The organism is Candidatus Karelsulcia muelleri (genome assembly GCF_024818015.1).
In the GTDB taxonomy this organism is placed as follows: Bacteria; Bacteroidota; Bacteroidia; order Flavobacteriales; family Blattabacteriaceae; genus Karelsulcia; species Karelsulcia muelleri_C.
Genome location: NZ_CP093908.1, coordinates 57,672 through 173,014, shown reverse-complemented (window position 1 = coordinate 173,014; position 115,343 = coordinate 57,672). Strand labels below are relative to the sequence as shown.

104 protein-coding genes, 24 tRNA genes, 3 rRNA genes, 1 other RNA gene and 3 pseudogenes (2 of these 135 cut by a window edge) are annotated in these 115,343 nt (G+C 24.7%); 66 read left to right on the top strand and 69 right to left on the bottom strand.

Annotation, left to right across the window (positions count from 1 at the left end):
- A protein-coding gene (locus MP018_RS01000) for a pyruvate dehydrogenase complex E1 component subunit beta (protein WP_259288404.1) crosses the window boundary here: on the top strand, positions 1-314 show its 3' end. 658 nt of this gene lie to the left of the window's left edge; 314 of the gene's 972 nt are visible here — the last part of the coding sequence; the start codon falls outside the window, past its left edge; its stop codon occupies positions 312-314.
- Between the two features lie 35 nt (positions 315-349).
- Here the strand turns inward: MP018_RS01000 and rpmF are convergent, their stop codons facing one another.
- Together rpmF and MP018_RS00990 are read right to left on the bottom strand one after the other, a co-directional pair.
- Positions 350-628 carry a 50S ribosomal protein L32 gene (rpmF, locus tag MP018_RS01155; protein WP_414641218.1) on the bottom strand — a complete coding sequence of 93 codons (279 nt, stop codon included), beginning with the start codon at positions 626-628 and terminating at the stop codon, positions 350-352.
- Positions 629-633: 5 nt separating this feature from the next.
- Positions 634-1,815, bottom strand: a complete 1,182-nt coding sequence (locus MP018_RS00990; protein WP_259288622.1) for a pyridoxal phosphate-dependent aminotransferase — start codon at positions 1,813-1,815, stop codon at positions 634-636.
- A gap of 41 nt (positions 1,816-1,856) precedes the next feature.
- Here MP018_RS00990 and MP018_RS00985 point away from each other — a divergent pair.
- The 8 genes from MP018_RS00985 (at position 1,857) to MP018_RS00950 (ending at position 6,763) form a co-directional block, all read left to right on the top strand.
- Positions 1,857-1,927: transfer RNA gene (locus MP018_RS00985), tRNA-Gln, on the top strand.
- 21 nt (positions 1,928-1,948) lie between these two features.
- On the top strand, positions 1,949-2,263 hold the full coding sequence (rpsP, locus tag MP018_RS00980) for a 30S ribosomal protein S16 (RefSeq protein ID WP_259114091.1): 315 nt from the start codon (positions 1,949-1,951) through the stop codon (positions 2,261-2,263).
- A 4-nt stretch (positions 2,264-2,267) separates the two neighbouring features.
- On the top strand, positions 2,268-3,530 hold the full coding sequence (locus MP018_RS00975; RefSeq protein ID WP_259288621.1) for a 3-phosphoshikimate 1-carboxyvinyltransferase: 1,263 nt from the start codon (positions 2,268-2,270) through the stop codon (positions 3,528-3,530).
- 1 nt (position 3,531) lies between these two features.
- Positions 3,532-3,603 (top strand) — tRNA-Glu (locus MP018_RS00970).
- Between the two features lie 17 nt (positions 3,604-3,620).
- Positions 3,621-3,875, top strand: a complete 255-nt coding sequence (rpsT, locus tag MP018_RS00965; protein WP_259082761.1) for a 30S ribosomal protein S20 — start codon at positions 3,621-3,623, stop codon at positions 3,873-3,875.
- Positions 3,876-3,880: 5 nt separating this feature from the next.
- Positions 3,881-4,873, top strand: a complete 993-nt coding sequence (locus tag MP018_RS00960) for an aspartate-semialdehyde dehydrogenase (protein ID WP_259288620.1) — start codon at positions 3,881-3,883, stop codon at positions 4,871-4,873.
- A 3-nt stretch (positions 4,874-4,876) separates the two neighbouring features.
- Positions 4,877-5,698 carry a prephenate dehydratase gene (locus tag MP018_RS00955; protein WP_259082763.1) on the top strand — a complete coding sequence of 274 codons (822 nt, stop codon included), beginning with the start codon at positions 4,877-4,879 and terminating at the stop codon, positions 5,696-5,698.
- Positions 5,699-6,763, top strand: a complete 1,065-nt coding sequence (locus tag MP018_RS00950) for a bifunctional 3-deoxy-7-phosphoheptulonate synthase/chorismate mutase type II (RefSeq protein ID WP_259082764.1) — start codon at positions 5,699-5,701, stop codon at positions 6,761-6,763.
- On the opposite strand, the pseudogene infB reads toward MP018_RS00950, so the two are convergent.
- The 5 genes and pseudogenes from infB to sufB all read right to left on the bottom strand — a co-directional run.
- Positions 6,760-8,232: pseudogene (gene infB / locus MP018_RS00945) on the bottom strand (translation initiation factor IF-2); the annotation flags it as partial. The gene MP018_RS00950 and the pseudogene infB sit on opposite strands and share 4 nt — an antisense overlap.
- A 55-nt stretch (positions 8,233-8,287) precedes the next feature.
- The gene (locus MP018_RS00940) at positions 8,288-9,529 is read right to left on the bottom strand and encodes a cysteine desulfurase (RefSeq protein ID WP_259082765.1); all 1,242 of its coding nucleotides are present in this window, start codon (positions 9,527-9,529) and stop codon (positions 8,288-8,290) included.
- Entirely contained in the window at positions 9,519-10,817 is a 1,299-nt protein-coding gene (locus tag MP018_RS00935; RefSeq protein ID WP_259288619.1) for a SufB/SufD family protein, read from the bottom strand. Before MP018_RS00935 ends, MP018_RS00940 begins: the two co-directional genes overlap by 11 nt.
- A 4-nt stretch (positions 10,818-10,821) precedes the next feature.
- Positions 10,822-11,562 (bottom strand): Fe-S cluster assembly ATPase SufC, encoded by a 741-nt coding sequence (sufC, locus tag MP018_RS00930; RefSeq protein ID WP_259082767.1) that lies wholly within the window; start codon positions 11,560-11,562, stop codon positions 10,822-10,824.
- On the bottom strand, positions 11,562-12,986 hold the full coding sequence (sufB, locus tag MP018_RS00925) for a Fe-S cluster assembly protein SufB (protein WP_259288618.1): 1,425 nt from the start codon (positions 12,984-12,986) through the stop codon (positions 11,562-11,564). The genes sufC and sufB overlap by 1 nt, the downstream gene beginning before the upstream one ends.
- A gap of 30 nt (positions 12,987-13,016) precedes the next feature.
- Between sufB and miaB the strand changes: the two genes are divergently transcribed.
- From miaB to groL, 4 genes are read left to right on the top strand one after another with little or no spacing between them, the layout of a single operon-like run.
- Positions 13,017-14,363 carry a tRNA (N6-isopentenyl adenosine(37)-C2)-methylthiotransferase MiaB gene (gene miaB, locus MP018_RS00920; protein ID WP_259288617.1) on the top strand — a complete coding sequence of 449 codons (1,347 nt, stop codon included), beginning with the start codon at positions 13,017-13,019 and terminating at the stop codon, positions 14,361-14,363.
- The gene (locus MP018_RS00915; protein WP_259082769.1) at positions 14,360-14,575 is read left to right on the top strand and encodes a hypothetical protein; all 216 of its coding nucleotides are present in this window, start codon (positions 14,360-14,362) and stop codon (positions 14,573-14,575) included. The genes miaB and MP018_RS00915 overlap by 4 nt, the downstream gene beginning before the upstream one ends.
- Positions 14,563-14,841, top strand: coding sequence for a co-chaperone GroES (locus MP018_RS00910; protein WP_259082770.1), 279 nt, complete (start codon positions 14,563-14,565; stop codon positions 14,839-14,841). The genes MP018_RS00915 and MP018_RS00910 overlap by 13 nt, the downstream gene beginning before the upstream one ends.
- Positions 14,842-14,846: 5 nt before the next feature.
- Positions 14,847-16,478, top strand: coding sequence for a chaperonin GroEL (gene groL / locus MP018_RS00905; protein WP_259125694.1), 1,632 nt, complete (start codon positions 14,847-14,849; stop codon positions 16,476-16,478).
- A 64-nt stretch (positions 16,479-16,542) separates the two neighbouring features.
- On the opposite strand, the gene MP018_RS00900 is transcribed toward groL, so the two are convergent.
- Positions 16,543-17,193 carry a DUF3127 domain-containing protein gene (locus MP018_RS00900; RefSeq protein ID WP_259288616.1) on the bottom strand — a complete coding sequence of 217 codons (651 nt, stop codon included), beginning with the start codon at positions 17,191-17,193 and terminating at the stop codon, positions 16,543-16,545.
- 74 nt (positions 17,194-17,267) lie between these two features.
- Positions 17,268-17,570: a metal-sulfur cluster assembly factor gene (locus MP018_RS00895; protein ID WP_259082772.1), complete on the bottom strand. Its 303-nt coding sequence runs from the start codon at positions 17,568-17,570 to the stop codon at positions 17,268-17,270.
- 9 nt (positions 17,571-17,579) lie between these two features.
- On the opposite strand from MP018_RS00895, the gene smpB reads away from it, so the two are divergent.
- Positions 17,580-18,023, top strand: a complete 444-nt coding sequence (gene smpB, locus MP018_RS00890) for an SsrA-binding protein (RefSeq protein WP_259288416.1) — start codon at positions 17,580-17,582, stop codon at positions 18,021-18,023.
- Here the strand turns inward: smpB and MP018_RS00885 are convergent.
- The 3 genes from MP018_RS00885 to MP018_RS00875 all read right to left on the bottom strand — a co-directional run bounded on the left by MP018_RS00885 (position 18,018) and on the right by MP018_RS00875 (position 21,892).
- Positions 18,018-19,124, bottom strand: a complete 1,107-nt coding sequence (locus MP018_RS00885; RefSeq protein ID WP_259082774.1) for a 2-oxo acid dehydrogenase subunit E2 — start codon at positions 19,122-19,124, stop codon at positions 18,018-18,020. The genes smpB and MP018_RS00885 overlap by 6 nt on opposite strands.
- A gap of 4 nt (positions 19,125-19,128) precedes the next feature.
- Entirely contained in the window at positions 19,129-21,795 is a 2,667-nt protein-coding gene (locus tag MP018_RS00880; RefSeq protein ID WP_259288615.1) for a 2-oxoglutarate dehydrogenase E1 component, read from the bottom strand.
- A 23-nt stretch (positions 21,796-21,818) separates the two neighbouring features.
- A tRNA-Met gene (locus MP018_RS00875) sits at positions 21,819-21,892 on the bottom strand.
- A gap of 31 nt (positions 21,893-21,923) precedes the next feature.
- Between MP018_RS00875 and MP018_RS00870 the strand changes: the two genes are divergently transcribed.
- The 4 genes from MP018_RS00870 to obgE all read left to right on the top strand — a co-directional run bounded on the left by MP018_RS00870 (position 21,924) and on the right by obgE (position 24,783).
- On the top strand, positions 21,924-22,301 hold the full coding sequence (locus MP018_RS00870; RefSeq protein WP_259082776.1) for an START-like domain-containing protein: 378 nt from the start codon (positions 21,924-21,926) through the stop codon (positions 22,299-22,301).
- Positions 22,302-22,306: 5 nt separating this feature from the next.
- Positions 22,307-22,393 (top strand) — tRNA-Leu (locus tag MP018_RS00865).
- 21 nt (positions 22,394-22,414) lie between these two features.
- On the top strand, positions 22,415-23,806 hold the full coding sequence (lpdA, locus tag MP018_RS00860) for a dihydrolipoyl dehydrogenase (RefSeq protein ID WP_259082777.1): 1,392 nt from the start codon (positions 22,415-22,417) through the stop codon (positions 23,804-23,806).
- On the top strand, positions 23,791-24,783 hold the full coding sequence (gene obgE / locus MP018_RS00855) for a GTPase ObgE (protein WP_259146787.1): 993 nt from the start codon (positions 23,791-23,793) through the stop codon (positions 24,781-24,783). The genes lpdA (MP018_RS00860) and obgE overlap by 16 nt, the downstream gene beginning before the upstream one ends.
- Here the strand turns inward: obgE and MP018_RS00850 are convergent.
- The 6 genes and pseudogenes from MP018_RS00850 to prfB form a co-directional block, all read right to left on the bottom strand.
- Positions 24,759-25,100 (bottom strand): hypothetical protein, encoded by a 342-nt coding sequence (locus MP018_RS00850; RefSeq protein ID WP_259285726.1) that lies wholly within the window; start codon positions 25,098-25,100, stop codon positions 24,759-24,761. The two genes, obgE and MP018_RS00850, sit on opposite strands and share 25 nt — an antisense overlap.
- Before the next feature lie 228 nt (positions 25,101-25,328).
- Positions 25,329-25,394 (bottom strand): annotated as a pseudogene (locus MP018_RS00845) (hypothetical protein); the annotation flags it as partial.
- Positions 25,395-25,548: 154 nt separating this feature from the next.
- Positions 25,549-25,743: a 30S ribosomal protein S21 gene (gene rpsU, locus MP018_RS00840; protein WP_259082780.1), complete on the bottom strand. Its 195-nt coding sequence runs from the start codon at positions 25,741-25,743 to the stop codon at positions 25,549-25,551.
- A complete protein-coding gene (gene lepB / locus MP018_RS00835; RefSeq protein WP_259288614.1) occupies positions 25,700-27,019 on the bottom strand; it encodes a signal peptidase I in 1,320 nt (439 codons plus the stop codon). Before lepB ends, rpsU begins: the two co-directional genes overlap by 44 nt.
- On the bottom strand, positions 27,003-27,716 hold the full coding sequence (gene dapB / locus MP018_RS00830) for a 4-hydroxy-tetrahydrodipicolinate reductase (protein WP_259288613.1): 714 nt from the start codon (positions 27,714-27,716) through the stop codon (positions 27,003-27,005). Before dapB ends, lepB begins: the two co-directional genes overlap by 17 nt.
- The gene (gene prfB, locus MP018_RS00825) at positions 27,716-28,771 is read right to left on the bottom strand and encodes a peptide chain release factor 2 (protein WP_259288612.1); all 1,056 of its coding nucleotides are present in this window, start codon (positions 28,769-28,771) and stop codon (positions 27,716-27,718) included. Before prfB ends, dapB begins: the two co-directional genes overlap by 1 nt.
- A gap of 42 nt (positions 28,772-28,813) precedes the next feature.
- On the opposite strand from prfB, the gene dapA reads away from it, so the two are divergent.
- The 3 genes from dapA to MP018_RS00810 are packed head-to-tail and all read left to right on the top strand — an operon-like array spanning position 28,814 to position 31,148.
- Positions 28,814-29,719: a 4-hydroxy-tetrahydrodipicolinate synthase gene (gene dapA, locus MP018_RS00820; protein ID WP_259082784.1), complete on the top strand. Its 906-nt coding sequence runs from the start codon at positions 28,814-28,816 to the stop codon at positions 29,717-29,719.
- Positions 29,712-30,557 carry a hypothetical protein gene (locus MP018_RS00815; protein WP_259288611.1) on the top strand — a complete coding sequence of 282 codons (846 nt, stop codon included), beginning with the start codon at positions 29,712-29,714 and terminating at the stop codon, positions 30,555-30,557. The genes dapA and MP018_RS00815 overlap by 8 nt, the downstream gene beginning before the upstream one ends.
- A 30-nt stretch (positions 30,558-30,587) precedes the next feature.
- On the top strand, positions 30,588-31,148 hold the full coding sequence (locus tag MP018_RS00810) for a hypothetical protein (RefSeq protein WP_259082786.1): 561 nt from the start codon (positions 30,588-30,590) through the stop codon (positions 31,146-31,148).
- Here MP018_RS00810 and MP018_RS00805 read toward each other — a convergent pair.
- The 10 genes from MP018_RS00805 to asnS all read right to left on the bottom strand — a co-directional run bounded on the left by MP018_RS00805 (position 31,138) and on the right by asnS (position 34,871).
- Complete coding sequence (locus MP018_RS00805; RefSeq protein ID WP_259288610.1) at positions 31,138-31,554, bottom strand: 50S ribosomal L9 C-terminal domain-containing protein; 417 nt, start codon at positions 31,552-31,554, stop codon at positions 31,138-31,140. The genes MP018_RS00810 and MP018_RS00805 overlap by 11 nt on opposite strands.
- The gene (gene rpsR / locus MP018_RS00800) at positions 31,551-31,844 is read right to left on the bottom strand and encodes a 30S ribosomal protein S18 (RefSeq protein ID WP_259082859.1); all 294 of its coding nucleotides are present in this window, start codon (positions 31,842-31,844) and stop codon (positions 31,551-31,553) included. Before rpsR ends, MP018_RS00805 begins: the two co-directional genes overlap by 4 nt.
- Before the next feature lie 126 nt (positions 31,845-31,970).
- Positions 31,971-32,297, bottom strand: coding sequence for a 30S ribosomal protein S6 (gene rpsF / locus MP018_RS00795; RefSeq protein ID WP_259147567.1), 327 nt, complete (start codon positions 32,295-32,297; stop codon positions 31,971-31,973).
- Between the two features lie 19 nt (positions 32,298-32,316).
- Positions 32,317-32,641, bottom strand: a transfer-messenger RNA (tmRNA) gene (gene ssrA / locus MP018_RS00790).
- 4 nt (positions 32,642-32,645) lie between these two features.
- A tRNA-Arg gene (locus tag MP018_RS00785) sits at positions 32,646-32,719 on the bottom strand.
- A 2-nt stretch (positions 32,720-32,721) separates the two neighbouring features.
- Positions 32,722-32,976 carry a 50S ribosomal protein L27 gene (rpmA, locus tag MP018_RS00780; RefSeq protein ID WP_259082789.1) on the bottom strand — a complete coding sequence of 85 codons (255 nt, stop codon included), beginning with the start codon at positions 32,974-32,976 and terminating at the stop codon, positions 32,722-32,724.
- Between the two features lie 3 nt (positions 32,977-32,979).
- Positions 32,980-33,294 (bottom strand): 50S ribosomal protein L21, encoded by a 315-nt coding sequence (rplU, locus tag MP018_RS00775; protein ID WP_259082790.1) that lies wholly within the window; start codon positions 33,292-33,294, stop codon positions 32,980-32,982.
- 26 nt (positions 33,295-33,320) lie between these two features.
- Positions 33,321-33,394 (bottom strand) — tRNA-Ile (locus tag MP018_RS00770).
- Between the two features lie 34 nt (positions 33,395-33,428).
- Positions 33,429-33,511, bottom strand: a tRNA-Ser gene (locus tag MP018_RS00765).
- A 7-nt stretch (positions 33,512-33,518) separates the two neighbouring features.
- Complete coding sequence (gene asnS, locus MP018_RS00760) at positions 33,519-34,871, bottom strand: asparagine--tRNA ligase (protein WP_259288609.1); 1,353 nt, start codon at positions 34,869-34,871, stop codon at positions 33,519-33,521.
- Positions 34,872-35,059: 188 nt separating this feature from the next.
- Between asnS and MP018_RS00755 the strand changes: the two genes are divergently transcribed.
- The 13 genes from MP018_RS00755 to thrC all read left to right on the top strand — a co-directional run bounded on the left by MP018_RS00755 (position 35,060) and on the right by thrC (position 45,894).
- Entirely contained in the window at positions 35,060-35,350 is a 291-nt protein-coding gene (locus tag MP018_RS00755) for a hypothetical protein (protein ID WP_259082792.1), read from the top strand.
- A 374-nt stretch (positions 35,351-35,724) separates the two neighbouring features.
- Positions 35,725-36,648, top strand: a complete 924-nt coding sequence (gene trpS / locus MP018_RS00750) for a tryptophan--tRNA ligase (RefSeq protein ID WP_259082793.1) — start codon at positions 35,725-35,727, stop codon at positions 36,646-36,648.
- On the top strand, positions 36,629-38,428 hold the full coding sequence (locus tag MP018_RS00745; RefSeq protein ID WP_259288608.1) for a 2-oxoacid:acceptor oxidoreductase subunit alpha: 1,800 nt from the start codon (positions 36,629-36,631) through the stop codon (positions 38,426-38,428). Before trpS ends, MP018_RS00745 begins: the two co-directional genes overlap by 20 nt.
- A 117-nt stretch (positions 38,429-38,545) precedes the next feature.
- A tRNA-Leu gene (locus MP018_RS00740) sits at positions 38,546-38,629 on the top strand.
- Positions 38,630-38,652: 23 nt separating this feature from the next.
- Positions 38,653-38,811 carry a 50S ribosomal protein L34 gene (gene rpmH, locus MP018_RS00735; protein WP_075049011.1) on the top strand — a complete coding sequence of 53 codons (159 nt, stop codon included), beginning with the start codon at positions 38,653-38,655 and terminating at the stop codon, positions 38,809-38,811.
- Positions 38,789-39,622, top strand: a complete 834-nt coding sequence (gene lipA, locus MP018_RS00730; RefSeq protein WP_259147558.1) for a lipoyl synthase — start codon at positions 38,789-38,791, stop codon at positions 39,620-39,622. Before rpmH ends, lipA begins: the two co-directional genes overlap by 23 nt.
- 2 nt (positions 39,623-39,624) lie before the next feature.
- A complete protein-coding gene (gene der, locus MP018_RS00725; RefSeq protein WP_259288607.1) occupies positions 39,625-40,950 on the top strand; it encodes a ribosome biogenesis GTPase Der in 1,326 nt (441 codons plus the stop codon).
- Positions 40,928-41,010: transfer RNA gene (locus tag MP018_RS00720), tRNA-Ser, on the top strand. Before der ends, MP018_RS00720 begins: the two co-directional genes overlap by 23 nt.
- Before the next feature lie 9 nt (positions 41,011-41,019).
- Positions 41,020-41,094, top strand: a tRNA-Pro gene (locus tag MP018_RS00715).
- 6 nt (positions 41,095-41,100) lie between these two features.
- A tRNA-Arg gene (locus MP018_RS00710) sits at positions 41,101-41,173 on the top strand.
- Positions 41,174-41,203: 30 nt separating this feature from the next.
- A complete protein-coding gene (thrA, locus tag MP018_RS00705; protein ID WP_259288606.1) occupies positions 41,204-43,651 on the top strand; it encodes a bifunctional aspartate kinase/homoserine dehydrogenase I in 2,448 nt (815 codons plus the stop codon).
- Positions 43,648-44,580 carry a homoserine kinase gene (locus tag MP018_RS00700; RefSeq protein ID WP_259082798.1) on the top strand — a complete coding sequence of 311 codons (933 nt, stop codon included), beginning with the start codon at positions 43,648-43,650 and terminating at the stop codon, positions 44,578-44,580. Before thrA ends, MP018_RS00700 begins: the two co-directional genes overlap by 4 nt.
- Positions 44,581-44,583: 3 nt before the next feature.
- Positions 44,584-45,894 carry a threonine synthase gene (gene thrC, locus MP018_RS00695; RefSeq protein WP_259288605.1) on the top strand — a complete coding sequence of 437 codons (1,311 nt, stop codon included), beginning with the start codon at positions 44,584-44,586 and terminating at the stop codon, positions 45,892-45,894.
- Between the two features lie 2 nt (positions 45,895-45,896).
- Here the strand turns inward: thrC and MP018_RS00690 are convergent, their stop codons facing one another.
- Positions 45,897-46,157, bottom strand: coding sequence for a YfhL family 4Fe-4S dicluster ferredoxin (locus MP018_RS00690; protein WP_259082800.1), 261 nt, complete (start codon positions 46,155-46,157; stop codon positions 45,897-45,899).
- A gap of 3 nt (positions 46,158-46,160) precedes the next feature.
- Positions 46,161-46,487 carry a 50S ribosomal protein L19 gene (gene rplS / locus MP018_RS00685; RefSeq protein WP_259082801.1) on the bottom strand — a complete coding sequence of 109 codons (327 nt, stop codon included), beginning with the start codon at positions 46,485-46,487 and terminating at the stop codon, positions 46,161-46,163.
- Between the two features lie 25 nt (positions 46,488-46,512).
- Between rplS and MP018_RS00680 the strand changes: the two genes are divergently transcribed.
- The gene (locus tag MP018_RS00680) at positions 46,513-49,500 is read left to right on the top strand and encodes a preprotein translocase subunit SecA (RefSeq protein WP_259288604.1); all 2,988 of its coding nucleotides are present in this window, start codon (positions 46,513-46,515) and stop codon (positions 49,498-49,500) included.
- Positions 49,490-50,773 (top strand): tRNA (N(6)-L-threonylcarbamoyladenosine(37)-C(2))-methylthiotransferase MtaB, encoded by a 1,284-nt coding sequence (gene mtaB, locus MP018_RS00675; RefSeq protein ID WP_259288603.1) that lies wholly within the window; start codon positions 49,490-49,492, stop codon positions 50,771-50,773. The genes MP018_RS00680 and mtaB overlap by 11 nt, the downstream gene beginning before the upstream one ends.
- A 2-nt stretch (positions 50,774-50,775) precedes the next feature.
- On the opposite strand, the gene htpG is transcribed toward mtaB, so the two are convergent.
- From htpG to MP018_RS00645, 6 genes are all read right to left on the bottom strand, one after another.
- Entirely contained in the window at positions 50,776-52,572 is a 1,797-nt protein-coding gene (gene htpG / locus MP018_RS00670) for a molecular chaperone HtpG (RefSeq protein WP_259288602.1), read from the bottom strand.
- A 1-nt stretch (position 52,573) separates the two neighbouring features.
- Entirely contained in the window at positions 52,574-53,644 is a 1,071-nt protein-coding gene (aroC, locus tag MP018_RS00665) for a chorismate synthase (protein WP_259082805.1), read from the bottom strand.
- A 15-nt stretch (positions 53,645-53,659) separates the two neighbouring features.
- Positions 53,660-53,745, bottom strand: a tRNA-Ser gene (locus MP018_RS00660).
- Positions 53,740-54,933 (bottom strand): diaminopimelate decarboxylase, encoded by a 1,194-nt coding sequence (gene lysA, locus MP018_RS00655; RefSeq protein WP_259082806.1) that lies wholly within the window; start codon positions 54,931-54,933, stop codon positions 53,740-53,742. The genes MP018_RS00660 and lysA overlap by 6 nt, the downstream gene beginning before the upstream one ends.
- Positions 54,934-54,938: 5 nt before the next feature.
- Complete coding sequence (gene lon, locus MP018_RS00650; protein ID WP_259082807.1) at positions 54,939-57,416, bottom strand: endopeptidase La; 2,478 nt, start codon at positions 57,414-57,416, stop codon at positions 54,939-54,941.
- A 57-nt stretch (positions 57,417-57,473) separates the two neighbouring features.
- Positions 57,474-58,604: a cysteine desulfurase family protein gene (locus MP018_RS00645; RefSeq protein WP_259288601.1), complete on the bottom strand. Its 1,131-nt coding sequence runs from the start codon at positions 58,602-58,604 to the stop codon at positions 57,474-57,476.
- 3 nt (positions 58,605-58,607) lie between these two features.
- Here MP018_RS00645 and MP018_RS00640 point away from each other — a divergent pair, with 3 nt between their 5' ends.
- The 6 genes from MP018_RS00640 to trpA are packed head-to-tail and all read left to right on the top strand — an operon-like array spanning position 58,608 to position 64,903.
- Positions 58,608-60,023: an anthranilate synthase component I family protein gene (locus tag MP018_RS00640; protein ID WP_259288600.1), complete on the top strand. Its 1,416-nt coding sequence runs from the start codon at positions 58,608-58,610 to the stop codon at positions 60,021-60,023.
- Between the two features lies 1 nt (position 60,024).
- The gene (locus MP018_RS00635; protein WP_259082810.1) at positions 60,025-60,597 is read left to right on the top strand and encodes an anthranilate synthase component II; all 573 of its coding nucleotides are present in this window, start codon (positions 60,025-60,027) and stop codon (positions 60,595-60,597) included.
- Complete coding sequence (trpD, locus tag MP018_RS00630) at positions 60,594-61,580, top strand: anthranilate phosphoribosyltransferase (protein ID WP_259288444.1); 987 nt, start codon at positions 60,594-60,596, stop codon at positions 61,578-61,580. Before MP018_RS00635 ends, trpD begins: the two co-directional genes overlap by 4 nt.
- Entirely contained in the window at positions 61,580-62,365 is a 786-nt protein-coding gene (locus MP018_RS00625; protein ID WP_259288599.1) for an indole-3-glycerol phosphate synthase TrpC, read from the top strand. Before trpD ends, MP018_RS00625 begins: the two co-directional genes overlap by 1 nt.
- Positions 62,358-64,151 (top strand): bifunctional phosphoribosylanthranilate isomerase/tryptophan synthase subunit beta, encoded by a 1,794-nt coding sequence (locus MP018_RS00620; RefSeq protein ID WP_259288598.1) that lies wholly within the window; start codon positions 62,358-62,360, stop codon positions 64,149-64,151. The genes MP018_RS00625 and MP018_RS00620 overlap by 8 nt, the downstream gene beginning before the upstream one ends.
- Complete coding sequence (gene trpA / locus MP018_RS00615; protein ID WP_259288597.1) at positions 64,151-64,903, top strand: tryptophan synthase subunit alpha; 753 nt, start codon at positions 64,151-64,153, stop codon at positions 64,901-64,903. Before MP018_RS00620 ends, trpA begins: the two co-directional genes overlap by 1 nt.
- Before the next feature lie 37 nt (positions 64,904-64,940).
- Here the strand turns inward: trpA and tilS are convergent, their stop codons facing one another.
- Both tilS and MP018_RS00605 read right to left on the bottom strand, forming a co-directional pair.
- A complete protein-coding gene (gene tilS, locus MP018_RS00610) occupies positions 64,941-65,894 on the bottom strand; it encodes a tRNA lysidine(34) synthetase TilS (protein ID WP_259288596.1) in 954 nt (317 codons plus the stop codon).
- Positions 65,884-66,399: a shikimate kinase gene (locus MP018_RS00605; RefSeq protein ID WP_259288595.1), complete on the bottom strand. Its 516-nt coding sequence runs from the start codon at positions 66,397-66,399 to the stop codon at positions 65,884-65,886. The genes tilS and MP018_RS00605 overlap by 11 nt, the downstream gene beginning before the upstream one ends.
- A gap of 44 nt (positions 66,400-66,443) precedes the next feature.
- Between MP018_RS00605 and MP018_RS00600 the strand changes: the two genes are divergently transcribed.
- A tRNA-Lys gene (locus tag MP018_RS00600) sits at positions 66,444-66,516 on the top strand.
- Positions 66,517-66,544: 28 nt separating this feature from the next.
- Here the strand turns inward: MP018_RS00600 and MP018_RS00595 are convergent.
- The 12 genes from MP018_RS00595 to mnmE all read right to left on the bottom strand — a co-directional run bounded on the left by MP018_RS00595 (position 66,545) and on the right by mnmE (position 82,522).
- A tRNA-Asp gene (locus MP018_RS00595) sits at positions 66,545-66,618 on the bottom strand.
- A complete protein-coding gene (locus MP018_RS00590; RefSeq protein WP_259288594.1) occupies positions 66,596-67,690 on the bottom strand; it encodes a M20 family metallo-hydrolase in 1,095 nt (364 codons plus the stop codon). The genes MP018_RS00595 and MP018_RS00590 overlap by 23 nt, the downstream gene beginning before the upstream one ends.
- On the bottom strand, positions 67,681-68,445 hold the full coding sequence (argB, locus tag MP018_RS00585; RefSeq protein WP_259082818.1) for an acetylglutamate kinase: 765 nt from the start codon (positions 68,443-68,445) through the stop codon (positions 67,681-67,683). The genes MP018_RS00590 and argB overlap by 10 nt, the downstream gene beginning before the upstream one ends.
- Complete coding sequence (locus MP018_RS00580; RefSeq protein WP_259288593.1) at positions 68,442-69,395, bottom strand: Rossmann-fold NAD(P)-binding domain-containing protein; 954 nt, start codon at positions 69,393-69,395, stop codon at positions 68,442-68,444. The genes argB and MP018_RS00580 overlap by 4 nt, the downstream gene beginning before the upstream one ends.
- Complete coding sequence (gene carB, locus MP018_RS00575) at positions 69,395-72,577, bottom strand: carbamoyl-phosphate synthase (glutamine-hydrolyzing) large subunit (RefSeq protein WP_259288592.1); 3,183 nt, start codon at positions 72,575-72,577, stop codon at positions 69,395-69,397. Before carB ends, MP018_RS00580 begins: the two co-directional genes overlap by 1 nt.
- Positions 72,574-73,656 (bottom strand): glutamine-hydrolyzing carbamoyl-phosphate synthase small subunit, encoded by a 1,083-nt coding sequence (gene carA / locus MP018_RS00570; RefSeq protein WP_259082821.1) that lies wholly within the window; start codon positions 73,654-73,656, stop codon positions 72,574-72,576. Before carA ends, carB begins: the two co-directional genes overlap by 4 nt.
- The gene (locus MP018_RS00565; RefSeq protein ID WP_259288591.1) at positions 73,646-74,791 is read right to left on the bottom strand and encodes an aspartate aminotransferase family protein; all 1,146 of its coding nucleotides are present in this window, start codon (positions 74,789-74,791) and stop codon (positions 73,646-73,648) included. The genes carA and MP018_RS00565 overlap by 11 nt, the downstream gene beginning before the upstream one ends.
- Entirely contained in the window at positions 74,791-75,774 is a 984-nt protein-coding gene (gene argC, locus MP018_RS00560; protein ID WP_259082823.1) for an N-acetyl-gamma-glutamyl-phosphate reductase, read from the bottom strand. The genes MP018_RS00565 and argC overlap by 1 nt, the downstream gene beginning before the upstream one ends.
- Positions 75,767-77,509: an argininosuccinate synthase domain-containing protein gene (locus MP018_RS00555; protein ID WP_259288590.1), complete on the bottom strand. Its 1,743-nt coding sequence runs from the start codon at positions 77,507-77,509 to the stop codon at positions 75,767-75,769. Before MP018_RS00555 ends, argC begins: the two co-directional genes overlap by 8 nt.
- Positions 77,493-81,071, bottom strand: a complete 3,579-nt coding sequence (gene dnaE / locus MP018_RS00550; RefSeq protein ID WP_259288660.1) for a DNA polymerase III subunit alpha — start codon at positions 81,069-81,071, stop codon at positions 77,493-77,495. The genes MP018_RS00555 and dnaE overlap by 17 nt, the downstream gene beginning before the upstream one ends.
- 7 nt (positions 81,072-81,078) lie before the next feature.
- Positions 81,079-81,153, bottom strand: a tRNA-Val gene (locus MP018_RS00545).
- A 4-nt stretch (positions 81,154-81,157) separates the two neighbouring features.
- Entirely contained in the window at positions 81,158-82,522 is a 1,365-nt protein-coding gene (mnmE, locus tag MP018_RS00540; RefSeq protein ID WP_259288659.1) for a tRNA uridine-5-carboxymethylaminomethyl(34) synthesis GTPase MnmE, read from the bottom strand.
- A 21-nt stretch (positions 82,523-82,543) separates the two neighbouring features.
- Between mnmE and MP018_RS00535 the strand changes: the two genes are divergently transcribed.
- Entirely contained in the window at positions 82,544-82,840 is a 297-nt protein-coding gene (locus tag MP018_RS00535) for a ribosome-binding factor A (RefSeq protein ID WP_259082827.1), read from the top strand.
- On the opposite strand, the gene MP018_RS00530 is transcribed toward MP018_RS00535, so the two are convergent.
- Together MP018_RS00530 and lpdA (MP018_RS00525) are read right to left on the bottom strand one after the other, a co-directional pair.
- On the bottom strand, positions 82,812-83,789 hold the full coding sequence (locus tag MP018_RS00530; RefSeq protein WP_259288455.1) for a zinc-binding metallopeptidase family protein: 978 nt from the start codon (positions 83,787-83,789) through the stop codon (positions 82,812-82,814). The two genes, MP018_RS00535 and MP018_RS00530, sit on opposite strands and share 29 nt — an antisense overlap.
- Positions 83,789-85,180: a dihydrolipoyl dehydrogenase gene (gene lpdA / locus MP018_RS00525; RefSeq protein ID WP_259288658.1), complete on the bottom strand. Its 1,392-nt coding sequence runs from the start codon at positions 85,178-85,180 to the stop codon at positions 83,789-83,791. The genes MP018_RS00530 and lpdA (MP018_RS00525) overlap by 1 nt, the downstream gene beginning before the upstream one ends.
- Before the next feature lie 69 nt (positions 85,181-85,249).
- Between lpdA (MP018_RS00525) and MP018_RS00520 the strand changes: the two genes are divergently transcribed.
- Genes MP018_RS00520 through MP018_RS00505 form a run of 4 tightly spaced genes read left to right on the top strand, consistent with a single transcriptional unit; the run spans position 85,250 to position 88,795 of the window.
- The gene (locus tag MP018_RS00520) at positions 85,250-85,702 is read left to right on the top strand and encodes a nucleotide exchange factor GrpE (RefSeq protein WP_259082830.1); all 453 of its coding nucleotides are present in this window, start codon (positions 85,250-85,252) and stop codon (positions 85,700-85,702) included.
- 13 nt (positions 85,703-85,715) lie between these two features.
- Positions 85,716-86,807 (top strand): DnaJ C-terminal domain-containing protein, encoded by a 1,092-nt coding sequence (locus MP018_RS00515; protein WP_259082831.1) that lies wholly within the window; start codon positions 85,716-85,718, stop codon positions 86,805-86,807.
- A gap of 2 nt (positions 86,808-86,809) precedes the next feature.
- Positions 86,810-87,919: a tRNA 2-thiouridine(34) synthase MnmA gene (gene mnmA, locus MP018_RS00510; RefSeq protein ID WP_259288657.1), complete on the top strand. Its 1,110-nt coding sequence runs from the start codon at positions 86,810-86,812 to the stop codon at positions 87,917-87,919.
- A 30-nt stretch (positions 87,920-87,949) separates the two neighbouring features.
- Positions 87,950-88,795 (top strand): HD domain-containing protein, encoded by an 846-nt coding sequence (locus MP018_RS00505; protein ID WP_259288656.1) that lies wholly within the window; start codon positions 87,950-87,952, stop codon positions 88,793-88,795.
- Here the strand turns inward: MP018_RS00505 and MP018_RS00500 are convergent.
- Positions 88,792-89,838 carry a branched-chain amino acid aminotransferase gene (locus MP018_RS00500; protein WP_259288655.1) on the bottom strand — a complete coding sequence of 349 codons (1,047 nt, stop codon included), beginning with the start codon at positions 89,836-89,838 and terminating at the stop codon, positions 88,792-88,794. The genes MP018_RS00505 and MP018_RS00500 overlap by 4 nt on opposite strands.
- Entirely contained in the window at positions 89,838-90,662 is an 825-nt protein-coding gene (locus MP018_RS00495; RefSeq protein ID WP_259288654.1) for a 2,3,4,5-tetrahydropyridine-2,6-dicarboxylate N-succinyltransferase, read from the bottom strand. The genes MP018_RS00500 and MP018_RS00495 overlap by 1 nt, the downstream gene beginning before the upstream one ends.
- Positions 90,663-90,703: 41 nt before the next feature.
- Here MP018_RS00495 and ruvX point away from each other — a divergent pair, with 41 nt between their 5' ends.
- Both ruvX and def read left to right on the top strand, forming a co-directional pair.
- Positions 90,704-91,099, top strand: a complete 396-nt coding sequence (ruvX, locus tag MP018_RS00490) for a Holliday junction resolvase RuvX (protein WP_259082836.1) — start codon at positions 90,704-90,706, stop codon at positions 91,097-91,099.
- Between the two features lie 5 nt (positions 91,100-91,104).
- Positions 91,105-91,662, top strand: coding sequence for a peptide deformylase (gene def / locus MP018_RS00485; RefSeq protein ID WP_259082837.1), 558 nt, complete (start codon positions 91,105-91,107; stop codon positions 91,660-91,662).
- On the opposite strand, the gene rplT is transcribed toward def, so the two are convergent.
- From rplT to dnaK, 4 genes are read right to left on the bottom strand one after another with little or no spacing between them, the layout of a single operon-like run.
- A complete protein-coding gene (gene rplT, locus MP018_RS00480; protein WP_259082838.1) occupies positions 91,659-92,024 on the bottom strand; it encodes a 50S ribosomal protein L20 in 366 nt (121 codons plus the stop codon). The two genes, def and rplT, sit on opposite strands and share 4 nt — an antisense overlap.
- Entirely contained in the window at positions 92,017-92,214 is a 198-nt protein-coding gene (gene rpmI / locus MP018_RS00475; protein WP_259082839.1) for a 50S ribosomal protein L35, read from the bottom strand. Before rpmI ends, rplT begins: the two co-directional genes overlap by 8 nt.
- Before the next feature lie 6 nt (positions 92,215-92,220).
- Complete coding sequence (infC, locus tag MP018_RS00470) at positions 92,221-92,763, bottom strand: translation initiation factor IF-3 (RefSeq protein ID WP_259082853.1); 543 nt, start codon at positions 92,761-92,763, stop codon at positions 92,221-92,223.
- 19 nt (positions 92,764-92,782) lie between these two features.
- Positions 92,783-94,627, bottom strand: coding sequence for a molecular chaperone DnaK (gene dnaK / locus MP018_RS00465; RefSeq protein WP_259288653.1), 1,845 nt, complete (start codon positions 94,625-94,627; stop codon positions 92,783-92,785).
- Positions 94,628-94,706: 79 nt separating this feature from the next.
- On the opposite strand from dnaK, the gene rplM reads away from it, so the two are divergent.
- The 3 genes from rplM to rpsB are packed head-to-tail and all read left to right on the top strand — an operon-like array spanning position 94,707 to position 96,213.
- Positions 94,707-95,159, top strand: a complete 453-nt coding sequence (rplM, locus tag MP018_RS00460) for a 50S ribosomal protein L13 (RefSeq protein WP_259288652.1) — start codon at positions 94,707-94,709, stop codon at positions 95,157-95,159.
- A complete protein-coding gene (rpsI, locus tag MP018_RS00455; RefSeq protein WP_259082842.1) occupies positions 95,146-95,544 on the top strand; it encodes a 30S ribosomal protein S9 in 399 nt (132 codons plus the stop codon). Before rplM ends, rpsI begins: the two co-directional genes overlap by 14 nt.
- Before the next feature lie 3 nt (positions 95,545-95,547).
- The gene (gene rpsB / locus MP018_RS00450; RefSeq protein ID WP_259082843.1) at positions 95,548-96,213 is read left to right on the top strand and encodes a 30S ribosomal protein S2; all 666 of its coding nucleotides are present in this window, start codon (positions 95,548-95,550) and stop codon (positions 96,211-96,213) included.
- On the opposite strand, the gene MP018_RS00445 is transcribed toward rpsB, so the two are convergent.
- The 11 genes from MP018_RS00445 to MP018_RS00395 all read right to left on the bottom strand — a co-directional run bounded on the left by MP018_RS00445 (position 96,207) and on the right by MP018_RS00395 (position 105,467).
- A tRNA-Leu gene (locus MP018_RS00445) sits at positions 96,207-96,293 on the bottom strand. The two genes, rpsB and MP018_RS00445, sit on opposite strands and share 7 nt — an antisense overlap.
- Positions 96,294-96,299: 6 nt before the next feature.
- Positions 96,300-96,372: transfer RNA gene (locus MP018_RS00440), tRNA-Gly, on the bottom strand.
- A complete protein-coding gene (gene mutS / locus MP018_RS00435) occupies positions 96,363-98,738 on the bottom strand; it encodes a DNA mismatch repair protein MutS (protein WP_259288651.1) in 2,376 nt (791 codons plus the stop codon). The genes MP018_RS00440 and mutS overlap by 10 nt, the downstream gene beginning before the upstream one ends.
- A gap of 29 nt (positions 98,739-98,767) precedes the next feature.
- Positions 98,768-99,772, bottom strand: coding sequence for an ATP-dependent Clp protease ATP-binding subunit ClpX (gene clpX / locus MP018_RS00430; protein ID WP_259288650.1), 1,005 nt, complete (start codon positions 99,770-99,772; stop codon positions 98,768-98,770).
- A 6-nt stretch (positions 99,773-99,778) separates the two neighbouring features.
- Positions 99,779-100,423, bottom strand: a complete 645-nt coding sequence (locus MP018_RS00425) for a ClpP family protease (protein WP_259082846.1) — start codon at positions 100,421-100,423, stop codon at positions 99,779-99,781.
- An 84-nt stretch (positions 100,424-100,507) separates the two neighbouring features.
- Positions 100,508-100,617: ribosomal RNA gene (gene rrf, locus MP018_RS00420) — 5S ribosomal RNA — on the bottom strand.
- A gap of 20 nt (positions 100,618-100,637) precedes the next feature.
- Positions 100,638-103,518: ribosomal RNA gene (locus MP018_RS00415) — 23S ribosomal RNA — on the bottom strand.
- Positions 103,518-103,591, bottom strand: a tRNA-Ala gene (locus tag MP018_RS00410). Before MP018_RS00410 ends, MP018_RS00415 begins: the two co-directional genes overlap by 1 nt.
- Positions 103,592-103,601: 10 nt before the next feature.
- Positions 103,602-103,675, bottom strand: a tRNA-Ile gene (locus MP018_RS00405).
- A gap of 57 nt (positions 103,676-103,732) precedes the next feature.
- Positions 103,733-105,282: ribosomal RNA gene (locus MP018_RS00400) — 16S ribosomal RNA — on the bottom strand.
- Together the 16S, 23S and 5S rRNA genes with 2 tRNA genes alongside form the textbook arrangement of a ribosomal RNA operon.
- 62 nt (positions 105,283-105,344) lie before the next feature.
- Positions 105,345-105,467 carry a hypothetical protein gene (locus MP018_RS00395; RefSeq protein ID WP_259082847.1) on the bottom strand — a complete coding sequence of 41 codons (123 nt, stop codon included), beginning with the start codon at positions 105,465-105,467 and terminating at the stop codon, positions 105,345-105,347.
- 11 nt (positions 105,468-105,478) lie between these two features.
- Between MP018_RS00395 and MP018_RS00390 the strand changes: the two genes are divergently transcribed.
- The 13 genes and pseudogenes from MP018_RS00390 to rpoC form a co-directional block, all read left to right on the top strand.
- Positions 105,479-105,892 (top strand): SufE family protein, encoded by a 414-nt coding sequence (locus MP018_RS00390; protein WP_259082848.1) that lies wholly within the window; start codon positions 105,479-105,481, stop codon positions 105,890-105,892.
- 54 nt (positions 105,893-105,946) lie between these two features.
- Positions 105,947-106,020, top strand: a tRNA-Thr gene (locus MP018_RS00385).
- A 1-nt stretch (position 106,021) separates the two neighbouring features.
- Positions 106,022-106,104: transfer RNA gene (locus MP018_RS00380), tRNA-Tyr, on the top strand.
- 4 nt (positions 106,105-106,108) lie between these two features.
- A tRNA-Gly gene (locus tag MP018_RS00375) sits at positions 106,109-106,181 on the top strand.
- A gap of 6 nt (positions 106,182-106,187) precedes the next feature.
- Positions 106,188-106,260, top strand: a tRNA-Thr gene (locus MP018_RS00370).
- A 34-nt stretch (positions 106,261-106,294) separates the two neighbouring features.
- The gene (tuf, locus tag MP018_RS00365) at positions 106,295-107,482 is read left to right on the top strand and encodes an elongation factor Tu (protein ID WP_259082849.1); all 1,188 of its coding nucleotides are present in this window, start codon (positions 106,295-106,297) and stop codon (positions 107,480-107,482) included.
- 5 nt (positions 107,483-107,487) lie between these two features.
- A tRNA-Trp gene (locus MP018_RS00360) sits at positions 107,488-107,562 on the top strand.
- A 142-nt stretch (positions 107,563-107,704) separates the two neighbouring features.
- Entirely contained in the window at positions 107,705-108,124 is a 420-nt protein-coding gene (gene rplK / locus MP018_RS00355; RefSeq protein WP_259288649.1) for a 50S ribosomal protein L11, read from the top strand.
- Between the two features lie 2 nt (positions 108,125-108,126).
- Positions 108,127-108,750 carry a 50S ribosomal protein L1 gene (gene rplA / locus MP018_RS00350; RefSeq protein ID WP_259288648.1) on the top strand — a complete coding sequence of 208 codons (624 nt, stop codon included), beginning with the start codon at positions 108,127-108,129 and terminating at the stop codon, positions 108,748-108,750.
- A pseudogene (gene rplJ / locus MP018_RS00345) lies at positions 108,747-109,199 on the top strand (50S ribosomal protein L10); the annotation flags it as partial. The gene rplA and the pseudogene rplJ, both read left to right, overlap by 4 nt.
- 9 nt (positions 109,200-109,208) lie before the next feature.
- Complete coding sequence (gene rplL / locus MP018_RS00340; protein WP_259082854.1) at positions 109,209-109,610, top strand: 50S ribosomal protein L7/L12; 402 nt, start codon at positions 109,209-109,211, stop codon at positions 109,608-109,610.
- The gene (gene rpoB, locus MP018_RS00335) at positions 109,611-113,483 is read left to right on the top strand and encodes a DNA-directed RNA polymerase subunit beta (RefSeq protein WP_259288647.1); all 3,873 of its coding nucleotides are present in this window, start codon (positions 109,611-109,613) and stop codon (positions 113,481-113,483) included.
- Between the two features lie 83 nt (positions 113,484-113,566).
- A protein-coding gene (rpoC, locus tag MP018_RS00330) for a DNA-directed RNA polymerase subunit beta' (protein ID WP_259288664.1) crosses the window boundary here: on the top strand, positions 113,567-115,343 show its start. Its footprint extends 2,507 nt past the window's final position; only the first 1,777 of its 4,284 coding nucleotides appear in the window; its start codon is at positions 113,567-113,569; its stop codon lies beyond the right edge, outside the window.

Genomic DNA, 115,343 nt, shown 5'->3' with positions numbered 1-115,343 from the left:
CTTTAGAACTTGAAAAAACAAATCTAAGTGTAGAAATTATAGATTTACGTACTATACGTCCGTTAGATTATAAAACTATTATTAATTCTATAAAAAAAACTAATAGATTACTTTTATTAGAAGAATCTTGGCCATTAGCTGCTATTTCTTCTGAAATAGCTTATGTTATTCAACAAGAAGCTTTTGATTATTTAGATGCTCCAATTAAAAGAATAACAGTACAAGATACCCCGGCACCTTATGCTAATAATTTAATAAAAAATTGGTATCCTCAGAAAAAGGATATTATTTTCTCTATACAAAAATTACTATAGAGAAAAATCATATTATTTTCTCTATACAAAAATTACTATAGAGAAAAATCATATTTATTTATTAATAAATATTTAAATAAATTAAAATATTGATAATTTCCAATTAATGATTTACTTAAAAAAAAAATGTATTTATTTTTAATAAATAATAATTTGCCTTTATAAAATAAATTTTTTTCATACCAATGTGCTCTATGATATAGATGTAACTGTTTAGTTTTTATATCTATTCCTAATTTTGGACTAGAAATAGTGTAAGAAGTTCTTCTTTTCTTCTTTCTAGATTTAGATTGTTTCCTTTTAGGGTGTGCCATTTTAATTATTTTAATAATTTTTTCATTCTTTTAAAAGCTTCAATAAGATTTTCTTTAGAATTAGCATATGATATCCTAAGGCCATTTTTATACCCAAAAGATTCTCCTGAAACTGTAGCTATATGACATTTATTAAGTAAATACATTGCAAAATCATTTGATGATTTAATATATGAATTATATTTTTTATCTTCTAATAAAGCAGAAATATCTAGAAATATATAAAAAGCTCCTTCTGGTGTTTTAAATTGAAATTGAGGAATATTCTTTATCAGATTTCTTACTAAATCTCTTCGAAATTTAAATTCAGATATTATTTTACTTAATAAGAATTTAGGATTATATGTTAATGCCACAATAGAAGCACGTTGTGCTATAGCATTTACACATGATGTGGTCTGACCTTGGATTTTATCACAAGCTTTAGCAATCCACTCTGGAGCTCCCATATATCCTACCCTCCATCCTGTCATAGAAAATGATTTAGAAAGACCATTTAATGTAACTGTTTGATTATAAATTTCAGGAAAAGAAGCAATACTTATGTGTTTTTTATCATAAATGATATACTCATATATTTCATCAGAAATAATAATAATCTTAGAATATTTAGATAATATTTTAACTATATTTTTTAATTCTTTTTTATCGTAAACACTTCCTGTCGGATTACAAGGAGAATTAAATATAAATATTTTAGTTTTAGAAGTAATTACAGTTTCTAATTGCTTAGAAGTTATTTTAAAATCATCTTCTATTGTAGTTGGTATAATAATAGGTTTAGCCTGACAAAATTTTACCATTTCATAATAACTTACCCAATAAGGGGAAGGTATTATCACTTCATCATTTTTATTTAATAATGATAAAAATAAATTGATAATTGATTGTTTAACTCCATTACTTATGACTATTTGTGAAATCTTATAATTAAGATTATTATCACGTTTAAATTTATTACATATCTTCTTTTTAAGATCTAATATTCCTGATATAGGAGTATAATAATGATATCCTTCATCTATAGCTTTTTTAGCGGCATCTAAAATAAAAGATGGAGGATAAAAATTAGGTTCCCCTACACTTAAATTAATTACATTATATCCTAATTCTTTTAATTTTCTTGCTTTAGAAGTCATTTCTAATGTTTTAGAATATCCCATATTTAGAATCCTATCTGATAACATAATTTTATTTATTTAATATTAATATAATTTTACTTTTCCTAAGACTCGTTGTGTAATGGTAGCACAGCAGATTTTGGTTCTGTTAGTTGGGGTTCAAATCCCTACGGGTCTGCAAATAAATTTTTATAAAAATATGTCAATAAAAATTCGGCTCCAAAGAAAAGGGAGAAAAAAAAAAGCTTTTTATACTATTGTAGTTTCTAACTCTCGTTCTCCTAGAAATGGAAAATTTATAGAAAAAATTGGTTTTTATAATCCTAACACTAATCCATATACTATATCAATTAATGTTGATAAAGCTGTTAATTGGTTAATTAAAGGAGCACAACCTACATGTACTGTAAAATCGTTTCTTTTAAAAGAGGGAATTTATTATAAAAAATATCTTTTATCTGGGGTAAAAAAAGGAAAGATTTTAAAATCAGAGATAGAGCAAAGCAAAAATTAAAAATATGTATTATATTCAAATATCTAAAAATAATTTTTATATAAATGGTAATGTTAAGATTACTGGATCTAAAAGTGAATCTAATAGATTTTTGATATTAAAAGCATTATATCCTGATATAATTGAGTTAGAAAATATTTCAAATTCTGACGATACTTTAATCTTAAAAAAGGCTTTATTTTCTAAAAAAAAGTTAATTAATATTAAACATTCTGGAACCGCTATGCGATTTTTAACCGCCTTTTTTTCTATAAAAGAAAATAGAGAAGTTATATTAACTGGATCATATAGAATGCAAGAAAGACCTATTTCTATTTTAGTAGAAACTCTAAAAAAATTAGGAGGAAAGATTTTTTATGAAAAAAAAAATGGATATCCTCCATTGAGAATAATGGGTAATAAATTATTAGGGGGGGGAATTAATATAGATGCAACTATAAGTAGTCAATATATAAGTGCTCTTATGTTAATAGCATCAAAATTTGAAAATGGATTAAAAATATATTTATCAAATAAAATTACTTCTATCTCTTATCTTAATATGACATTAAACGTTTTAAAAAAACTGGGCATAAATGTATTGTGGAATCATAATATGATTTATATTCAAAATAAAAAATTTAAAAAAAAAATTAAAAGAATAATAGAATCTGATTGGAGTTCAGCATCATATTATTATTCTTTAGTAGCTCTTTCTAAAAAAGCTGATTTAAATTTAAAATTTTTTAATAAAAAAAATATTCAAGGTGATAGTATAATCTCAAATATATATAAAGATTTTTTTAATGTAAAAACTTTTTTTCAGAAAAATGAAATTAATTTAAAAAAAATAATGGATATTGATTTGAATTCAATAGATATTGATTTGAATTCAATAGATATTGATTTGAATTCAACTCCAGATATAGCACAAACTATAGTCGTAACTTGTACTGGATTAAGAATTAAATGTATTTTAAGAGGACTAGAAACTCTAAAAATTAAAGAAACAGATAGATTAAATGCATTAAAAAATGAATTATCTAAATTAGGGGTAAAAAGTATTATAACTAATTCTAGTATAGAATTAGTTAAGTTTAATGAAACTCAAAAAAAGGAAATTTATATTTATACTTATGATGATCATAGGATGGCAATGTCATTTTCTACATTAGGGATTAGATATCCTATATCAATATTAAATTATAACGTAGTATCTAAATCTTATCCTAATTTTTGGATTGATTTAAAATCTATCGGTTTTTTTTTTAAAAAAAACAATATATAATGGCCTATTCGTCTATTGGTAAGGACATCAGATTTTCATTCTGAAAAGAGGGGTTCGATTCCCCTATAGGCTACTTAATGATAAATTAATATGGCAAATACTAAATCCGCCTTAAAACAAATACGTAAAAACAATTTAAAAAGATTACAAAATCATTTTTTTTTAAAATCTACTAAAACAGCAATAAAGAAATTTAAATTAGAATCTAAAAAAACAAAAGTTTTAAATGCTTTTCCTAAGATATCATCTATGATAGATAAATTAGTAAAAAAAAAAATTATTCATAAAAATAAATCTAATAGAATTAAAAGTAAATTAGTAAAATTAATTAACATTATCACTTAGAAAAAATGAATTTAGCTATAGTAGGAGTAACAGGAATGGTAGGACGTGTTATTTTAAATCTTTTAGAAGAAAAAAATATTTATATAAATAAATTATACCCTGTAGCTTCTAATAAATCAATTGGAAAAAAAATGTTTTTTAGAAAAAAAAAATATAAAATTCTAAGTATAGAAGAAGTAATTTCTTTAAAACCTGATATAGCTATTTTTTCTGCTGGTGCAGAAATTTCAAAAAAATGGGCTATAAAATTTACAAATAGAGGAACTATATTAATAGATAATTCCTCTGCCTGGCGGATGGATAAATATAAAAAACTTATAGTACCTGAAATAAATGGAAATATTATAAAAAAAAAAGATAAGATAATTGCCAATCCTAATTGTTCTACAATACAATTAGTTATAGTTTTACACCCATTATCTAAAAAATATCAAATAAAACGTATAGTAATATCTACTTATCAATCTGTTACAGGATCAGGAAAAAAAGGATTAGATCAACTAATAAATGAGGAAAATTTTATAAATTTTAAAAAAAATTATTGTTTTAAAATAAATAGAAATGCTATTCCTCATTGTGAGATATTTGATAGATATGGTTATTCTAAAGAAGAATTAAAATTAATAAATGAAACAAAAAAAATTTTTAATGATAAAAATATAAGAATTACCGCTACGTCTGTACGTATACCTGTAGTAGGTGGTCATTCTGAAAGTGTTAATTTAACATTTAAAAATGATTTTGATATAAATGATTTACGGAATCTATTATCAAATACCAATGGATTAATATTAATGGATAATCTAAAAAATAATATATATCCTATGCCCATTCTTTGTGAAGGAAACGATAATGTATTTGTTGGAAGGATTAGAAGAGATATGTCTAAAACCAAATCTCTAAACATGTGGATAGTTTCTGATAATTTACGTAAAGGATCTGCTACAAATGCAGTTCAAATATTAGAATATTTAATTCATAATAAGTTTGTAAAGTAAAACATGAAAAAAAAAATTGCGATTCAAGGTATAAAAGGTTGTTTCCATGAAATTGCTACTAAAAAACTTTTCTCTAAAATAGATTATGATCTTATCGAATGTAAAACATTTAATGAATTAACACATTTTGTTTCAAAATTTACAGCAGATATAGGAGTACTAGCAATAGAAAATTCTATTGCAGGTGTGTTAATATATAATTTTTTTTTAATAAAATTATATAATCTTAAAATAAGTAGAGAAATATATTTACCTATTAATCATAATTTTTTAATTCTAAAAACTAAAAATAGTAATATTAAAAATATTAAAAAAATCATATCCCATCCTATGGCTATATTACAATGTAAAAATTATATTTCTAAATATAGAAATATAAAAATATCTGAATCGGTAGATACAGCAGAAGCCGCTTATTTTATATTTAAAAATAAAAATTATTATATAGGAGCTATAGCTTCTGAAGAAGCTGCTACGGCGTATAATTTAAAAATTGTAGATAAAAATATACAAACTGTTAATAACAATTTTACAAGGTTTATTATTATAAATAATAATCAGAAATATAAAAAAATTTCTCTTTTTGAGAAAGCGTCTTTCTATTTTAGATTAAAAAATCTAATAGGAGAATTATCTAAAATATTAAACATAATATCATATTATGATATAAATATTACAAGTATTCAAACTTTTCCAATTAAAAAAAAACCATGGGAATATCTATTTTTTATAGATATAAAATTTCTTAAAAAGAAGAATTATTTTTTTATGAAAAAAGAAATAAATAAAATAAATAATTATTTTTACGTAATAGGAGAATATTAAATGAAAAATATAGAACAAAATTGGATAAATAGCTTTAAGAAGCCTCTGATTATATCAGGTCCATGTAGTGCAGAAACTGAAAATCAAGTACTAGAAACAGCTAAAAAATTAGATAAAAATTATATACAAGTTTTTAGAGCAGGAATATGGAAACCAAGAACTAGACCAAATTGTTTTGAAGGTATAGGCCAGATTGGCTTAAAATGGCTAAATAAAGTAAAAAAAGAAACAGGTTTTTTAACAGCAACAGAAGTTGCTAATTCGACTCATGTAGAACTAGCATTAAAATATGATATAGATATAATCTGGATAGGAGCTAGAAGTACAGTTAATCCATTTACTGTACAAGAAATATCAGAAGCATTAAAAAATACAACTAAAATAATTTTAGTTAAAAATCCTATCAATCCTGATCTTGATTTATGGATTGGAGCTTTAGAAAGATTAATGAATCAAGGAATTAAAAAGATAGGAGTTATACATCGTGGTTTTTCTACTTATAAAAGTAGAAAATATCGTAATACTCCTAATTGGGGATTAGCATTAAAATTTAAAAAATTATATCCAAATATACCTATGTTATGTGATCCATCCCATATTAGTGGAAATAGAGAATGTTTATTTGAAGTAATTAAACAAGCAATGAGTTTTAAATATGAAGGATTAATAGTAGAAACACATTGTAATCCTGATAAAGCATTAAGTGATTCTCAACAACAAATAAGACCGGAACAATTTGTAGAATTTTTAAAAAACGATTTTTTTAAAAAAACAAATTCTAAAACTGAAATGGAATTAGAACATATAAGAGTTCTTATATCTGAATTAGATCAAAATTTAATATATTTATTATCTGAGAGAATGGAATCATCTGAAAAAGTAGCAATAATAAAAAAAATAAACAATTTATTAGTTTTTCAACCTAAAAGATGGAAATCTTTAATAGAAGAATATCAAACCTTAGGACAGAAATTATGTTTATCAGAAAAATTTCTAGAAAATATCTTTCAAGAAATTCATAAAGAATCAATAAATATACAAAATCAAATTATAAATAAGATTTAAAGATAACATTCAATTATATCTCCAATTTTAAAATCATTATAATCTTTAATAATTATTCCACATTCATATCCTTTATTTACTTCTTTTACATCATCTTGAAATCTTTTTAAAGAATTTAACTCGCCAGTATAAATAACTACTCCGTCTCTAATTAAACGTATCTTAGAATTACGTATTATTTTTCCATTTCTAATTAAACATCCGGCAATAGTTCCTATTTGCTTTCTTTTAAAGAAATTTATTATTTCAGCATTTCCTATTACAGTAACTGTTTTCCCCTTTATTCCATATAATGATTTTTTAAAGTCATTGATTATATCATATATTATATGATATAATCTTATTTCTAAGTTATTTTTAGTGGCAATCATTTTAGCCTTTAATGTGCATTTAACATTAAACCCAACAATAATTGCATTAGACGCTTTTGCTAATAAAACATCAGATTCTGTTATCAGACCAATGTTTTTATATATAATATTAATTATTCTACTATCTGTCGATAATTTTTCTAATGAATCTGTTATAGCTTCTACCGATCCATCCATATCTCCTTTAATTATTAATTTTAATTCTTTAAAATCTCCTCTTCCCTCTAATGTAATACGAGAACGTAGATTCTGTTCTTTTTTTAAATTACTCCTTATTGAAGCTAATTGTTTAGCTTCTTTTTCATTTTTAAAAACTTGAAATCTTTCACCAGAAGTCGGAGCTCCATTTAATCCTAAAATTTTGCCTGGTTTTGATGGTAATACTTTTTTAATATTATTTCCTATATCATCTAAAATAACTTTTATTTTTCCATGAAAAGTACCCGCTACTACATAATCTCCTAACTTTAATGTTCCTTCTTGGATAAGGATTGTTGTACAATACCCTCGCCCTTTATCTAAAAAAGCTTCTATTACTGTTCCCGCTGCAGGTTTATTAGTATTCGCTTTTAAATTTAAAATTTCTGCTTCTAATAAAATTTTTTCTAATAATTTCTCTATTCCTTTTCCAAGTTTAGCAGATATCTCTTGAGATTTATATTTTCCTCCCCATTCTTCTAATAACAAATTCATATCAGATAATTGTCTTCGTATTTTATCCGGGTTTGAATTAATTTTATCAATTTTATTTAATGCAAATATTATAGGGACACCAGCTAATTGTGCATGGCTAATAGCTTCTTTAGTTTGAGGCATTACATCATCATCTGTAGCTATTACTACAACTACTATATCTGTTATTTTAGTTCCTCTAGCTCTCATGGAAGTAAATGCTTCATGACCAGGGGTATCTAAAAAAGTAATACTATTCCCTTTTTTAAATTTAACATTATATGCTCCAATATGTTGTGTAATCCCTCCACATTCTCCAGCTATAACATTAGTTTTTCTTATATAATCTAATAAAGAGGTTTTTCCATGATCTACGTGCCCCATTATAGTAACAACAGGACATCTTGGTTTAAGATCTTTTTCTTCTAAAACTTTTTTTTTTTTTTATTCATAATGTTGATATTTCTATTTCAATATAATATTAAAATTTAACGTATTCCCCATCAATTAACTTTATTATTTTTCTTATTATTTTATATAAATAATCTATTTCCTCAAATGTATTATATATAGCGAAACTTATTCTTATAGTTCCAGGAATAGAAAAAAAATCCATTATAGGTTGTGCACAATGATTTCCAGTTCTTACTGCTACACCAAAATTATCTAATATTTTCCCTACATCAAATGGATGTATTTTTTTTATATTAAATGATATAATACTAGAACGGTTTTTTTCTTCTCCATAAATTTTAATTCCTTTTATAGAAGTAAATAACTTTATTGCATAATTCATAATTTTCTCTTCATAAGTTTTAATATTTTTAATATTATATTTTTCTATAAATGCTATTGCATCAATTGTAGATATAATTCCTCCTATATTTTTAGTTCCAGCTTCAAATTTAAATGGTAAATTTGAATATGTTGTTTCTTCAAATGAAACTTTATCTATCATTTCACCACCATATTTATATGGTGGTATTAGATTTAAAATATACTCTTTTCCATAAAGAACTCCTATTCCAGTAGAGCCATACATTTTATGTATTGAAAATACATAAAAATCAGGATTAATTTTTTGTATATTTATTGGAATATGAGATATAGCTTGTGAACCATCTATTAATACTAACGTATTATATTTTTTAGCTTCATCAATAATATCATTAATTGGGTTAATAACTCCTAACGCATTAGATACATGACTTAAAGAGATTAATTTCGTTTTATTTGAAATAATAGATTTAAAATAATCTAATTTTAGATTTCCATTATAATCTATGGGGATTATTTTTAATAATGCTTTTTTTTTCTTACAAAGAATTTGCCATGGGATTATATTAGAATGATGTTCAGAATATGGAATTAGAATTTCATCTTTTTGTTTTATTAAAGAAGAAATACTATTAGCTATTAAATTAATACTTTCTGTTGCCCCACTTGTAAAAATAATTTCATGTGAATATTTAGCATTTATCAAATTTTGAATTTTGACTCTACTATATTCCAATTTTTCAGTAGCTTTATTACTTAAATAATAAGCTCCTCTATGAACATTAGAATTTATATTTGAATAATATTCTTTTATTGAATTTATTACTTTATTAGGTTTTTGAGTAGTGGCTGCATTATCTAAATAAACTAATTTCTTTTTTTTAAGAAGAGAATTAAAAATAGCAAATTTTTTCCTTAGATTTTTTATCTCTATTTTAGCTAACATAACATTTTTGTAAATAATAATTATCCAAATTCTTTATTATAATTTTTATTATTAAATCTTTTATATTCTGTATATTAATTTTTTTTAGTATCTCTTTAGAAAAAAGAAAGATAAGTATTGATTTTGCGACAGTTTTTATAACTCCTCTAGAGCAGAGATAAAAAATCTTATTTTTATCTATTTTTCCTATAGTACATCCATGTGAACATTTAACATTATCTGTATAAATTTCTAATTCAGGTTTTGTATAAACAAATGCATTTTTATTAATTAAAATATTATTAGCTTTTTGTAAAGCATTTATATTATTTGCTTTTTTCGAAATTTTAATTTTACCCCAAAAAAATACTTTTGATCTTCCATATAAAATTGATTTATAAGTTTGATAACTTTCACAATTAGGATATAAATGATCTATTAATGTTTTATTATAAATTAATTGATTTAATAATTTTTTTCTTATGATTGTAAGTCCATTTAAATTAAATTTTGAATAATTTCCTAAATTAATTAATTTAATATTATTAATTAATAATCTTCCTTCAAATGAAAAAGTACTGACACTACAAGTACTATTTTTTTTTTGTGTCAAAAAAGTTTTATCTCTTAAATAGAAAAAAGATAAATTATTGTGAATTTTAATATAATCTATATTACTATTTTTTCTAGAATAGATTTCAGTAACTGAATTACTAAAACAAATTTTATTTGTTAATGATTCATGTATTTCTACAATTTTAGCTTTAGAATTATTTCCTATAATTATTAAATTTCTAGGATTTATGATTGAATAATCATAATTAAGATTATATATATATATAATATATATATTGGGTTTAAAACAAAAATTATCTGGTATAAAGATGTAGGCGCCATCTTTTGAAAAGAAGAAATTAAATAAATTTAAAGTATCATTATTGTATATGGATTTACCATAAAATTTTTCAATATTTGAATAACAATAATTTTTATTATTGGTGATAATATCATTTATTGATAATAAATATTTTTTCTTTTTTTTAAAAAAATTTAAAAGATAAAAACCATTTATAAAAAATAAATACATTCCATTTTTATCTAAAATATATTTATTGATTATATCATAATATATAGATTCTGCTTCTTTAACAGGAAATAAATATTCAGAATAAATTAATTTAATATCTGTTAATGAAAACTTTTTATTTAAAAGTTTGATTGATTTAGTACGAATAAGATTTATATAATAATTAATATTATTATTAATTTCTAATCTAGATTTAGAATAAATTTTTTTGTTAAAATTCATTTAATTAATTTTTTATCCAATCATAACCTTCTGATTCAATTTTTATAGCTAATTCTTTATTGCCAGATTTAACTAATTTCCCTTTATAGAAAATATGTACATAATCAGGAACTATATAATTTAACAATCTTTGATAATGAGTAATTATTAATATAGAATTATTTGTTTTTTTAAATTGATGAATTCCTCTAGAAATAGTACGAATAGCATCTATATCCAAGCCAGAATCAATTTCATCTAATATAGATAATTTGGGATTAATCATACACATTTGAAATATTTCATTACGTTTTTTTTCCCCCCCGGAAAATCCTTCATTTAAATATCTTGAAAGAAAAGTTCTATTGATTTTCAATAAATCAGATACCATTTTTACTTTTTTAAAAAATTCATTATAAGATAATTCTTTTTTTCCATTCGCTTTCCTTATAGAATTTATAGAAATTCTTATAAAATTAAGTATTGATATACCGGGTATTTCTATTGGATCTTGAAAAGATAGAAAAATCCCTAAATGCGCTCTTTCTTCTGGAGGAAAAAAATTTAAATTTATATTTTCAAATATAAGATTCCCTTTATTTATTGTATAATCCTTTTTACCAGCTATTATAGAAGCTAATGTACTTTTACCAGATCCATTAGGTCCCATTATTACATGAATCTCTCCTTTATTAATTGTTAGATTAACACCTTTTAATATTTGTTTTTTTTTTACTGAAACATATAAATTCTTAATTTTTAACATTATCCGACTGAACCTTCTAATTTTATTTCTAATAATTTTCTTGCTTCTATTGCAAATTCCATAGGTAATCTATCTAAAATTTCTTGACTAAATCCAGTTACTATAAGTGAAATTGCTTTTTCTAAATTAATTCCACGTTGATTACAATAAAAGATTTGATCTTCTCCTATTTTCGAGGTTGTTGCTTCATGTTCAACTTTAGATGAATTATTTTTTCCTTTTAAAAAAGGAAAAGTATGAGCACTACATGTATTACCTATTAATAAAGAATCACACTGTGAAAAATTACGCGAATTAGTAGCTTTAGAAGAAATAGAAACTAATCCTCTATAACTATTTTTAGAATATCCAGCTGATATACCTTTTGAAATAATAGTACTTTTAGTATTTTTTCCGATATGAATCATTTTAGTGCCAGTATCTGATTGTTGAAAATTTTTTGTAAAAGCTACTGAATAAAATTCTCCTATTGAATTATTACCTTTTAAAATACAAGAGGGATATTTCCAAGTTATAGCTGATCCAGTTTCTATTTGAGTCCAAGATATCTTAGATTTCTTTTCACATAATCCTCTTTTAGTTACAAAATTTAAAACTCCTCCTATTCCATTTTTATTTCCAGGAAACCAATTTTGGACAGTAGAATATTTAATTTCTGCACCTTCTAAGGCTATTAATTCAACAACCGCAGCATGTAATTGATTTTCTTTTCGCTGAGGAGCAGTGCATCCTTCTAGATAACTAACATATGAATTTTCATCAGCAATTAAAAGTGTTCTTTCAAATTGACCGATTCCTGATTCATTTATACGAAAATATGTAGATAATTCTACAGGACAACGTACATTTTTGGGTATATAACAAAAAGATCCATCAGAAAAAACAGCTGAATTTAATGCTGAATAAAAATTATCTTTTATTGGAACTATTTGACCCATATATTTCTTTATAAGATAAGGATATTTCTTTATTGCCTTACTAATAGTACAAAATATTATACCTTTTTCTGATAAAATTTTTTTAAAAGTTGTAGTAACAGAAACAGAATCCATAATTATTTCTAATGCAATCTTTGATTTTTTAAATTTTAAATTTAATTTCTGAAAAGTGTCTAATAATTTACTATCGATTTCTTTTTTAAGAAATTTATTTTTTTTTATAGCAGAATAATAACTTATGTTATTAAAATAAGGAATTTTATATGATATATTACTCCATTTAGGAGGAATCATGTTTTTCCATATTTTATATGATTTTAATCTGATTTTTAACATCCAATAAGGTTCATTTTGTTTTTTAGATATTTTAGTTATAATATCTTCATTGATTCCTTTTGGAATTTTTTCTGATTCTATCTTAGTATAAAATCCATATTTATAATCAGAATTATTAAAATTATATATTATCTTTTTTTTTTTTATCATTTTTAATAAATGAAATTAATTTATGTGCATATGATAAAGAAAAAATTTTATATAGAAAATTATGGTTGTCAAATGAATATCTCTGATAATGAAATTGTATCTTCTATTTTAGATAATAAAGGATTCATTAAAACTGAAAATTTAAAAGAAGCTAATATAATATTAATTAATACATGTTCGATTCGAGAAAAATCTGAGAAGAAAATTCTTTTACGAATAAATCAAATCAAATTTATTATAAAAAAAAATAATATTTTAATTGGTATATTAGGGTGTATGGCTTCAAAATTTAAAAAGATAAAAGAACATTTAGTAGTAGGGCCTGACTCTTATAGAGAAATTCCAAATTTAATAAATAATTTTTTTAAAAAAAAAGGAGAATATATAAGTACTTCATTTTCTAAAACTGAAACTTATGCTGATATTATTCCTAAAAGGGAAGAAAAAAAAATAACTGCATTTGTTACTATAATACGGGGATGTGATAATATGTGTACTTTTTGTGTAGTTCCTTTTACAAGAGGTCGTGAAAAAAGTCGTGATCCATATAGTATTATAAAAGAATGTAAATTTTTATTTAAAAAAGGATATAAAGAAATAATACTTTTAGGTCAAAATGTAGATTCATATTTCTGGTATGGAGGAGGATTAAAAAAAAATTTGAAAAGAAAAGAAATAAAAAATGAAGAAATCATAAATTTTTCTAAATTACTAGAATTAGTTGCTATTTCTGTACCTCTTATGAGAATACGTTTTTGGACTTCTAATCCTAATGACATGTCAGATAATGTTTTAAACGTAATTAAAAAATATATTAATATATGTAAACATATTCATTTACCAGTTCAATCAGGAAGTAATAGAATATTATCATTAATGAATAGAAAACATACATATGTAGATTACATTTTTCTTATAAAGAAAATTAGAAATATTATACCTAATTGTTCTCTATCTTGTGACATAATCACTGGATTTTGTAATGAAAATCAAAATAATCATAATGAAACCCTTCATTTAATGAATTATGTAAAATATAACTTTTCATATATGTTTCTATATTCACATAGAATAGGGACTTATGCTTATAAAAAATTAATTGACAATGTCTCATTATCCACAAAAAAACGTCGATTAACTGAAATCATAAATTTACAAAAAACACATTCCTATTATAGAAAGATAAAATCTATTGATAGTCTTCAAGATATTTTAATCGAGGGAATTTCAACAAAGAATATTAATTTTTTTTATGGAAGAAATTCTGGAAATGATATAGTCATATTTCCTAAAAAAAATTCTAAAATAGGATATTTTATAAAAGTAAAAATTACTAATTGTACATCGGCTACTTTAGTTGGAAATATATTATTATGATTAAAATAATTATCATTTATTCTATTATAGAATTATCAATTCTAATAATATGTTTATTCTTAATATTTTTTCTGTTTATACAAACGTCTAAGTTGGTAAAGGGAAATAGAAAGATACAATTGTTTTTAGAAAAACTTACCTTTATATTATCATTAATATTGATAATATTAATTATTATCTCAAACAATATTAAAAGAATATGGCAAATTTAAAAATTAAACCTTTATCAGATCGTGTAGTAATAGAACCCTCTCCAGCAGAAACTAAAACTTCTTCAGGGATAATTATTCCTGATACAGCAAAAGAAAAACCTCAAGAGGGAATAGTAGTAGCAGTAGGATTAGGAAAACAAAATGAACCTTTAACCGTAAAAACAGGTAATAAAGTATTATATGGGAAATATTCTGGAACAGAACTTAGATTTAATGGGAAAGATTATTTGATAATGCGTGAATCTGATATTCTTGCAATAATATGAATTGTATGGCAAAAAATATTCAATTTGATATTGAAGCTAGAGACAAATTAAAAAAAGGAGTAGATGCATTAGCTAATGCTGTTAAAGTAACTTTAGGACCAAAAGGCCGAAATGTCGTTTTACAAAAATCTTTTGGAGGCCCACAAGTTACTAAAGATGGTGTTTCAGTAGCTAAAGAAATAGAATTAGAAGATCCTATAGAAAATATTGGAGCTCAAATGGTAAAAGAAGTAGCTTCTAAAACTAATGATATAGCAGGAGATGGAACTACTACTGCTACAGTACTTGCACAAGCTATAGTTCGTGAAGGATTAAAAAATGTAGCTGCTGGAGCTAATCCTATGGATTTAAAAAGAGGAATAGATAAAGCAGTAGAAGCAGTTGTAAATGATTTAAAAAAACAATCTAGAGAAGTAGGAGGAAGTAATGAAAAAATTAAGCAAGTAGCTTCAATATCTGCTAATAATGATGAGGCAATAGGGGAATTAATATCAGTTGCGTTTGAAAAAGTAGGAAAAGAAGGTGTAATTACTGTTGAAGAAGCTAAAGGTATAGAAACTACGGTAGATGTTGTTGAAGGAATGCAATTTGATCGTGGATATCAATCGCCATATTTTGTAACTAATTCTGATAAAATGATTACAGAATTTGATAATCCATATATTTTACTTTCCGATAAAAAAATTTCTTCTATGAAAGATCTACTTCCTATCCTTGAACCCGTTGCTCAATCTGGAAAACCTTTATTAATTATATCTGAAGAAGTTGAAGGAGAAGCATTAGCAACTCTTGTTGTAAATAAAATTAGAGGTGCTTTAAAAGTAGCAGCAGTAAAAGCTCCAGGTTTTGGAGATAGAAGAAAAGCTATGTTAGAAGATATAGCTATTCTTACTGGAGGAACTGTTATTTCTGAAGAAACAGGAAGTAAATTAGAAGAGACTAAATTAAGCTTTTTAGGAAAAGCAGAAAGAGTAACTATAGATAAAGATAATACTACTATTGTAAATGGAAATGGAAAGAAATCCGAGATAGAATCACGTGTTAATCAAATCAAAGCTCAAATAGAAAAAACTACATCTGACTATGATAAAGAAAAACTTCAAGAAAGATTAGCTAAATTAGCTGGAGGAGTTGCTGTTCTATATGTAGGTGCAGCATCTGAAGTAGAAATGAAAGAAAAAAAAGACCGTGTAGATGATGCTTTACATGCTACAAGAGCAGCCGTTGAAGAAGGTATAGTTGCTGGAGGAGGAGTGGCATTAGTTCGTGCAATAAAATCTTTAAATGGTATTAAAGTAGATAATGTAGATCAAGATACAGGTCTAAAAATTGTGAAACGTTCCTTACAAGAACCTCTACGTCAAATAGTTGCTAATGCTGGTGAAGAAGGTTCAGTAATAGTTGCTAAAGTTGCTGAAGGAAAAAATGAATTTGGTTACGATGCTAAATTAGGTGATTATAAAAATATGATTTCTGAAGGAATAATTGATCCAACAAAAGTAACACGTGTTGCATTAGAAAATGCAGCATCAGTTTCTGGAATGTTATTAACTACTGAGTGTGTAATTACAGAAATAAAAAAAGAAGAACCAGCTATGCCACAAATGCCTAATAGTGGAATGGGAGGAATGATGTAAAATGATGTAAACGATGTAAAATGATGTAAACGATGTAAAATGATGTAAACCCCCTTTTAAAGCATTAAAAAGGAAAATCTTCTAGACCTTCCCCTTTTTTTGGGGGAAGGGGTTTTTCTTCAAATTCAAATTCAGATTCAGATTCAGATTCCGATTCAGATTCAGATTCCCCTTCCGATTCACCTTCAGATTCAGATTCAGATTCCGATTCCCCTTCCGATTCCGATTCCGATTCCCCTTCCGATTCACCTTCAGATTCGGATTCCCCTTCCGATTCACCTTCAGATTCAGATTCACCTTCAGATTCCGATTCAGATTCACCTTCAGATTCCGATTCCCTTTCAAGTTTTTCAATTTTCCAACCTTGAATAGAATTAAAATATTTTTCTGTTCCATCAGAGGAAATCCATTTTCTCCCTTTTAAATTTATAAAAACTTTTATTCTATCTCCTTCTACCACAAAATCTAATATTTTGACTTTGTCTTGAATAAATTCAATTATTATTTTTTGTGGATATTGCTCTTCTGTTAATAGAAGGATTTCTCTTTTTTGAAATACATTTTTGAAATGTTTAACCTCAAATATAGTTTTTACCAATCCCTTAATTTCTAGAGTATTAGTATTATGCTTATCTATCATATGCTTATCTATCATATGCTTATCTATCATATGCTTATCTATCATATGCTTATGCTTATCTATCTTATCTATCATATCATTTAATTTAATTTAAATATATAATATATATTATTAATATAATATAAATTTTTTATAAAAAAAAATTTTCTTTAAATCATTAAGCTACTTATCATATTATAAGTCCAATTAGGATAAAATGTAAGTATTATTTCTACATTTTTAACATTTTTAATATTAAAAATTTTATTTTTTACTTTTAAAGGTAAAATTTCAACTACAGGACAATTAGGGCTAGTAAGAGTCATTATTATATTTATAAAGAAATTATTTGATATTCTTATATCATATATAAGACCTAATTCATATATATCTACTGATATTTCTGGATCCTGTATAGATTTTAATACAGATATTATTTCATAAATAATACTTTTTTTAAAGTCATAAAACATAATTAAAATTTGGTAAAGAAATTAAATATTAATAATAGAAGAGCATATTTTGACTATGAATTAATAAATAAATATAAATTTATAGCTGGTCTAGAATTATTAGGAAGTGAGGTAAAATCAATAAAAAATAATAACGTTTCTTTAAACAATAGTTATTGTAAACTAATAAAAAATAATATTTATGTTTTTGATATGTATGTATCAAATTATTTACTTGGAATGAATTTTCATCCTAAAAGGGTGAAAAAACTTCTTCTTAAAAGAAAAGAAATTAATTTGATTTATAATAAAATAAATGATTTAAAATTCAATATAATTCCTACTCAGATTTTTCTAAATGAGAGAGGATATATCAAATTAATTTTTTTTTTAGCTAAAAGTAAAAAAAATTATGATAAACGTCAATCAATAAAAAATAAATACTTTGAAAAAGAAAAATTGGATAAATTATAATTCAAAATAATTATTTAATTCGTTTTCTGAACCTATTAAAGTCTTAATAGGATTTTCTATTGATTTCTTTATTGAAAATAAAAAACCTACTGCTTCTTTACCATCTATGATTCTATGATCATAAGATAATGCTAAATACATAATTGGTCTAATTTCGATTTTTCCTAAAATGACTGCCGGTCTTTCTACTATATTATGCATACCTAATATAGCACTTTGGGGGGGATTTATTATAGGAGTAGATAACATAGAACCAAAAATTCCTCCATTTGTTATTGTAAAAGTACCTCCAGTCATATCATCTATAGATATGGTTGAATTTTTAATACGATTAGATAAATCTTTTATAGTTTTTTCTATACCTCTAAAAGAAAGAGTATCTGCATTTCTAATAACTGGCACCATTAATCCTTTAGGTCCAGAAACGGCAATACTTACATCATAATAATTAAAATTAATTTGATTTTCCCTATCTATCATAGAATGAATATTAGGATATTCTTTTAACGCTTTTATACAAGATTTTACAAAAAAAGGCATAAATCCTAAATTAACTCCATGTTTTTCTTTAAAAACATCTTTATATTTTGTTTTTAAAAACAAAATCTGACTCATATCTACTTCATTAAAAGTAGTCAGCATAGCTGTTTCATTTTTTACTGAAACAAGTCTTTCTGATAATTTACGTCTAAGTTTAGATAATCTTTTTACGTTAAAAGATCTATTAATTAAACTTTTAGTTCCCATAGACGGAATTGCTTTAATAGCATCATGTTTTTTTGGGGCTATTTTATTATATATTTTATATTGACTTAATATTTTTTTTGCTGATGGAGATGTAGAATTTTTTTCTGATGGTTCTTTTTTAGAAGTATCTATTAAACATAATCTTTCTCCGACTTTTAAAATTTCTCCTTTTTTAGCTTTTATAATTAAAATTCCACTTTCTTCTGCACGTATTTCTAAAGTTGCCTTATCTGAATCTATTTCTGCAATTACTTGATTTTTTTTTACAAAATCCCCATCTTTAACTAACCAAGATGATATTTCAACTTCTGTTATTGATTCTCCAGGAGATGGAATTGTTATTTCTAATAACATTAATTTATGTATTAAATACTTTATTTATTAATTTTAAATAGGTTTTTAAAAAAAAATTATTTCTTCCAATAGAAGGTGCTGAACTTTCAGTGGGGGATATAAGTATCCATGGAATTTTACTATATTTTCTAAACAAATAAGGCCATACTCCCATATTTTCTGGTTCTTCTTGTACCCAAATAATTTTTCTTTTATTTGTATACTGTCTAAGTATTTTTTCAAATAAATTATTGATTATTGGATATAATTGTTCAATTCTTATAATTGCAATATTTTTTTTATTAAGAATTTTTCTTTTTTTAAAAAGATCATAATAAATTTTTCCAGAGCAAAATACTAATGTATCTACATAATTTTTAATTACATATTTATCATCTATAAATTCTTCAAATTTTCCATTATAAAGTTCACTTAATGATGAAATGCATTGAATATTTCTCAATAAACTTTTGGGTGTAAATATTATTAATGGTTTGATAAAATCAAATTTTATTTGTCTTCTTAAAAGATGATAAAAATTTGATGGAGTACTACAATTACATATAAACATGTTATAGTATGCACATAATTGTAAATATCTTTCAATTCTTGAAGAAGAATGTTCTGATCCTTGACCTTCATCACCATGAGGTAAAAGTAGAACTATACTATTTTTTATTTTCCATTTAGTTTCCGCAGAAGATAAATATTGATCTATTATAATTTGAGCACTATTACTAAAATCACCAAATTGAGCTTCCCATACTGTTAAAGTATTTGTATTAAACATTGAATATCCATATTCAAAACCTAAAACTCCATATTCTGATAATAAAGAATTATAAACATATAATTTCCCTTGTCCATTCCGGATATTATTTAATAAATATATCTTTTCTTCAAATTCTGAAATAATGACAATATGTCTATGTGCAAAAGTTCCTCTTTCTACATCTTCTCCAGATAATCTAATATTATAACCTTCATATAATAAAGACCCATATGCAAGTAATTCAGCTATCCCCCAATCTACAGTTTCTGTTTTTAACAGTTTTTTGTTTTTGATTTTGAAAAATTTTTCAGTTTTATTATAAATGTTTTTCTTCTTAAGAACATTATAAATTTTATTACCTATTTTTAATAATAGATTTTTCTTAAAGTTAGTTTTAACTACATTAATTAATACTTTAGCAATTAGAAAATTATCTAACTTAGTTTTTATTTCAAATTTAGATTTAATTAATCCATTATTGAGATAATTTTTATATTTTTTTTCAGAAAATTTAATTTTTTTTTTATAGATTAATTTCTTAAGTTTGTTTTTATATATATTTTTATTATTATCAATAATTTGATAAAAATTTGGTTGAGTAAAACGCGGGTCATCTCCTTCATTATGTCCATATTTTCTATAACCTAATAAATCTACAAATACATCTTGATTATATGACATACGAAAATCTATAGCAAAACGAATAGAATAAATAACTGATTCTACATCATCTGAATTAACATGTATAACTGGAGAAAGAATGACTTTAGCTAAATCTGTACAATAAATACTTGAACGAGAATCTGAGCAATTTGTAGTAAATCCAATTTGATTATTTACTATAATATGTATAGTTCCACCAGTCTTATAGCCTTCAAGTAATGACATTTGTATAACTTCATATGCTATTCCTTGAGCAGAAAAAGCTGCATCTCCATGTATAAGGATGGGAATCACTTTATTAAAGTTACAATTATAATCATTATCAATTTTAGCACGAACAATTCCTTCTACAATTGGATATACAGATTCTAAATGAGATGAATTAGGAACATTTATAATATTAATTTCTCTTCCTATTTTATTTTTTAGATAAATGTTATCTCCTAAATGATATTTAACATCTCCTAAAAAAGTTTTTTCAATATATTCTTTTCCAAAAAATTCACTAAAAAGTTTTTTACAATTTTTTTTTAGTATATTACATAATATATTTAAACGTCCTCTATGTGACATACCTATAACAAAATCTTTTATTGGATAATTAATCGAAGAATATTCTATTATATAATTTATCGCTGGTAAAATAGATTCATTACCTTCTATTGAAAATCTTTTTTGTCCAACAAATTTGGTATGAATAAATTTTTCAAACTTTGTTGCTTTATTTAGATTTATTAATATTTGAAATTTCTCATTATTATATAATCTATTATTAGAATTATTAATCCAGTTATTAATCCAATTTATTTGTTCTGGGTTATATAAATACATATATTCTAATCCAATTGATTCACAATATCTGTTTTTTAAAAAAACAATTATCTCTCTAAGAGTACATGGAGGCAATCCAATTTCTTTTGAAGAAAAAAAAATCTTATCAAGATCCTCTTTCTCAAGACAAAATTTTTTTAATGTCGGTGTAGGATAATAGATTTTTTCTGATATAGGATTTATTTTAGCAAATAAATGACCTTCTTTTTTATAAAAATTAATTAATTTTAAAACATTAATTTCTTTATCTATTGATACAGATTTTTTTCTAAACTTACAAAAGTCATATTTTTCTTTATAGAAATCAAATCCTTGAAAAAAAGCACGCCAACTATGTTCTATTGAATCTGGATCTTCTAGGTATTTTTTATATAAAATTTCTATTTGTTGGTGATTGATTGTGTTTAGGAAAGAATATCTATCCATAGATCATATATTTTAATCCACTGTAGCGTGAGCCGGAATTGAACCGGCACCCTCCGGGTTATGAATCCGACGCTCTAACCGAATGAGCTATCACGCCCACGTATATTATCAATAAATTTAAATTTAACATGCGAAAAAAAACAAAAATTTCATTTTTAATGAATTCTTCAACTGAATTATTATATAATTATATAACTGCCCCTGTCAAATTGTCTGAATGGTTGGCAGATAATGTTATTTCTATTGGAAATAGATATATTTTTACTTGGTATAATTATGATGCAACATGTTTTTTAATAAAAAAAATACCTTATAAATTAGTAAGATATAAATGGAAACAAGATTTTGATAACAAATATTATTTTGAATTTTTTATTAAAAAAAATAATATAACAAAAAATGTTTATCTTAAAATAACAGATTTTGCTATAAAAACTGAAATAAAAAAATCTAAAATGTGGTGGAAAAATAGAATAAAAAAATTAAAAAATATAACAAAAGTTTAGACTCAACTCACGTGGTGAAATTGGTATACACGCTACCTTGAGGTGGTAGTATCTTTTATTAAGATTTGCTGGTTCAAATCCAGTCGTGAGTACTAAGTTATTAATAATTATTTATGTATTTTGACTTAATTATAATTGGAAGTGGTCCTGGAGGTTATGTAGCTGCAATACGTGCAGCACAATTAGGATTACAAACTGCTATTGTAGAAAAAGAAAATCTTGGAGGTGTATGTCTTAATTGGGGATGTATACCTACCAAATCATTATTAAAAAGTGCAAATATTTTTAATAGTTTTAAAAAAGCTTCAAAATATGGAATTATTACTAATAATCTAAAATTAGATTTTAAAAAAATTATTTTACGTAGTCGTTATATATCAGATAGTCTTAATAAAGGAGTTTTATATTTAATAAAAAAAAATAAGATAAAAATCTTATATGGTGAAGCTAAAATTTGTAAAAACAAAATAGTTTCTGTTATAGATAAATATGGAAAGAAAAAAACATATAATGCTTTAAATATAATTATTGCCACGGGAGCTAAATATCAAATTTTGAAGACAGTAAAAAAATTATCAACCCTCATTGGTTATCGTGAAGCAATGTTATTAAAATATATACCTAAAAATATATTAATTATAGGATCTGGAGCTATTGGTTTAGAATTTGCTTATTTTTATAATAAGATAGGATCTAAAATATTTATAATAGAAAAAATGCCTAATGTTTTCCCATTTTCAGATATAGATATTTCTATCCAATTGGAAAATTCATATAAAAAATATGGAATAATAATATTAAAATCTTCAATAATTCAAAGTATTGAATATTTAGATTATATTCAATGCACAAAAGTGATTCTAAAAACTAACATTAATAAAATACTATATGTAGATATTATTATTTCTGCGATTGGTATTTGTCCCAATACTGAAAATTTAGGGTTAGAAGAAATAGGAATTACTTTAAATAGTACTAAACAGATTTGTGTAGATAAATATTATTCAACAAATGTTAAAGGATATTATGCTATAGGAGATGTAATACCTAGTATATCTTTAGCTCATGTTGCATCTTATGAAGGAATAATTTGTGTAGAAAAAATTACTGGATTAAACCCCCTCCCATTAGATTATAATAATGTTCCTATGTGTATTTATTCTAATCCGGAAATTTCATCTGTAGGTTTTTCTGAAAAAGAAGCTACCAATAAAGGCTATAAATTGAAAATAGGTAAATTTCCATTTACTGCTTTAGGAAAAGCAAAACTAAATGATAGTACAGATGGATTTATTAAAGTTATTATTGATGATAATTCTGGAGAATTGTTAGGATGTCATATGATAGGTTCTGGAGTGACAGAACTAATTTCTGAAATTGTAGTAGCTCGTAAATTAGAAACAACGTCATTTGAATTTTTTAAATGTCTTCATCCACATCCTACAATTAGTGAATCTGTTGTTGAAGCAATAACTAATGCTTATAATAAATGTATTCATATTTAAATAAATTTACAGATTTTCTAAAAATTTATTGTAGAAGTGGGAATGGTGGGTCTGGAATAATACATTTTAGAAAAGAAAAATTTATTAATAGAGGGGGTCCTGATGGAGGAGATGGAGGAAAAGGAGGAAATCTTATAATTAGAGGAAATAATAAATTATTTACAATTTCTCATTTAAAATCTAAAAAACATATTATAGCTGAAAATGGGAAAACTGGTGGTAGAAATAGAATAACTGGTTCTAATGGAAAAGATTCTATAATAGAAGTACCAATAGGTACTATTGTTAAAGATATATGTAGTAATATTATTATTGAAATACTAAATAATAATGAAGAAAAAATCTTATTATTTGGAGGAAAGGGAGGAAAGGGAAATTGTCATTTTAAAAATTCTTTATGTAAAACTCCTTTTTATTCTGAAAAAGGTGAATCTGGAAAAGAATTTCTTTTTGTTTTAGAATTAAAACTTTTAGCTGATGTCGGTTTAATTGGATTACCAAATTCCGGAAAATCCACTTTAATATCTATGATTACATCATCTAAACCAAAAATCGATAATTATCCATTTACTACCTTAAATCCTAAGATTGGGGTTATTAATTATAAAAATTTAAAAAAAATTGTAATAGCAGATATTCCTGGAATAATAAAAGGGGCTTCAAAAGGGAAAGGATTAGGATTTGAATTTCTTAAACACATTCAACGTAATAAAATTCTTTTTTTAATTCTTTCTGCAGAAGTTATTGATTATAAAAAATCTTATAATCTAATTAGAAATGAATTAAATTTTTTTGATAAAAATCTTTTTAAAAAAAAACGTTTATTAGTAATTTCTAAATCTGATCTTTTAGATCAAGAATTAAAATATGAAATAATAAAAGAATTACCAATCTTTGAAAAATATATATTCATATCTTCTTTTTCTAAGGAGGGGTTATATGAATTAATATATTATATTTGTAATATTCTTTCATAAATTGATGAATCAAATATTTGATACCAGATTTTCCAAGAAAGATTTGCTTGTAAATAAAGCATATTAATTCCATTATTAATAATGGATCCTTTTTTTTTTCCTATTTTAATAAATAAAGTGTCTTTAGGATTATAAACTAAATCATATAGATAAGATTTATTTGAAATATTCATATAAGGTATATTAGGACAAATATTAATATTTGGATATGTTCCTAATGGCGTACAATTAATAATTGTGTTATAATTATTAATTAGATTAATATCAATCTCTGAATATAAAATACAATATCTTGTATATTGGTTTCTTGAAGCCACTATATATTTAATTCCTAGTTTGTTTAAAACAAAAATAATAGATTGTGATACTCCTCCATTACCTAATAATAAAGCATTAGCAATATATGATTGACGTTTAAATTTAAAAGAATTCTCAAATCCATATATATCTGTATTATAACCTATAGTAATTTTACTTAAAATTTTAACTGTATTAATGGATTCTAATTTTAAGAAATTAATATTGATTAAATCAATATAATTGATGATTTTTTTTTTATATGGTATAGTAATATTTAATCCTTTAATTTGGTTTTTTTTTTCTAGAAAGATATTAATATATCTAATTCTTTTAAGATCAAAAATTGTATAAAAAGTCTTTTTAAGATTCTTTATATTAAATTTTTGAAAAAAAAAATTTAGAAAAAGAATAACTAATATTTTTACCTACTAAACCATAAATTTTAATCATCTTAAAAGCTTGACTTTAGTGCTTAAGAAGTTTTCTAAATTCTCTATACTTAGCTTTTGCTAAAATTTTTCTTTTCCTTTCAGAAGGTTTTATATATTGTTGACGTTCACGTAATTTTCTTATTATACGAGCTTTATCAAATTTTTGTTTACATTTTTTTAATACTCTATCTAGAGATTCTCCTTCTTTTACATAAGTAATTAATTTCATAAATAATAATAATTATCATTATATGATATATATAATATTTCTTTTCTGTTTTACTATTTATGATTGTAAAACATCTATTCCAACGAACAAATTCATTTTTTGAAATACTTAACCAGATAAATAATGGTTTACCAACTATGTGATCATATGGTATCAGCCCCCAATAACGAGAATCTAATGAATTATTTTTATTATCTCCTAACAGAAAATAATAATTTTTATTTACTAAATATTTAGATTGTACCTTATTATTAATAAATATTTTATTTTTTTTTATTTTTAATGAACTATTTTCATATTTAGTAATTAAATCTTTATAGAAAGAAAGATTTTCTAAATTTAGATTTAAATAATCCCCCTTTTTAGGAATATAAATCGGACCATAATTATCACGATTCCATAATTTGTTCTCTGGATAAATATTATATTCTTTTAAATTTTTGGGTAAAATATATTTTTTAATTTTTTTTTGTACTTTATTATCTAAAATTCCATTGATATATATTAATCCATTTTTAATAGATAAAATATCTCCAGGTAAACCTATACAACGTTTAAGATAATAATCTTTTTTATCAAGAGGTCTTTTTTTTAAATCATTTGGAAAATTAAATACTATAATATCATTATGATTAATTTGTTTAAAACAAGGTAACCTAATATAAGGTAATCTTAGATAAGAGATATAAGATTGAATTCCTAAAAAATTATTATGTATTAATGGAATAGATAATTGAGTAATAGGAATTCTTATTCCATAATGGAGTTTACTTACAAATAAAAAATCACCCACTAATAAACTATCTTTCATAGAAGGAGTATGAATTACAAAAGGTTGTATTATATATATATTTATAATAGAAGTAAAGATAATAGAAAAAAAGATAGATGATGATCGTTTTTTAATTATATTTAGATTTGGATTTGGATTTGGATTTGGATTTGGATTTGGATTTGGATTTATATTTAAATAAATAATATACCCTCCCAATGTTATTAATAATAACATTTTATCTTTTTTACTACATTTATCAAAAATATTTATTATATCTAAACATAAAATAGGGTATATAAAACAAAATATTATAGGAATATATAATAAGATAGACCACCATATTGGTCTATTTAAGATTTTCATTAAAATAATGAGATTATAGATCGGAATAACAGCTACAAAAAGGTTTCTACCATTTTTTAAATATAAATTATAAGTACCTAGAAAATAGAGAATTTTGATTATTATTAGAAATAATAATATATTATAATTTAATAACATCCTTCATAGAAAAGAATCCAAATTTCTTATATAACCATTCAGCGGCTATTACAGAACCTAAGGCAAATCCTGTTCTATTATTAGCAATATGTTTTATTTCGATACTATCAATATCTGATTCATATAATACAGAATGTATTCCTATTATATTTTTTATACGTTTGGAATAGATAGATATGTATCTTTTCTTTTCTTTTAAAGACACTAACCCCCAATTATCACAATAATTTTCTAAAATTATATCTTTTGCTAAAGCAATAGCAGTTCCACTTGGAGTATCTAATTTATTTTTATGATGTATTTCTTTTATACTTACTTTGTAATCTAAATTAGATTTAGACATTATTTTAGCTATCTTTTGATTAAGAGAAAATAATATATTTACTCCAATACTAAAATTAGGAGAAGAAACAAATGACCCATTATATTTCTTACATGTGTTTTTTATAAAAAAAAAATCACTATCCCAACCTGTAGTTCCACTAACTATAGGTATCTTATTTTCAAGACATATAATGAGATTTGAAACAGCAAATTTAGGAGAACTAAATTCTATGATCATTTCTATCTTAGAATTTTTTAATTCTTTATAAGTCGGGGTTTTATTTGTAATAAATAATTTTTTATGTCCTCGCAATCTAGCTTGTCTTTCTATAGATTGTCCCATCTTTCCATATCCTATGAATCCAATATTCATCAATTTAATAGTAATAAATTTTTTTTTAAAAAAATATCTATTTCTCCATTCAATACTGATTCTATATCTGATGTCTCATATCCAGTTCTTAAATCTTTAACTAATTTATAAGGATGCATAATATAATTTCTTATTTGAGAACTCCATTCTATTTTTAACTTAGTGTTTGTGTTTTGGCTTTTATTTTTTTTTTCTATGTAAAATAAACGAGATTTAAGTAATTTAAGTGCTTTAATTTTATTATTAAATTGTGATTTGGTTTCAGAATTTTCAATAATTATATTAGTAGGATGATGATGCAATCTAACTCCAGATTCAACTTTATTTACATTTTGCCCTCCAGATCCTCTGGATCTAAAGGTATTCCATGAAATATCTGAAGGGTTTATTTTGATGTTGATATCATTATCAATTAATGGATATATATATACAGAAGCAAATGATGTATGTCTTTTCGAATTATCAAATGGAGAAATTCTTACTAATCTATGAACTCCATTTTCTCCTTTTAAATATCCAAAACTAGATAATCCTTTTACTATAAAAGTAATAGATCTTAATCCAATTATGTCTCCTTGGAAACTATTTATTTTTTTTATTTTAAATTTATGTCTTTCTGCCCACATAATATACATTCTATATAACATTGATGCCCAATCACAACTTTCTGTTCCTCCAGCTCCTGCTGAAATTTGTAAAACAGCATTTAAATTATCTTCTTTTCCGAAGACAAATTTTGTAAATTCAATTTTTGAAAATATTTTTTCGATTTGATGATAAATCAAATCTATTTCTAATTCTGTTACTTCACCAGAAAGAAAAAATTCTAATAAAATTTTTAATTCATTTAATAATACTTTTATCTTATAAAAATAATTTAATATTTTTTTTTTTTTAAAAAAAGAATTCATTAAAGTTTTGGATTTTTTTATTTTTTCCCAAAAATTATGTGATTCTTTTTCTAATCTCGATCGAGATTTTTGTTCTATATTGAAATAATGAAATATTTCTTTTAAATTAATTGAGATGAAATCTATTTTAGATTTTGTTACCATTTTATTAATATTATAGTATAATAGCCTTTAATTAACTTAAAAATGAAAAATATTAATCTTTCTGGCATTGGTATAGCTTTAGTAACTCCTTTTAATCAAAAAGGAGAAATAGATTTTCTTTCTCTTGAAAAGATAGTATCTTATGTAATAGATGAAGGTGTTCAATATTTAGTATTATTAGGAACAACTGGTGAAACGCCTACATTAAAGTTAAAAGAAAAGATTGATATTATTAATTGTGTTAAAAATATTTCTAAAAATAGGATTCCTATTGTATTAGGAATGGGGAGTAATAATACTGAAGACGTTTTATTAACTTTAAAAGTTATTAAATTAGATAATTTTGAGGCTATTTTATCTGTATGTCCTTATTATAATAAACCGTCCCAAGAAGGAATTTATAATCATTTTAAAACTATATCTGAAAAGACAGATATTAAAATTATAATTTACAATGTTCCACATAGAACTGGGACTAATATTAATTTAGAAACTATTAATAGATTAATTAATAACAGAGATAATATTATCGGAATAAAAGAAGCTTCAGGTAATATGATCCAATCATATAATTTGATAAAACAGAAAATTAAAAAAGATTTTCTAGTTTTTTCTGGAGATGATACAATAGGATTACCAATCGTTTTAGGGGGGGGAGATGGCATAATCTCTGTAATTGGACAAGCTTTTCCAAAAGAATTAGATTTTATTTATAAATTTGCTTCTAAAAAGAAAGTTAATAAAGCATATAAATTATATTATAAAATATCTAAAATTTTAAATTTAGTTTTTCAAGAAGGGAATCCTTCTGGAATTAAAACTTTATTAAAGATAAAAGGCTTATGTCATAAATATGTTAGGTTACCTTTAAATAAAGGTAGTCAAACTTTAGAAAAAAAATTATATATTGAATATAATCATATGTTAAATATAATTGAAAATGTTTAAAACAAATAAAAAGAAAAATCTAATTAAATCTATTTTAATTATATTTATAATTCTTATTCCTTATTTTTTATCAGGTCAAGGGGAAAGCTATTCAAAGAAAAATCAGAAATATATTAAGAAACTAAATCATCAGAATAAATATCATCAGAATAAATATCATCAGAACATTTCTCTTAAAAAGAGAATATATCATTTTTTTTATCAAAGAAAAAATTATGCGCTTATTCAAAGGTTTTTTTTAAAAAAAAAAAAATTCATAATAATGAATCATCCATCAGAGGCTGAGTATCTTTTTAAAAAAAAATATTATAAAAAAGCTTTAATTCATTTTAATAATATTATGAACAAATCTCTTTTTAAGAAAGAATTATATAATAATATAATAAAAAAAATTGCTTTATGTAACTTTTATTTAAAAAAATCTTATTTAGCAATTAATTTTTTTAAAATTCTTTTAAAAGACAATGCAGAAGAAAAGATTTTTCATTGTTATTATTTACAATCTAATGATTATTTCGTTTTTAAAAAAAACCGAAATAAATATCTAAAAATATTTCTTTTTTTAAGAAAAAACTATCCTAATACTAAATACTTACCCAAAATTGATAAAATGATATGCGTTTCTTACTTTAAAAAAGAAAAAAGAGTCAATATTTTAATAAAAAAAAAATATAAACCTTCGGTTAATGATTATCAAGATTTTTTTAATATTCAAAAAGAAAATTCTTGTTTTGAAGAAACGATGAAATTACATAATACGTATTTTATTGATAAAATGAAAATTCTTTTCTTGATGAGATTAATTTATCTTTACCATCGAAAATTGAAATTAATTTAAAAAAATTAACTAAATCTTTAATGAAATCCAATGAATTTAAAAAAATATAAAAAAATAGTTTTTGATACCTTTAGTTTGGATTTAAAAAAAATTTCAAACTTCGGAAAAAGTATTTATTCTGTAATAAATCTTCTGTCAAGACGTTCAGATCATCTAGATATTTATTTAAAATTATTATTAAATCTGAAATTTCAATTATTCGTTGATGAAAATTCATATTACGAGGAAGATGAGCAATTTGAAGAATTTGTTACCAATAAAGGTAAAATTAAACTATCTAAAACATTTGAAAAAATATCAAAGCCTACATCTATTGCTATAATAGAATATTTAAAAAATGAATTATATTTTATATCTTTAAAAAAAATAATATATAAAAATTATTTTATAAAGGTTTATATAAATAAACTTCTTAAGAAGCTTATAAAGAAGCTTCTTAAGAAAGAGAAAAAGGAATTTAAAAAAAAAAATAAAAACTTGAATAAGTCTACTGAATTTAGAAAATTATATAAAAAAAATTATAAAAAAAAAAAAATATTTATAAAAAAAAAACTAATTTACGATAAAATCTATTATAGATCTATAATTTAATATTATTTTTAGAATCAATTTTAAAATTGAATTTGATTATTTTTTTCAATTTAGAAAAATAAATAATACATTTAAATATACCTAAATTTTGAATTTTTTTATTTTTTATAAAAATGGATTTTTGTTTTACTTCAATAGATTTTGATGATAAAAAATTTGATATATTTTTACTTGTTATTGATCCCAATAATTTACAATTCTCTTTTTTCAAGAGAAATTTTTTTTTGATTTTTTTCAATTTTTTTATTATTTTTTCATTTTTTAATGAAGGGAAGTTTTTCTTTTTATTTGAAAAAATTGCAGATCCTTTAGGGAATAGAAAATTTCTAGCATAACCAGGTTTAACATTTACTTGATCATATTTATTCCCTAAATTTAAAATCTTTTTCTTAAGAATTATATTCATCTTAATCCATCTGTTAAATAAGGTAATAAACCGATATGTTTACATTTTTTTATTGCTCTTTTTAACTTTTTTTGAAATTTTTTAGAAGTTCCTGTAATTCTTCTAGGAAGAATTTCTCCTCTTTCATTAAGAAATTTAATTAAAAATGATGGGTTTTTAAAATCTATATATTTTATATTATATTTTTTAAAAAAACAATATTTGTTTTCTGGTTTGGTTTCTATTTCAAGAGGTGTTAAATACCTTATTTCCGGTTCATAAAAATTTTTTACTAAAGGATAAGATTCAATCTTTCTCTTTATTGGAGAGGGAGAGACATATGGATATTGCAACGTACCTATTTTAGGTGTAGAAATTTTTACTTTAACTTTAGTAGTTCCTACTTTCTGTACTTTCTTTTTCATAATTTAATAAATTTAAAACACATCTTTTTTAGAAAATTTATAATATGATAATGCCTCATTATCTATTTTAACGGTTAAAAACCTAATTATTTTTTCATCACGTTTCAATTTTAAATCTAAATTGTAGATTAATTTAGGATTGGCTGAATAGTAAAATATATGATAACATCCATATAGATTTTTTTTTATAGGATATGCTAATTTTTTAACACCCCAATGTTCTTCAAACATTAAATTTGCTTTATTAATTATTAAATAATTAATGTATTCAAGTGTAGTAAATTTAATGTTTTCTGAAGAAAGAATAGGGGTTATTATTAAAACAGTTTCATATTTCATTTTTTTTAAATTAAATTTTTTGTGGAGCTGACGGGATTCGAACCCGTGTCCAAACAAGTAATATTATAAGTTTTCTACATATTTATCTTATCAAATTAAAATTAATTCTAAGTTTAGAGATAAGAATCTATAACTTAGAATCTAGTTCTTATAACTTCTTAGAAAGATTTAGAACCTCAATCTTTCCTATTCTTAAAACAGATTTTAAAGAGGATTAAGCAGCAAGAGCGTAATTTTTTTTGCCGTTTATAGATTTGTAATGAAATTTTAATACGTGATTACATTACATATACACGATATGCTTACTTATATATTAATCAAGATGTCAATTCCAATACAGCCCCTGGGCAACTGGGACGGGATTTGAACCCGCGACTAAAAGTTTAGGAAACTATTACTCTATCCTACTGAGTTACCCAGCTTTTTAAATCGGAATTACTGATATAAAGGATTTTTTTTTATTTTTTTTCTTAAAACAAATTTTCCCATATATTAAAGAATGTATTGTATGATCTTTTCCCATATAAACATTTGTTTTAGGATGGTGTTTAGTTCCCCGTTGCCTTATAATTATACTTCCAGGTTTAGCTATTTGTCCTCCAAATAATTTTACCCCTAAACGTTTACTAAAAGAATCACGTCCATTTCTAGAACTTCCTACACCTTTTTTATGAGCCATCTTTTAAAATTCAATAGAAATTATTTTTATTTTTGTTAAATATCGTCTATGTCCTTTTTTTAATTTAAAACCTTTTCGTTTTTTTGATTTTAAAAAAATTTGTTTTTTATCTCTAATATGTTTTAGTATTTTAGCTTTTATTATACCCCTCTTTATATAAGGGAATCCATTAATTATTAATCCATTATTTTTAATAAATAAAATTTTTTTTAGAAAAATATTTTTTCCTTTATTATATCCTTTTAATAAAGGAATATAAATATCCCAATTTAAAGAAGCTTTATATTGATAACCTAACAATTCAAAAATTGCTTCCATTAATTAATAAATTAAATAATTATTTGTGGTCTCAACTGGATTTGAACCAGCGACACCCTGATTATGAGTCAGGTGCTCTAACCAATTGAGCTATGAGACCGAGACCATATAATAAATATACAATATTTGTTAAGCGGAGAGAAAGGGATTCGAACCCTTGTATTATACAATATACATGCTTTCCAAGCATGCGCCTTAACCTCTCAGCCATCTCTCCAATAAGATCAGAATAATGCATTATTTTGATATCTAGGGAAGGGAATCACATCTTTAATATTAGAAATATTTGTAATAAATTGAATTAATCTTTCAAATCCTAATCCAAATCCACTATGAGGAACAGACCCCAAACGTCTAATATTTAAATACCACCAAAGTGATTTAGTATCTAAATTTGATTCAATCATACGTTTTAATAGAACATTATATCTCTCTTCTCTTTGAGATCCCCCTATTATTTCTCCGATATAAGGAAATATTATGTCCATAGCTGCTACAGTTTTATTATCATTATTTATACGCATATAAAATGGTTTAATTTTTAATGGATAATTAAATATAATTATTGGACGATTATTAAAATAATGTTCAGATAAAAATTTTTCATGTTCAGATTGTAAATCCGCTCCCCAATTAACAGGATAAATAAATTTTACATTTTTACTAAATTTAAGAATTTTAATAGCATTAGTATAACTTATTTTTTCAAAAGGAAAATCCAAGATAGAATACAATATTTTAAATATATTTTTTTTAACATTTTTTTCTAAAAAAGATAAATCTTCATAACAATGTTTTATTACATATTTAATTATAAATTTTAAGAATTCTTCTGCTAAAGACATAATATTATTTAATTCATAAAAAGACATTTCAGGTTCTATCATCCAAAATTCAGATAAATGCCTGAAAGTATTAGATTTTTCTGCACGAAAAGTAGGCCCAAATGTATAAATTTTTCCTAAACCTGAAGCGGCAGCTTCTCCTTGTAATTGTCCAGATACAGTTAAATATGTATAAGCCCCAAAAAAATCATTATCATTATTTGTTACTCTAAACATGTCTCCAGCTCCTTCAGAATCATAAGTTGTAATAATAGGAGTATTGATATAATAAATATTTTTTTTATAAAAAAATTTATGTATTGAAAAAGAAATATTATGACGTATTCTCATAATAGAACTAAAAATAGTAGTTCTAAATCTTAGATATGCTTGTTCTCTTAATTTTTTAAAACTATGTTCTTTAGGTTGTAAAATAGTTTTTTGTAAATCTTCCGGATTCAAATTTCCAAAAATCTTAATTTTATTAGCATATATTTCTATAATTTGTTTTTTCCCTTTACTGAAAACAACAACACCTATTACTTCTAATGAAACTCCAATATTAATTTTTTGAAAAACCCAATTGTGTTTATCAACATAAATTTGTATATTTTTTATAGTAGATCCATCACTTATAATGATAAAACAATTAGAACGAAAATGCTTTACCCATCCTTTAATGGAGATTTTCTTTGAAAGATATAATCTATAATTAGAAATAATATCTTTAATAGAATTAAAATTTAATTTCATAAATTTTTAATTTTTAGATTTATATTATATATAAAGAAAAATTTTTAAAACAATGATTAAAATTATTTAAAAATCTCAAGTTCATTATAAAGTTAATTACAATATTTTGCGTATTATTCATATTGTAAGGATAATAATGAGAAATCTTTTAAAAGATATTGAGTTAATTGAACTAATTTAAAAAGTATATGAAAAACCATCTAAAGAGCAAGATAAAGGAAATAAAGGAAATAAAGAGATTAGTTTCGAAAATCCAGAAACAGAAGCAAATGTTAATAGAGAAAAAGATAATAAAACAGATTTTCAGAATATTTCTGAAAAGAAAATTGGAGAAACATATTTTCATAAAATTTATGGAGAAAAAGCTAAAAAAACATATAAAAATTAAACAGATCCTAAAAAAGAAAATAAAACCCCAAGACCAAGACCAAGACCAAGATCAAGACCTTATGTTGAAGCTGATGCTGAAGCCGAGGTAAAAGCATATAAACCGATTTTAAGAAATTCTATAAAAGAATTAATGATATTTATTATTCAGATAAAGAGAATAAAACAGAAATAGATAAAACAATCATCGATAAAATTGAAAAAAGTTTTATTCCTTGAAGAGGATATTATGAACCTAATAATTTCTCCTAAAAATGGAGGTTGAATTTATGAAAAATTTATAACAGAATGAAATCATTTTATTTTTGATCAAGTATTTGCTGGAAATATGAAATCTAAAGATTTTTTGAATTGAAAACGTTCTTTAGGAACTGGTATTATATATGATGTGATCAAACTATTGAGAATCTAGGATTTTTTTTTAAAAAAGAATTTTAATAAAGTAGATAATTAATAATTTAAAAATATGTCTATAATATTAACAGGAATTCAAAGTACTGGTATTCCACATATAGGAAATGTATTAGGAGTAATGTTACCAATTATTGAAATAGTGAATAATTCACTAGAAAGTGTATTTATTTTAATAGCTGATTTACATTCACTTACCTCACTAAAACAGAGTTATAAAGATTATTCATATAAAATAGCATCTGCATGGTTAGCTTGTGGCTTAAAAATATATAAAGCTATTTTATATAGACAATCTGATATTACTCAAGTTACGGAACTTTTCTGGTATTTAAATTGTTTTTTTCCTTACCGAAGGCTTCAATTATCTCATTCTTTTAAAGATAAAAATAAAATCAATAATACAGGAATGTTTACATATCCGATTTTAATGGCAGCTGACATACTTCTTTTTGATTCAAATAAAGTATATGTTGGTAAAGATCAATTACAACATATTGAAATAACAAGAAAAATTGCAAAAAAAATGAATAATCTAATTAAAAATATATTAATTATACCAGAAGCAAAAATAAAAAAAGATTCAATGTCTATACCAGGTATAGATGGATATAAAATGAGTAAATCAAGAAAAAATACAATTAATATTTTCTATTCTAAAAAAGAAATAAAAAGACAAATAATGAGTATACATACAACTAGTTATAATGATAAGAATCACATGATCTATAAAATCTATAAAATATTATCTAATAAAAATGATTTTTTATCTTTTAAAAAAAAAACCGCATATAAAAAAGCAAAAATAGAATTATATAAATATATAATAAACCGTTTTTCATATGAAAGAAAAAAATATAAATTTTATTTAAAAAATAAAAAAATAATAAAATCAATTTTCTATAAAGGAGCTAAAAAAGCTAGTAAAATAGCAAATCTTACAATAAAAAGAATTAGAAATGCTTTCAAATTTAATTGAAGATGCAGGATTAGAAAGAATCTGTAAAAAAAGAATGACTAGCTTATTAAATGATGTAATCATACTATTTGCAGGAAATTCTGGGGATGGAATCCAATTTCTTGGTAAGAAATTATCAGATACATGTACCTCATCAGGTAATTATATAAGCACTTTCTCAGATTTTACTGCTGAAATACGTGCTGGTTTTTCTGGAGTTAAAATACATATTAGCAATAAACATATTTCTTATACAGGTGAAAAATATGATGTATTAGTAGTAATGAATGCATTTTTATTGAAAAAAAATTTAAAGAAATTAAAGGTTGGAGGAATAATTATTGCTGATATTTCTGGGTTTAACAAAAACCAATTAAAATTAGCCGGATATTTAGATTTAGAATATACTTTAAAAAAATATAAAGTATTTTGTTTAAAGATTTCATCTTCTCTTTATAAAAGAAATATAAAGATTAATAAGAAAAAATCTTTTTTATTTAAGAATATGTTTGTTTTAGGATTTTTATGTTGGTTATATAATTTTAATTTTTCAAAAAATGTTTTTTTCTCTAAAAAAGAGAATAAATATAATTTAAAAATCTTAAAATCTGGATATTTTTTTGGAAAAAAAAAAGGTTTTTATACAGAAAAATATAGAATATTTTATTATAAAAAAAAATCGGGGAGATATAGAAATATAAATGGTAACGAAGGGATTTCATTAGGAATGATTGCAGCTTGTAAAAAAGCTAACATAAATATGTTTTATTCATGGTATCCTATTACACCAGCTTCAGAAATATTCAATAATATATCTAAATATGGAATAAAAACCTTCCAAGCTGAAGATGAAATATCAGCTATAACCTCAGCAATAGGAGCCTCTTATTCAGGTAATTTAGGGGTTACTGGAACTTCAGGTCCTGGAATGTCACTTAAACAAGAAGGATTAGGTTTATGTTTTATGCTAGAATTACCATTAGTAGTAATAAATGTTCAACGTGCTGGTCCTTCTACAGGATTACCTACTAAAACAGAACAATCAGATTTAATGCAAGCTTTTTATGGAAGACATGGAGAATGTCCTATTCCAATACTTGCTTCTAAATCTCCTTCTAACTGTTTTTATATTTCTTTTATTGCTTGTAAAATTGCTATTGAGTATATGACTCCAGTTATAATACTTAGTGATGGATATTTAGCAAATAGCTATGAAACATGGAAATTCCCTAAAGGGAAAGATTTAAAGAGAATCAAAGTTAATTATAATTATAAAAATAAGAAACTTCCATATGAAAGAAATAAAAACGGAATAAGATTCTGGGTTCCTCCTGGGAACAGAGGCTATGAAAATCTCATTGGAGGATTAGAAAAAGAAAATTTAACAGGAAATGTATCTTCAGAAGAAGAAAATCATGAATTTATGATAAAAAATCGTCAGAAGAAAATAAAGAAACTTAAAAATTATTTACCTTTAAAAAAAAGAAATATAGGAAAAAAAAAAGGAAAACTTCTGATATTAAGTTGGGGGTCAACTTATGGATGTATAACAGAAGCAGTAAAGAAGCTGATTAGAAAAGGATATTCTGTATCTAGTATGCATATAGAATATATATATCCATTCCCTAATGGGATGAAAGATATAATCTATAATTTTGATAAAATTCTTATTCCTGAAATAAATAATGGTCAATTAAGTAATATTATACGTGAGAAATTTTTAATTTCTCCAATAGCTCTAAATAAAATAATGACTTTTACAGTATCCGATATACTTAATAAAGTATATCAGGTATTATAATATATAATATAAAAATATATGCCAAACGGAAAAAAAAGAAAAAAAAAAAAAATATCAACACATAAACGTAAAAAGAGAAGTAGAAAAAATAGACATAAAACTAAAAAGTAAATCATAGCGGGTATGGTGAAATAGGTATACACGCTAGATTTAGGATCTAGTATCTTTACGGATATGGGGGTTCAAGTCCCTTTACCCGCACCTTGTTTATACAATATACTCATATGAAAAGAACTTATCAACCCTCTAATATTAAAAGACTAAATAATCATGGTTTTAGAAAAAGAATGAGTAGTAAAAATGGACGAAAATTATTAGCCAGAAGAAGAAATAAAAAAAGAAAAAAACTAACTGTAAGTGATGAAAAAAAAACCAAATTTTAAACCTAAATGGTTACGTGTTAAATCCCCAGATAAATATAATAAAATATCAAATAATTTAAATACTATTTGTAAAAGTGGTAGTTGTCCTAATATAGCTGAATGTTGGGAACAAGGAGTAGCAACTTTTATTATATTAGGAAATATCTGTACAAGATCATGTAAATTTTGTGGAGTAAAAACAGGAAAACCCAAAAAAATTGATTTTTCTGAACCCAAAAAAATTGCTCATAATATAAAAATTATGAAAATTAAACATGCAGTGATTACATCAGTAGATCGAGATGATTTAAAAGATATGGGAGCCATTATATGGGGAAAAACAATAAAAGCGATAAAAAATCTAAACAAGAAAATATCACTAGAAACATTGATTCCTGATTTTAAAGGTATAAAAAATTTAATAAATATTATTGTAAATGAAAAACCAGAGGTTATATCACATAATATAGAAACTGTACGTCGATTAACTAAAAAAGTCCGTATTCAAGCTAAGTATGATCGTAGTATTAATGTATTAAAATATATAAAATATATAAGTAATATAAGAACAAAAACTGGAATTATGTTAGGATTAGGTGAAACGGAAAAAGAGGTGATACAAACTTTAAAAGATAGTAGAAATGCTAATATTGATATAATTACTATCGGTCAATATTTATCTCCTTCTATTAAACATCTTTATGTAAAAAAATTTATCCCCCCTTATATATTTAAAAAATATGAAAATATTGCATTAGATATGGGTTTTCTATATGTAGAAAGTGGTCCATTAGTCAGATCATCTTACAATGCATATAAACATATATTTTAAAAATGACTAAAATAGTTTCTCTAGTAGGACGTCCTAATGTAGGAAAATCTACACTTTTTAATCGTTTAATAGGATATAAAAAATCTATAGTTAATTCTAAAAGTGGAATCACTAGAGATAGAAATTATGGTTTTTGCAATTGGAATGGGATAGAATTTTGTTTAATAGATACAGGAGGATATACAAATGAATCAAAACATATTTTTGAAAAACAAATATGTGAACAATTTTTTTTTGCATTAGCAGAATCAGATGTTATACTTTTTTTAGTAGATCCCAGTAATGATCTTTTAGGAATTGATTACGATATCTCAAAAATGATACGTAAACTAAAAAAGAGTATTTATTTAGTAATCAATAAAATAGATATATATAAAAATATATATAATACTTACCAATATTGGAAATTTGGTATTCCAAAAACATATTGGATATCATCTATTAATGGAACTGGAACAGAGAAATTATTAGATTCAATAGTATCAAATTTTGATAAAAATAAAAATATATATAAAAAACAGATTCCGAGACTAGCTCTAGTAGGACGTCCTAATGTAGGAAAATCAACTTTAATAAATACACTACTAAATAAAAATAAAAATATTGTTACAAACATTTCTGGCACAACAAGAGATAGTATAGATGTTTTATATTCAAAATTTGGAATTGAATGTATATTAGTAGATACTGCTGGGATTAGAAAAAAAAAAAAGATAAAAGAAGATATAGAGTTTTATTCTGTAATGAGAGCAATTAAATCTATACAGAATTCAGATGTATCTCTACTAATAATAGATTGTAAATCTGGTTTTGAATCTCAAGATATTAATATCTTGAAAATAATTGAGAATAATAATAAAGGTATAGTTTTATTAATAAATAAAAGCGATCTATTAAATTATCATGATAATGATTTAATAAATAGTTATGAAAATAAAATAAAAAAAATAATAGCTCCTTTTAAGGATGTTCCTATATTTTTTACTTCATCTTTGACAAAAAAAGATATAATAAAATCTCTAAAAACGGCAGTTAAAATTACATTTAATTTCAGATTAAGAATAAAAACAAGTTTACTTAATAAAATTATATTACCTATTTTAAATAAAAATCCTCACCCATCAATAAATGGGAAATTTCTTAAAATAAAATATTGTCGTCAAATCCCAACATATAATCCTCAATTTCTATTTTTTACTAATTATCCATATAATATAAAAGAATCATATAAAAGATTTATAGAAAATAATATAAGAGAAAAATTTAATTTTACAGGGATTCCTATCAAAATTTTATTTAGACTTAGGAGAGTTGCCGGAGGGGGTTAACGGAACAGTTTGCTAAACTGTCAGCTATATGCTTCGTGAGTTCAAATCTCACACTCTCCGCAAACGAAACGGGATGTAGCGTAGTACGGTAATCGCGCCTGGTTTGGGACCAGGAGGTCGTAGGTTCGAATCCTATCATCCCGACTTATGGGTCACGTAGCTTAATGGATAGAGCAACTGCCTTCTAAGCAGTATGTTGCAGGTTCAAATCCTGTCGTGATCACGATAGGAAATCAAATTAAATTAAAACCTAATGGCGAATGCTATAAAAGTCTTAAAGTTTGGAAGTAGTTCACTCGTTGATAGTGAATCACTAAAACAAATCTGTAATTTTTTAATTAATTATAAATCTAAAAATAATGTAAAATATGCTATAATTATATCTGCTATATATAATATTACAAATAATTTAATTAAATGTGGGGAATTAGCTTATAAAAGAAATAATGATTACAAAAAAATATTAGAATTAATAGAATATAAACATATAAATATAATACATGAATTATTTTTTAAAAAAAACCAAAGTTGTCTAATTAGTAGATTTAAAATCAATCTAAATATCTTAGAAAATTTATGTGATGGAATCTTTCAAGTAGAAGAATTATCAAAATCTTCATTAGATAATATAATTAGTTTTGGAGTAATAAATTCGTCTTATTTCATAGCAGCAAAAATTCAAGAATTTGATTTAAAAGTCAAATGGAAAGATAGTAGAGAATTAATAATAAAAGATTATGAGTTGGGAGTAAAAAAAAGTAATTCTAAAATTATTTCTTTTTTTAAAAAAGAAAAATCCCAATATATTATATTGCCAGGTTTTATAGCTTTTTCATCAGAAGTAAAAACTCCTCCATTAGGAATAGGGGGTTCAGACTATATAGCATGTATTGTTGCTTCTGCTTTAAAAGCAGATTTATTAGAAATATGGACAAATGTCAATGGTATAATGACAGCTGATCCTAAATTAGTATCACAAGCTTATACTATAAAAAATATATCATATGAAGAAGCAATAGAGTTGTCACATTTTTGTGCTAAAATAATATATCCTCCAACTTTACAACCAGTTATAGAACAAAATATACCTATAAAAATTAAAAGTATTTTTGAAGAAAAAAAAACTGGATCTTTTATAAATCATATTAGTTTTATTAAAAAAAAGACTGTAACTGGAATTTATGTAATGAAACAAATATCATTAATAACATTAGAAGGTAGTGTAATGGTAGGAATACCTGGTTACTCTAAAAGACTTTTTAAGACTCTTTCAGAGAAACGAATTAATGTAGTATTAATTACCCAAAGTTCATCAGAACATTCTATAGCAGTAGGTATACATGATAATGATGTTTTAAAAGCTAAAATAGTTATTGATAATGAATTTTACAGAGAAATATCTAATAAAAGTATAGAACCACTTTATATAGAAAAAGATTTATGTATTATAGCTATTGTAGGAGAAAATATGAAGCATGGGACCAGTGGTAAAATATTTAGTGCTATGGGGAAAAATAGTATTAATATACGAGCTATTGCTCAAGGCTCAACTGAAAAAAATATTTCAGTTGTTATAAAAAAACCAGATTTAAAAAAGGCACTAAATATTTTACATGAAGAATTTTTTGAAACCCCCAGTAAACAAATAAATTTATTTATAATAGGATTAGGAAAAGTAGGAAGTAATCTTTTAGGTCAAATAAATCAACAAAAAAAATATTTAAATCAAGAATTTAAAGTTCAATTAAGAGTAATTGGTTTAGCAAATAGTAAAAAAATGATTTTTAAAAAAAAAGGAATAAATATAAATAAATATAAATGTTATTTAAAAACTAGTTCTTATGATATGTCTTTCAAAAGATTTATTGAAATAATGTATGAAATGAATCTTAGAAATAGTATATTTGTTGATAATACTGCAGATAGTAATCTTGCTATGAGATATGAAAATTTTTTAAAGAAAGGAATAGGTGTTATTACATGTAATAAAATAGCATGTTCATCAAATTATTATTATTATAAAAAACTTAAAGAATTTTCAATAAATTTTAATTCACCATTTTTATTTGAAACTAATGTAGGAGCTAGTTTACCAGTTATTAGCACACTTAATGATTTAATCAATAGTGGCGATAAAATATATAAAATTGAGGCTGTTCTTTCTGGTAGTTTAAATTTTATTTTTAATCAATTTATTGATAATAAAAACTTTTTTGAAGTTGTAATAGAAGCACAAAAGTTTGGATATACAGAACCAGATCCACGTCTAGATCTTAGTGGAATAGATGTAATGAGAAAAATCTTGATATTAGCACGTGAATGTGGATCTAATATCGAATTAGAAAATATATATCAAACAAATTTTTTACCTGAAGAATGTTTAAAATCTACTTCAATAGATAATTTTTATTCGATTTTAGAAAAATATAATAATTATTTTTATAAAATACGTGAAAAAACTGTGAAAAAAGGTAAAAAATTACGTTTTATAGCTAAATATGAAAAGGGTAATGCATATGTAGGTTTAAAGTCAATAGGAATTGATCATCCTTTTTTTAACCTTGAAGGTAAAGATAATATGGTATTATATAATACACATAGATATAGTGAACAACCTTTAATTATAAAAGGTGCAGGGGCTGGTGCAGAAGTTACTGCATCTGGAGTATTGTCAGATATAATTAAAGCTAGTATAAAATGAATATAATAAAAGTAATTGCTCCTGCCACTATAGCAAATATAGTTTGTGGATTTGATGTTCTAGGCTTAGCTGTAAATATTCCTAATGATGAAATCATAATAAAAATAACTGATATACCTGGAATAAGAATAAAAAAAATTTTTGGAGCTAATTTATCTAAAAATAGAAAAAAAAATGTAATTAGTATTGCCTTACAAGCCTTATTAAATAAGATTAAGAAATCAAATATAGGATTTGATATAGAAATTTCTAAAAATATTCAACCAGGAAGTGGAATAGGTTCTAGTGCTGCTAGTGCAGCAGGAATTGTAGTAGGAGCTAACTATTTATTAGGAAATCCTTTTAAAAAAAAAGATTTAATTAAATTTGCTATGGAAGGTGAAAGATTAGCTGGAGGGGTTCCTCATGCAGATAATGTTGCTCCAGCTATTATTGGAGGAATAACATTAATTAGAAGTTATAAACCTTTAGATATAATTTCTTTACGTTCACCAGATAAGATTTGGGTTAGTATTCTTCATCCAGAAATAGAAATAAAAACATCTGAAGCGAGAGAGATATTAAAACATAAAATATTAATTACTGAGGCAATAAAACAATGGGGGAATTTAGGGGCTTTAATAGCAGGATTATATAAGGAAGATTATGATATTATAAGTAGATCATTAGATGATGTAATTATAGAACCTATCCGTGCTATATTAATACCAGCTTTTAATGAATTAAAAATTAAATGTAAATCAATAGGTGCATTAGGAGGAGGAATTTCTGGTTCTGGCCCTTCTGTCTTTATGTTAAGTAATGGAAAAAAAAAAGCAGAATTAGTAACTAATGTTATGGAACATATTTATTCTAAATTAGAATTAAATTATAAAATTTATACTTCTTCTATTAATAAAACTGGAATTGTATATTATGAATTGAATTAAATTATGCTGTATAAAAGTTTAAAAAATTTTAAGTATAAAGTTTCTTTTAAGGAAGCTGTTTTAACTGGACAAAGTCCAGAAAAAGGTTTGTATTTTCCTGAAAAGATACCGGTTTTAAAAAAACAAATTATAAAAAATATATCAAATTATGATGAACATCATTTAATGATGGAAGTTATCCAACCTTTCATTGGAAATGAAATTCCACATAGAGAATTATTAAATATTATATCTAATACAGTAAATTTTAAAATAAATATTAATAATATTTATGCGAATATTTACTCATTAGAGTTATTTTTAGGACCTACTATGGCTTTTAAAGATATAGGGGTAAAATTTATGTCAGGGTGTATCAAATATTTTTGTAAAGAACTTAATAAAAACATTATAATACTTACTGCTACTTCTGGTGATACAGGAGCTGCAGTGGCTAATGCTTTCAATAAAATTGATGGTGTAAAAGTAGTTATATTATATCCTTCTTCTAAAATAAGTATTTTACAAGAAAAACAGATTACAACATTAGGAAATAATATTCTAGCTTTAGAAATAAAAGGGAATTTTGATGACTGCCAAATGTTGGTAAAAAAAGCTTTTTCTGACAACCAAATACGTGAAAATTTATTTATAACCTCAGCAAATTCAATAAATATTGCACGTTTACTATCTCAAATATTTTATTATTTTATGTGTTATAAACTTTTATTTCCAATTCATTCTCATTCCAATGAGAAACTTATTATTTCTATACCTAGCGGTAATTTTGGAAATATATGTGCAGGGTTAATAGCATTTAAAATGGGTTTACCAGTAAAACAGTTTATTGCAGCTACAAATATAAATGACACGATTCCCAGATTGTTAAAAACAGGGATTTATAATCCATTTCCTACACAAGAAACAATTTCTAATGCCATGGATATATCTGATCCAAGTAATTTTAGTCGTATAATGTACATGTTTAAAAATGTAAATAATATCAAAAAACTTGTATCTGCATATTCTTTTTCTGATAAAGAAACATTTGAGATTATAAAATCAATTTGGGCAAATTATAAATATATTATGGATCCACATGGAGCAATTGGATATTTAGGTTTAAAACAATTTCTTAAAAAGAAAAATAATACAAAAAATATTTTTTTATCAACAGCCGCTCCAGTGAAATTTTTAGATAAAATTTCTAAGGGAATAGATCAAAAAATTTCTTTAGAAAAGAAAGTAATAAAGCTTCTAAAAAAAGAAAAAAAAAGTATACAATTGAGTAATAAATATGACACTTTTAAAAAGTGGTTATTAAATTTAGATTAGAATTAGAGTCTTTTTTTCAAAAGGTCTTCCTCAGATTCTAGATTTTCTTCATCTAAGATACAACAATCTACTGGACATACAGAAGCACATTGAGGTTCATCATAAAATCCTAAACATTCTGTACATTTTTCTGGTACTATAAAATAGTAATAATTTTTAGTTCCATCTGTACATTCTTTATATCCTTCAGAAATTGCATTATTAGGACATTCTGGTTCACAAGCACCACAATTAATACATTTTTCTGTTATTTTTAATGACATCTATTATTTTTCTTTAATTTTAGCTTTTTTGCCTCTTAATTTTCTAAAATAATAAATTTTTGATTTACGTACTTGACCTTTTTTATTTAAAATAACTTTTTTTATTGAAGTTTGATTAATATTAAATATTCTTTCTACACCTATTTCTCCACTAATTTTACGTACAGTAAAAGTTTGTGATTTAATTTTAATTATCACTCCTTTAAAGGATTGGATTCTTTTCTTTTCTCCTTCAATTATTGAATAATAAACTGTTATATTATCTCCAGAATTTAATTTTCTAAAATCTATTTTAGAAGTGTTTGATACAAAATTAATTTTATTAATCATATAAGTTATAAATAAAGATGAATATATGATATATATCAATAATCTAATTAATTATTTTTTAAAAACAAAAAATAAAATAGAAATTAAAGAATTCAAAATTGTTTTAAACAAAATAAATTTTTTTGGAGATCAATTCAAATTCTATTCAAATGATGAATTAAGAAATCAAACTTTTTCTTTTAAAAGAAGAATAAAAAAACAAACCAAATTTCTATATGAAAAAAAATTTGGTTTACAAAAAAAACTAATTTATAAAAATTTTATTTCTATTGAGGAAATGCATGAAAATAAATTTCTTGTATCTGAAATAGAAGAAATTCAAAATAATATTTCTAAAGAAGAAGACAAAATTTTACTAGAATTACTTCCTGAAGCCTTTGCAGTTATAAAAGAAACTGCCAAAAGATTTAAAGAAAATAAACAAATAATAGTTACATCTAATAAATTAGATTCTATACTTTCTAAAAGTAGATCTTATTTAGAATTAAAAGGAGTAAAAACTATTTGGAATAATAAATGGAGTTATATGGGGAAAGAGTTTATATGGAATATGATACATTATGATGTACAGTTAATGGGAGGGATTGTATTACATCAAGGAAAAATAGCAGAAATGTATACTGGTGAAGGTAAAACTTTAGTAGCTACTTTACCGATTTATTTAAATGCTCTTACTGGAAAAGGAGTTCATGTAGTAACCGTAAATGAATATTTAGCTAAACGTGATAGTGAATGGATTGCCCCTCTTATGGAATTTCATGGATTAACTGTAGATTGTATAGATTTATATAAAAAAAATTCAGATTTCCGTCGTAAAGCATATGAAGCAGATGTTACATATGGTACAAATAATGAATTTGTATTTGATTATTTACGTGATAATATGGTTTATTCATGTAAAAACTTAATACAAAGAGAATTAAATTATGCAATTATAGATGAAATAGATTCGGTTTTAATAGATGAAGCCCGGACACCATTAATAATATCAGGGGGAGTCTCCGGGCAAGTTAATTCAAATTATTATTTCTTAAAAGACAAAGTAAAAAAACTGTTTAAGAAACAAGTTTATTTTTTAAATCAAATTTTGAATTTATCTCGCGAGCAAATTATTTCAGGGAATGAAAAAGAAGGTGGATTAAATCTTTTGAAAGTTTATAGAGGGTTACCTAAATATAAGCCTCTTATTAAGTTTTTAGGAGAAAAAAAAAATAGAAAAATCTTAGAAGATACTGAATCTTATTATATGCAAGATAATAATCTTGTAGATTCAGATTTATTTTTTATTATAAATGAAAAAAATAATACTGTAGAGTTTTCGGAAAAAGGAATTAATTTTCTTTCTGAAGAAATGAATGATCCTAATTTTTTTATACTTCCTGATATACAGAAAAAATTTATTGACTTAGAAAGTCTAAAAATCTCTAAAACACAAAAAGAAATTAGAAAAAATGAATTAATAACTAATTATTATAATAAATATGAGAAAATACATACTATCAATCAATTAATTAAAGCTTACACATTATTTTATAAAAATATACATTATCTAGTTATAGATAATAAAGTTAAAATAGTAGATGAACAAACAGGTAGAATTATAGAGGAAAAACGTTATTCAGATGGTTTACATCAAGCATTGGAGGCTAAAGAAAATGTAAATATAGAAAATTCAAGCCAACCACTAGCTACTATTACATTGCAAAATTATTTTAGAATGTATAAAAAACTATCAGGTATGACGGGAACCGCTGAAACAGAATCTGAAGAATTTCTTAAAATTTATAATCTTGACGTAGTCATTATTCCTACCAATAAACCAATTATAAGAAAAAATTATGATGATCTTCTTTTTAGAACTAAAAAAGAAAAATATAATGCAATTATAGATGAAATTATTTTTTTCTCAAAAAATGAAAAAAGACCTGTATTAGTTGGAACAACTTCTGTTGAAATATCTGAACTTATTAGTAGGTCATTAAATATCAGAAATATTAAGAATAATGTTTTAAATGCAAAACATCATAAAAAAGAAGCTTATATAATTGAAGAAGCTGGGAAATCTGGTATAGTAACGATTGCAACTAATATGGCGGGGAGAGGAACAGATATAAAAATTTCTGATGAAGTTAAAAAATTAGGTGGATTAGCTATAATTGGGACTGAAAGACATGATTCAAGACGTATTGATAGACAATTAATAGGTCGTACTGGGCGGCAAGGAGATCCTGGTAGTTCTAAATTTTATTTATCATTGGAAGATGATTTAATGCGTATTTTTGGATTAGATCGTCTATCAACAATACTTGATAAATTAGGTCATAAAAAAGGAGAGTATCTAACTAACTCTATACAACTTGCTCAAAAAAAAATAGAAGAAAATAACTTGAGTATTAGAAAACGTTTGTTAGAATATGATTCTGTAATCAATGAACAAAGAAAATTTCTATATGCATTTCGCCGAAATGCATTAAATTTATCAAGTATCTCATTATCATATATGATATATAATCTTGTTGATAAGATGGAAAGTAATGAATATCAAGAGGAGGAATTATTGAATAATACTTTTTTGAAAAAAAAATTATATTATAAAATAAATAAATATTATGATATTAGAAAAAAGATAATTTTATCAAAACTGATTTATATAAAATCATATAAAAAATTTTGTTGTAAAAACAACAAAATAAAATACTATTTTACATATTCTCTAAATGAGAGAATAATTATACTTTTCTTGAAAGAGGAAAATAATTTATACAAAATGATAAAGAATATTGAAAAAAAAATAATACTCTATTTTCTAGATGAGAAATGGAAAACCCATATCCATAATATTGAAGATTTAAGAAAATATTCACAATATTCAGTTTATGAACAAAAATATCCAATTATTATTTATAAAATAAAAGCTTTTAAATTATTTAATAATTTTTATTATAATTTAAATAAATTGTCTTTAACATTTTTTTTCCATTGTCAAATTAATAATTCCTTAAATGTTAAATAAAGTTGCTTTTTCTACATTAGGATGTAAACTAAATTTTGCTGAAACAGATACAATAATCAATAAATTTTTAAAAAAAGGATATGAATATGTCAAATTTATATCTTATGCTGATTTATACATCATAAATACATGTTCAGTAACAAAAAATGCTGAAAAAGAACTAAAAAAACTTGTACGTATTGCTATTAATAATAATGTTAACGCCTTTATAGTAGCTATAGGTTGTTATTCACAAGTCAATCCAAAAGAAATATCATTAATAAATGGTATAGATTTAATAATTGGATCAAAAGAAAAATTTAATATAATTAGTCATTTAAAAAAAAAATCAAAAAAGAAATATCTATCTTTAATAGATAAGAATCTCTATATTCCATCATATTCAAGATTAAATCGTACACGTTCTTATTTAAAAATACAAGATGGTTGTGATTATAAATGTAGTTACTGTACTATAACAAAAGCTAGAGGTTTTTCAATATCTGATAATATAAAAAATATTATTTTTTATGCTAAAAATATTATTAAACAAGGTATAAAAGAAATAGTATTAACTGGTGTTAATATAGGAGATTATGGAAAACAGAATTTCTTAGAATTAATTCAAGCTATTGAGTTATCTCTTAATGAAGAGGATCGAAAAAGAATTAGAATTAGAATTTCATCAATTGAACCTAATTTATTAAGTGATGATATAATTAATTTTATATATAAAAGTAAGATTTTTGTTAATCATTTTCATATACCGTTACAATCTGGTAGTGATGAAATATTAAATAAAATGAAAAGAAGGTATTCTAAAAATCTTTATTTAGAAAGAATCAAAAAAATATTAAATATTATGCCCTTGGCGTGTATAGGCTCAGATGTAATTGTAGGATTTCCAGGAGAAAAAGAAAAAAATTTTATAGAAACTTATTCATTATTATCTGAAATAAATATCTCTTATTTACATGTATTTTCTTATTCTGAAAGAAGAAATACAAAAGCTTTTATTATGAATAATTCAATTAGTCAAAAAATACGTTATAAAAGAAATAAAATCTTTAGAAGACTTTCAAAAGAAAAAAAAAAGATATTTTATATAAAACAAATCAACAAAAAAAGGAATGTCTTATTCGAAAATAAAAATAAATCAGGATATATATATGGATATACAGATAATTATATTAGAACTAAAACAATTTGTAAATCAGATTTAGTTAATAACATGAAAAATGTTACATTATTAAATATAGATGATTGTGGAAATATGATATGTAAAATCATATGATCTTATTTTGAAAGCATTTCAAAACTGTTATATATAAAATCTGTTAATTCTTTTCCTGTTAAAAGATTTTGTGATAACATTATCAAATGTAATGAATTCTTTATAAGATTTTTTTTAGTCTTTAAATCTTTTTCATTGATGATTTTTTTGATCAATTTATGATTCTTATTAACGATAAGATTATATTTAGAATTACTATTAAACATATTATTTCCAGTCATACTTATTTCTTTCATACGTCTAATAAATTCAGGAACAGTTATAATAAATGGTAATGAAAAATCAGATAAATCTTCTATTTTTATTAGAAATTTATTATTGTCAATATTTTGTTTTAACAGATTTTCTAAAATCTTTGTTTTTTCTTTTGAATAAAGATTTTTCTGATTTTCATTTTTTAAAATTTTATCTATTTGATCTGAATCTACTCTAAAAAAATTTAGATTTTTATAATCCATTTCTATTTTTTGTAGTAAATGGCCAACAATAGGACTATCTAGTAATAAGATTATATATCCTTTATTTTTTATTGTTTCTATATAAGAATTTTGATTTTCTATGTTAGAAGTATAGAAACCAATAATTTTATTATTTTTCAATTTATTTGCTTTTTTTATATATTCTTCTAATAGAAAATATTGATTATTTATATCAGGATATAAAGCAAATTTTTTTGCTTTTGAATAAAAATTTGAGTCGCTAATCATTCCATATTCTATAATTATTTTGATATCCTCCCAATTTTTTTCAAAATCTTCACGATTATTTTTACACATATTTTCAAGCTTCTCTGCTACTTTTCTTGTAATATAACCTGAAATTTTTTTTACAGATGACTCTGATTGAAGATAAGATCTAGATACATTAAGTGGAATATCTGGAGAATCAATTACACCTTTTAAAAGATTAAGAAAATCTGGTACTATTCCTTCTAAATTATCTGTAACATATACTTGATTTTTATATAATTGTATCTTATCTCTTTGGATTTCTATTTGATTTTTAATTTTTGGAAAAAAAAGGACACCAGTAAGGTTAAAAGGATGATCTATATTTAAGTGGATCCAAAATAAAGGATCTGCAATTTGCAGTGGATAAAGTTCTTTATAAAAATTTAGATATTCTTCATCTTTTACATTTATTGGATTTTTTTTCCATATCGGGTATGGGTTATTTACTTCACGTTCTCCTAATTTTATAGGAATAGGCATAAATTTACAGTATTTAATTAGTAATTCTTTTATTTTATTTTCTTCTAAAAATTCTTTAGAACTATCATTAATATGAAGTCTTATTTCAGTCCCTGATCCAGTAATTGCTATATTTTTAATAGAAAAATTAGTAGTTCCATCACATATCCAATGTATGGCATCTTCAGAATCTTTATAAGATTTAGATATTATTTCCACCTTATCAGAAACCATAAAAGATGAATAAAATCCTAATCCAAAATTCCCAATTATATATTCATTATTTTTATCTTTATATTTTCTTAAAAATTCTTCGGCACCTGAAAAAGCAATTTGATTAATATATTTTTTTACTTCTTTTTTAGTCATTCCAATCCCATTATCTATAATTTTTAAAATTTTATTTTCCTTGTCTATGACAATTTCTATTATTAAATCATCTATTTTTTTCTTAATTTTTCCTAAATTTATCAAAGTTTTTAATTTTAAAATAGCGTCAGTTGCATTAGAAACAAGCTCTCTTATGAAAATTTCATTATCTGAATATAAAAATTTTTTAATAACAGGAAAAATATCTTCTACTGTTACTTTAATTTTTCCTTTTTCCATTTTAAATTTTAGATACTCTATTATTAAGCATATTATCATATAAAACTAATGCAGACATAGCCTCTACAATAGGAACAGCTCTAGGTAAAACACAAGGATCATGACGACCTTTTACCAAAATCTTTTTTTTAAAAAAATTAATATCTATACTTTTTTGCTTATTCATAATAGTAGCTACTGGTTTAAATCCTACGTTGAAATAAATATCCATACCATTAGATAATCCACCTTGTGTTCCTCCAGAAAAATTTGTTTTAGTAGTTTCATTATTAGTAAATAGATCATTATGATTAGATCCTTTAATTTTTGTTCCAACAAATCCGCTCCCATATTCAAATACTTTTACAGCATTTATAGACAGCATAGCTTTCCCTAATTCAGCATGAAGTTTATCAAAAACTGGTTCACCTATACCAATAGGTACATTTTTTATATGACAAGTAATTATCCCTCCTAGAGTATCTCCTTTTTTACGGATATTATTAATAGAATCTATCATTTTTTCTGATAATTTTCTATCAGGACAACGTATAGGTGTATACTCTATTTTAGAGAGATCAAGTTGATTATAATTATCACTTAAAATTAAGTTTCCTATAGAGGAAACATAGGCTTTTATAAAAATATTATAAATTTTTAATAATTGTTTAGCTATTGCACCAGCAACTACACGAGATACTGTTTCTCGTGCAGAAGATCTCCCTCCCCCTCTATAATCTCTTATACCATATTTTTTATAATATGTAAAATCAGAATGAGATGGGCGATATATATCTTTTATATTAAAATAATCTTTTGAATTATGATCTTTATTTTTTATTATGAATCCAATAGGAGTACCTGTAGTGAAACCATTAAATATACCTGATAAAAATATCACTTCATCTGATTCTTTTCTTTGAGTAACAATTGAAGATTGCCCAGGTTTTCTACGATTTAATTCATTATTTATTTCTTCAAAATTTAATTTTAATCCTGAGGGACATCCATCTATTATACCTCCTAATGCATATCCATGACTTTCACCAAAAGTAGTAACTCTAAATAATTTTCCAAAATTATTACCTGCCATTATTAAATATTTTAGCGGATAGAGAGGGATTTGAACCCCCGGAGTTTTTTACACCCAACGGTTTTCAAGACCGCAGCAATAGACCACTCTGCCATCTATCCTATATCTATTTCAATCATTTTTTTTAGTAAATCTTGCATATTTTCTCTTCTTCTAATAAGAAAATCTTTATTATTATAAATAATAACTTCAGAAGGTCTATAACGAGAATTATAGTTAGATGACATAGAAAAACAATAAGCTCCTGCATTTCTAAAACATAATAGATCTCCTTCTCTTATTTCATTAATTTTTCTATTAACACAAAATGTATCAGATTCACAGATATATCCTACTACAGTATAAAAACGTAATTTTCCTGATGGATTTGAAATATTATCTATCTGATGATATGAATCATAAAACATGGGACGTATGAAATGATTAAATCCAGAATCAACACAAGCAAATACAGTAGAAGTTGTATGTTTAATCACATTAACCTTTACTATAAAATAACCTGATTCACTAACTAAAAATTTGCCAGGTTCAAACAAAATTTGGATTTTTTTACAAACTCTTGAAATTTTGTTTTTAAAAAAAACACCTAACATATCTAGATCTGTTTTTGTATCATTTTTATGATATGGTATTTTAAATCCACTACCAAAATCTATATATTTCAGTTCATTGAAAGAACTAGCTACGTTTAATAAAATATCAGCTCCTTGTAAAAACACTTCAAGATCTATAATATCAGAACCGGTATGCATATGTATTCCTTCAACTTTAATACCAGTATTTTCAACAATTCTTTTAATATGAGGTAATTGATAATATGATATTCCAAATTTTGAATTTATATGACCTACAGAAATTTTTTGATTTCCACCCCCCATAATATTGGGGGTTATTCTAATTCCTAGAGGATAATTAGTATGACCTATTTGTTCTAAAAGAGATAAATTATCTATGTTAATTAGAACACCAGCTTTTATTGCTTTTTTTATTTCTGATAAAGAAACACCATTAGGTGTATATATAATTTCTTTGGGTTTAAAACCAGCTTTTAATCCTATTTCTACTTCTTGGATAGAAACAGTATCTAATCCACTACCTAATTTTTTGAAAAATTTTAATATACTTATATTTGTATTTGCTTTACAAGCATAATTTATTTTTAAATTTTCTATATAAAAAAAATATTTTTTAATCAATTTATATTGAAATTCTATTTTATTGGCATCATATACATAAAGTGGAGTTCCATATCTTTTTGTAAGATCATGGAAATTTATATAGTTTTTCATATGTTTTATTTTATAATAGATAAATCTATAACTTCATTCATTTTACTAACAAAATTAAATTTTAGTCCTTTTAAATAAACTTTTTTTATATCATAAATATCCTTTTTATTTGCTTTTGATAGAATAATTTCTTTTATATTAGCTCTTTTTGCTGCTAATATTTTTTCTTTAATCCCTCCAACAGGAAGTACCTTTCCTCTAAGGGTAATTTCACCAGTCATTGCTAAATACGGACGTATTTTTTTTTTCAAAAAACTAGATATTATAGAAGTTAACATAGTTATTCCAGCAGAAGGGCCATCTTTATGGACTCCACCTTCTGGAGCATGAATATGTATGTTATACAATTCAAACATTTTTTCATCTATTCCAAACTCATAATTATGAGCTTTTATATACTTGAAAGCTATAGTGGCAGATTCTTTCATTACCTCTCCTACATTTCCTGTTATACTCAAGTTACCACTTCCTTTCAGTAAGGTTGATTCTATATATATAATCTCTCCTCCTACAATAGTCCAAGCTAATCCAGTAACTACTCCGGGGACTTTAATAAATTCATATCTCTCAGGATCATTAGGTGGTCCTAATACTTCTTCTATTTTTGACATATTTATACGTTTTAAATATTTTTTATTCATCGCAATATTTTTAGCAGCATATCTTACAATTTTTGAAATCTTCTTTTCAAGAGATCTTACCCCTGATTCTCTAGTATAACTTTCAATAATTTTTTCAATTTGTTTTACACCTAAAATAATATCCTGGCTTTTTAAGCCATTTTCTTTTAATTGTTTAGGAATTAAATGTTTTTTAGAAATTTCGATTTTTTCTTCAACAGTATATCCATTCATATCTATAATTTCCATTCTATCTAATAAAGCAATATTTATTGTATAAAGTGAATTGGCTGTAGCAATAAAAATGACTTTAGATAAATCATATCCCATTTCAAGAAAATTATCATAAAATTCTTGATTTTGCTCTGGATCTAAAACTTCTAACATTGCCGAAGAAGGATTTCCTTGAGACCCTAGTCCCATTTTATCAATTTCATCTAATACAAACACAGGATTAGATGTTCCAGCTTTTTTTATTGATTGTAATACTCTTCCAGGCATAGCACCTATATAAGTTTTTCTATGTCCCCTAATTTCAGCTTCATCATTTAATCCTCCTAAAGAGATCCGAACATATTTTCTATTTAATGCAGAAGCAATTGATCTTCCTAAAGAAGTTTTCCCTACACCTGGCGGTCCATAAAAACAAAGTATAGGTGATCTAAGATCTCCTTTAAGTTTTAGAACAGATAAATATTCTATTATTCTTTCTTTCACTTTCTCAATTCCAAAATGATCCTTATCAAGGATTTTTTGTGCACGGTATAAATCATAATTATCTTGAGAATACTTTTTCCAGGGTAAATCTAACATTAAATCTAAATAATTACGTAATATTGTATACTCCGGCATTTGTGGATTAGTACGTTGAAATTTACTTAATTCTCTATCAAATTTCTTTTGAGCTTCTTTAGACCAATTCTTTTTATATGATTTAATTCTTAATACCTCTACTTCTTTTTCATATGAAAAATCTCCTAATTCTTCTTGAAGAGCTTTTATTTGTTGATTTAAAAAATATTCTTTTTGTTGTTGATCAATATCATATCTAACACGAGATTGAATCTCGTTTTTTAGTTTAATTTTTTCATATTCTATATTTAGAAAACGAAAAGTTTCTATTGCCCTTTGTTTAAGAAAATCATATTCTAAAAGAATTTGTTTATTCTTAATTTCTATATTAAGATTAGATGCAACAAAATTTATAAGAAATGATTTACTTTCTATATTACTAATTGCAAAACTAGATTCTGAAGGAAGATTATAATTATCTTGTATAATTTTTATTGCTATTTCTTTAATAGAATCTATTAATATTAGATATTCTTTATCTTTTTTTTGGGGCTTTTCGTCTTTTAAATATATTATTTCAGCCTTAAAATAAGGATAAACTTGTATTAGTTTAATGATTTTAAATCTACTAATCCCTTGTAATATTACCGTAGTATTACCATCAGGCATTATTAAGAATTTTAATATTTTAGCTACTGTACCTATATAATATATGTCTTTAGTCTTGCTATTAGAAAATATCTGTTTATTAAATGAATAGAGAGAGAGGGATGGAATATTGAATTTAGCAATATTAAATGTAGTATTAAAATATTGTTTAGTTAAAATTCCAATTTTTTTATAAGTAGAATATGCAGATTTAAATAAATTAATTGATTTTTGTTTTACAGCTGTAATAGGTATTACTACATCTGGAAAGAAAACTACATTTTTTACAGTAAGTATATATATATATTCTGTTACAGAATATTTAATTCTATTGTATTTTTCAATTAAAGGTTTAAAATCTGATGATTCATAATATGAATAATTATTTTTTTTAGATTCATTTTCAAGATTATGTAATAACATATGCAAATCGTAATCATTTAAAATAAATATAATTAAATTAATTATAAGGTATAGCCCCTAAATGTCTTTTAGACATGAAATTAAAATATCAATATCTTTTTTTTTATTCAAAAATCCGAATGATATTCTTATAAATGATGATTTATTCATTTTTTTATTATTCAATAAAATTTTAATGACATGAGACACTTTATATGAATTACATGCACTACCTTGAGATACAATTACACCCTTTAAATCTAAATTAAAAGATATCATATTATCTTTTTTAGGAATAGCTATATTTAAAATTGTATATATACTTTTAATAGTAGAATCTGATAATCCATTAAATCTAATTCCTGGTATTGATTTTTTCAGTTGCTTAATACAATATTTTTTAAGATTTTCTATATATTTTTTTTCTTTTTTAAGATTAATATTAGCTATTGAAATAGCTTTAGACATTCCTAATATACCATAAATATTTTCTGTCCCAGCACGAGTCTCTCTTTCTTGAGAACCTCCAGTAATAATTGCTTTAATATTTAATCCTTTTCTTATAAAAGCAAAACCTATCCCCATCGGACCATTGAATTTGTGTGCACTACCACAAGCAAAATCAATATTTAATTTTTTAATATCTAAATTATAATGTCCAATAGCCTGAATAGTATCTGAATGAAAATAAGCTTTATATTTTTTACAAATGTTACATACAGAATATATATCCAATATATTTCCAATTTCATTATTAACATACATTAGGCTTACTAAAATAGGTGAATGATTATTCTTTTTTAATTTTTTCTCTAGATCATTTAGATCTAGAATCCCATTATTGTTTAATTTCACAAAATAAATTACAACACCATCTTTTCTAGATAAGTCATTTAAAGTTTCTAAAATTGATTTATGTTCAATATTTGAAGTAATAATATACTTGATCTTTAAATCGTTTATACAACTCCGTAATATAAGATTATTAGCTTCTGTACCAGAAGACGTAAAAATAATTTCAGAAGGATCTGCATTTAATATATTAGCTATATTTATTCTTGAATATTCAAGATTAGACCTAGTTTTTATACCCAAACTATGAATAGAAGATGGATTTCCCAATGATTCTTTTAAATATGAAATCATATAGTTAATAACTTGTTTCCTCATAGGAGTTGTTGCTGCATTATCAAAATATACTTTTTTCATAACATGTATAAATTTAGTTTTAAAACTATTCAAAAGAAATTATTAGCTGATATTTCAACTCCTGTCGAGCTATATTTAAAATTAAGAGATAAATTTTCTAACTTATTATTATTAGAATCTTCAGATTATCAAACTACTAAAAATCATTCTTCTATAATTTGTATTAATTTAATATCTGAAATTAGAATTCATAATAAGAAAATTAAAATCTTATATCCAGATAATAAAAAATCTAATCTATCTATAGATAGTTCTTCTCCTACTTCTATACAGTTTTATTTGGATAATTTTATTAAAAAATTTTATAGCACAAATAATTGTAGTCCTTATTCTGGTTTTTATGGGTATACATCTTATGATAGTGTACAATTTTTTGAAAATATAAAATTTAATTCATTTCTAAATAAATCATATGATGTACCTCAAATAAGATTTGGATTTTATGCAAATTTAATTATTTTTAAACATTTTTATAATGAACTGTATATAGTAGAACATAAATTTTCTGAAAAAAATGAGACATCAATCAATCTAATTATTGATTTAGTATATAATAAAAATTATTCTTATTTTACTTTTAATCCTATAGGTAAAAAATACTCTAATATAACAGATGATGAATATAAAAAAATGGTTTCTTCTGGAATAAAAGCCTGTATTAAAGGAGATGTTTTTCAAATTGTAATTTCTAGACAATTCAAACAAAAATTTAAAGGTGATGAATTTAATGTTTATAGAGCTTTAAGATCTATAAATCCATCTCCTTATTTATTTTATTTTGATTATGGAGATTATAAACTTTTAGGATCATCTCCAGAATCTCAAATTCTAGTTAAAAATAATAAAGCCTATATTAATCCAATAGCTGGGACAATTAAAAGATCAGGTAATGATGAAAAAGATAAAAAATTAGCTAAAAAATTGATTAAAGATCCTAAAGAAAATGCTGAACATGTAATGTTAGTAGATTTAGCAAGAAATGATTTAAGTAAAAATTCTAGAAATGTTATTGTTGATAATTATAAAGAAGTTCAATATTTTTCCCATGTATTGCATATGGTATCAAAAGTTTCTTGTATTTTTAAAAAAAAAATCTCTTTAATAAAAGTATTTGGTGATACTTTTCCTGCTGGAACTCTTTCAGGTACGCCAAAATATAAAGCTATGAAATTAATAGATAATATTGAAAAAATAAATAGGGGTATATATGGTGGAGCAATAGGATTTTTTGGATTAGATGGTAATCTAAATACCGCTATCATTATAAGATCTTTTATAAGTAAAAATAATATTCTTTTTTTTCAAGCTGGAGCAGGAATAGTTTATGGCTCTAAAGCAGATAAAGAATTAGAAGAAGTTAATAATAAACTTATGGCATTAAATAATGCTATAGAATTAGCAAAAAATCTTTTAAAGTAAAATGAAAAAAATATTAGTATTAGATAATTATGATTCTTTTACATATAATATTGTACATATTGTAAAAAAAATAACTGATGCAAAAGTAGAAGTTTACAGAAATGATCAGATCAATTTAAATAAAATTGAAAATTTTAATAAAATTATTTTATCACCAGGACCAGGGGTCCCAGATGATGCTAATATTCTTAAACCTCTTATAAAAAGATACGCGGATAGTAAAAGTATTTTCGGTGTGTGTTTAGGTCAACAAGCAATAGCTGAAGTTTTTGGTGGAAAATTAATAAATTCTAATAAAATATATCATGGAGTTTCCAGTTTAATAGAAATTATAGATGATAAAGAAATTTTATTTAATAAAATCCCTAAAAAAATCAAAGTTGGCCGTTATCATTCTTGGGTAATATCACAAGATATGTTTCCATCAGATTTAAAAATAACTGCTTTAGGTTCAGAAAAAGAAATTATGGCTATACGTCATAAAAACTATGATGTTAGTGGAGTTCAATTTCATCCTGAATCAATTTTAACACCATATGGTTTTAAAATAATAGAAAATTGGTTAAAAAAATGAAAGATATATTAAATTATTTATTTGAGCATAAAACTCTTAGTAAAGAAGATGCTGAAAATGTTTTGATATCTTTATATCAAGATAAATTTAATCATAATCAAATAGCCGCTATATCTGCAATATATAATATGAGATTTCCAACATTAGAAGAAATAAAAGGGTTTAGTCAAGCTTTAATTGAATTATCTATTAAATTAAATTTAAAAGAATATAATGCTATAGATATAGTAGGAACTGGTGGAGATAATAAAAATACTTTCAATATTTCAACTTTATCATGTTTTATAGTAGCAAGCTTAGGAGAAAAAGTTATTAAACATGGTAGTTATAGTTCATCATCTGTAACAGGATCTTCTAATATATTTGAAATATTACAATCTAAGTTTACGTCTAAAGAAGAAAAATTAAAAAAACAATTAGAAAAAGTAGGTATTTGTTATTTACATTCTCATTTGTTTCATCCAACACTTAAAAAAGTAACAGAGGTTAGAAAAAACCTTGGAATAAAAACATTTTTTAATATGTTAGGCCCATTATTAAATACTAGTAATACAAAAAATCAGTTACTTGGTGTAAGTGATTTAGAATTAGCTAGACTATACTATTATTTATATCAAGAAACTGATAAAAATTATTCAATAGTCCATAGTTTAGATGGATATGATGAAATTTCTTTAACATCCGTTTTAAAATGTTATGATAACCAAGGGGAACATATATTTGATCCAGAAGATTTTGGTATAAAAAAAATGAATCCTTTAGACTTAAAAGGAGGGAAAAATAATATAGAAAATACACGTATATTTTTAGATATAATATCTGGTAATGGAACTGTATATCAAAATGATGTTGTTTCAATTAATGCTTCTTTTGCACTTAGCTTATTAAATGAATGTAGTATTACTACTAATTATTATAAAGCACAAGAAGCCTTAAAAAGCGGTAAAGCAAAGAAAATATTCAAAAAATTTTTAGAAATATAATGAATTTTATAAAAAAAATTATAGAAAGAAAAAAAAAAGATATAATAAGAGATATAAAAAAATATAGTATTCAATCACTTGAAAAAAAAAAAATCTTTAAAAGAAAATGTCTTTCTTTAAAAGAAAGAATTAAATATAATAATATTGGAATAATTTCAGAATTTAAAAGAAAATCTCCATCTAAAGATTTTAACAATAAAAATATGATTTTAGATAAAATTTGTAAAGAATATCAAGAAGCAGGATCTATTGGAATATCTATACTTACTGATAACAAATTTTTTTTAGGAAGTAGTAAAGATTTATCAAAAATCCGTAAAAAGATATTTATTCCAATCTTAAGAAAAGATTTTCTAATTGACGAACATCAAATTATTCATTCAAAAGCTATAGGCGCAGATGCAATATTATTAATAGCTAAAATTTTAGATCAAAAAAAAATTAAATTTTTATCTACTTTAGCTAAAAGTTTAGGTTTAGAAGTAATATTAGAATTACATGATAAAAAAGATATATCAAAAATATCTTATGATATAGATATATTAGGAATAAATAATAGAGATTTATCTACATTTAATGTAGATATTCATCTTTCTAAAAAATTAGATTCATTAATCCCTAAAAAATTTCAGATTATCACTGAAAGTGGAATTTCTAATATAGAAAATATAATTGATTTATATAATTTAGGATTTAATGGTTTTTTAATAGGAGAAAAATTTCTGTCATCCTTTAATCCAGGGAATTACTGTAAAAAGTTTATAAAAAATATTTTTTATGTTTAAAAAAATAAAAATCTGTGGATTAAAATACTATAATAATATATCATCGATAATTGATTTATACCCTGATTTTATAGGATTCATTTTTTTTGAAAAATCTCCTAGATTTGTAGGAGATAATTTTTTAGCTCCTGACACTATTGGTATTTCAAAAGTTGGTGTTTTTGTAAATGAAAAAGAAGATAAATTATTAAAATTAAGTCTAAAAAATAATTTAGATTTTGTCCAATTACATGGGGACGAAAGTCCTTATTATTGTAGGAATATTTCTAAAAAGGGAATTAAAATAATTAAATCTTTTGGAATAGATCATAATTTTGATTTCGAAAAAATAAAAGAATATATAGATCATGTAAAATATTTTTTATTTGACTTTAAATCAAACCTCTATGGAGGTACTGGAAAAAAATTTTTTTGGGAAAAAATTGATAATTATAACTTTAAAGTACCATTTATTTTAAGTGGAGGTATAAATTCAAATGATTTTGATAAAATCAATAATTTAAATATCCCCAAATTATTAGGAATAGATTTAAATAGTTGTTTTGAAAACAAACCTGGATTAAAAAATTTTAATTTGTTGAAAAAATTCATTTCTAGAATAAAATATAAATATTTATCAGATTATCATGGATTTTATGGAAATTTTGGAGGTGCGTATATACCGGAAATGCTATATAATAATATAAATTATTTAAAAAATGAATATAATAAAATTAGAAACAATAATAGTTTTAAAAAAAAACTAAAAATCTTATTACATAATTATGTAGGAAGACCGTCTCCTTTGTTTTATTGTAAAAATTTATCTAAAATATATGGAGCTAAAATCTATTTAAAAAGAGAAGATTTAAATCATACTGGATCTCATAAAATCAATAATACAATTGGTCAAGCGTTATTAGCTAAAGAAATTGGAAAAAAAAATATTATTTCAGAAACAGGTGCAGGTCAACATGGTGTGGCTACTTCCACTATTTGTTCTTTATTAGGATTAAAATGTACCATTTTTATGGGAGAAGTAGATATAAAACGACAAATACAAAATGTATATAGGATGAAAATGTTAGGGGCTAACATAATAGCTGTTAATAGTGGAAGCAAAACATTAAAAGATTCAGTAAATGAAGCTATTAGATATTGGATTAATAATCCAGATTGTTATTATATGATCGGGTCAGCAGTGGGGCCAGATCCATATCCTAGAATGGTATCTTACTTTCAATCAATTATTAGTGAAGAAATAAAAGAACAATTAAAAGAAAAAGAATCAGGTATACTACCTAACTATATAATTGCTTGTTTAGGTGGGGGAAGTAATGCTGCAGGTATATTTTATCATTTTTTAGATGATGAATATGTTAAGTTAATAGGAGTAGAAGCATCAGGATTAGGATTAAATACTAATAAAACAGCAGCAACAATACAAAAAGGCTCTAGAGGGGTATTACATGGGAGTATGACTATACTTATGCAAGATAAATATGGACAAATATTAGAACCTTATTCTATATCTGCTGGACTTGATTATCCAGGTATAGGTCCTATGCATGCAAATTTATTTTATAAAAACCGTGCTACTTTTATAAGTGTTACAGATTTTGAGGCTATAGAAGCTGGAATTGAACTATCATCTTTAGAAGGAATAATCCCAGCATTAGAAAGTGCTCATGCTATAGCTAGTTTAAAAAAACTTTCATTTCAAAAAAAGGATTTGGTAATCATAAATCTGTCTGGGAGAGGTGATAAAGATATGGATACATATATAAAACATATTGAAAATAAATAATGAATAAAATAAAAAGATTATTTATAAATAAAAAAAAAAATATATTAAATATATATTTCACTGCTGGCTATCCATCTATAGATAGTATGCCACTTATATTAAAAATATTACAAAATCTAAAGATAGATATAGTAGAAATTGGAATACCATATTCTGATCCATTAGCAGATGGAAAGATAATCCAAAAAAGTAATACAAAATCTTTAAAAAATGGTATGAATCTATCAGTTTTATTTTCTAAACTTAAAAAAGTAAAAAAATATATAAAGATTCCAATAATATTAATGGGATATTATAATCAATTTATCAAATATAGTGAAATAAAATTTTTAGAAGATTGTAGAAAATCTGGTGTATCTGGATTAATTTTCCCAGACTTACCTCCAAGGATTTACCTAAATAAATATAAAAAAATATTTAAAAAATATAAATTAGCATTTATAGTTTTAATTACTCCTCAAACATCTTTAAAACGTATTAAAATGTTAAGTAGTATTACTGATTATTTTTTATATATAGTTTCATCTAATTCTACTACAGGTACTAAAAATAATATAAATTTATCATTTCTAGAAAGAATAAAAGAAATAAATGTTCCTAAACTTATTGGATTTGGAATCTGTGATAAAAAATCATTAAATTTAGCATTTAAATATGCTGAAGGAGCAATTATTGGAAGTGCTTTTATAAAAGCTATTAAAAAGTCTTATTTAGAAAAAAGTCTAGAAAGATTTATAAAATCTATTATATAATTCATTTCATTTTTATATAAAAAAAGTAGTATCTATATTATGTAGATAATATTGATTCTACTACAACTAAAGTAGTTTTCTCTCTAATAAGACAATAGTTTTTTGAAAAGAATTTTTTTCCTGATTTAGAATTTAAAATTTTTTTTAAATCTTTAGGATTACTAAATCCATAGATATTAAATATTTTAAATAAATATGTATTTATTGGATATAAAATTAATAATTTTTTGATATCTATTTTCAAGAAAAATGGAGATTTGTTTTTTTCAATTGTAATTGAATTATAAATATAATCGATATGGGTTTTAGAACATACAGATTCATAATCTAAATATTTTATAGATTTTTTAAAACCATTAGAAAATTTATAATCTAAAATTGGTTTTAAAAAAAATCTAATTCTATTTCTTAAATATTTATGATCATAATTACTATTATCTTCACGCCATTTAATATTATTTTCTTGTGCATATGATATGATTTCTTTTTTAGAAAAAAAAGAGAAAGGTCTAATAATTTTTTTTTGAAAATGATTAATTCCTATTAATCCTTTTATCCCAGTACCTCTAATAAGATTAATAAAAAAAGTTTCTATTGAATCATCTAAATTATGCCCTAAAGCTATATAATCACAATATGAATTATTTAATAAATATTTAAACCAATCATATCTAAATTTTCGAGCCATCATTTGAATTGAAAAATTTCTTTTAATTGTATTCGGATTCGGATTCAAATTGAAATTTTTAGATTTAAACAAAATTTTGTGTTTTAAACAAAATTCTTGTATGAACAATTCATCTTTATCAGAATCCGTACCTCTTAGGTTAAAATTACAATGTATTACACAAATTGTCAAATTCAAAATTTGAATAAGAACATCTAAAAGAACCATACTATCTAATCCAGAACTAACTGATACATAGATTATTTTATTTTTTAAATAAAATTTTTGATTTATAATTTTTAAAAAATGTTGTTTATAAAACATATTTTATTTCTTTTACTATATCTAAAAATGATTTATTCTCTATATAGATTGTAGAATCAGCTTTTTTATAAAAAAAAAATCTTTTCCTCAAAGAATCACAAATAAAATGATATAAATCATTATTAGATAATTTTGATATTAAAGGTCTATTTTCTTTTTGATTTAAAATACGGGTAAATAACGTATTTATTTCAGCATTTAAATAAATGATTTTTGAATTTTTTTTCATTAAAAACATGTTATGTTTATAACAAGGAGTCCCCCCCCCTACTGATAAAATATAGGATTTTTTGGTTTTAAAAAAACAATTTAAAATATTAAATTCTAACTTTCTGAATTTTTTTTCACCATATATTTCAAATAGCTCAGAGATACTTTTTTTAGTATATTTTATAATTTTTTGATCTAAATCATAAAATTTCTGATTTAAATTATTAGCCAATTTTTTACCTATAGTTGTCTTTCCAGACCCCATATATCCTATTAGGATTATTTTAAAAATCATTTGATTTTAAATCAAAAAAAAATTATATTTAGAAATAATGACATGACTTGGTAGCTCAGTTGGTAGAGCATTACACTTTTAATGTAAGGGTCCTGGGTTCGAGACCCAGCCAGGTCACAAGGCGGTCTCGAGACAGGTCACAAGGCGGTCTGGATGGGATTCGAACCCATGACCTCGTGTGTGACAGGCACGTATTCTAACCATCTGAACTACCAGACCTTAAATTAAGTAAAAGTAAAAGATTGATATATAAGTCAATTCCATTCTCTATTTCTGATCTAAGTATATACTCATTAGGAGTATGAGAACGGGAACTATCCCCTACTCCTAGTTTTACTGTCGTAAAATTCATTACACTTTGATCAGATAAAGTGGGAGATCCAAAGATTTTGATATTAAGATTTTTAGCTGTTTTTACAATATTATGATTAGGATCTATATAAGATGATTTAAGTCTATAAGAACTTGATATTATTTTAGACTTTAGATTTTTTTTAATTTTATTTAGAATATATTCATGAGAATAGATTTCATTAGTTCTAATATCTACAGTAAAATAACAAGTATCTGGTATAACATTTCTCTGTATACCACATTGGATTTTTGTTACGGTTAATTTTATATTTCCTAATAAATCGGATTGGTTTTGAAAAACATAATTTTTTAACCAGATTATGTCATCTATTGCAAGATATAAGGCATTTATACCTTCAAATCTTGCAGCATGACCAGTTGTTCCAATAGATAAACAATCTAAAACAATTAATCCTTTTTCAGCTATTGCCATCTGCATATTTGTAGGTTCTCCTATAATACCTAAATTTATTTTACCTAAATTACATAATATACTTTCTACTCCTCTTGTGGCACGAATTTCTTCTTCAGCACTTATAATAAGTATAAGTTTATATTTAAATTTAGGTAAACTATTAATATAAATAAAAGTTGCAATCAATGAAACAACAGAACCTCCTGCATCATTACTTCCTAATCCAATAATTTTATTTCCATATTCTTTAGCTAGAAATGGATCTGTCTCCCATCCGTTAGACGGTTTAATAGTATCATGATGAGAATTTAATAGGATTGTATAATGATCATTATCGTAATTATGATTTTCAATCCATAGATTATTATCTTTTCTTTTTGGATTTAATTTTCTTTTTCTTAAAAAAGATTCTAGTATATCTGCAGTTTTGTGTTCTTCTTTTGAGAGAGAAGGGGTGGAAATCAGTTTTTTTAATAACTTAATACATTCTTTTTTTAGATTTTTTAAATCTATTACAGACATAAAATAGTTTTTTTTGTATATTTAGGATTAGATATTTTTACTTTATAAACTCCATTTTTTAATGCAAAAAAAGCATTTTCTAATTTTGGAATCATTCCTTTATTAATAATATTATTAATTTTTAATTTATTAAATAAATTTTCTTCTATATTAGAATAATATGATTTTTCATCATTTAAATTATTTAATATACCAATTTTATTAAAACAATATGTTAAAATTACTTTATAATCTTTTGATAAAGAAATAGCTAAATAAGAAGCTATCGTATCTGCATTTGTATTTAATAGATTTCCATTTCCATCATGAGTAATAGGAGATAAAACAGGAATTATACCAATTTTAAACAAAAATTTTATTAAATCAGTATTAATGCTATTTTTTTTTTTTAAATTCCCAACATATCCATAATCTATATCTTTAACAGGCCGTTTATATGATTTAACTAGATTTCCATCAGCTCCAGAAAATCCTATAGAATTTAATCCTAAACTTTGTAAGTTGGATACTAGTTTTTTATTTATAATCCCAGAATATGTCATTACTACTATATCTAATGTAGTTTTATCTGTAATACGTCTACCATTTATCATTTTCTGATGATATCCCATTTTTTTAGAAAAACCATCAGCTATTTTTCCTCCTCCATGAACTAGGATTTTATATCCATCTAATTTAGAAAATTCTTTTAAAGAATAAATTAATATTTTTTTATCCTCTATAATATCCCCCCCAATTTTAACGACATTAATCATATCATATCTAAGATTTCTAGAAAGACTGTTTGTGTAGCAAAAATTCGATTTTCTGCTTGATTTAAAACAATGGAATTTTTATCATCTAAAACAGAATCTTCTACTACTAAATTTCTTCTTACTGGTAAACAATGCATAAATTTAGCATTATTCGATAATTTCATTTTTTTATTTGTGATAGTCCAAGATAAATCCTTACAAAGAATCTTACCATAATTATCATAACTACTCCAATTTTTGGCATATATAAAATCAGCATCTTTAAAGGCTTCATTTTGATTTTTAATAAATTTTATTCCATTTGTCAAATGACTATTCAAATTATATCCATCTGGATTAGTAATATATAATTTTATATTTTTAAGTTGTTTTACCCATTCTATAAACGAATTTGGAACTGATTGAGGTAATGCTTTTATATGAGGGGCCCAACTTAAAACTATTTTTAGTTTTTGTTTTTTTTTAAATTCTTCAATTGTAATTAAATCTGCTAATGATTGTAAGGGATGTAAAGTTGCACTTTCAAGATTAACTACTGATACTTTTGAATAGTTGATTATTTTTTTAAGTAATATTTCTTGATAATCATATTCTCTATCAATAAGACCTGGAAATGTTCTTACAGCTAAGATATCACAATATAAACTCATTACACCTATAGCTTCTTTAATATGTTCTTGTGTATGTGTAGAATTCATAACTGAACCATCAGATGTTTCTATTTTCCAAGAATCTGAATTTATATTTAATATCCAAGTATTACAACCTATATTAAAAGCTGCTTTTTGACTACTTAAACGTGTTCTTAAACTAGGATTAAAAAACACCAATCCAATAGTTTTATTATTCCCAATTGTTTTTGAAAGAAAAGGATTTTTTTTAAATTCTATAGCTTTATAGATAAGTTTTTTAACATCTTTTACATCATTTACACTAATAAATTGTTTCATTATTTATAACTATTCCAAGGTAATATCGGAATTCTTTTAAATGATTTAATTTCACAAAATGAAATTATAAATGCTCTTGCTAAGCAAATATTAGTTAATAAAGGAATATTAAAATCTATAGCTGCACGTCTAATTAAATAATCATTTTTATTATTTTTATATGTTATATTAATAATAAGATCTATTGTTTTTAAATTATCAATTGTATCATCAATCTTCTTACAAAGAATATTATTCTCAATAAAAAAATTATAAGTTCCATTTTTAGAAAAAATCATATAATTATTTAAAATTAATAATTTAATATAATTAAACATTATTTTTCTATTTTTTATAGAATTTATAGAAATAAATATCTTTTTTTTGGGGATATTATATCCAACAGATAACATAGATTTTATTAAAGCTTCATTAAAAGTATACCCTAAACATCCTACTTCTCCTGTAGATACCATATCTACACCTAATATTGGGTCTGACCCTTCAAGCCTAGAAAAGGAAAATTGTGAAGATTTTACACCGACATAATTAATTGTTAAAAAATTAGATTTTGTTTTATAAAACTTTTTAGATTTTAAAAGTACTTTCATAGCTAATTCTACTATATTAAAATGTGATACTTTTGATATAAAAGGAAAACTTCTTGAAGCTCTTAAGTTACATTCAATGACTTGGATGTTTTTGTTTTTATACAAAAATTGGATATTAAATGGACCGGAAATATTAAATCTTTTAGCTATTTTTTTGGAAATATTTTTGATTTTTTTGATAGTATTTAATGAAAGATTTTGAGGAGGATATACTAATGTTGCATCTCCAGAATGAACACCTGCATATTCTATATGTTCTGAAATAGCATTATAGATAATTTTCCCATTATTAGCAACAGCATCTAATTCTATTTCTTTTGCATTTTCTATAAATTTAGTTATAACTATAGGATAGTTATGAGATATTGTTTTAGCCTGTTTTAAACAGAAATCTAAATTACTTTTATCAAAAACTATATTCATAGCAGCTCCAGATAAGACATAAGAAGGTCTTATAAGAAGAGGAAATCCTACTAATTTAATAAAATTATAAACATCAGAAAGATTAGATAATTCTTTCCATTTTGGTTGAACTATATCTAATTTATCTAGAAATTTAGAAAATTTATATCTATCTTCTACTTCATCTATATTAATTGGAGAAGTACCTAATATTTTTAGTTTTTTTTTATAAAGATTTAATGATAAATTATTTGGAATTTGTCCCCCCATAGAGATAACAGTTCCTTCAGGATTTTCTAATTCTATTATATCTAATACTCTTTCGAAACTAAGTTCTTCAAAATATAATCTATCACAGACATCAAAATCTGTACTTACTGTTTCTGGATTATAATTTATTATTACTGAACGATATCCTTCTTTTTTTAAAAAATCTAATCCACTAACACAACACCAATCAAATTCAACACTACTACCAATTCTATATACACCTGATCCTAAAATCACAATTGATTTATTATTTTCATAATACGAAATATCATGATGTTCTCCATTATAAGTTAAATATAAATAATTAGTTTTTGATGGATATTCAGATGCTAATGTATCAATTTGCCTTACAAAGGGGATTATATTTTTTTGATTCCTATAATTTCTTATAATCTTTGCTATTGACGGTACTTCATAAATTGATGAAGATATAAGTCCTGCAATTTGATTATCTGAAAATCCTTTTTTTTTTGATTGATATAATAATTCATATGGAATATAATTGAAATTATAAAAAGATTGGATTTTTTTTTTAGTTTTAAAAAGATTTTCTAATCTAGAAAGAAACCAAGGATTTATATTTGTAATATATGTTAGATTATCTACTGATAATCCATTTTCAAATGCATCCTCAATCACTTCTATTCTATTATATTTAGGAGATTTTAAAATCTTTATTACTGATTTTAGATTTTTTTTATTTTTAAATGGATTGATCAATCCATATAACCCTAAATCTAACATTCTAAGTCCTTTTTGAAAAGCTTCTTCAAACGAACCACCTATAGACATTAACTCACCTACACTTTTCATACTACTACCAATTTTAGTAGATACGCCAGAAAATTTATTTAAATCCCAACGGGGTATTTTACAAACAATATAATCTAAAGCTGGTTCAAAAAATGCAGAGGTTAATTTAGTAACAGTATTTTTTAATTCATATAATCCATATCCTAATGCTAATTTAGCAGCTATAAAGGCTAAAGGATATCCTGTCGCTTTAGAAGCTAAAGCACTTGATCTTGATAAACGAGCATTTATCTCAATAACATTATATTTATATGAATTATTAGACAAAGCAAATTGAACATTACATTCACCTATTATATTAAAATATCTAGCTATTTTTAGAGCAAGAAATCGTAATTTATTATATTCTATATTATTCAATGTTTGAGAAGGAGCAACTACAATACTATCTCCAGTATGAATTCCTATAGGATCTATATTTTCCATATTACATACAGTAATACAATTATCATAAATATCTCTTACAACTTCATATTCAATTTCTTTACAACCTTTTAGAGATTCTTCTATAAGAATTTGAGAAGAATAAGATAATGCAACACTTGATATTTTTTTAAATTCATATACATTTTTAGCCAATCCACTCCCCAAACCCCCCAGAGCATAAGCAGATCTAATAATTAAAGGAAATACTATTTCATTAGATGCATCTATAGCCTCAGATACAGAATTTACAGCTATACTTTTAGCTATATTTATGCCTCTATTAATTAACATTTGTCTAAATATATCACGATCTTCACTTTTAATAATATAGGATATAGGAGTTCCTAAAACTTTGACATTGTTTTTTTTAAACACGCCAGAATTATATAATTCAATTCCACAATTTAAAGCTGTTTGCCCACCAAATGAAATAAATATTCCTTGTGGTTTTTCTCTTTTAATTATTTTTTCAACAAAAAAAGGTGTAATAGGTAATGAATAAATTTTATCAGCTATTTTTTCAGATGTTTGAACTGTAGCAATATTAGGATTTACTAAAATCGTAAAAATCTTTTCTTCCTTAAGAGCTTTTAAAGCTTGTGTTCCAGAATAATCAAATTCTCCAGCTTCTCCTATTTTCAAGGCACCGGATCCTATCACTAATACTTTTTCTAATTTCAATTATTATTTGTTTTTATAAAATTCAAAAATACATCAAAAAGAAATTGACTATCAGTAGGTCCACTTGATGCTTCCGGATGAAATTGAACTGAAATAAAATTTTTCTCATAATTTATTAATCCTTCACAAGTATTATCATTTAAATTTTTAAAAAAAATTTTCCATCCATTTGGAATTTTATTTGAATCTATTACATATCCATGATTTTGTGAAGTTATAAAACACCTATTAGTTCCTGATAAAATTACAGGTTGATTATTACTTCTATGACCATATTTAAGTTTATGTGTATAAAAACCAGCAGCAAGACCTAATAATTGATTTCCTAAACATATACCAAAAATCGGTTTATTACAAATAAAAGCTTTACTAATATTATTTATTGTAGTTTTATATCCTTTTGGATTTCCTGGACCATTAGAAATAAATAAACCATCATATTCTTCATTTATCAAATTATTATAATTCCAAGGAACTCTTATTACAGTGCAATCTCTTTCTAAAAAACATCTAATAATATTATTTTTTACTCCACAATCTATAAGCAAAATTTTCTGTTTTCCATCCCCATATATTGTTTTTTTTTTTATAGATACCTTATCTACTAAATTATAGTTATCTGGATTATAAAATTTTACATTATCTGAGATGATAATTTTTCCTAACATAGTTCCTTTATCTCTAAGTTTTTTTGTAAGTGATCTTGTATCTATTCCATAGATCCCTACTGTATTATTTATTTTTAAAAAATATGATAATTTTTTATACATATTCCAGTGGAATGCAGAATCTAAATAATAAGATGTAATTAATCCAGAAACATGAATATTATTTGATTCAAAAAATTTTTTTATATTTTTTTTTTCTGAAATTATTTTAGGAATTCCATAATTTCCAATTAATGGATAAGTATAAACTAATATTTGGCCTTTATAAGAAGGATCAGTTAAACTTTCATTATAACCAGTCATTGAAGTATTAAAAACAATTTCTCCAGCTGAGGATTTTTCATAACCAAAACTATAAGCTTCATAAAGACTACCATCCTCTAAAATAAATTTTGCATTTTTATTTATCATTTTTTAAAAAATACAATGCTTTTTTTAATCTTATAATAAAGTTTTTTATATGTTTTTCTTTTATAGTAAGAGGAGGTAATAATCTTATTAGATTTTTATCTAAAGAAGATCCTACAAAAATTTTTTCTTTTTTTAATAAAAAATTTATTAATTTTTTAACTTTAAAATTAAAATTAATCCCTAGCATAAGACCCTTTCCTCTTATTTCTTTAATTTCATCAATCTGTTTTAAAGAATTAATAAATATTTCTCCCATTTTTTTTGCATTAGATATAAGACATTCCTTTTTTATAATTTCTAAAACCGAAATTCCAGAAGAACAAGCTAAATAGTTTCCACCAAATGTAGTTCCTAACATACCATTAAATGGTTTAAATTTAGAACTTATAATAACCCCTCCTATTGGAAATCCATTTCCCATACCTTTAGCAATAGTAATTATATCTGGTTTAATCCCAGAATTTTGATGGGCAAAAAATAATCCGGTTCTACCATAACCACTTTGTATTTCATCTACTATAAAAATAGTATTATATTTACGACATAAAAAATCTATTTTGTTAAAAACAAACATCCCTGGATCAATTATCCCTCCTATCCCTTGTATTCCTTCTGAAATAACAGCACAAATATCTTGTTTTTTTAATTCTTCTTCTAAGAAATCGAGATTTTTATAATCAATAAATTTTACTTTATGTTGTAAATTAAATTTAGTAATAATTTTATTATTATCTGTAATTGAAATAGCTCCACTAGTACGGCCATGAAAAGATTTTTTAAATGCTATTATTTTTTTTTTGTTGTTATGAAAAGACGCAATTTTAAGAGCATTTTCATTTGCTTCTGCTCCAGAATTACATAAAAAAACTTTATAATCATAATACCCTGATCTATCTAGTAGCAGACTAGCTAATTTTTCTTGTTCAGGGATTTTTATAGAATTAGAATAAAAAGAAATTTTCTTTATCTGTTTTTTTAGATTATTTACGTATCTAGGATGAGAATGACCAATTGAAATTACAGCATGTCCACCATAAAAATCCAAATATTTTTGATTATATTTATCATAAATATATATTCCTCTACCTTTAATTATTTCTATCTCTTCATTAGAATAAACATCGAATAAATTCATTATAATCCCAGAGGTTTTAATTTTAAACCACAGGTTTCTTCAAAATTATACATAATATTAAGATTTTGAACAGCTTGTCCTGAAGCTCCTTTTATAAGATTATCAATTATACTAGTGATTATTAGTTTATTTTTAATGTATTTTAAATTTAAAATACATTTATTGGTATTAATAACTTGTTTTAAGTGAATTTCTTTTTCAGAAATAAAAATAAAAGGATTATTTTTATAAAATCTATCATAAAGATTTTTTACTTCTTCAAATGAAAGATCTATCCTAGTATATAATGTTGATATTATTCCTCTAGAAAATCCACCCCTATAAGGAATAAAATAAATTTTTCCATCATATTTATTTTGTAATTTCTTTATAGTTTGTATCACTTCATTTATATGATTATGATTAAATAAATTATATGTTGAGATATTATTATTTCTAAAACTAAAATTTAATTTTGAATTATTAATTCTACCTGCACCAGTAGATCCAGTTATAGCACTAATATGTAGATTATTTTTTAATAATTTTCTTTTTGCAAGAGGTAATATTGATAATTGTATAGCGGTTGCAAAACAGCCTGGATTAGCAATATTCTTAGATTGATTTATAATCTTTTTATTTAATTCAGGCAAACCATAATGAAAAATTCTTTTTTTAAAGAAAAAATTTTTATTGATTCTAAAATCATTACTCATATCTATTACATTGATTTTAGAATCAATATTTTTTAATATTTTTTTTGAATGTCCATGACCGATACAAAGAAATAATAAGTCAATATCATCACTAATTTCAGTACTAAAACTAAATAGTTTCTTATTTTTTATTTCACCTATAAGATCTTTATGTATATCTTCTATCGGAAGACCTGGATAAGTAGTACTAACTATAGTTTTTATTTCAACTTTTGGATGATTAATAAGAATTTTAATTAATTCATTTGCAGTATATCCAGCCCCACCAATAATTCCTATTTTAATCATATTTTTTTATATTATGATAAATTTTCATTTGATTTCCAAAAATTTTAATAAATCCTTTAACCTCATCACTAGTCCACTCATTATTAATTTCACCATATTTAGCAATTTTAGATTTCATCATATCAAAATTTGAATCAATACCTATTAATTCGAATCTATATGGATTTAATAATATTGTTACTTTTCCACTTACTCGTTTTTGAGTATTTTTAAAAAAACATTCAATATCACGCATAATCGGATCTAAATATTGTGCTTCATGTAATAAATTTCCATACCAAGTTGATAATTGCTCTTTACAAGAAATTTGCCATTTAGTTAAAATATGTTTTTCTAAAAGTTTATGTGCTTTTATTATTAATAAAGCAGCAGACGCTTCAAATCCTACTCTCCCCTTTATTCCAAGTATAGTATCTCCTACATGTAAATCTCTACCTATAGCAAATTTAGACGAGATTTTCTCAAGTTTTATAATATTGTTTATTTGTAAATCTTTAATCTTATTAACAGAGAATAATTCTCCTTTTTTAAATTTTAATTCTATGATTTTTTTAGAATATTCAGATAATTTTGTAGGATAAGCTTTTTCAGGTAATGATGTTGATGATTTTAATGTTTCTTCTCCACCTATACTAGTCCCCCAAATCCCTTTATTAATAGAATATTTAGCTTTCTTCCAAGAAATTTTTACACCCTTACTTTTTAAAAAAAAAACTTCTTCCTTTCTAGATAATTTCATATCTCTTATTGGGGTAACTATAATTTTATTAGGACATAAAATTTGAAAAGCTAAATCAAATCTAACTTGATCATTTCCTGCTCCTGTACTTCCATGAGAAATAGCTTTAACGTTTAAGTTTTTAGCAAATTCAGCAATTAAAATAGCTTGAAAAAATCTTTCTGAACTAACAGATAAAGGATATGTATTATTTTTAAGTATATTTCCATATACTAAATATTTTATACATTTAGAATAAAAGTATTCTTTAGCATTTATAGAATAATGAGATATAGCTCCTATATTTATAGCTCTCTTTTCAATTGATTCAAGATCTTTATTATTAAATACTCCAGTATTAATTATAATAGTTATTACTTGATATCCTTCATTAGTTAAATATTTTAAACAATATGAAGTATCTAAACCACCACTATATGCTAATAAGATTTTATCTCCCTTATTTAAAGAATTATTTAAATTTATTTTTTTTTTAGGATCATATAATAATCCTGTACATAAACACATTTTTTTTTTATTTCTAATAAGAATATCATAATTCGTACAACTTTTACATCCTTTCCAAAATTTTTTAGATTTAGTTAAATCACTAAATAATACAGGATTAAAACCTAAATCTGTATTAATCTTTATTACTGCAGGACTAGTAGTAATACTAAATATTTTCGAATTCGTAAATTTTTTTTTTGATAATTTAAATATTTCTAATTTTATCATTTTAGCTAATCCATGTAACCTGTATTTAGGAAATACAATAAGTCCAGAATTAGATAAAAAATTTTTATTTTCAAATACTTCAAGGTAACTAAATCCTGCTAAATCTCCATTAAAAAATGCTATAACAGAAAATCCATCATCCATTTTTTTTTTAATATACTCAGGATCTCTTTTAGATATACCAGTTCCTCTAACTTTAGCAGAAGACTCTATTTCTTTACAGATAATAGAAGCATACTTTTTATCATCAGAATTAGCTATTCTAACTGTTATTTTCATTGATTTTTAAATTAAATTTTAGTTTGAATTTATTACTAAGGGTTTCTAACAAATTATGATTTATATTTATCAAATGTTTTGATAAATATTTTCTTTTATTTTTATTATCAAATATTGATATATATAATTTTTGATTTCCTAAATTTTTTAAAATTAAAATTTTTAATTTTTTAATTAAATCATTATTTAAATGATTAATAATAATCTCTATACTCTTAGTTAATAGTTTTAATACTTTCTTAAGATTTAAGATTTTCAATATTTTAATAAATATTTCTTGACTTTTCATTCTTTGAATATATAAACTCATGTAAATTAGATTATTTTCATATATTAAATTTTGATATTTATCATAATTATCTCTAATTAGTTGAAATTCCTTATTAGATTTAATATCTTCTAGAAGAAAGATTATGTATTTTGTATTATTTTTTGATATTCTATGTAATGACTTGGATATTATTCCACATATATTAATATTCTTTCCAAGAATTTTTTCTTGATTATGATTTATATCATATAATGAAGCATTAGTAAAATATTTTGTTTCATAAACATACTCATTCAATGGATGAGAAGTTAGATACATTCCTATTACTTCCTTTTCTTTCTTTAAAAGATCAATATTATTCCATTTTTTACAATTTTTAAATTGTGGTTCTTTTAAAAGTGAATTTTTCATCTTTAATTTTTGATATTTTATAATTTTTTCTATCATATTTGATCCATTTTCTTCATCAAAATATTGAGATCTATGTATTTTTTTTTTAAAATTATCAAAAGCTCCTGATAAAACTAAATTTTCTAAAACTTTTTTATTAACTAAGCGTAAATTCACATTTTTTATTAAGCAAAATATAGAATTATATCTATTAATTCTTTCTTTAAGAATAGAATCAACAGAAGATTTTCCTATCCCCTTAATAGCCCCCATTCCAAAACGGATATATCCCATATTATGAACAGTAAATTGATAATTACTTTCATTTATATCTGGTCCAAGTACTATTACTCCCATACGTTGACATTCTTCAATAAAAAAAGTAATATTTTTTAAATTTTGCATATTATTGCTTAATACTGAAGCCATATATTCAGCTGGATAATGTGCTTTTAGATATGCTGTTTTAAAAGCTATATATGAATAACATGTAGAATGAGATTTATTAAAAGCATATGAAGCAAAAGATTTCCAATCTTTCCATATTTTTTCTAAAATATTTTTTGAATAACCATTATTTAGACCACCATCAATAAATTTTTGTTTTATATTTCTTAATAGATCTTTGTCTTTTTTACCTATCGCTTTTCTTAAAAGATCTGCATCTCCTTTACTAAATCCAGAGATTTTTTGTGAAATCAACATAACTTGTTCTTGATAAACTGTAATTCCATAAGTTTCTTCTAAAAATTCTTTAAGCTCAGGAAGATCATAAGAGATTTTTTCAAGTCCATGTTTACGTGCTATAAAATTAGTAATATACTGCATAGGGCCAGGACGATATAAAGCATTCATAGCTATTAAATCATCAAATTTATCTGGTTTTAACCTTCTAAGATATTTTTGCATACCAGGAGATTCATATTGAAAAACAGCAACTGTTTCTCCCTTTTTAAATAATTTATAAGTTTTAATATCAGAAAGATTAACCTCTTTAAGAGGTATTTTAATTAAATCTAATGTCTCTTTAATTATAGTAAGCGTTCTTAATCCTAAAAAATCCATTTTTAATAACCCCACTTTTTCTACAACATCATTATCAAATTGAGTTAATAAAATATTAGAATCTTTTGTTGTAGATACAGGTAGATATTTTTTAATATCTGAAGGTGTTATTATTATTCCACATGCATGAATTCCAGTATTTCTAACAGAACCTTCAATTAGCATAGCTTGTTGAAGGATTTTAGACTGTAAAGTTTTTGTTTTTTGAAAAATTTTTTTTAATTTTCTTACATTTTCTAATTCTTCATAATTTAATTTTTTTTCTAAATCTTTTATATTTTTATTTATTATCTCTTTTAGAGATAGAGATTGATTAGGTACCATTTTTGCAATGGTATCTGTTTCTAATAAAGGAAGATTTAAAACGCGAGCAGTATCTCTTATTGAAGATTTTGCTCCCATTTTTCCATATGTTATTATTTTAGCAACTTGATTTTTCCCATATTTATTAACTACCCATTCTATTATTTTTTCACGACCTTTATCATCAAAATCAATATCAATATCCGGTAGAGATATCCGATCAGGATTTAAAAATCTTTCAAAAAGAAGATTATATTTTATTGGATCAATATTAGTTATACCTAGACAATAAGCAACAACAGATCCAGCAACAGAACCTCTTCCAGGTCCTACTTCAATACCTATATTTTTGGCTTTACAGATCAAATCTTGTACTATAAGAAAGTATCCCGGATATCCTATTTTTTTTATAGTATAAAGTTCAAATTCAATTTTTTTTTTGATTATATCATTTATATCTAAATATTTTTTTTGAGCCCCTTGATAGGTTAAATCCCTTAAATATTCATTTTCAGAATTCTGCTTAAAATTGGGAATATCAAATTTTGGTAATACCATTTTATTTGTAATGTCATAAAATTCTACTTTTTCTATTAATTCCTTTAAATTATCAAATGCTTCAGGTAAATCTGAAAAAAGATTATACATTTGATTTGGATTTTTAAAATCAAATTCTTTATTTGTAAATCCAAAACGAAATCCTCTACCTTTTCCTATAGGAATAGATTGCTTTTGACTATTTTTTACACATAATAAAATATCATGTGCATAATAATCTTTTTGGGAAAGATAAAAATTATTATTTTGTGGAATAAATTTGACATTAAAGGTTTTTGAAAATTTTAAAAGAATTTGATTTACATGATCTTCTTCTTTTAAACCATGTCTTAATATTTCTATATAAAAATCGTCTCCAAATAAATTATGCCACCATTTAAATACTTTTTCAGCTTCATTTTCTCCTTTATTTAAAATAGTAAATGGAATTTCCGAATTTAAATCTCCACTAACTGCTATTAAATTAGCTTTATATTTTTTAACTAATTTTTTTACAATTATAGGAATTCCTGAATAATATCCATATATAAATCCATGAGAACATAATTTTGATAAATTATCATAACCATTTTTATTTTTAGCAAAAAAAACTTGATTATATATTTGATCAGTTTTTTCTACATTAGATGAAATATATAATTCACACCCTACAATTGGTTTTATTTTTTTTTTAATTGATTCATTCATATTTTTAATTCTATTTATGAAATTAAAAACTCCCATCATATTACCATAATCAGTTATACCTACTGCATCCATATCATATTCTATAGTTTTTTGGATTAAAGAATTTATATCAATGGTTGAAGAAAGTATTGAAAAAGAAGTATGATTATGAATATGTGAATAATTGTTAAAAGTAAAAGTATTAAGTGATATTATCCGTAATAATTCAAAAAAAGTTGCTAATGATTTATAAAGTTCTGTAACTGGAGGCCATTTAAATTTTTTACCAATTTTCATTGCTATATACATTAAATAGTGGGTGATACTGGATTTGAACCAGTGACCCTCTGCTTGTAAGGCAGATACTCTTAACCAACTGAGCTAATCACCCTCAATTATTTTCCTATACAAAATTTCGAAAAAATATTTGATAGTATATCTTCGTTAGTTACTTCACCAGTTACTTTCCCTAAATAATCTAAAGCTGTACGTATATCTATAGATAAAAATTCTGGAGAAATTGAATATAAATTTTTTTTCACTTTATATAAATAAAAAATAGCTTTTTTAAAAGATTCGTAATGTCTTGTTTGAGTTATTACTATAGTCCTCTCTTTTAAAGAAGTCATTTTTTTAGAAAAAAAAGTTATTTCAGATAATAAATTATTAACACCATATCCATATTTAGCAGATATTTTAAATATTTTTTTATAATTAATTGGCTTTATTTTTTTTTTAATTAAATCATATTTATTAATAATAATAAATATTTTTTTTTTAGGATATTTTTCTTGTAAGGATTTTACTTCTTTAAATATAAATTTTTCATTTAAATCATCAAAAACATATAAAATTAAATCAGATTTATTAATCTTATTATATGTTTTTTTTATACCTAATTTTTCTATATAATCTTTTGTATTGTTATTTATACCTGCTGTGTCTATAAAACGAAATTTTATCCCATTTATAATTAAACTATCTTCTATATAATTTCTAGTTGTACCTGCAATATTAGATACTATTGATCTTTCATATTTCAATAATTTATTAAATAAAGTTGATTTTCCTACATTAGGACATCCTATTATAGATACTGATATTCCATTTTTTAAAGCATTTCCTATTTTAAATGATCTTATTAAAGTTTTTAATTTTTTAATTATATTATATAACATTTTTTTTAATTCTAAATAATTTATAAAATTACAATTTTCTTCAGAAAAATCTAATTCAAATTCTATTAATGATAATAAATTAATGATTTTTTTACTTAATTTTCTTATTAATATAGAAAGATTTCCCCGAATTTGATTAATAGCAAATTTATGAGAAAAAAATGTCTCTGAATTTACAATATCTAATATTGATTCAGCTTGACAAAGGTCTATCTTTCCATTAATAAATGCACGTAAAGTAAATTCTCCAGGATTTGCTAATCTTGCTCCTTGGTCAAGAATTATTGATAATAATTTATTTTGGATGTAAATAGATCCATGGCAAGATATTTCTACTATATCTTCTCCAGTATATGATTTTGGTTTTTTAAATAAAAAAATTAAAACCTTATCAATCAATTGGTTTTTCTCTTTTATATATCCTAACTGGATAGAATTTTTTCCAATTTTTTTTTTTGAAAACGAGCAAAATATTTTTTTTATAATTTTAATAGAATTATTTCCTGAAATCCGTATAACCGCAATTGCTCCATATCCACTAGGAGTAGCTATAGCTACTATAGTCTCATCATTTTTTAACATGATAAATAATTATTAAAAAATATGTTTAAAAATAAAAAAGCTGCCATTTTAATTAAAAAAAAATTATCGGAAATATTTAATCGTGAATTAATCTATTTTCCTTATAGGAAATTAATAATAATTACTAAAGTAATAGTAATTTATGATTTTAGTTTAGCTAAAATTTATATAAGTTTTTTTCCAAAAGAAAAAGAAAATAATCTTATAAAGATTCTTAATAATAAATCAAAATATTATAAAAAACTTTTATTTAAAAAATTAATATTAAAAAAAATGCCCAATATTCTTTTTAATATAGATGATTCTCCAAATATTTAAAATTTTCGTTAATATCTATATTTTTTAATATTTCAAACATTAAATGTATACAATTTTCTATATCTTTTTTATTAGCCATTTCTACTGTTGTATTCATATAACGAATAGGAATAGATATTAAAGCCGAAATTACACCATTATTATAATAAGCGTCAGGTAATACAAGTCTTTGAAAGGATAAATTATTTTGATTAGCAATAAAAATAATTTGTTCACGTAAATTATTGTGTATTGATGGAGAATAATTTATCACTGGTCCCAATCCGGATTTGACTTCTCCATTTATTTTTTTATCAAAAATCGAAATAGAAGTATCATGACATACATCAGTTATTATTGCTATATTAGGGTTATATATATATTGACCTACTTGAACAGAATTTCTAACATATAACCCATAAGGTAATACCACCTTTTTTTCTTTTATTAACCTCATAACTTCAGCTATAATAAATCCACCGATTTTATTAGCACGACCTACAAAATATTTATTATTCATAATAAAAAAATCATCTGGATAAGTCACCATACAACCTACATTAACCCCCAAATTTTCTACTTCTTTTTTATTAGAAGCACCTATATCTATAAATGTGGGGGTTTTATAGGGCAATAATCCATCAATAATACCATTTTTAGTATGAATATTAACACGTTTTGAATGTGTTAGTGGTCGACCTCGACCAGCTACATAGATAATTCCATCATCTGTAATATAATTAACATACCATGTCATTTCATCTACATGTGCTTCAATTACAATTTTAAACGTCTTCTTTTTATTTATAACCCCTACAACTGTTCCATAATTATCTGTTTCAATTGAGTCTGAATATTGTTCTATATATTTCATCCAAATTTTTTGAGCATCAACTTCATTTACAGTTGGAGAATAAGCATTTAAATATTTATATAGAAAATATTCTGATTTTTTACTAATTTTATACATTATATATGTATAGGTTTATTCCCTGTAGCGATTAATGCTGCTTCTTTAACAGCTTCAGTAAAAGTAGGATGAGCATATGATATTAATGATAAATCTTCAGATGAAGCTTTAAACTCCATAGCTAAAACTGCTTCAATTATTATATCTGAGACTCTAGGACCTATCATATGAATTCCTAAAATTTCATCTGTTAATTCATCAGATAATATTTTTACAAATCCATTAATTTCTCCACTAGAAATAGCTCTCCCTAAAGCTTTAATTGGGAATTTACCTATTTTATATTTTCTATCCTTTAATTCTTTCTCACTTTTTCCTACACTCGCTACTTCTGGATTTGTATAAATTACAGATGGGATTAAATTATAATTTCTCATATTTTTATTACCATATATTTTGTCTGAGACAAATATTCCTTCTTTTTCTGCTTTATGTGCTAGCATTAATCCTCCAATAACATCACCTATAGCATATATATTTTCTATATTTGTTTGTAAATTATTATTTACTAATATAAAACCTTTTTTATCTTTTTTTATGCCAAGATTTTCTAGTCCTAAATTATTTGTATATGGAATTCTTCCTATTGATAATAAACAACAATCACAGATTATATTGATCTCATCATTTTTATTTATTTTAGCATTAATTTTAACATTATCTTTAATTAGATCTATGCTTTCAACTTTTGTAGAAAGATAAAATTTAATACCATTTTTTTTTAAAATATTTTCTAATTCTTGACTTAGATCTAAATCAAGATTACTAATTATATTTTTTTCATATTCAATTATTGTTACATCTGATCCGATTTTATTATATAATGATCCTAATTCAATACCTATAACCCCACCTCCTATTATTGATAATTTTTTTGGAATATAATTAAGTGATAAAATATTTGTAGATGAAATAATTTTATTACCATCTATTTTTGCAAAGGGTAATTCCATTGGTTTAGATCCAGTAGCTATTATAGCATAAGTAAATTTTATTATCTCTATATTAGAATCTAAAATAGAAATAGTATTTTTATCTTTAAAGATAGCTGTTCCTAAATAAGTTTTAATATTATATTTAATAAATAAAGATTTTATTCCCTCACAAATTTTATTAATAATATTCTTTTTTCTATTCATCATTTTAGTTATATCTAATAATAGATTATCAAATTTGATTCCATGGTTATCAAACCTATTTTTAGCTTGATGATAGTTTTCCGCCGATGATAAAAGTGTTTTTGATGGAATACATCCTACATTAAGACAAGTTCCCCCAAAATATTTATATTTTTCTATAATAGCGGTATTAAATCCTAATTGTGAACAACGTATTGCAGATATATATCCACCTGGACCAGATCCTATTACAACAACATCATAATAATTCATATTTATTATTTGGATTTTTATTATATATATTTGTAATATAATTATAATTATAATTAAAATTTAATTTTTATGTATAAAAACAAACATGAATTAAATGAATATAATGCATTAAATAGAAAATATTTACGTCTTTTTGTAGATTTTGAAAACTTTAAAAAACGTATAAAAAAAGAAAAATTAGATATTATAAATAATGCTAATGAAACTCTTTTATTGGATTTATTATCTGTTTTAGATGATTTTTCTAGAAGCTTAAAAGAAATAAAAAAATCTAATAATGTTCCTTTAATTCAAGGAATATCTTTGATTAAAGAAAAATTTTATAAAATATTAAAAACTAAAGGCCTTAAAAAAATTAAAACCAAAAAAGGTGATGTATTTAATACAGATTGGCATGAAGCAATTACTCAAGTTAAAGCATCATTGGATGAACTAAAAGGAAAAGTAATAGATGTAATAGAAGATGGATATTATTTAAATAATAAAATCATTAGATATTCTAAAGTAGTTGTAGGCAATTAATTATTTAATTATAATGATAAAAAAAGATTATTACGAAATATTAGGTATATCTAGAGATGCATCTACTGATGAAATCAAAAAAGCTTACAGAAAATTGGCTCTAAAATATCATCCAGATAAAAATAAAGAAAAGCAAGCAGAAGAAAAATTTAAAGAAGCAGCTGAAGCTTACGATATATTAAGTAATCCTGAAAAAAAGAAACGTTATGATAAATTTGGTCATTCCAGTTCTCAAGGAGATTCTGGAGGGATGAATATGGAGGATATTTTTACAAATTTTGGAGATATATTTGGAGATGCTTTTAGTTTTTCAGGATTTAGTAATTACAAAAAAAAAAATATTAAAGGGAGTGATTTAAGAATCAAAGTTAAATTAACACTTAATGAGATATTAAAGGGAATAGAAAAAAAAATGAAAGTTCAACGCATGAAAATGGCTAAAGGGGTGGAATTGATTTTTTGTAAAAATTGTAATGGAACAGGACAAATAACACGTGTAACGAATACAATTTTAGGAATAATGCATACTACTACTACATGTAGTATATGTGGTGGTTTAGGAAAAAAAAGTGAAAGACTCCCCAAAGGAGTAAATAATCAAGGTTTAAAAAAAAAAGAAGAATTAGTAAGTATTACTATTCCTCCTGGAGTAACTGAAGGAATACAATTAAAAATATCAGGTAAAGGAAATGATGCTCCATTTGGGAATGGTATCCCTGGTGATCTTATAGTTGTTATTGAAGAAATACCTCATGAGAAATTAAAACGAGAAGGAAAAAATTTACATTACGATTTATATATATCATTTCCAGATGCGGTATTAGGTGCTTATGAAGAAGTTCCTACTGGAGATGGAAAAGCTCGTCTTAAAATAGATGCAGGAACCCAATCAGGAAAAACTCTTAGATTAAAGGGAAAAGGATTACCTTTTCTTGAAGGTTATGGAAGGGGAGATTTACTCATACATATAATTGTATGGACTCCTAAAAAATTAAATGAAGAACAAAAAAAAATGTTTCAACAAATGAAAAATGAAGAAAATTTTATTCCTCAGAAATCTGAAAAATCTTTTTTTGAAAAAGTAAGAGAAATGTTTTCATCATAAAGATGAAGAGGGTAATTGTAGGAATGTCTGGCGGGGTAGATTCTAGCGTAGCAGCTTTGTTACTAAAAAAACAAGGTTATGATGTTATTGGAATATTTATGAAATATTTTGACAATCAATGTCCTTGGAGAGAAGATAGTATAGATGCAATGTTAGTCTCACAAAGTTTAAAAATACCATTTTATATCATTGATATAACTAAAAATTATAAAAATCTAATTAGAGATTATCTCTATAAAGAATATAAAAAAGGTTATACCCCTAATCCTGATATAATTTGTAATAGTAAAATTAAATTTAAGTTTTTTTTAGAAAAATCTATTTTTTTAAAATCACATTTTATTGCAACAGGTCATTATGTAATAAAAAAAGAAGTTAATGAAAATGGTAAAATTTCTTATAAGATGAGATCTGGAATTGATGAGAATAAAGATCAATCATATTTTTTATGTCTACTTAATAAAGTTCAAATTAAAAAATCTATTTTTCCACTGGGGTGGTTAAATAAAAAAGAAGTTAGAGAAATAGCTAAGAAGTATAATTTAATTAATGCTAATAAAAAAGATTCTCAAGGAATATGTTTTATTGGAAAAATAAAATTTTTAAATTTTTTAAAAAAACAATTAGCCCCAAAAAAAGGTTTAATTATAGAAATAAATAAAAATAGTCATATTTTTAAAAAATTATTATCTCCTAATATAGAATATAAAAAAGAATATGGTCAAATAATAGGTCACCATATAGGTGCTCATTATTTTACAAAGGGACAAAGAAAAGGATTAAAAATTGGAGGATATAAATATCCACTATTTGTAATAGAAAAAGATATTAAAAAAAATATTTTATATGTAGGAATGGGAAAAAATCATCCAGGATTATATACAAAAGTAATTTGTATTAAAAATTATAATATTCATTGGATAAAAAAAATAAAAACAAAAATCAAAGTTGAATGTAGAATTAGATATAGACAAAATTTTCAAAAAGCTACTTTCTATAAAAAAAACAATGATTTCTATGTAGAATTTGAAATTCCACAATTAGCTGTTAATGGTGGTCAATTTATAGTTTGGTATCTAAATAATGAAGTAATAGGCTCTGGATTAATATGATGAAGAAAACTTTTTTAAAAAAATTATCTAATGAAAAAGAAAAAGAAAATAAATTTAAGAACTATTCGTTTTTATAATTCTAAAATCAGGATTTCTATAGAAAGAATTATATATGAATTTAATCAAATTTTATTATCTAATAAACCTTCTACAGGAATTTTTGATTTATATAAAATTGGATTATTATCAATAATCTTACCAGAAGTAATAAATCTTAAAGGTATTGAAAATAAAAAAAAATTTAAACATAAAGATAATTTTCTTCATACATTAGAAGTTGTAGATAATATTAGTATATATACTAATAATCTTTGGTTAATATGGGCAGCATTATTACATGATATAGGAAAATCTATAACTAAAAAATATATCCCAAATATTGGGTGGACTTTTCATTCACATGAATTAATAGGATCAAAAATGATTACTTCAGTATTTGAAAGACTAAAATTACCTAAAACAAAATACATGAAATATGTTAAAAATCTTATTAAATATAGCTCAAGACCTATAACTTTGATAAGTTATACAGCTACTGATTCTTCAATAAGAAGATTCTTATCTTCTGATGAGATAGAAGATTTAATTTTAATGTGTCAATCTGATATAACAACTAAAAATTATATAAAAAAAATACAATATCAAAAAAATTTGAATTTATTCAAATTAAAACTTAAAAAAGTTGAAGAAAAAGATATAAAAAAATCGTATCCTATATCAGGTTATCATCTAATGAAGATTTTTGGAATAAATCCTTGTAAAGAAATCGGTATAATAAAAAATATTTTAAAATATGCTATTTTGAATGGAATAATACCTAATAATTTTGAAAAAGCTAATCTGTTTATTCTAGAAATAGGAAAAAAAATACTTTAAAGTTTAAACCTCCATCCAAATGGATCATCAACTACATTATGTTGTATATCTAAAAGTCTTTTTTTAAAAAAAAAAGATATTCTTTTTTCAGATGAAATTTTTGGTAAATAAAAATTTTCACATCTATATCCTATTGTTTTAAAAAAATTTATAACAACTGCTGTACCACATCCAAATACTTCTTTTACTAAATTTTTACGTATATTATATATAAGTTCTGAAACCGATAAATGACATTCTTTTACTCTTATTCCTTTTTCTTTTGCTAAGGTTATAATACTTTTTCTAGTAATTCCATTAAGAATTTTTTTATTAGCTGGAGCTGTAATTAAACTATCTTTAATATAAAAAAAAACATTCATTGTTCCTGATTCTTCAATCAAAGAATGAGTTGAAGAATCAGTCCATAATATTTGATCGTATCCTTCTTCTTGTGCTATACGCGTAGGAAAGAAAGAAGATGCATAATTACCAGCAGCTTTTGTAAAGCCTATTCCACCATCAGTTGATCTACTATATTTTTGTTCTATATTAACTTTTAATGGTGTCAAATAATAATTACTTGCAGTAGTACAAATAATCATAAAAATATATTTTTTAGATGGATTTGCTGATAATCTTCCATCTGAAGCTATCAGAAAAGGACGAATATAAATCGATTGACCATAATTATTTGGAATCCAATTTTTATCTATAGACAATAATTGTTTTAATCCATATAGAAAAATAGATTTAGATATTAATGGCATTTCTAAACGTTTAGCTGAAGAATTAATACGATTAAAATTTTCCAAGGGCCTAAATAAAAATACATTTCCATCCTTATCTTTATAAGCTTTCATTCCTTCAAATATAGCTTGACCATAATGAAATACTAATGAGATAGGAGATACAGTAATCTCACCAAATTTTTTTATAATAGGATCTTCCCATTTCCCATTATTAAATTTACAATAAAACATATTATCTGAATAATTTTTACCAAAAGATATATCATTAAAATCAATGTAACTTGATTGGGAACTTTTTTCAATAATTATCATTATACTGAAATCTTATATTCTCTTAACACTTGATTTAAAGATGTTTTTTTATCAGTACTTTCTTTTCTTTTACCTATAATTAATGCACAAGGAACGTAATATGTACCTGATTTAAATTTTTTAGGATATGATCCAGGAATTACTACTGATCTTTTCGTAATTAAGCCTTTAGAGATTATTGGCTTATCATTTGTAACATCTATTATCTTCGTAGAAGAGGTTATTACTACATTAGCTCCTAGTACAGCTTCTTCTTCTACAATCACTCCTTCAACTATAATACATCTTGATCCTATAAAAGCATTATTACCTATAATAACAGGTGAAGATTGTAAGGGTTCTAATACTCCTCCTATTCCAACTCCACCACTTATATGAACTCTCTCACCAATTTGAGCGCAGCTACCTATAGTAGCCCAAGTATCTATCATAGATTCTTTTCCTATAAAGGCACCTATATTGACATATGACGGCATTAAAATTACATTTTTTGAAATATAGGATCCATATCTAGCTATAGCGGTAGGTACTACACGTACCCCAATATAATTGTTTTTTAAAGGAATTTTATCAAAAAATTTTAATGATCCAAATTCTATTAATTTCGGTTTTTTAATTTGAAAATAAATTAATATTGCTTTTTTTATCCATTCATTTATAATAAGCTTCTTTTCTTCTGAATAAGAGATTACTCTGATTTTCCCTTTATCTAAATATTCTATAACTTTTTCTACAGTAAATTTAATATCACAATGATTCAAATTGTCTTTCATCTTCCAATATGAATCTATATTTTTTTTTAAATTAAATAATATTTTTTCCATATAAAGATTTATATTTAATATAAATTATATAATTAATTTTTATGTCAAAAATATTATGTATAGATTATGGAAAAAAAAGAATAGGATTATCAATTACTAATTCTATTAGATCAATAGCATTTGGTCTAGATACAGTAAATTCAAATAATATAATTTGTACATTATATAAGTATCTTAAATCTGAAGATATAGATACTATTATAATAGGATTGCCAATAAGATTTGATAATTCTCTATTTCCACTAGAAAAAGAGATTCAAAAATTTATAAAAATAATAAATAATAAATATCCAAATTTAATAATAAAACGTATAGATGAAAGATTTACATCTAAAATTGCAAATTACTATTTAATAAATACAAATACTAGATTTAAAAAACATCTTTTAGATAAAATAAGTGCAACTCTTCTATTACAAGAATATATAAAATATTAAAAGATATGATATTACCAATCATAATTTATGGAAATTCTTTTTTAAGAAAAAAATGTATTGAGATTGATAAATCATATAAAGATCTTAATTTTTTAATTAAGAATATGTATGATACAATGTATCAGACTAAAGGAATTGGATTATCTGCTCCCCAAGTAGGTTTATCAATTCGTTTATTTATTATTGAATATAATAATTGTTTTAAACAAAAGTTTAAAAAAGTTTTTATTAATCCAATAATAATAAAAAAATATGGTTATAATTTGATCTCTAAAGAAGGCTGTTTAAGTATTCCTAATATAATAGAAAATATAAAAAGAAAAAATAATATAATTATAGAATATTATGATGAAAATTGGAAAAAAAATAAACAACATTTTAACGGTTTATTATCAATAATAATTCAACATGAATATGATCATATTGAAGGGAAATTATTTATAGATAATATTTTTATTTTAAAAAATATTTTAATAAAAAAAAAATTTAATTTAAATTATAATTTATATAAATTATATAAATTATCTAAATTCTATAAATTCTATCTTCTATCTAGAATCTAGAATCTGAAATCTGAAATATTTGAAATTTTTTTTATCATTTTCTTAAATGAAGAATTATTCTTCATAGCTAAATCTGCTAAGCATTTACGATTTAATTTAATATTATTTTTTCTAATTAAAAAAATTAAATTTGAATATGATATACCATTTTCTCTAGCTGCTGCATTAATACGTTGAATCCATAATTTTCGAAAATTTCTTTTTTTATTTTTACGTCCAAAATAAGAATATTTAAATGATTTTTCAACAGCATTTTTAGCTACTGTATATAATTTACTTCTTGCTCCATAAAATCCTTTAGCAAAATTTAAAATTTTTTTTCTATGTTTTTTTGATGCTACTGCATTTACTGATCTAGGCATTAGATAATTGTTTTTTTATATTTTTTATATCTGATTTGTGTACTCTAGAAAAGTAGGATAATCTACGTTTTCTTTTATTCTCTTTTTTAGTTAAAAGATGATTTTTAAATGATTTTTTTCTCTTAATTTTTCCATTTGCTATAAATTTAAAACGTTTTTTTGCTCCAGATTTAGTTTTTAATTTAAACATAATTAATTAATTATTTTTTTTAGGTGTTATTATTATAAACATTTTTTTCCCCTCCATGATTGGCATTTTTTCTATTTTACCAAAGTTCTCAAGAGAATTGGCACATTTTAATAAAAGTATTTTCCCTTTCTCTTTATGAATTATAGAACGACCTTTAAAAAAAATTGTAAATTTTACTTTTTCTTTAGATTTTAAAAATTTTTCTGCATGTTTTATTTTAAAAAGAGTATCATGCTCACATATTTGTGGACTTAATCTTAATTCTTTAGTTATAATTTTTTCTTGTTTAGATTTTTGATTTTTTTTCTTTTGTTCATATAAAAATTTTTTATATTCAAGTATTCTGCAGATAGGTGGATCGGTTTTAGGATTTATTTCTACTAAATCTAAACCAATATTATAAGCTATAGCTAAAGCTTCTTTTAAAGAATAAATACCATTTTTAATATTATCACCTACTAAACGTAGTTTAGTAGCAGTTATACGTTTATTAACTCTATGTAATTCCTTATAACGTTGGGAATTATTTTTTGTTTTTTTTAAAGCGATATTTTTAGATTTTTAAAAACTAACTTTTAATTTCTTCAAAATCTACATCTTTAACACTTTCATTGTTATTTTTATATATTTCTTGATATGTAGAAGACAATAAATTATTAATTTGATTAATATAATTATCTATATCAGATATCTTTTTTGAATTACGAGCATCTTTTAGATTCTTTAAATTAATCTCAAGTTTTTTTTTAGTTTCTTCTGAAATTTTCTTACCATATTCTTTAAGTTGTTTTTCAGTTTGAAAAATAATACTATCAGCAGAATTAATTTTTTCTATTTCTTCTTTTCTTTTATTATCTTTATCGGCATTTTCTTGTGCTTCTTTTTTCATTCTTTCTATTTCATTTTTGCTTAATCCTGATGAAGCTTGTATACGTATAGATTGCTCTTTCCCAGTGCTTTTATCTTTAGCTGATACATTTAAAATTCCATTTGCGTCTATATCAAATGTCACTTCTATTTGTGGAATTCCTCTAGGTGCTGGTGCAATATCTATTAAATCAAATCTACCTATTTCTTTATTGTCATTAAACATTGATCTTTCTCCCTGTCCAACACGGATAGTAACTGCTGATTGATTATCTGCAGCAGTAGAAAACATTTCTGATTTTTTAGTAGGAATAGTAGTATTTGAGTCTATTAATTTAGTAAATACTCCACCTAAGGTTTCAATACCTAATGATAATGGAGTTACATCTAATAATAATACATCTTTTACATCTCCACTTAAAACCCCGCCTTGTATAGCTGCTCCTATTGAAACTACTTCATCTGGATTGACACCCTTAGACGGAATTTTTTCAAAAAATTTCTCTACCTGTTCTTGTATCTTAGGTATACGAGTAGACCCTCCTACCAAAATGACTTCATCTATCTCTTTAGAGATTAAATTTGAAGCTTTTAAAGCGTTTTTACAAGGAGATAATGATCTTTTAATAAGATCATCAGATAATTCTTCAAATTTAGCACGGGTAAGTGTTTTTACTAAATGTTTTGGTCCAGAAGGAGTTGCAGTTATATATGGTAAATTTATTTCAGTTTTTGTACTAGATGAAAGTTCTATTTTTGCTTTTTCTGCAGATTCTTTTAATCTTTGATACGCCATAGAATCATTACTTAAATATACTCCTTGTTCTACTTTAAATTCTTTAACTAACCAATCTATAATAACTTTATCAAAATCATCACCTCCAAGATGGGTATCTCCACTTGTAGATAAAACCTCAAATACACCATCACCTAATTCCAGAATAGATATATCAAATGTTCCTCCACCTAAATCATATACAACTATTTTTTTATTTTGATTATTTTTATCTAATCCATAAGCTAATGCTGCAGCAGTTGGTTCATTTATTATACGTTCTACATTTAATCCAGCAATTTCTCCAGCTTCTTTTGTTGCTTGACGTTGAGCATCATTAAAATATGCTGGGACAGTAATAACAGCTTGTTTAACTTCATTACCAAGATAATCTTCTGCTGTTTTTTTCATCTTTTGTAAAATCATAGCAGATATTTCTTGGGGAGTATATAATTTATTTCCTATAGAAACTCTAGGAGTATCATTTTCTCCTTTTCTTATTTGATAAGGAATATTTTTTAATTCTTCAGTAACTTCTGAAAAGTTACGTCCCATAAAACGTTTAATAGAAAAAATAGTTTTACTAGGATTAGTAACAGCTTGACGTTTAGCTGGATCTCCAACTTTTGTTTCTCCTCCTTCTATAAAAGCAATTATTGAAGGAGTGGTTCGTTTTCCTTCTGAATTTGGAACTACCACTGGTGAATTTCCTTCCATTACAGAAACACAGGAATTTGTAGTTCCTAAATCTATACCTATTATTTTACTCATTTTACTCAATTATTTTAATAATATAATTTGTAATATTACAAATATTACAATATTAATATACTTTAATAATAAAATTAATGTGAATATTTTAGGATTTAAAACTTTATCAGCTACAGCTATTTTAAATAATAAATGGTTTTTATTTGATGCAGATAATAAAAAACTAGGGAGATTTTGTTCTATAATAGCAAAAATAATAAGAGGAAAAAATAATTTTTTTTTTACTCAAAATATTAATTGTGGAAATAAAATTATTATTCTTAATGCAAGTAAAATAACTCTTACTGGAAAAAAATGGAAAACTAAATTATATATTAGTCATAGTGGATATCCCGGAGGACAAAAAAAATCAACTGCAATTGAATTATTTAAAATGAATCCTTGTAAATTAATATATAAATCTATTTTAGGAATGTTACCAAAGACTTTATTAGGAAGAAAAATAATAAAAAATTTATACATCTATCCTTATGATACACATAATTTGTATAAACAAAAACCTCAAAATTTAAATATAAATGATATTTATTAAAAAGATGATTCATACTATAGGTAGAAGAAAAACTGCTGTTGCACGAATGTACATGAAGCTTGGCAGTGGTTTAATTAAAGTAAATAATCTACCTTATAAAAATTATTTTAATAATAATTTATTATTTAATAAAATCTCAAAACCATTATTATTAACATATAATAAAAATAAATTTGATTTTTATATAAAAGTTTCAGGAGGAGGAATAAATAGTCAAGCTGAAGCTATTAGCTTAGCTATCTCTAGAGCTCTTTGTAAATTTGATATTAATTATAAGCCTATTCTAAAAGAACAAAATTTACTTACTAGGGATCCAAGAATGGTAGAACGAAAAAAATATGGTAAAAAAAAATCACGTAAAAATTTTCAATTCTCAAAAAGATAATTAATGTATAATATAGAAAACTTTATTAAAGTAGGAGCACATTTTGGTCATCCAACATCAAAATGGAATCCAAATATGAGAAAGTATATTTTTATGAAAAAAGGAGGTATACATATTATAGATATTTCTAAAACTATAAAAACAATAAATGAAGCTTGTAAATTTATTAAAAATATTGTTTCTTCAGGGAAACAAATCTTATTTGTTGCAACAAAAAAACAAGCTAAAGATATAGTTTCTGAATATGCAAAAAAAGTTAAGATGCCTTATATAACAGAAAGATGGTTAGGAGGAATTTTAACTAATATGTCTACTATACGTCAATCTGTAAAAAAAATGAATATTATAGATAGGCAAAAAATAGATGGAACATATAATATGATGTCTAAAAAAGACAAATTACTTATAGTAAGATTAGAAAATAAATTAAAAAAAAATATAGGATCTATATCTAAAATGAATTCTTTACCTGCATGTGTAATAATAGTTGATGTAAAAACAGAACAAATTGCTGTAAAGGAGTGTATGAATTTATGTATTCCTATTATTGGAATAGTTGATACAAATTGTGATCCTAGAAATATAGATTATCCTATACCTGCAAATGATGATTCTTCAAAATCAATTAATTTAATAATAAGTTATCTTGCAAATTCTATACTTACCTAGAGCGGGAATTGAACCCGCACAGCTTTTTAAGAGCTACAGGATTTTAAGTCCTGCGTGTCTACCAGTTCCACCATCCAGGCTTGTTGAGCGAGAAACGGGATTCGAACCCGCTACCCCTACCTTGGCAAGGTAGTACTCTCCCAAATGAGCTATTCTCGCTTTGTATATCTCTTTATTATAGATAATAATTCATTAGCTCTATTAATAATAGAATCTGGCATACCTGCCATTTTAGCTATATGTATCCCATAACTACTAGGATTACTTACCTTATTTAATAATTTTCTTGTAAAAATGAGATTATCATCTATTGTTTTGACAGAAACACTATAATTTTTAATATTATTAATATAATTACTAATATTATTCAATTCATGATAATGAGTAGCAAATAAAGTTTTTGGCTTATGAATATTTTTATTTAAAAATTCTATTATTGACCACGCTAGAGATATTCCATCATCATTACTTGTTCCTCTTCCTATTTCATCTAAAATTAAAAAGCTTCTATCAGATAAATTATTTATTATACTCGCTGTTTCATTCATTTCCTTCATAAAAGTAGATTCTCCCATAGAAATATTGTCAGATGATCCAACTCTACTAAAGATTTTATCAACTATTCCAATAGAAGCATAACTTGCTGGAACATAACTCCCTATTTGAGCCATTAATATGATTAATGCAGTTTGACGTAAAATGGCAGATTTACCTGACATATTTGGGCCAGTAATTATTATGATTTGAGAGTCATTATTATTCATCATAATATCATTAGGAATGTAAGATTTATTATATATTTGTTTTTCTATTACAGGATGTCTACCATCTTTTATAGAAAGATTAAAAGATTCATTTAATTCTGGACAGATATAATTATTATCTATTGCACATTTAGCAAATGACATAAAGATATCTATTTCTGCAATTAATTTAGAATTATATTGTAATATATCTGTATATTTAGATATATAATCTATTAATTTAGAAAAAATATTATTTTCTATAGATTCGATCTTCTCTTTAGAAGAAAGTATTTTCATTTCATGATTTTTTAACTCATCTGTTATATACCGCTCACAATTAAATAATTTCTGTTTAAGGATCCAATGGCTTGGAACTTTTTCTTTCGAAAGACTTTTAATTTCTATAAAAAACCCAAAAATATTATTAAATAATAATTTAAGTTTTTTAATTCCAGTATTTTTTTTTTCACGTTTACATATATTATTTAGATATTCTTTACTTGAATTAAGAATTTTTCTCAATTTATCTAATTCTTTAGAAAATCCAGGTAAAATTATTGAATTTGTAGAAGACATAGATAATCTTTTTTCAATATGAATATATATATTCTCACAATTTTTAATTTCATCTGAAATATTTTTTAAAACAGAAATTTCAGATTTTAAAAGGATATTTTTGATCTCTGTAATCTGTTTTAAAGATTTTGATAATAAAATAATCTCATGAGGATTAACTTTAGAAGAAACTATTTTTGATGTTAATCTTTCAATATCCGAAATATTTTTTAATTTTTCGTTTATATCTTTATAAAGATTATTATTTCTTATAAATGAATATACTATTTTATGTCTTTTTTTTATCTCAAAAAGATTTTTTAATGGAAAAGTAATAAATTTTTTCAATAATCTTCCTCCCATAGGAGAGATAGTATTATCTAATATATTTATTAATGTTATAGCTTTTTCATTTTTTGATTTTATTATTTCTAAATTTTCTAATGTAAAATCATCTAATGAAACATATTCATTATGTAATAATTTAGTTATATTAGATATATGACTAATTTTAATATGACATATACTACAAACATAGTTTAATATTGCTCCAGCAGCAATTATTCCATTATATAAGTTTTCTATCTTAAATACTTTAAGAGAATTCGTTTTGAAATGCATTAATAAATTTTCATACGCAGATAAATAATCAAAAACCCAATCTTCCATTCCATTAGAATAATATTTATTTCCTATAATTTTTAATAAAAAAAATTTTTTCTCTTTTTTGTAAAGAACTTCATTAGGATTAATTTTTTTCAAAAATTGATCTACATAATTACTAGATCCTTCTCCTACAAAAAATTCTCCGGTCGAGATATCTAAAAACGATATACCAATATTTCTATTATCTATAGAAATAGATGCTAAAAAATTACTTTTTTTAGATTCTAAAACTTCACTATTAATAATTACACCAGGAGTTATTATTTCTGTTACACCTCTATTTATAATTTTTTTTTTACTTTGTTTTTTTTCTAATTGATCACATATTGCAACTCTAAATCCAGATTTCATTAATTTTGGTAAATAATTTTCTATAGAATGATAAGGAAATCCAGCTAATTCGATTGATGAATTTTTATTACGTTTTGCTAAAGCAATATTAAGTATTTTTGAACATTTGATAGCATCATTTCCAAATATTTCATAAAAATCTCCTACTCTAAATAATATTATAGTATCATCAGGATATTTCTTTCTTATCTCATAGTATTGCTTCATAAGAGGAGTTTTAAATGTTTTCAATTATTTTATTTAATATCAAATTTATCTATTATAAGAGATTCTATTATCAGATCTGTATTAAACAGATAATCTGTCATTATTTTTTCACAAATATTTTTTAATCCTCTTGCACCTAAACTTAATTTAATAGCTTTATAAACTATTAAATCAATAGCGGAATAAGTAAATTTTAATTTTCTTTTATCCAATAAAAATAGTTCTTTATATTGTTTTATAATTGAATTATTAGGTTCTAATAATATTCTTTTTAAAGACTCTCTTGAGAGAGAGTTTAAATTAGTTATAATCGGTAACCGACCTATTAATTCAGGTATTAATCCATATTTTTTTATATCATGTGATGATACAAAATTTAATAAATCTTTACCATCTATTTTGTTATAAACATTTTTTTTAAATCCTATAGGAGATAGATTTAATCGATTTGATATAATATTCTTTAATCCCTCAAATGCTCCTCCAGCAATAAATAAAATATTTTTAGTATTTAATTTAATTAGTTTTTGCTCAGGATGTTTTCTACCTACATTAGGTGGTACATTAACAATGGATCCTTCTAATATCTTTAATAAAGCTTGTTGTACACCTTCTCCTGAAACATCTCTAGTAATAGATGGATTCTCATTTTTTCTAGAAATTTTATCTATTTCATCTATAAATACTATCCCTTTTTCTGCTAAAGCAATATTATAATTAGCTGATTGTAATAATTTAGTTAAAATGCTTTCTACATCTTCTCCTACATATCCTGCTTCAGTGAGTGAAGTTGCATCTACTATTGTAAAAGGAACATTTAAAAATTTAGAAATCCTTTTAGCTATAAGAGTTTTTCCAGTACCTGTATCACCTATAATTAAAATATTAGATTTATCAGCCAGATCAGAATAATAAATCCTTTTATAATGATTAGAAACAGCAACAGAAATAGTTTTTTTAGCGTCTTCTTGACCAATCACATATTGATCTAAAAAATCTTTTATTTCTCTAGGAGAACTTGTATTCAGATTCATTAGTTTTTATAATAAAATTTCATCAACAATCCCATAATTTTTAGCTTCTTCAGAAGTCATCCAATAATCTCTATCAGAATCTTTTTGTACTTTTTCAAATGGTTGATTAGTATGTTCACTTATAATCTTATTAAGTTCTTCTTTTAATTTTAAAATTTCACGTACAGTTATTTCCATATCTGATGATTGTCCTTTAGCGTAACCAATAGGTTGATGAATTAAAACTCTAGAATGTTTTAAAATAGATCTTTTACCCTTTTTTCCAGAACAAAGTAAAATAGCTGCCATAGAAGCTGCTATTCCTGTACATATAGTAGATATATCTGGTTTTAAAATTTGGATAGTATCATAAATGCCTAATCCTGAATAAACACTCCCTCCAGGAGAATTAATATATATTTGAATCCCTTTATTGGAATCTAAAGATTGTAAAAATAATAATTGAGCTTGTATAATATTAGCGATTTGATCATCTATAGGTGTTCCTAAAAAAATAATTCTATCCATCATTAATCTTGAAAAGACATCCATTTGAGATACATTATACTTTCTTTCTTCCATTATGTATGGAGTCATTGAATTTATATAATTATCAATTTTACTACTATTTATAGTTTTAGCATATTTTTTAAATTCAATTGAATAATTCATGTTTATCATCAAAATAGTACTGCAAAATTCTAATTATAACTGCTTACTCTTATATTTAAAGCATTCAAAATTCTTTTTTTTAGTTTTAGGCAATGACCTACTCTTCCAGAATTACTAGTACCATCGGCGCTAACAAATTTAACTTCTCTGTTCGGAATGGAAAGAGGTGGATCCTTGTTGCTATAATCACCAATAAACTAAAAACATATTTTTCTAATATAAGCTTACGGGTAATTAGTACTACTCAGCTATGATATTACTATCTTTACACTTATAGCCTATCAACGTTGTCATCTTCAACGACCCTTAAAAGAAGCCTAATCTTGTGGTTAGTTTCGTACTTATATGCTTTCAGTGCTTATCTTATCCGAACATAGCTACTCAGCATTGCACCTGGCGATACAACTGATATACCAGAGGTTCGTCCAACCCGGTCCTCTCGTACTAGAGTTAGATCCACTCAAGCTTCTAACGCTTGCAATAGATAGAGACCGAACTGTCTTACGACGTTCTGAACCCAGCTCGCGTGCCACTTTAATGGGCGAACAGCCCAACCCTTGGAACCTTCTTCAGCTCCAGGATGTGACGAGCCGACATCGATGTGCCGAACCTCCCCGTCGATGTGAACTCTTGGGGGAGACTAGCCTGTTATCCCTGGAGTACCTTTTATCCTTTGAGCGATGGCCTTCCCATACAGAACCACCGGATCACTATGCCCTACTTTCGTACCTGTTCGACTTGTGAGTCTTACAGTCAAGCGCCCTTCTGCCATTATACTCTATACACGATTACCAAACGTGTTTAGGGCACCTTTGGAAGCCTCCGTTACTTTTTGGGAGGCGACCACCCCAGTCAAACTACCCACCACGCAATGTCCTTATCTTTTCTAAGTTAGACCCCAATTAAATAAAGGGTGGTATTTCAAGAATGACTCCACACTACCTAGCGATAATGTTTCAAAGTCTCCCACCTATACTACACATTATTTACTCAAAATCAATACGAAGCTATAGTAAAGGTTCACAGGGTCTTTTCGTCCCATTGCAAGTAATCGGCATCTTCACCGATACTACAATTTCACCGAGCTCACGGCCGAGACAGTGTCCAGATCGTTACACCATTCGTGCAGGTCGGAACTTACCCGACAAGGAATTTCGCTACCTTAGGACCGTTATAGTTACGGCCGCCGTTTACTGGGGCTTCAGTCAAAGGCTTTACAAATCTGTTAACCTCCTTCATTAACCTTCCAGCACCGGGCAGGTGTCAGACCCTATACGTCATTTTTCAATTTAGCAGAGTCCTGTGTTTTTGATAAACAGTCGCCTGGACCTTTTTACTGCGGCCCTAAAATCAGGGCAACCTTTTTCCCTAAGTTACAGGTCTATTTTGCCTAGTTCCTTAGCCGTGATTCACTCGAGCACCTTAGGATATTCACCCCAACTACCTGTGTCGGTTTTGGTACGGAATATTTAATATCTTTTTTTTAATTGTTTAGAGGTTTTTCTTGGAAGTTATTAGTCGTTCTATCCATTTTACTTATTTTAAAGTTATGGTACTCTATTTAAGTTCAGTTTAATAATACAGATTTCCTAATATTCCACCTAACAAATTTAACGTTCTATTCCAGAAAAACGCGACAGTTTCATTACTTCGTCACCTCATCACAAAAAATATTAAATATATACTATAATATTAAATAGTAACCCATCAATTACACCTTTCGGTTTCACCTTAGGGTCCGAATAACCCTCAGTTGATTAACATAGCTGAGGAACCCTTAGTCTTTCGGTGTGCAGGTTTCTCACCTGCATTATCGTTACTTATACCTACATTTTCTTTTGTAATAACTCCACTATATTTAGCAATATAACTTCTATGTTATTACAATGCTCCCCTACCGATCTTTGATCCCAAAGCTTCGGCTATATACTTATGCCCGATTATTATCCATGCTCAATAACTAAACTAGTGAGCTGTTACGCACTCTTTAAATGAATAGCTGCTTCCAAGCTTACATCCTAGCTATCTACGTCAATGAACTACGTTTCTTCAACTTAGTATATACTTTGGGGCCTTAGCTGTTGGTCTGGGTTGTTTCCCTTTCGGATATGGATCTTAGCACCCATGCCCTCACTACTATGAAACATATTATAGCATTCGGAGTTTGTCAAGAATTGGTAGACGATGAAGTCCCCTCATCCAATCAGTAGCTCTACCTCTATAATACTTTAACACAATGCTGCACCTAAATGCATTTCGGGGAGTACGAGCTATCTCCGAGTTTGATTAGCCTTTCACTCCTACCCACAGGTCATCCGAAAACTTTTCAACGTTTACCAGTTCGGTCCTCCACTATGTGTTACCATAACTTCAACCTGCCCATAGGTAGATCACCCGGATTCGCGTCTAATTCTACTGACTCATGCATATTTAATACTCGCTTTCGCTACGGCTACATAACTTCATTATTTAACCTTGCCAATAAAATTAACTCGTAGGTTCATTATGCAAAAGGCACGTCGTTACTTTTTTAAGCTCCGACTGCTTGTAAGTGTATGGTTTCAGGATCTATTTCACTCTTCTACTAGAAGTTCTTTTCACCTTTCCCTCACGGTACTAGTTCACTATCGGTCTCTGAGAAGTATTTAGCCTTGCCAGATGGTCCCGGCAGATTCAAACAGAATTTCACGTGTTCCGTTTTACTCAGGATACTAATCTGTTATCTTTTTTAATTAATAGACCGGACTATCACCTCCTATGGTTATTTTTTTCAAAATATTCTATTTTACAAGATAATCAATTTACTAGTCCTACAACACTATTATATTACTAATAGTTTAGGCTCTTCTGGTTTCGCTCGCCGCTACTCACAGAATCACTTTTGTTTTTTTTTCCTCTGGTTACTTAGATGTTTCAGTTCTCCAGGTTCCCTTCACCATTTATGAAACTGAATATTCTTATTATTCTTATTATTCAGTTAGTTACCCTATTCGGAAATTCGCAAATAAATTTCTTATTCGCAACTTATCGTCTTAAACGTCCTTCATCGTCTCTCAGAGCCAAGGCATCCACCATATACCCTTATTTGCTTAAGTGGAGGATATCGGATTCGAACCGATGACCTTCTGATTGCAAAACAGATACTCTTACCAACTGAGCTAATCCCCCTCAAGATAAGTAGTCCCGTGCGGATTTGAACCGCAGACCTCTACATTATCAGTGTAGCGCTCTAACCAACTGAGCTACGAGACTTTCAAAGCCTCCATCTTTTTTTAGAAGCTCTTTTTAGAAACAGGGGTTTTATCTAAAAACAGAAATATTCCAGCCGCACCTTCCGGTACGGCTACCTTGTTACGACTTAGCCCCAGTTATTAGACTTACCTTAGGTAGCTCCTTTTACAGACACCAACTTTAGGTCCTTCCAACTTCCATGGCTTGACGGGCGGTGTGTACAAGGCCCGGGAACATATTCACCGTGCCATGGCTGATGCACGATTACTAGCGATTCCAGCTTCATAGAGTCGAGTTTCAGACTCCAATCCGAACTGAGACCGGCTTTCTGGATTTGCTCCTGGTCACCCAGTCGCTCCCTTTTGTACCGATCATTGTAGCACGTGTGTAGCCCAAGACGTAAGGGCCGTGATGATTTGACGTCATCCCCACCTTCCTCTCGGCTTGCGCCGGCAGTCTTATTAGAGTCCCCTGACATTACTCGATGGCAACTAATAATAAGGGTTGCGCTCGTTTAAAGGACTTAACCTTACACCTCACGGCACGAGCTGACGACAACCATGCAGCACCTTGTACTCCGTCGCTTGACTAAATTGTTTCCAATTTATTCGTAGTACATTTAAGTCTTGGTAAGGTTCCTCGTGTATCATCGAATTAAACCACATGCTCCACCGATTGTGCGGGCCCCCGTCAATTCCTTTGAGTTTCAACCTTGCGGTCGTACTCCTCAGGTGGATCACTTAACACTTTCGCTTAACCACTGAATTACAACGTACAAAACCCAATAGTTAGTGATCATCGTTTACGGCATGGACTACCAGGGTATCTAATCCTGTTTGCTCCCCATGCTTTCGTGACTCAGCGTCAGTATAGGGTTAGTAACTTGCTTTCGCTATCGGTGTTCTGTGTGATATCTATGCATTTCACCGCTACACCACACATTCCAGTTACTCCAACCTTACTCTAGTTCTTCAGTATCAATAGCACTTTTAAAGTTAAGCTTTAAGATTTCACTACTGACTTAAAAAACCGCCTACGCACCCTTTAAACCCAATAAATCCGGATAACGCTTGTATCCCCTGTATTACCGCGACTGCTGGCACAGAGTTAGTCGATACTTATTCGTATATTACCTTCAATTATTTCCATAATTAGAATTTTTTATTCATATACAAAAGCAGTTTACAACCAATAAGGCTTTCATCCTGCACGCGGAGTGGCTGGTTCAGAGTTTCCTCCATTGACCAATATTCCTCACTGCAGCCTTCCGTAGAAGTTTGGTCCGTGTCTCAGTCCCAATGTGGGGGAACGCCCCTCTCAGGCCCCCTACCAATCATCGTCTTGGTAAGCCATTACCTTACCAACTAACTAATTGGACATACGCCTCTCTTATGCCATAATAAAACTTTAACAATTTTTCTTTATAAAAAATTGTATTATGAGGTATTAATCCAAGTTTCCTAAGGCTATTCCTCAGCATAAGGAAAGTTACGTATGTATTACTCACCCGTTTGCCGGTCGCCAAAAATCCATAAGTTAAACCTATCTTCTTTTTGCTGCCCCTCGACTTGCATGTGTTAAGCCCTCCGCTAGCGTTTATCCTGAGCAAGGATCAAACTCTTAATTGTTCACATTTAAACTTCAAAAAGTAATCCCCTTTCTAAAAAGAATTATTTATATTTCATATTCATTATAATTTTAATTGAATTTTTTGATTATATCTTTCTCTTTTTTTCACTTTCAAAAACATATTATTTATATAATAATATAATTGTTTTTTTAATAAAAATAATTTTCCTTTTCTGCAATACACGTATAATTAATATGAATTTTTTATTAAAAAAAGAAAAAAAATTAATTAACCAATTTTTGGTTATAGAATCTTTAGAAGATAAATATTTATTTTTAATAAAAATTGGAAAACTTCTACCTTTATTAAGTAAAAAATCTCTTGTCGATCAATATTTAATCAATAATTGTCAATCTAAAATTTGGTTAAAATTAAATCAGAAAAATAATAAATTAATTATTAAAGCTTATACTGAAGCTTTAATTCCAAGAGGTTTATTATTTTTAATAACACGTTTATTCTCTAATTCACAGACTAAAGATGTCTTAAATTATAATTATTATCCTTTTATAAAAAAAATGGGCTTAATTTTTTTTTTATCACCATTAAGATCTAACGGATTATTTATCATTCTTCAGAAAATTAAATTTTCTGTATTAAATAGATAATCGTATTTTTTTTTAAATTAAAATATTTTTTGTATATTTATTGTGTATCTTGTAGCCGATGTAGCTTAGTAGGTTATAGCACGTGATTTGTAATCTCGGGACCGTGGGTTCGAATCCCTCCATCGGCAAGGGAAGATACTCAAGTGGTTAACGAGGACAGACTGTAAATCTGTTGGTTTATACCTTCGTAGGTTCGAATCCTACTCTTCCCACAAAGCGGAAATAGCTCAGTAGGTAGAGTATCAGCCTTCCAAGTTGATTGTCACGGGTTCAAATCCCGTTTTCCGCTCAGTAAGCCGATGTAGCTCAGTTGGTAGAGTTCTTTCTTGGTAAGAAAGAGGTCACGGGTTCAAATCCCGTCATTGGCTCTATAAATTATTAAATATAATTTTTAAAAACAATATGGCAAAAGAGATATTTAGACGTGATAAACCTCATTTAAATATAGGTACAATAGGTCATGTAGATCACGGAAAAACAACTTTAACTGCTTCAATAACAAAAGTTTTAGCTAAAAAAGGACTAGCAGTAGCAAAAGAATTTAGTTCAATTGATAATGCTCCTGAAGAAAAGGAAAGAGGGATTACAATAAATACTTCACATGTTGAATATAAAACGGAAATTCGCCATTACGCTCATGTTGATTGTCCTGGACATGCTGATTATGTGAAAAATATGGTTACAGGTGCAGCTCAAATGGATGGAGCAATTTTAGTAGTTGCGGCAACAGATGGACCAATGCCTCAAACAAGGGAACATATTTTATTAGCTCGTCAAGTTGGAGTACCTAATTTAGTGGTTTTTATGAATAAAGTTGATCAAGTGGATGATAAGGAAATCCTAGAATTAGTAGAAATTGAAATAAGAGAATTATTATCGAAATATGAATATGATGGAGAAAATATACCAATAATACAAGGTTCTGCTTTAGGAGCGTTAAATGGAGAAAAAAAATGGGAACAACAAATTGAAACACTTATGGAAACTGTAGATAAGTATATTAAAGAGCCTATAAGAGATATAGATAAACCATTTTTAATGCCTATTGAAGATGTGTTTACTATTACAGGACGTGGAACTGTAGCCACAGGCCGTATTGAAACAGGTACTATTAATACTGGTGATTCTATCGATATAATCGGAATGGGAATTGAGAAACTTAATTCTATAGTTACAGGAGTAGAAATGTTTAGAAAAATTCTAGATAAAGGACAAGCTGGAGATAATGTCGGCTTATTATTAAGAGGGATAGAAAAAAAAGATATACGTCGTGGAATGGTAATCTCAAAACCTGGATATATAACTCCTCATAAGAAATTTAAGGCTCAAATATATATTCTTAATAAAGAAGAAGGGGGACGTCATACTCCATTTCATAATAAATATAAACCTCAATTTTATTTAAGAACTACAGATGTTACAGGCACTATTTATTTATTAAATAACCTAGAAATGGTAATGCCAGGAGATAATATTTCTGTAGACGTAGAACTTTTACAACCAGTGGCAATAAGCGAGGGATTACGTTTTGCAATCCGTGAAGGTGGACGTACTGTTGGAGCAGGACAAGTAATTAAAATAATTGAATAAATTATACGGGTGTAGCTCAGTAAGGTTAGAGCATTGGTCTCCAAAACCAAAGGTCGTGAGTTCGATTCTTACCACCCGTGCTAATCTAATAATAATAATGAAATTGTATAAGATTAAATATGATATTATATATATAATACTGATTACTATCATACTATCATTAATTATCTTTTCTTTAGATAAGATATCATTTTTTATAATGAACAAAATTTTTAAGTTAAAATGTTAAAAACTCTAAAAAAACTTAAATTACAAATCAAAGGTGGACTAGCTAATCCAGCTCCTCCTATAGGCCCAGCGTTAGGAGCAGCTGGTGTAAATATAATGGATTTTTGTAAACAATATAATTTGAGTACACAAAAAAGTAAAGGAAAACTTTTACCAGTTATTATAACTATCTATAATGATAAAAGTTTTTCTTTTCTTATAAAAGAACCTCCAGTATCTAAACAATTATTAGAATTATGTAACCTTGATAAAGGTTCAAAAGAATCAAATAAAAATAAAGTAGGAAAAATTACTTTGGCTCAAATAGAGAATATTGCCAAAAATAAAATGATAGATATGAATTGTTTTAATCTAAAATCTGCTATTTCTATGGTAGCTGGTACAGCTAGATCAATGGGTATTGAAATTTTATAAATATGAAAAAAGGATACAGCTTAAATGAAGCATCAAAAATTGTAACACAACAAATAATTACAAAATTTGATTCTACTGTTGAGATTGCAATCTGTCTAGGTATTGATCCCAAAATTCCTAATAAATTTATACGTGGAACCGTAAATTTACCATATGGTACTGGAAAGAATATTCGTGTTTTAGCTTTACTTCCTAAAGAAAGAGAAAAAGAAATAAAAAATTCTGGAGCAGATTTTATAGGATTAAATAAATATATAAATAAAATAAAAAATGGTTGGGTAAAATTTGATGTTATAGTTACAATACCATCAGTAATGATCCAATTAGGGTCATTAGGGAAAATATTAGGTCCTAGAGGTTTAATGCCTAATCCAAAAACTGGAACAGTAACTCAAAATCCAAATAGATCTATAAGAGAAATAAAGTCTGGAAAAATAGAATTTAAAATGGAGAAATATGGAATAATACATACTGCTATTGGTAAAGTGTCATTTGGTTTTGAAAAAATTAAAAACAATATTTTAGCATTAATTGATGTTTTAAACAAATTGCAGGTCTTCATAAAAAAAATATATATTTCTAGTACCATGGGACCTAGTCTATCAGTAAATACACAAGATTTATGAAAAAAAATATCTTAATATTAAGTTATCTTAATCTAATTAAGAATAACAATTGTATTTATTTAGTTGATTTATCAGAGTTAACTAATGATAAAGTTTCTTATTTTAGAAAAAAATGTTATGAAAAAGATATAAAATTAAAATTTATAAAAAATACCTTATTTAAAAAAGCAATACAGAATTCAAATTATAAAGAATTTACTCCAGTTATAAAAGGCCAAACTGCTTTAATGGCATCTAATACTGATCTAGCCAATCCAGCAATTATTATAAATAATTTGAAAAAATTTTATTCTTTAGATAAAGAATCTTTAAAAGCTGCTTATCTAGAAAATAATTTATATTTAGGAGATAAATCATTAAATTATTTGATAAATCTTAAATCAAAGAATGATCTATTAATAGAATTATTATTTTTAATAAAAAAAAATATAATCATTATTATAAAATTATTAAATACCATGATAAAAGAAAACAAAAATCCTACAAATACAGCTAAAATAGCAAACTTAGCGAAAGAATTAGTAAATTTAACGGTGACAGAAGTTAATGAATTAACAATTATTTTGAAAAAAGATTATGGATTAGAATCTAATCATGATCATCAAACAGAAACAGTTCCTATAAATCAAGAACAAAAAAAAGAAAATCTAAGATATAATATTATTCTTAAATCATCAGGCACATCCAAACTAGCAGTAGTTAAATTAATAAAAGAAATCACTGGAAGAGGACTTAAAGATTCTAAAGAATTAGTAGATTCTGTTCCAACAACTATAAAAGAATCTCTTAATAAAGAAGAAGCCGAATTATTCAAGAAAAAATTTGAAGAGATAGGTGCTGAAATTGAATTAATTAATTGAATGATTGTGAAAAAAATTAAAATTTTTAAATTCCCTAAAACTATAAATTTTGCTTCAGTAAGAAATAAAATTTCATATCCTGATTTTTTAGATCTTCAAATAAAATCTTTTACTAATTTTTTTTGTATAAATTCTAAAAATCTCAGCAAGAAAGGTAAAGGTTTTTATAAAGTTTTTATAGAATATTTTCCTATTTCAGATGCCAAAAATAAGTTGTTTCTAGATTTTATTTCATATAAAATATATGATCCTATTTATTCAATAGAAGAATGTTTAAAAAGAGGATTAACATATAATGTCTATATAAATACCAGATTCAAAATCTATCGTAAAAAAACCAAATATTTTGAAACAATATATCAAGATGTGTATTTCGGTACTTGCCCATATATGACTCCATCGGGTTCTTTTATTTTTAATGGATCGGAAAGAGTAATTGTTTCTCAATTACATAGATCTCCTGGTGTGTTTTTTGGACAATATGATCTACCAAATCTAAAAAAAATATCTTATGCAAGGATTATCCCTCTCAAGGGATCTTGGATAGAATTTTCAACAGACATTAATAATGTTATGTACATTTATTTAGATCTAAAAAAAAGATTACCGATAACTACTTTACTTAGAGCATTAGGTTATAATATATTAAATATATTTAATTTAGCAGAAGAAGTAAAGATAAATAAAATAAATTATAAAAATTTCTTAGGAAGAACTCTTGCAGCCAGAATATTGACGTCTAAAAATGAGATTCTCTTAGAAAGAGATATAAAATTAAAAAAATATCATATAAATTTAATACTTTCTTATAAGATCAAAGTGATTAGTTTATATAAAAAAAAAAAAAAGTATTATTCAATAATCCATAAAACCTTAAAAAATGATCCTACAGATTCTCAAAAAGAAGCTATTATATATATCTATAAAGAATTAAAGGATTCATTTCCTAAAAATGTTAATGTTAAAAAAGCAAAATTGTTTATAAATAAGTTTTTTTTTGATGAAACTTACTTAGGTGAAGTTGGAAGATATAGATTAAATCAAACTCTTAAATTAGATTTTCCATTACAGAATAATATTCTTAATATAGAAGACATAATTTCTATTATAGAAAATTTAATGGCATTATGTAATAATAAAAAAGAAGTAGATGATATAGATCATTTAGCTAATCGTAGGGTTAAAACAGTAGGAGAACAATTATATACACAATATTCAATAGGAATAGCAAGAATATCAAGAATTATAAAAGAAAGAATTAATGGAAAGGATAATGAAACTTTAACTCCTATAGAGTTAATAAATTCAAAAACTTTAACATCTGTTATTAATTCTTTTTTTGGTACCGATGAATTATCTCAATTTATGGATCAAACTAACCCATTAGCTGAAATTACACATAAAAGAAGAATATCTTCTTTAGGTACTGGGGGCTTGTCAAGAGAAAGAGCTGGATTTGAAATCCGCGATGTTAATTATTCTCATTATGGAAGATTATGCCCTATAGAAACACCAGAAGGTCCGAATATTGGATTAATATCTTCTTTATGTGTTTTTGCAAGAATTAATCCTATGGGGTTTATAGAGACTCCTTATTTCAAAGTTCAAAAAGGAAAGGTAGTTCTAAATGAGCTACCAATCTATCTTAGTAGTGATCAAGAATCTGACAAATTAATAACACAAGCTAATGCTATTTTAAATTATAAAACCGGTTTATTAAAACATAACATTATAGTTCGTGTAAATGCTGATTTTCCTATGGTTAATTATAAAAAAATTAATTATATAGATGTTTCTACTAATCAAATAGCATCTATTTCAGCATCTTTAATTCCATTTCTTGAACATGATGATGCTAATAGGGCTTTAATGGGATCAAACATGATGCGGCAAGCTGTACCTTTATTAAATCCTAAAGCACCGATAGTAGGAACTGGATTAGAAAAACATTTAGCACCATATGTCAATGCATTAATATATGCAGAAGGATATGGTGTAGTTGAATCAGTAGATGCTAATCATATTAAGGTGAAATATTTTATTTCTGAAAAAGAAAAATTACTTTCTTTTGAAAAGAGAATTCAAAATTATAATTTTATTAAATTTAGAAAAACTAATCAAAATACTTGTATTAATATAATCCCAATTGTAAAACAAGGAATGTATGTTACTAAAGGTCAAGTTTTATGTGAAGGATTTGCAACTAAAAATGGAAAATTAGCATTAGGTAGAAATATAAAAGTTGCTTTTATGCCTTTCAAAGGATATAATTTTGAAGATGCTATAGCAATTTCTGAAAAAGTAGTCCGTGAGGATTGGTTTACATCAATTCATCTAGATGAATATTCATTAGAAGTACGTGAAACTAAGTTAGGAATGGAAGAATTCACATTTGATCTACCAAATATTAATGAGGAAAAAAAAAAAAAATTAGATAAAGATGGAATTATAAAGATCGGGTCTGAAGTTAAACCTGGCGATGTCCTTATAGGAAGAATAACTCCTAAAAAAGAAGGATATCCAACTTCAGAAGAAAACTTTTTAAAAGCAATTTTTGGAAAGAAAGTAGGAACTATAAAAAATACATCTTTAAAAGCTGATTCCTCTTTATTTGGAGTAGTAATTGATACAAAAATTTATTCAAAAGAATATGAAGAAATTCAAAAATTGATGATAAGAAATTTATATTATAAATATATTAAGAATTTAATTCTTTTAAAAAAATTATTATTTAATAAACTAATTCTTGTATTAGAATGCTCAGGATATAGTTCTTCTTTTAGAATCCCAAAAGTGAAAATTTTGAATTTTTTAAATAAAATATTCTCTTCTAAAGAGAGAGATAGAATCTCTAAAATTTGGGAAAATCATAAATATTTAAATAATAAATATTTAAATAATAAATTTTTTAAAATTATAAAACTTTATTTTTTTAAAAAAAATGAATTAAAAATGAAGTTTCAACGTCAAAAAAATAGATTATTAATTGGAGATGAAATTACATCAACATCAGGTATTATTAAAATCGCTAAAGTTTTGATTGCTAAAAAAAGGAACTTAAAAGTAGGTGATAAAATGTCTGGAAGACATGGAAATAAAGGAATTGTGGCACGTATTGTTAAAGAAGAGGATATGCCATATTTAGAAGATGGGACTTCGGTAGATTTAGTTTTAAATCCATTAGGTGTACCTTCACGTATGAATCTAGGTCAAATCTATGAAACAATTTTAGGTTGGGCAGGTGAAAAACTGGGAATAAATTTTATAACTCCAATATTTGATGGAGCTTCTATAGAAGAAATATCAAAATATACTGATATAGCTAATATCCCTCTTTTTGGAAATACTTATTTATTTGATGGAGAAACAGGAGAAAAATTTGATCAACCTGTTACAGTAGGGGTAATTTATATGTTAAAATTAAATCATATGGTTGATGATAAAATGCATGCTAGATCAATTGGTCCATATTCATTAATTACTCAACAACCATTAGGAGGAAAATCTAAATTTGGAGGACAAAGATTGGGTGAAATGGAAGTTTGGGCTTTAGAAGCCTTTGGAGCAGCAAATATTTTACGTGAAATACTTACTGTAAAATCTGATGATGTAAAAGGCCGTACAAAAACTTATGAAGCTATTGTTAAAAGGGAAACAATGCCCAATCCAGGGATACCAGAATCATTTCATGTATTGTTGAAGGAATTAAAAGGATTAGGTTTAAGTCTTAATTTAGAAGTAATAAAAAAAAAAGAAAAAATAAATCAAAAAATAAAAGTAAGAATAGAGATTAAGGATAAAGATATAATAAAATATAAAAACAAAGTTAAAGAAATAAAACTAAAAAAACTTAAAGAACTGCTAAAGAAATGAAAACTAAACAAATTAAAATAAAAAACCCAATTAAGCTGAGGAATCAAATTCAAATCTTGAAAGTTATTCATTTTCTTCATAAAATGAATAAAAAAAAATCTAAAATTAGTCATTTTATGACTACTAAAATTAGTCTTAGGATTTCTTCACCTGAAGATATTTTAAAAGATTCATATGGCGAAATAAGGAAACCTGATACAATCAATTATCGTACTAAGAAACCGGAAAAAAATGGTTTGTTTTGTGAAAAAATTTTTGGACCTATAAGAGATTATGAATGTTCTTGTGGCAAATATAAAAAAACAATTTATAAAGAATTAATCCGTTTAAGACAATTAAACCAAAAATTTAAAGAAGGATTATTATGCAATAGATGTGGCGTAGAAATAACAAAAAACACAGTTCGTAGAACCAGAATGGGGCATATCAATTTAGTAGTACCTATAGTTCATATATGGGGATTTAGATCTACTTCTACTCCAAATAAAATAGGTTCGATTTTAGGATTATCATCTCAACAACTTGATATGATAATTTATTATGAACGTTATGTAGTAATTCAACCAGGAATTGCTAATAATTTTCAAAAATTAGATTTCTTAACTGAAGAAGAGTATACATATATCTTAAATAAGATTCCAATAGGGAATAAATATTTAAATGATAATGACCCCAACAAATTTATTGCTAAAATGGGGGCTGAATGTTTAGAAGAATTATTAATACGTGTTGATTTAGAAGTTTTATTATCTGATTTAAAAAAAGAAATTAAAAATGAAGAATCAAAACAAAGAAAGATTGAATTATTTAAAAGATTAAATGTAGTAGAATGTTTTCTAGAAGGTAAAAAAAAAGGAAACAAAATTGAATCTATTATTTTAAAAGTTCTTCCTGTTATTCCTCCAGAATTACGTCCTTTAGTTGCTTTAGATGGAGGTGGGTATGCTAGTTCTGATTTAAATGATTTTTATAGAAGAATATTAATTCGTAATAATAGATTAAAAAGATTAATACATATTTCAGCTCCTGAAATAATATTACGTAATGAAAAAAGAATGCTACAAGAAGCGGTCGATTCCCTTTTAGATAATTCTAAAAAAACTTTAGTAGTTAGATCAGAATCTAATAGACCATTAAAATCTTTATCTGATTCTTTAAAAGGAAAACAAGGTCGTTTTAGACAAAACCTTTTAGGGAAAAGAGTAGATTATTCAGCAAGATCGGTAATAGTCGTAGGTCCAAAATTAAAATTACATGAATGTGGATTACCTAAAGAAATAGCGGCTGAAATTTATAAACCTTTTCTTATTAGAAAACTTCTTGAAAGAAAGATTGTAAGAACAGTTAAATCAGCTAAAAAACTTATCTCTAAAAAAGATCCCATGATATGGAATATCTTAAAATATCTTTTAAAAGGTCATCCTGTATTATTAAATAGAGCTCCCACACTTCATAGATTAGGAATTCAATCATTTCAACCTAAACTTATTGAAGGAAAGGCTATCTTATTACATCCATTAGTTTGTTCGGCATTTAATGCTGATTTTGATGGAGATCAGATGGCAGTACATTTACCATTATCAAATGAAGCCATTTTAGAAGCTAAATTATTAATGTTAGCATCACAAAATATTTTAAATCCTGCCAATGGATATCCTATTACAGTTCCATCACAAGATATGGTATTAGGTTTATATTATATGACTAAAGAATTAAAATCTACTTCTGAAAGTCAAATTCAAGGAGAAGGAATGTGTTTTTCTTCTCTTGAAGAAGTTGAAATAGCTTATAATAATAAGGTTGTAGATATTCATGCAATAATAAAAGTTCAAATAAATATCGGATTAATATCAAAAATTA

Coding starts and splice junctions, on each gene's coding strand:
- rpmF (WP_414641218.1), bottom strand. CDS start 628: ATGGCACACCCTAAAAGGAAACAATCTAAATCTAGAAAGAAGAAAAGA.
- MP018_RS00990 (WP_259288622.1), bottom strand. CDS start 1,815: ATGTTATCAGATAGGATTCTAAATATGGGATATTCTAAAACATTAGAA.
- rpsP (WP_259114091.1), top strand. CDS start 1,949: ATGTCAATAAAAATTCGGCTCCAAAGAAAAGGGAGAAAAAAAAAAGCT.
- MP018_RS00975 (WP_259288621.1), top strand. CDS start 2,268: ATGTATTATATTCAAATATCTAAAAATAATTTTTATATAAATGGTAAT.
- rpsT (WP_259082761.1), top strand. CDS start 3,621: ATGGCAAATACTAAATCCGCCTTAAAACAAATACGTAAAAACAATTTA.
- MP018_RS00960 (WP_259288620.1), top strand. CDS start 3,881: ATGAATTTAGCTATAGTAGGAGTAACAGGAATGGTAGGACGTGTTATT.
- MP018_RS00955 (WP_259082763.1), top strand. CDS start 4,877: ATGAAAAAAAAAATTGCGATTCAAGGTATAAAAGGTTGTTTCCATGAA.
- MP018_RS00950 (WP_259082764.1), top strand. CDS start 5,699: ATGAAAAATATAGAACAAAATTGGATAAATAGCTTTAAGAAGCCTCTG.
- MP018_RS00940 (WP_259082765.1), bottom strand. CDS start 9,529: ATGTTAGCTAAAATAGAGATAAAAAATCTAAGGAAAAAATTTGCTATT.
- MP018_RS00935 (WP_259288619.1), bottom strand. CDS start 10,817: ATGAATTTTAACAAAAAAATTTATTCTAAATCTAGATTAGAAATTAAT.
- sufC (WP_259082767.1), bottom strand. CDS start 11,562: ATGTTAAAAATTAAGAATTTATATGTTTCAGTAAAAAAAAAACAAATA.
- sufB (WP_259288618.1), bottom strand. CDS start 12,986: ATGATAAAAAAAAAAAAGATAATATATAATTTTAATAATTCTGATTAT.
- miaB (WP_259288617.1), top strand. CDS start 13,017: ATGATAAAGAAAAAATTTTATATAGAAAATTATGGTTGTCAAATGAAT.
- MP018_RS00915 (WP_259082769.1), top strand. CDS start 14,360: ATGATTAAAATAATTATCATTTATTCTATTATAGAATTATCAATTCTA.
- MP018_RS00910 (WP_259082770.1), top strand. CDS start 14,563: ATGGCAAATTTAAAAATTAAACCTTTATCAGATCGTGTAGTAATAGAA.
- groL (WP_259125694.1), top strand. CDS start 14,847: ATGGCAAAAAATATTCAATTTGATATTGAAGCTAGAGACAAATTAAAA.
- MP018_RS00900 (WP_259288616.1), bottom strand. CDS start 17,193: ATGATAGATAAGATAGATAAGCATAAGCATATGATAGATAAGCATATG.
- MP018_RS00895 (WP_259082772.1), bottom strand. CDS start 17,570: ATGTTTTATGACTTTAAAAAAAGTATTATTTATGAAATAATATCTGTA.
- MP018_RS00885 (WP_259082774.1), bottom strand. CDS start 19,124: ATGTTATTAGAAATAACAATTCCATCTCCTGGAGAATCAATAACAGAA.
- MP018_RS00880 (WP_259288615.1), bottom strand. CDS start 21,795: ATGGATAGATATTCTTTCCTAAACACAATCAATCACCAACAAATAGAA.
- MP018_RS00870 (WP_259082776.1), top strand. CDS start 21,924: ATGCGAAAAAAAACAAAAATTTCATTTTTAATGAATTCTTCAACTGAA.
- lpdA (WP_259082777.1), top strand. CDS start 22,415: ATGTATTTTGACTTAATTATAATTGGAAGTGGTCCTGGAGGTTATGTA.
- obgE (WP_259146787.1), top strand. CDS start 23,791: ATGTATTCATATTTAAATAAATTTACAGATTTTCTAAAAATTTATTGT.
- rpsU (WP_259082780.1), bottom strand. CDS start 25,743: ATGAAATTAATTACTTATGTAAAAGAAGGAGAATCTCTAGATAGAGTA.
- lepB (WP_259288614.1), bottom strand. CDS start 27,019: ATGTTATTAAATTATAATATATTATTATTTCTAATAATAATCAAAATT.
- dapB (WP_259288613.1), bottom strand. CDS start 27,716: ATGAATATTGGATTCATAGGATATGGAAAGATGGGACAATCTATAGAA.
- prfB (WP_259288612.1), bottom strand. CDS start 28,771: ATGGTAACAAAATCTAAAATAGATTTCATCTCAATTAATTTAAAAGAA.
- dapA (WP_259082784.1), top strand. CDS start 28,814: ATGAAAAATATTAATCTTTCTGGCATTGGTATAGCTTTAGTAACTCCT.
- MP018_RS00815 (WP_259288611.1), top strand. CDS start 29,712: ATGTTTAAAACAAATAAAAAGAAAAATCTAATTAAATCTATTTTAATT.
- MP018_RS00810 (WP_259082786.1), top strand. CDS start 30,588: ATGAATTTAAAAAAATATAAAAAAATAGTTTTTGATACCTTTAGTTTG.
- MP018_RS00805 (WP_259288610.1), bottom strand. CDS start 31,554: ATGAATATAATTCTTAAGAAAAAGATTTTAAATTTAGGGAATAAATAT.
- rpsF (WP_259147567.1), bottom strand. CDS start 32,297: ATGAAATATGAAACTGTTTTAATAATAACCCCTATTCTTTCTTCAGAA.
- rpmA (WP_259082789.1), bottom strand. CDS start 32,976: ATGGCTCATAAAAAAGGTGTAGGAAGTTCTAGAAATGGACGTGATTCT.
- rplU (WP_259082790.1), bottom strand. CDS start 33,294: ATGGAAGCAATTTTTGAATTGTTAGGTTATCAATATAAAGCTTCTTTA.
- asnS (WP_259288609.1), bottom strand. CDS start 34,871: ATGAAATTAAATTTTAATTCTATTAAAGATATTATTTCTAATTATAGA.
- MP018_RS00755 (WP_259082792.1), top strand. CDS start 35,060: ATGAAAAACCATCTAAAGAGCAAGATAAAGGAAATAAAGGAAATAAAG.
- trpS (WP_259082793.1), top strand. CDS start 35,725: ATGTCTATAATATTAACAGGAATTCAAAGTACTGGTATTCCACATATA.
- MP018_RS00745 (WP_259288608.1), top strand. CDS start 36,629: ATGCTTTCAAATTTAATTGAAGATGCAGGATTAGAAAGAATCTGTAAA.
- rpmH (WP_075049011.1), top strand. CDS start 38,653: ATGAAAAGAACTTATCAACCCTCTAATATTAAAAGACTAAATAATCAT.
- lipA (WP_259147558.1), top strand. CDS start 38,789: ATGAAAAAAAAACCAAATTTTAAACCTAAATGGTTACGTGTTAAATCC.
- der (WP_259288607.1), top strand. CDS start 39,625: ATGACTAAAATAGTTTCTCTAGTAGGACGTCCTAATGTAGGAAAATCT.
- thrA (WP_259288606.1), top strand. CDS start 41,204: ATGGCGAATGCTATAAAAGTCTTAAAGTTTGGAAGTAGTTCACTCGTT.
- MP018_RS00700 (WP_259082798.1), top strand. CDS start 43,648: ATGAATATAATAAAAGTAATTGCTCCTGCCACTATAGCAAATATAGTT.
- thrC (WP_259288605.1), top strand. CDS start 44,584: ATGCTGTATAAAAGTTTAAAAAATTTTAAGTATAAAGTTTCTTTTAAG.
- MP018_RS00690 (WP_259082800.1), bottom strand. CDS start 46,157: ATGTCATTAAAAATAACAGAAAAATGTATTAATTGTGGTGCTTGTGAA.
- rplS (WP_259082801.1), bottom strand. CDS start 46,487: ATGATTAATAAAATTAATTTTGTATCAAACACTTCTAAAATAGATTTT.
- MP018_RS00680 (WP_259288604.1), top strand. CDS start 46,513: ATGATATATATCAATAATCTAATTAATTATTTTTTAAAAACAAAAAAT.
- mtaB (WP_259288603.1), top strand. CDS start 49,490: ATGTTAAATAAAGTTGCTTTTTCTACATTAGGATGTAAACTAAATTTT.
- htpG (WP_259288602.1), bottom strand. CDS start 52,572: ATGGAAAAAGGAAAAATTAAAGTAACAGTAGAAGATATTTTTCCTGTT.
- aroC (WP_259082805.1), bottom strand. CDS start 53,644: ATGGCAGGTAATAATTTTGGAAAATTATTTAGAGTTACTACTTTTGGT.
- lysA (WP_259082806.1), bottom strand. CDS start 54,933: ATGAAAAACTATATAAATTTCCATGATCTTACAAAAAGATATGGAACT.
- lon (WP_259082807.1), bottom strand. CDS start 57,416: ATGTTATTACATAATCTTGAAAATGAATCTAAAAAAAATAATTATTCA.
- MP018_RS00645 (WP_259288601.1), bottom strand. CDS start 58,604: ATGAAAAAAGTATATTTTGATAATGCAGCAACAACTCCTATGAGGAAA.
- MP018_RS00640 (WP_259288600.1), top strand. CDS start 58,608: ATGTATAAATTTAGTTTTAAAACTATTCAAAAGAAATTATTAGCTGAT.
- MP018_RS00635 (WP_259082810.1), top strand. CDS start 60,025: ATGAAAAAAATATTAGTATTAGATAATTATGATTCTTTTACATATAAT.
- trpD (WP_259288444.1), top strand. CDS start 60,594: ATGAAAGATATATTAAATTATTTATTTGAGCATAAAACTCTTAGTAAA.
- MP018_RS00625 (WP_259288599.1), top strand. CDS start 61,580: ATGAATTTTATAAAAAAAATTATAGAAAGAAAAAAAAAAGATATAATA.
- MP018_RS00620 (WP_259288598.1), top strand. CDS start 62,358: ATGTTTAAAAAAATAAAAATCTGTGGATTAAAATACTATAATAATATA.
- trpA (WP_259288597.1), top strand. CDS start 64,151: ATGAATAAAATAAAAAGATTATTTATAAATAAAAAAAAAAATATATTA.
- tilS (WP_259288596.1), bottom strand. CDS start 65,894: ATGTTTTATAAACAACATTTTTTAAAAATTATAAATCAAAAATTTTAT.
- MP018_RS00605 (WP_259288595.1), bottom strand. CDS start 66,399: ATGATTTTTAAAATAATCCTAATAGGATATATGGGGTCTGGAAAGACA.
- MP018_RS00590 (WP_259288594.1), bottom strand. CDS start 67,690: ATGTCTGTAATAGATTTAAAAAATCTAAAAAAAGAATGTATTAAGTTA.
- argB (WP_259082818.1), bottom strand. CDS start 68,445: ATGATTAATGTCGTTAAAATTGGGGGGGATATTATAGAGGATAAAAAA.
- MP018_RS00580 (WP_259288593.1), bottom strand. CDS start 69,395: ATGAAACAATTTATTAGTGTAAATGATGTAAAAGATGTTAAAAAACTT.
- carA (WP_259082821.1), bottom strand. CDS start 73,656: ATGATAAATAAAAATGCAAAATTTATTTTAGAGGATGGTAGTCTTTAT.
- MP018_RS00565 (WP_259288591.1), bottom strand. CDS start 74,791: ATGAATTTATTCGATGTTTATTCTAATGAAGAGATAGAAATAATTAAA.
- argC (WP_259082823.1), bottom strand. CDS start 75,774: ATGATTAAAATAGGAATTATTGGTGGGGCTGGATATACTGCAAATGAA.
- MP018_RS00555 (WP_259288590.1), bottom strand. CDS start 77,509: ATGAAAATAACAGTTAGAATAGCTAATTCTGATGATAAAAAGTATGCT.
- dnaE (WP_259288660.1), bottom strand. CDS start 81,071: ATGTATATAGCAATGAAAATTGGTAAAAAATTTAAATGGCCTCCAGTT.
- mnmE (WP_259288659.1), bottom strand. CDS start 82,522: ATGTTAAAAAATGATGAGACTATAGTAGCTATAGCTACTCCTAGTGGA.
- MP018_RS00535 (WP_259082827.1), top strand. CDS start 82,544: ATGTTTAAAAATAAAAAAGCTGCCATTTTAATTAAAAAAAAATTATCG.
- MP018_RS00530 (WP_259288455.1), bottom strand. CDS start 83,789: ATGTATAAAATTAGTAAAAAATCAGAATATTTTCTATATAAATATTTA.
- lpdA (WP_259288658.1), bottom strand. CDS start 85,180: ATGAATTATTATGATGTTGTTGTAATAGGATCTGGTCCAGGTGGATAT.
- MP018_RS00520 (WP_259082830.1), top strand. CDS start 85,250: ATGTATAAAAACAAACATGAATTAAATGAATATAATGCATTAAATAGA.
- MP018_RS00515 (WP_259082831.1), top strand. CDS start 85,716: ATGATAAAAAAAGATTATTACGAAATATTAGGTATATCTAGAGATGCA.
- mnmA (WP_259288657.1), top strand. CDS start 86,810: ATGAAGAGGGTAATTGTAGGAATGTCTGGCGGGGTAGATTCTAGCGTA.
- MP018_RS00505 (WP_259288656.1), top strand. CDS start 87,950: ATGAAAAAGAAAAAGAAAATAAATTTAAGAACTATTCGTTTTTATAAT.
- MP018_RS00500 (WP_259288655.1), bottom strand. CDS start 89,838: ATGATAATTATTGAAAAAAGTTCCCAATCAAGTTACATTGATTTTAAT.
- MP018_RS00495 (WP_259288654.1), bottom strand. CDS start 90,662: ATGGAAAAAATATTATTTAATTTAAAAAAAAATATAGATTCATATTGG.
- ruvX (WP_259082836.1), top strand. CDS start 90,704: ATGTCAAAAATATTATGTATAGATTATGGAAAAAAAAGAATAGGATTA.
- def (WP_259082837.1), top strand. CDS start 91,105: ATGATATTACCAATCATAATTTATGGAAATTCTTTTTTAAGAAAAAAA.
- rplT (WP_259082838.1), bottom strand. CDS start 92,024: ATGCCTAGATCAGTAAATGCAGTAGCATCAAAAAAACATAGAAAAAAA.
- rpmI (WP_259082839.1), bottom strand. CDS start 92,214: ATGTTTAAATTAAAAACTAAATCTGGAGCAAAAAAACGTTTTAAATTT.
- dnaK (WP_259288653.1), bottom strand. CDS start 94,627: ATGAGTAAAATAATAGGTATAGATTTAGGAACTACAAATTCCTGTGTT.
- rpsI (WP_259082842.1), top strand. CDS start 95,146: ATGATATTTATTAAAAAGATGATTCATACTATAGGTAGAAGAAAAACT.
- rpsB (WP_259082843.1), top strand. CDS start 95,548: ATGTATAATATAGAAAACTTTATTAAAGTAGGAGCACATTTTGGTCAT.
- mutS (WP_259288651.1), bottom strand. CDS start 98,738: ATGAAGCAATACTATGAGATAAGAAAGAAATATCCTGATGATACTATA.
- clpX (WP_259288650.1), bottom strand. CDS start 99,772: ATGAATCTGAATACAAGTTCTCCTAGAGAAATAAAAGATTTTTTAGAT.
- MP018_RS00425 (WP_259082846.1), bottom strand. CDS start 100,423: ATGAATTATTCAATTGAATTTAAAAAATATGCTAAAACTATAAATAGT.
- MP018_RS00390 (WP_259082848.1), top strand. CDS start 105,479: ATGAATTTTTTATTAAAAAAAGAAAAAAAATTAATTAACCAATTTTTG.
- tuf (WP_259082849.1), top strand. CDS start 106,295: ATGGCAAAAGAGATATTTAGACGTGATAAACCTCATTTAAATATAGGT.
- rplK (WP_259288649.1), top strand. CDS start 107,705: ATGTTAAAAACTCTAAAAAAACTTAAATTACAAATCAAAGGTGGACTA.
- rplA (WP_259288648.1), top strand. CDS start 108,127: ATGAAAAAAGGATACAGCTTAAATGAAGCATCAAAAATTGTAACACAA.
- rplL (WP_259082854.1), top strand. CDS start 109,209: ATGATAAAAGAAAACAAAAATCCTACAAATACAGCTAAAATAGCAAAC.
- rpoB (WP_259288647.1), top strand. CDS start 109,611: ATGATTGTGAAAAAAATTAAAATTTTTAAATTCCCTAAAACTATAAAT.